At 60.8% G+C, this 113,866-nt stretch carries 106 protein-coding genes and 2 pseudogenes (1 of these 108 cut by a window edge); 44 read left to right on the forward strand and 64 right to left on the reverse strand.

What is annotated here, in order from left to right:
• Positions 1-262, reverse strand: a 262-nt coding sequence (locus tag ASILVAE211_RS17765; protein WP_227322695.1) for a transposase, incomplete at its 3' end; no start/stop codon positions are given.
• Positions 263-323: 61 nt separating this feature from the next.
• On the opposite strand from ASILVAE211_RS17765, the pseudogene ASILVAE211_RS17770 reads away from it, so the two are divergent.
• Positions 324-1,457 (forward strand): annotated as a pseudogene (locus ASILVAE211_RS17770) (type IV secretory system conjugative DNA transfer family protein); the annotation flags it as partial.
• A gap of 518 nt (positions 1,458-1,975) precedes the next feature.
• Here ASILVAE211_RS17770 and ASILVAE211_RS17775 read toward each other — a convergent pair.
• The gene (locus tag ASILVAE211_RS17775; protein ID WP_227322697.1) at positions 1,976-2,914 is read right to left on the reverse strand and encodes a LysR family transcriptional regulator; all 939 of its coding nucleotides are present in this window, start codon (positions 2,912-2,914) and stop codon (positions 1,976-1,978) included.
• A 169-nt stretch (positions 2,915-3,083) separates the two neighbouring features.
• On the opposite strand from ASILVAE211_RS17775, the gene ASILVAE211_RS17780 reads away from it, so the two are divergent.
• Positions 3,084-4,070, forward strand: coding sequence for an arginase family protein (locus tag ASILVAE211_RS17780; RefSeq protein WP_227322698.1), 987 nt, complete (start codon positions 3,084-3,086; stop codon positions 4,068-4,070).
• On the forward strand, positions 4,071-5,384 hold the full coding sequence (locus tag ASILVAE211_RS17785) for an NtaA/DmoA family FMN-dependent monooxygenase (protein WP_227322699.1): 1,314 nt from the start codon (positions 4,071-4,073) through the stop codon (positions 5,382-5,384). It begins immediately after the preceding gene.
• Positions 5,385-5,432: 48 nt separating this feature from the next.
• On the opposite strand, the gene ASILVAE211_RS17790 is transcribed toward ASILVAE211_RS17785, so the two are convergent.
• From ASILVAE211_RS17790 to ASILVAE211_RS17825, 8 genes are all read right to left on the reverse strand, one after another.
• The gene (locus tag ASILVAE211_RS17790; RefSeq protein WP_227322700.1) at positions 5,433-6,203 is read right to left on the reverse strand and encodes an amino acid ABC transporter ATP-binding protein; all 771 of its coding nucleotides are present in this window, start codon (positions 6,201-6,203) and stop codon (positions 5,433-5,435) included.
• On the reverse strand, positions 6,200-6,805 hold the full coding sequence (locus ASILVAE211_RS17795) for an amino acid ABC transporter permease (protein ID WP_264478954.1): 606 nt from the start codon (positions 6,803-6,805) through the stop codon (positions 6,200-6,202). The genes ASILVAE211_RS17790 and ASILVAE211_RS17795 overlap by 4 nt, the downstream gene beginning before the upstream one ends.
• Before the next feature lie 54 nt (positions 6,806-6,859).
• The gene (locus ASILVAE211_RS17800) at positions 6,860-7,696 is read right to left on the reverse strand and encodes a transporter substrate-binding domain-containing protein (RefSeq protein WP_227322702.1); all 837 of its coding nucleotides are present in this window, start codon (positions 7,694-7,696) and stop codon (positions 6,860-6,862) included.
• Between the two features lie 292 nt (positions 7,697-7,988).
• Complete coding sequence (locus ASILVAE211_RS17805) at positions 7,989-9,188, reverse strand: oxidoreductase (RefSeq protein WP_227322703.1); 1,200 nt, start codon at positions 9,186-9,188, stop codon at positions 7,989-7,991.
• Between the two features lie 22 nt (positions 9,189-9,210).
• Positions 9,211-10,389: a CaiB/BaiF CoA transferase family protein gene (locus ASILVAE211_RS17810; RefSeq protein ID WP_227322704.1), complete on the reverse strand. Its 1,179-nt coding sequence runs from the start codon at positions 10,387-10,389 to the stop codon at positions 9,211-9,213.
• Entirely contained in the window at positions 10,389-11,750 is a 1,362-nt protein-coding gene (locus tag ASILVAE211_RS17815; protein ID WP_227322705.1) for an MmgE/PrpD family protein, read from the reverse strand. Before ASILVAE211_RS17815 ends, ASILVAE211_RS17810 begins: the two co-directional genes overlap by 1 nt.
• A gap of 1 nt (position 11,751) precedes the next feature.
• Positions 11,752-13,422, reverse strand: coding sequence for a urocanate hydratase (gene hutU, locus ASILVAE211_RS17820; protein ID WP_227322706.1), 1,671 nt, complete (start codon positions 13,420-13,422; stop codon positions 11,752-11,754).
• A gap of 92 nt (positions 13,423-13,514) precedes the next feature.
• Positions 13,515-14,432 (reverse strand): LysR family transcriptional regulator, encoded by a 918-nt coding sequence (locus tag ASILVAE211_RS17825; protein WP_227322707.1) that lies wholly within the window; start codon positions 14,430-14,432, stop codon positions 13,515-13,517.
• Between the two features lie 85 nt (positions 14,433-14,517).
• On the opposite strand from ASILVAE211_RS17825, the gene ASILVAE211_RS17830 reads away from it, so the two are divergent.
• From ASILVAE211_RS17830 to ASILVAE211_RS17845, 4 genes are read left to right on the forward strand one after another with little or no spacing between them, the layout of a single operon-like run.
• Positions 14,518-15,657 (forward strand): acyl-CoA dehydrogenase family protein, encoded by a 1,140-nt coding sequence (locus ASILVAE211_RS17830; RefSeq protein ID WP_227322708.1) that lies wholly within the window; start codon positions 14,518-14,520, stop codon positions 15,655-15,657.
• 17 nt (positions 15,658-15,674) lie between these two features.
• Positions 15,675-17,216: an HAL/PAL/TAL family ammonia-lyase gene (locus ASILVAE211_RS17835; RefSeq protein ID WP_227322709.1), complete on the forward strand. Its 1,542-nt coding sequence runs from the start codon at positions 15,675-15,677 to the stop codon at positions 17,214-17,216.
• Between the two features lie 5 nt (positions 17,217-17,221).
• Complete coding sequence (locus tag ASILVAE211_RS17840) at positions 17,222-18,112, forward strand: 3-hydroxyacyl-CoA dehydrogenase family protein (RefSeq protein ID WP_227322710.1); 891 nt, start codon at positions 17,222-17,224, stop codon at positions 18,110-18,112.
• Positions 18,109-18,882 (forward strand): enoyl-CoA hydratase-related protein, encoded by a 774-nt coding sequence (locus tag ASILVAE211_RS17845; protein ID WP_227322711.1) that lies wholly within the window; start codon positions 18,109-18,111, stop codon positions 18,880-18,882. Before ASILVAE211_RS17840 ends, ASILVAE211_RS17845 begins: the two co-directional genes overlap by 4 nt.
• A gap of 42 nt (positions 18,883-18,924) precedes the next feature.
• Here ASILVAE211_RS17845 and ASILVAE211_RS17850 read toward each other — a convergent pair whose 3' ends face one another.
• The 8 genes from ASILVAE211_RS17850 to ASILVAE211_RS17885 all read right to left on the reverse strand — a co-directional run bounded on the left by ASILVAE211_RS17850 (position 18,925) and on the right by ASILVAE211_RS17885 (position 29,208).
• On the reverse strand, positions 18,925-19,290 hold the full coding sequence (locus tag ASILVAE211_RS17850) for a hypothetical protein (protein WP_227322712.1): 366 nt from the start codon (positions 19,288-19,290) through the stop codon (positions 18,925-18,927).
• Between the two features lie 71 nt (positions 19,291-19,361).
• Complete coding sequence (locus ASILVAE211_RS17855) at positions 19,362-21,704, reverse strand: penicillin acylase family protein (protein WP_227322713.1); 2,343 nt, start codon at positions 21,702-21,704, stop codon at positions 19,362-19,364.
• 191 nt (positions 21,705-21,895) lie between these two features.
• Complete coding sequence (locus tag ASILVAE211_RS17860) at positions 21,896-23,368, reverse strand: O-fucosyltransferase family protein (RefSeq protein WP_227322714.1); 1,473 nt, start codon at positions 23,366-23,368, stop codon at positions 21,896-21,898.
• Positions 23,369-23,909: 541 nt separating this feature from the next.
• Positions 23,910-24,806 carry a ParB/RepB/Spo0J family partition protein gene (locus ASILVAE211_RS17865; protein ID WP_227322715.1) on the reverse strand — a complete coding sequence of 299 codons (897 nt, stop codon included), beginning with the start codon at positions 24,804-24,806 and terminating at the stop codon, positions 23,910-23,912.
• 169 nt (positions 24,807-24,975) lie between these two features.
• A complete protein-coding gene (locus tag ASILVAE211_RS17870) occupies positions 24,976-26,169 on the reverse strand; it encodes an AAA family ATPase (protein ID WP_227322716.1) in 1,194 nt (397 codons plus the stop codon).
• A complete protein-coding gene (locus ASILVAE211_RS17875) occupies positions 26,166-27,455 on the reverse strand; it encodes a replication protein RepA (RefSeq protein WP_227322717.1) in 1,290 nt (429 codons plus the stop codon). The genes ASILVAE211_RS17870 and ASILVAE211_RS17875 overlap by 4 nt, the downstream gene beginning before the upstream one ends.
• Positions 27,456-27,949: 494 nt before the next feature.
• Complete coding sequence (locus tag ASILVAE211_RS17880) at positions 27,950-28,312, reverse strand: hypothetical protein (protein WP_227322718.1); 363 nt, start codon at positions 28,310-28,312, stop codon at positions 27,950-27,952.
• A gap of 80 nt (positions 28,313-28,392) precedes the next feature.
• Complete coding sequence (locus ASILVAE211_RS17885; protein ID WP_227322719.1) at positions 28,393-29,208, reverse strand: DUF2786 domain-containing protein; 816 nt, start codon at positions 29,206-29,208, stop codon at positions 28,393-28,395.
• A 257-nt stretch (positions 29,209-29,465) separates the two neighbouring features.
• On the opposite strand from ASILVAE211_RS17885, the gene ASILVAE211_RS17890 reads away from it, so the two are divergent.
• The 8 genes from ASILVAE211_RS17890 to msrA all read left to right on the forward strand — a co-directional run bounded on the left by ASILVAE211_RS17890 (position 29,466) and on the right by msrA (position 36,160).
• Positions 29,466-30,350 carry a tyrosine-type recombinase/integrase gene (locus ASILVAE211_RS17890; protein ID WP_227322720.1) on the forward strand — a complete coding sequence of 295 codons (885 nt, stop codon included), beginning with the start codon at positions 29,466-29,468 and terminating at the stop codon, positions 30,348-30,350.
• A gap of 56 nt (positions 30,351-30,406) precedes the next feature.
• Positions 30,407-30,979 (forward strand): hypothetical protein, encoded by a 573-nt coding sequence (locus tag ASILVAE211_RS17895; protein WP_227322721.1) that lies wholly within the window; start codon positions 30,407-30,409, stop codon positions 30,977-30,979.
• Positions 30,972-31,733: a segregation and condensation protein A gene (locus ASILVAE211_RS17900; protein ID WP_227322722.1), complete on the forward strand. Its 762-nt coding sequence runs from the start codon at positions 30,972-30,974 to the stop codon at positions 31,731-31,733. The genes ASILVAE211_RS17895 and ASILVAE211_RS17900 overlap by 8 nt, the downstream gene beginning before the upstream one ends.
• A gap of 82 nt (positions 31,734-31,815) precedes the next feature.
• Positions 31,816-32,184: an antitoxin Xre/MbcA/ParS toxin-binding domain-containing protein gene (locus tag ASILVAE211_RS17905; protein WP_227322723.1), complete on the forward strand. Its 369-nt coding sequence runs from the start codon at positions 31,816-31,818 to the stop codon at positions 32,182-32,184.
• Positions 32,181-32,702, forward strand: coding sequence for an RES family NAD+ phosphorylase (locus ASILVAE211_RS17910; RefSeq protein WP_227322724.1), 522 nt, complete (start codon positions 32,181-32,183; stop codon positions 32,700-32,702). Before ASILVAE211_RS17905 ends, ASILVAE211_RS17910 begins: the two co-directional genes overlap by 4 nt.
• Before the next feature lie 258 nt (positions 32,703-32,960).
• Entirely contained in the window at positions 32,961-34,571 is a 1,611-nt protein-coding gene (locus tag ASILVAE211_RS17915; RefSeq protein ID WP_227322725.1) for a GMC family oxidoreductase, read from the forward strand.
• Positions 34,572-35,035: 464 nt separating this feature from the next.
• Positions 35,036-35,419, forward strand: coding sequence for a peptide-methionine (R)-S-oxide reductase MsrB (gene msrB, locus ASILVAE211_RS17920; protein ID WP_227322726.1), 384 nt, complete (start codon positions 35,036-35,038; stop codon positions 35,417-35,419).
• Between the two features lie 12 nt (positions 35,420-35,431).
• Positions 35,432-36,160 carry a peptide-methionine (S)-S-oxide reductase MsrA gene (msrA, locus tag ASILVAE211_RS17925; protein WP_227322727.1) on the forward strand — a complete coding sequence of 243 codons (729 nt, stop codon included), beginning with the start codon at positions 35,432-35,434 and terminating at the stop codon, positions 36,158-36,160.
• A gap of 58 nt (positions 36,161-36,218) precedes the next feature.
• Here msrA and ASILVAE211_RS17930 read toward each other — a convergent pair whose 3' ends face one another.
• From ASILVAE211_RS17930 to ASILVAE211_RS17970, 9 genes are all read right to left on the reverse strand, one after another.
• Positions 36,219-36,665 carry a hypothetical protein gene (locus ASILVAE211_RS17930; protein WP_227322728.1) on the reverse strand — a complete coding sequence of 149 codons (447 nt, stop codon included), beginning with the start codon at positions 36,663-36,665 and terminating at the stop codon, positions 36,219-36,221.
• Positions 36,666-36,768: 103 nt separating this feature from the next.
• Complete coding sequence (locus ASILVAE211_RS17935) at positions 36,769-37,911, reverse strand: Fic family protein (protein WP_227322729.1); 1,143 nt, start codon at positions 37,909-37,911, stop codon at positions 36,769-36,771.
• A 752-nt stretch (positions 37,912-38,663) separates the two neighbouring features.
• Positions 38,664-39,452, reverse strand: a complete 789-nt coding sequence (locus tag ASILVAE211_RS17940) for an urease accessory protein UreD (RefSeq protein ID WP_227322730.1) — start codon at positions 39,450-39,452, stop codon at positions 38,664-38,666.
• Entirely contained in the window at positions 39,449-40,069 is a 621-nt protein-coding gene (gene ureG, locus ASILVAE211_RS17945) for an urease accessory protein UreG (RefSeq protein ID WP_227322731.1), read from the reverse strand. The genes ASILVAE211_RS17940 and ureG overlap by 4 nt, the downstream gene beginning before the upstream one ends.
• Positions 40,066-41,772, reverse strand: a complete 1,707-nt coding sequence (ureC, locus tag ASILVAE211_RS17950) for an urease subunit alpha (protein WP_227322732.1) — start codon at positions 41,770-41,772, stop codon at positions 40,066-40,068. Before ureC ends, ureG begins: the two co-directional genes overlap by 4 nt.
• A gap of 1 nt (position 41,773) precedes the next feature.
• Positions 41,774-42,469 (reverse strand): urease subunit beta, encoded by a 696-nt coding sequence (gene ureB / locus ASILVAE211_RS17955; RefSeq protein WP_227322733.1) that lies wholly within the window; start codon positions 42,467-42,469, stop codon positions 41,774-41,776.
• A 10-nt stretch (positions 42,470-42,479) separates the two neighbouring features.
• On the reverse strand, positions 42,480-43,157 hold the full coding sequence (locus ASILVAE211_RS17960) for an urease accessory protein UreF (protein WP_227322734.1): 678 nt from the start codon (positions 43,155-43,157) through the stop codon (positions 42,480-42,482).
• A complete protein-coding gene (locus tag ASILVAE211_RS17965) occupies positions 43,150-43,599 on the reverse strand; it encodes an urease accessory protein UreE (RefSeq protein ID WP_227322735.1) in 450 nt (149 codons plus the stop codon). Before ASILVAE211_RS17965 ends, ASILVAE211_RS17960 begins: the two co-directional genes overlap by 8 nt.
• A 41-nt stretch (positions 43,600-43,640) precedes the next feature.
• Positions 43,641-44,624: a GlxA family transcriptional regulator gene (locus ASILVAE211_RS17970; protein WP_227322736.1), complete on the reverse strand. Its 984-nt coding sequence runs from the start codon at positions 44,622-44,624 to the stop codon at positions 43,641-43,643.
• Between the two features lie 92 nt (positions 44,625-44,716).
• On the opposite strand from ASILVAE211_RS17970, the gene ASILVAE211_RS17975 reads away from it, so the two are divergent.
• Positions 44,717-45,355, forward strand: coding sequence for an HD domain-containing protein (locus tag ASILVAE211_RS17975; RefSeq protein ID WP_227322737.1), 639 nt, complete (start codon positions 44,717-44,719; stop codon positions 45,353-45,355).
• Here the strand turns inward: ASILVAE211_RS17975 and ASILVAE211_RS17980 are convergent.
• The 10 genes from ASILVAE211_RS17980 to ASILVAE211_RS18025 are packed head-to-tail and all read right to left on the reverse strand — an operon-like array spanning position 45,352 to position 56,030.
• Positions 45,352-46,545 carry an aldose 1-epimerase family protein gene (locus ASILVAE211_RS17980; protein WP_227322738.1) on the reverse strand — a complete coding sequence of 398 codons (1,194 nt, stop codon included), beginning with the start codon at positions 46,543-46,545 and terminating at the stop codon, positions 45,352-45,354. The two genes, ASILVAE211_RS17975 and ASILVAE211_RS17980, sit on opposite strands and share 4 nt — an antisense overlap.
• A complete protein-coding gene (locus ASILVAE211_RS17985) occupies positions 46,539-47,354 on the reverse strand; it encodes a creatininase family protein (RefSeq protein WP_227322739.1) in 816 nt (271 codons plus the stop codon). The genes ASILVAE211_RS17980 and ASILVAE211_RS17985 overlap by 7 nt, the downstream gene beginning before the upstream one ends.
• Positions 47,351-48,346 carry an aldo/keto reductase gene (locus tag ASILVAE211_RS17990; RefSeq protein ID WP_227322740.1) on the reverse strand — a complete coding sequence of 332 codons (996 nt, stop codon included), beginning with the start codon at positions 48,344-48,346 and terminating at the stop codon, positions 47,351-47,353. The genes ASILVAE211_RS17985 and ASILVAE211_RS17990 overlap by 4 nt, the downstream gene beginning before the upstream one ends.
• A gap of 7 nt (positions 48,347-48,353) precedes the next feature.
• On the reverse strand, positions 48,354-49,415 hold the full coding sequence (locus ASILVAE211_RS17995; RefSeq protein ID WP_227322741.1) for a fatty acid desaturase family protein: 1,062 nt from the start codon (positions 49,413-49,415) through the stop codon (positions 48,354-48,356).
• Positions 49,416-49,435: 20 nt separating this feature from the next.
• Entirely contained in the window at positions 49,436-50,341 is a 906-nt protein-coding gene (locus ASILVAE211_RS18000; RefSeq protein WP_227322742.1) for a sugar phosphate isomerase/epimerase family protein, read from the reverse strand.
• Positions 50,342-50,368: 27 nt separating this feature from the next.
• A complete protein-coding gene (locus ASILVAE211_RS18005) occupies positions 50,369-51,466 on the reverse strand; it encodes a Gfo/Idh/MocA family protein (protein WP_227322743.1) in 1,098 nt (365 codons plus the stop codon).
• 1 nt (position 51,467) lies between these two features.
• The gene (locus ASILVAE211_RS18010; RefSeq protein ID WP_227322744.1) at positions 51,468-52,493 is read right to left on the reverse strand and encodes an ABC transporter permease; all 1,026 of its coding nucleotides are present in this window, start codon (positions 52,491-52,493) and stop codon (positions 51,468-51,470) included.
• Positions 52,490-53,470, reverse strand: a complete 981-nt coding sequence (locus ASILVAE211_RS18015) for an ABC transporter permease (RefSeq protein WP_227322745.1) — start codon at positions 53,468-53,470, stop codon at positions 52,490-52,492. The genes ASILVAE211_RS18010 and ASILVAE211_RS18015 overlap by 4 nt, the downstream gene beginning before the upstream one ends.
• Positions 53,467-54,987 (reverse strand): sugar ABC transporter ATP-binding protein, encoded by a 1,521-nt coding sequence (locus ASILVAE211_RS18020; RefSeq protein ID WP_227322746.1) that lies wholly within the window; start codon positions 54,985-54,987, stop codon positions 53,467-53,469. Before ASILVAE211_RS18020 ends, ASILVAE211_RS18015 begins: the two co-directional genes overlap by 4 nt.
• A complete protein-coding gene (locus ASILVAE211_RS18025; protein WP_227322747.1) occupies positions 54,987-56,030 on the reverse strand; it encodes an ABC transporter substrate binding protein in 1,044 nt (347 codons plus the stop codon). The genes ASILVAE211_RS18020 and ASILVAE211_RS18025 overlap by 1 nt, the downstream gene beginning before the upstream one ends.
• A gap of 257 nt (positions 56,031-56,287) precedes the next feature.
• Between ASILVAE211_RS18025 and ASILVAE211_RS18030 the strand changes: the two genes are divergently transcribed.
• Positions 56,288-57,337 carry a LacI family DNA-binding transcriptional regulator gene (locus ASILVAE211_RS18030; RefSeq protein WP_227322748.1) on the forward strand — a complete coding sequence of 350 codons (1,050 nt, stop codon included), beginning with the start codon at positions 56,288-56,290 and terminating at the stop codon, positions 57,335-57,337.
• Positions 57,338-57,421: 84 nt separating this feature from the next.
• Here the strand turns inward: ASILVAE211_RS18030 and ASILVAE211_RS18035 are convergent, their stop codons facing one another.
• Positions 57,422-58,312: an SDR family oxidoreductase gene (locus ASILVAE211_RS18035; RefSeq protein WP_227322749.1), complete on the reverse strand. Its 891-nt coding sequence runs from the start codon at positions 58,310-58,312 to the stop codon at positions 57,422-57,424.
• Between the two features lie 96 nt (positions 58,313-58,408).
• On the opposite strand from ASILVAE211_RS18035, the gene ASILVAE211_RS18040 reads away from it, so the two are divergent.
• Positions 58,409-59,248, forward strand: a complete 840-nt coding sequence (locus ASILVAE211_RS18040; RefSeq protein ID WP_227322750.1) for a helix-turn-helix transcriptional regulator — start codon at positions 58,409-58,411, stop codon at positions 59,246-59,248.
• 58 nt (positions 59,249-59,306) lie between these two features.
• Entirely contained in the window at positions 59,307-60,248 is a 942-nt protein-coding gene (locus ASILVAE211_RS18045) for a hypothetical protein (RefSeq protein WP_227322751.1), read from the forward strand.
• A gap of 43 nt (positions 60,249-60,291) precedes the next feature.
• On the opposite strand, the gene ASILVAE211_RS18050 is transcribed toward ASILVAE211_RS18045, so the two are convergent.
• Complete coding sequence (locus ASILVAE211_RS18050) at positions 60,292-60,561, reverse strand: HU family DNA-binding protein (protein WP_227322752.1); 270 nt, start codon at positions 60,559-60,561, stop codon at positions 60,292-60,294.
• A 122-nt stretch (positions 60,562-60,683) separates the two neighbouring features.
• Positions 60,684-62,015 (reverse strand): LLM class flavin-dependent oxidoreductase, encoded by a 1,332-nt coding sequence (locus ASILVAE211_RS18055; RefSeq protein ID WP_227322753.1) that lies wholly within the window; start codon positions 62,013-62,015, stop codon positions 60,684-60,686.
• Positions 62,016-62,133: 118 nt separating this feature from the next.
• Here ASILVAE211_RS18055 and ASILVAE211_RS18060 point away from each other — a divergent pair, with 118 nt between their 5' ends.
• Together ASILVAE211_RS18060 and ASILVAE211_RS18065 are read left to right on the forward strand one after the other, a co-directional pair.
• Complete coding sequence (locus ASILVAE211_RS18060) at positions 62,134-63,066, forward strand: LysR substrate-binding domain-containing protein (protein ID WP_227322754.1); 933 nt, start codon at positions 62,134-62,136, stop codon at positions 63,064-63,066.
• Positions 63,066-64,289, forward strand: coding sequence for an MFS transporter (locus ASILVAE211_RS18065; protein WP_227322816.1), 1,224 nt, complete (start codon positions 63,066-63,068; stop codon positions 64,287-64,289). Before ASILVAE211_RS18060 ends, ASILVAE211_RS18065 begins: the two co-directional genes overlap by 1 nt.
• Before the next feature lie 17 nt (positions 64,290-64,306).
• Here ASILVAE211_RS18065 and ASILVAE211_RS18070 read toward each other — a convergent pair whose 3' ends face one another.
• Positions 64,307-65,311, reverse strand: coding sequence for an AraC family transcriptional regulator (locus ASILVAE211_RS18070; protein WP_227322755.1), 1,005 nt, complete (start codon positions 65,309-65,311; stop codon positions 64,307-64,309).
• A gap of 96 nt (positions 65,312-65,407) precedes the next feature.
• Here ASILVAE211_RS18070 and ASILVAE211_RS18075 point away from each other — a divergent pair, with 96 nt between their 5' ends.
• The 3 genes and pseudogenes from ASILVAE211_RS18075 to ASILVAE211_RS18080 all read left to right on the forward strand — a co-directional run bounded on the left by ASILVAE211_RS18075 (position 65,408) and on the right by ASILVAE211_RS18080 (position 69,705).
• On the forward strand, positions 65,408-66,601 hold the full coding sequence (locus ASILVAE211_RS18075; protein ID WP_227322756.1) for an MFS transporter: 1,194 nt from the start codon (positions 65,408-65,410) through the stop codon (positions 66,599-66,601).
• A gap of 371 nt (positions 66,602-66,972) precedes the next feature.
• A pseudogene (locus tag ASILVAE211_RS26650) lies at positions 66,973-67,230 on the forward strand (PAS domain S-box protein); the annotation flags it as partial.
• Between the two features lie 108 nt (positions 67,231-67,338).
• Positions 67,339-69,705, forward strand: coding sequence for a PAS domain-containing protein (locus ASILVAE211_RS18080; RefSeq protein ID WP_264478967.1), 2,367 nt, complete (start codon positions 67,339-67,341; stop codon positions 69,703-69,705).
• Between the two features lie 34 nt (positions 69,706-69,739).
• On the opposite strand, the gene ASILVAE211_RS18085 is transcribed toward ASILVAE211_RS18080, so the two are convergent.
• The gene (locus ASILVAE211_RS18085; RefSeq protein WP_227322758.1) at positions 69,740-69,970 is read right to left on the reverse strand and encodes a hypothetical protein; all 231 of its coding nucleotides are present in this window, start codon (positions 69,968-69,970) and stop codon (positions 69,740-69,742) included.
• Positions 69,971-71,162: 1,192 nt separating this feature from the next.
• Between ASILVAE211_RS18085 and ASILVAE211_RS18090 the strand changes: the two genes are divergently transcribed.
• Both ASILVAE211_RS18090 and ASILVAE211_RS18095 read left to right on the forward strand, forming a co-directional pair.
• Positions 71,163-72,437 (forward strand): porin family protein, encoded by a 1,275-nt coding sequence (locus ASILVAE211_RS18090; protein WP_227322759.1) that lies wholly within the window; start codon positions 71,163-71,165, stop codon positions 72,435-72,437.
• Between the two features lie 411 nt (positions 72,438-72,848).
• Entirely contained in the window at positions 72,849-76,973 is a 4,125-nt protein-coding gene (locus ASILVAE211_RS18095) for a Hint domain-containing protein (protein ID WP_227322760.1), read from the forward strand.
• 83 nt (positions 76,974-77,056) lie between these two features.
• Here the strand turns inward: ASILVAE211_RS18095 and ASILVAE211_RS18100 are convergent, their stop codons facing one another.
• Complete coding sequence (locus ASILVAE211_RS18100) at positions 77,057-77,647, reverse strand: TetR/AcrR family transcriptional regulator (protein WP_227322761.1); 591 nt, start codon at positions 77,645-77,647, stop codon at positions 77,057-77,059.
• A 93-nt stretch (positions 77,648-77,740) separates the two neighbouring features.
• Here ASILVAE211_RS18100 and ASILVAE211_RS18105 point away from each other — a divergent pair, with 93 nt between their 5' ends.
• A complete protein-coding gene (locus ASILVAE211_RS18105) occupies positions 77,741-78,514 on the forward strand; it encodes an SDR family oxidoreductase (protein WP_227322762.1) in 774 nt (257 codons plus the stop codon).
• A 2-nt stretch (positions 78,515-78,516) separates the two neighbouring features.
• On the opposite strand, the gene yghU is transcribed toward ASILVAE211_RS18105, so the two are convergent.
• The 5 genes from yghU to ASILVAE211_RS18130 form a co-directional block, all read right to left on the reverse strand.
• Positions 78,517-79,359: a glutathione-dependent disulfide-bond oxidoreductase gene (gene yghU / locus ASILVAE211_RS18110; protein ID WP_227322763.1), complete on the reverse strand. Its 843-nt coding sequence runs from the start codon at positions 79,357-79,359 to the stop codon at positions 78,517-78,519.
• A gap of 99 nt (positions 79,360-79,458) precedes the next feature.
• The gene (gene speB, locus ASILVAE211_RS18115; RefSeq protein ID WP_227322764.1) at positions 79,459-80,403 is read right to left on the reverse strand and encodes an agmatinase; all 945 of its coding nucleotides are present in this window, start codon (positions 80,401-80,403) and stop codon (positions 79,459-79,461) included.
• Between the two features lie 11 nt (positions 80,404-80,414).
• Entirely contained in the window at positions 80,415-81,353 is a 939-nt protein-coding gene (locus tag ASILVAE211_RS18120) for a 2-hydroxyacid dehydrogenase (RefSeq protein WP_227322765.1), read from the reverse strand.
• Between the two features lies 1 nt (position 81,354).
• Entirely contained in the window at positions 81,355-82,128 is a 774-nt protein-coding gene (locus tag ASILVAE211_RS18125) for a LamB/YcsF family protein (protein WP_227322766.1), read from the reverse strand.
• A gap of 75 nt (positions 82,129-82,203) precedes the next feature.
• The gene (locus tag ASILVAE211_RS18130) at positions 82,204-83,136 is read right to left on the reverse strand and encodes a dihydrodipicolinate synthase family protein (protein WP_227322767.1); all 933 of its coding nucleotides are present in this window, start codon (positions 83,134-83,136) and stop codon (positions 82,204-82,206) included.
• 204 nt (positions 83,137-83,340) lie between these two features.
• Here ASILVAE211_RS18130 and ASILVAE211_RS18135 point away from each other — a divergent pair, with 204 nt between their 5' ends.
• The 12 genes from ASILVAE211_RS18135 (at position 83,341) to ASILVAE211_RS18190 (ending at position 96,147) form a co-directional block, all read left to right on the forward strand.
• The gene (locus ASILVAE211_RS18135) at positions 83,341-84,306 is read left to right on the forward strand and encodes a GntR family transcriptional regulator (RefSeq protein ID WP_227322768.1); all 966 of its coding nucleotides are present in this window, start codon (positions 83,341-83,343) and stop codon (positions 84,304-84,306) included.
• Between the two features lie 158 nt (positions 84,307-84,464).
• Positions 84,465-85,079, forward strand: a complete 615-nt coding sequence (locus ASILVAE211_RS18140; RefSeq protein ID WP_227322769.1) for a DUF1989 domain-containing protein — start codon at positions 84,465-84,467, stop codon at positions 85,077-85,079.
• A 131-nt stretch (positions 85,080-85,210) separates the two neighbouring features.
• On the forward strand, positions 85,211-86,053 hold the full coding sequence (locus ASILVAE211_RS18145; protein WP_227322770.1) for a transporter substrate-binding domain-containing protein: 843 nt from the start codon (positions 85,211-85,213) through the stop codon (positions 86,051-86,053).
• 75 nt (positions 86,054-86,128) lie between these two features.
• Positions 86,129-86,749: an ectoine/hydroxyectoine ABC transporter permease subunit EhuD gene (ehuD, locus tag ASILVAE211_RS18150; protein WP_456304497.1), complete on the forward strand. Its 621-nt coding sequence runs from the start codon at positions 86,129-86,131 to the stop codon at positions 86,747-86,749.
• A 25-nt stretch (positions 86,750-86,774) separates the two neighbouring features.
• The gene (locus ASILVAE211_RS18155) at positions 86,775-87,533 is read left to right on the forward strand and encodes an amino acid ABC transporter ATP-binding protein (RefSeq protein ID WP_264478958.1); all 759 of its coding nucleotides are present in this window, start codon (positions 86,775-86,777) and stop codon (positions 87,531-87,533) included.
• A 90-nt stretch (positions 87,534-87,623) separates the two neighbouring features.
• Positions 87,624-88,349: a 5-oxoprolinase subunit B family protein gene (locus ASILVAE211_RS18160; RefSeq protein ID WP_227322772.1), complete on the forward strand. Its 726-nt coding sequence runs from the start codon at positions 87,624-87,626 to the stop codon at positions 88,347-88,349.
• Positions 88,349-90,574: a 5-oxoprolinase/urea amidolyase family protein gene (locus ASILVAE211_RS18165; protein WP_227322773.1), complete on the forward strand. Its 2,226-nt coding sequence runs from the start codon at positions 88,349-88,351 to the stop codon at positions 90,572-90,574. Before ASILVAE211_RS18160 ends, ASILVAE211_RS18165 begins: the two co-directional genes overlap by 1 nt.
• On the forward strand, positions 90,571-92,568 hold the full coding sequence (locus ASILVAE211_RS18170; protein WP_319799597.1) for an acetyl/propionyl/methylcrotonyl-CoA carboxylase subunit alpha: 1,998 nt from the start codon (positions 90,571-90,573) through the stop codon (positions 92,566-92,568). The genes ASILVAE211_RS18165 and ASILVAE211_RS18170 overlap by 4 nt, the downstream gene beginning before the upstream one ends.
• Before the next feature lie 51 nt (positions 92,569-92,619).
• Positions 92,620-93,183 carry a flavin reductase family protein gene (locus ASILVAE211_RS18175; RefSeq protein WP_227322774.1) on the forward strand — a complete coding sequence of 188 codons (564 nt, stop codon included), beginning with the start codon at positions 92,620-92,622 and terminating at the stop codon, positions 93,181-93,183.
• 186 nt (positions 93,184-93,369) lie between these two features.
• On the forward strand, positions 93,370-93,873 hold the full coding sequence (locus tag ASILVAE211_RS18180) for a DUF4142 domain-containing protein (RefSeq protein WP_227322775.1): 504 nt from the start codon (positions 93,370-93,372) through the stop codon (positions 93,871-93,873).
• A 135-nt stretch (positions 93,874-94,008) separates the two neighbouring features.
• On the forward strand, positions 94,009-94,788 hold the full coding sequence (locus ASILVAE211_RS18185) for an alpha/beta fold hydrolase (protein WP_227322776.1): 780 nt from the start codon (positions 94,009-94,011) through the stop codon (positions 94,786-94,788).
• A gap of 3 nt (positions 94,789-94,791) precedes the next feature.
• A complete protein-coding gene (locus ASILVAE211_RS18190; RefSeq protein WP_227322777.1) occupies positions 94,792-96,147 on the forward strand; it encodes a sensor domain-containing diguanylate cyclase in 1,356 nt (451 codons plus the stop codon).
• Between the two features lie 42 nt (positions 96,148-96,189).
• Here ASILVAE211_RS18190 and ASILVAE211_RS18195 read toward each other — a convergent pair whose 3' ends face one another.
• From ASILVAE211_RS18195 to mdcA, 7 genes are read right to left on the reverse strand one after another with little or no spacing between them, the layout of a single operon-like run.
• Positions 96,190-97,116, reverse strand: coding sequence for an ACP S-malonyltransferase (locus ASILVAE211_RS18195; RefSeq protein WP_227322778.1), 927 nt, complete (start codon positions 97,114-97,116; stop codon positions 96,190-96,192).
• Complete coding sequence (gene mdcB / locus ASILVAE211_RS18200) at positions 97,116-97,958, reverse strand: triphosphoribosyl-dephospho-CoA synthase MdcB (protein ID WP_227322779.1); 843 nt, start codon at positions 97,956-97,958, stop codon at positions 97,116-97,118. Before mdcB ends, ASILVAE211_RS18195 begins: the two co-directional genes overlap by 1 nt.
• Positions 97,955-98,584 carry a malonate decarboxylase holo-[acyl-carrier-protein] synthase gene (mdcG, locus tag ASILVAE211_RS18205; protein ID WP_227322780.1) on the reverse strand — a complete coding sequence of 210 codons (630 nt, stop codon included), beginning with the start codon at positions 98,582-98,584 and terminating at the stop codon, positions 97,955-97,957. Before mdcG ends, mdcB begins: the two co-directional genes overlap by 4 nt.
• Before the next feature lie 4 nt (positions 98,585-98,588).
• On the reverse strand, positions 98,589-99,305 hold the full coding sequence (locus ASILVAE211_RS18210) for a biotin-independent malonate decarboxylase subunit gamma (protein ID WP_227322781.1): 717 nt from the start codon (positions 99,303-99,305) through the stop codon (positions 98,589-98,591).
• A complete protein-coding gene (locus ASILVAE211_RS18215; RefSeq protein WP_227322782.1) occupies positions 99,292-100,209 on the reverse strand; it encodes a biotin-independent malonate decarboxylase subunit beta in 918 nt (305 codons plus the stop codon). The genes ASILVAE211_RS18210 and ASILVAE211_RS18215 overlap by 14 nt, the downstream gene beginning before the upstream one ends.
• On the reverse strand, positions 100,206-100,520 hold the full coding sequence (gene mdcC / locus ASILVAE211_RS18220) for a malonate decarboxylase acyl carrier protein (RefSeq protein ID WP_227322783.1): 315 nt from the start codon (positions 100,518-100,520) through the stop codon (positions 100,206-100,208). Before mdcC ends, ASILVAE211_RS18215 begins: the two co-directional genes overlap by 4 nt.
• A gap of 9 nt (positions 100,521-100,529) precedes the next feature.
• Positions 100,530-102,176, reverse strand: a complete 1,647-nt coding sequence (gene mdcA, locus ASILVAE211_RS18225; protein ID WP_227322784.1) for a malonate decarboxylase subunit alpha — start codon at positions 102,174-102,176, stop codon at positions 100,530-100,532.
• 129 nt (positions 102,177-102,305) lie between these two features.
• On the opposite strand from mdcA, the gene ASILVAE211_RS18230 reads away from it, so the two are divergent.
• A complete protein-coding gene (locus tag ASILVAE211_RS18230; RefSeq protein WP_227322785.1) occupies positions 102,306-102,995 on the forward strand; it encodes a GntR family transcriptional regulator in 690 nt (229 codons plus the stop codon).
• A 42-nt stretch (positions 102,996-103,037) separates the two neighbouring features.
• On the opposite strand, the gene ASILVAE211_RS18235 is transcribed toward ASILVAE211_RS18230, so the two are convergent.
• A complete protein-coding gene (locus ASILVAE211_RS18235) occupies positions 103,038-103,334 on the reverse strand; it encodes a putative quinol monooxygenase (protein ID WP_227322786.1) in 297 nt (98 codons plus the stop codon).
• A gap of 95 nt (positions 103,335-103,429) precedes the next feature.
• On the opposite strand from ASILVAE211_RS18235, the gene ASILVAE211_RS18240 reads away from it, so the two are divergent.
• Positions 103,430-103,963 carry a hypothetical protein gene (locus tag ASILVAE211_RS18240; RefSeq protein ID WP_227322787.1) on the forward strand — a complete coding sequence of 178 codons (534 nt, stop codon included), beginning with the start codon at positions 103,430-103,432 and terminating at the stop codon, positions 103,961-103,963.
• A 20-nt stretch (positions 103,964-103,983) separates the two neighbouring features.
• On the opposite strand, the gene ASILVAE211_RS18245 is transcribed toward ASILVAE211_RS18240, so the two are convergent.
• Genes ASILVAE211_RS18245 through ASILVAE211_RS18270 form a run of 6 tightly spaced genes read right to left on the reverse strand, consistent with a single transcriptional unit; the run spans position 103,984 to position 109,796 of the window.
• Entirely contained in the window at positions 103,984-104,268 is a 285-nt protein-coding gene (locus ASILVAE211_RS18245) for a YciI family protein (RefSeq protein ID WP_227322788.1), read from the reverse strand.
• Between the two features lie 14 nt (positions 104,269-104,282).
• Entirely contained in the window at positions 104,283-105,275 is a 993-nt protein-coding gene (locus tag ASILVAE211_RS18250; protein ID WP_227322789.1) for an ABC transporter permease, read from the reverse strand.
• Between the two features lie 2 nt (positions 105,276-105,277).
• Complete coding sequence (locus ASILVAE211_RS18255; protein WP_227322790.1) at positions 105,278-106,798, reverse strand: sugar ABC transporter ATP-binding protein; 1,521 nt, start codon at positions 106,796-106,798, stop codon at positions 105,278-105,280.
• Positions 106,795-107,817 (reverse strand): ABC transporter permease, encoded by a 1,023-nt coding sequence (locus ASILVAE211_RS18260; RefSeq protein WP_227322791.1) that lies wholly within the window; start codon positions 107,815-107,817, stop codon positions 106,795-106,797. The genes ASILVAE211_RS18255 and ASILVAE211_RS18260 overlap by 4 nt, the downstream gene beginning before the upstream one ends.
• A 29-nt stretch (positions 107,818-107,846) precedes the next feature.
• A complete protein-coding gene (locus ASILVAE211_RS18265) occupies positions 107,847-108,959 on the reverse strand; it encodes a sugar ABC transporter substrate-binding protein (protein ID WP_227322792.1) in 1,113 nt (370 codons plus the stop codon).
• A gap of 54 nt (positions 108,960-109,013) precedes the next feature.
• Complete coding sequence (locus ASILVAE211_RS18270) at positions 109,014-109,796, reverse strand: SDR family NAD(P)-dependent oxidoreductase (protein ID WP_227322793.1); 783 nt, start codon at positions 109,794-109,796, stop codon at positions 109,014-109,016.
• Between the two features lie 208 nt (positions 109,797-110,004).
• Between ASILVAE211_RS18270 and ASILVAE211_RS18275 the strand changes: the two genes are divergently transcribed.
• The 3 genes from ASILVAE211_RS18275 (at position 110,005) to ASILVAE211_RS18285 (ending at position 112,525) form a co-directional block, all read left to right on the forward strand.
• A complete protein-coding gene (locus tag ASILVAE211_RS18275) occupies positions 110,005-110,898 on the forward strand; it encodes a fumarylacetoacetate hydrolase family protein (RefSeq protein WP_227322794.1) in 894 nt (297 codons plus the stop codon).
• Positions 110,899-110,911: 13 nt separating this feature from the next.
• Complete coding sequence (locus ASILVAE211_RS18280; RefSeq protein WP_227322795.1) at positions 110,912-111,763, forward strand: dioxygenase family protein; 852 nt, start codon at positions 110,912-110,914, stop codon at positions 111,761-111,763.
• A gap of 90 nt (positions 111,764-111,853) precedes the next feature.
• Entirely contained in the window at positions 111,854-112,525 is a 672-nt protein-coding gene (locus tag ASILVAE211_RS18285; RefSeq protein WP_227322796.1) for a GntR family transcriptional regulator, read from the forward strand.
• Positions 112,526-112,566: 41 nt separating this feature from the next.
• On the opposite strand, the gene ASILVAE211_RS18290 is transcribed toward ASILVAE211_RS18285, so the two are convergent.
• On the reverse strand, positions 112,567-113,634 hold the full coding sequence (locus tag ASILVAE211_RS18290) for an alcohol dehydrogenase catalytic domain-containing protein (RefSeq protein ID WP_227322797.1): 1,068 nt from the start codon (positions 113,632-113,634) through the stop codon (positions 112,567-112,569).
• 35 nt (positions 113,635-113,669) lie between these two features.
• A protein-coding gene (locus ASILVAE211_RS18295; RefSeq protein ID WP_227322798.1) for an SDR family NAD(P)-dependent oxidoreductase crosses the window boundary here: on the reverse strand, positions 113,670-113,866 show its 3' end. Its footprint extends 571 nt past the window's final position; the window shows 197 of its 768 coding nt (coding positions 572-768); its start codon lies off the right edge, out of view — the gene reads right to left on this strand; its stop codon occupies positions 113,670-113,672.

The following is a 113,866-nucleotide window of genomic DNA, read 5'->3' on the forward strand; positions in this document are numbered from 1 at the left end:
CGGTAGCACGCTTCAGGGTATCGCGTTCCTGGCGAAGAATTTCATTCTCTCGCCGAAGCCGCTTTAGCTCGGCGGCGGCATCCTCACCCGGTGGTCGCCGCTCCGGCTCATCCATCTCCCGGTCCCGGCGGCGGGACAACCAGCGCGTCAGCGTCGACAAGCCGATGCCAAGATCATTCGCTATCTCCCGCCGCGTCCGGCCGCTCGTCTGGACCAGACGAACCGCCTCGTCTTCAAACTCCTGCGTAAATCGTTGCGCCATGCCTGGATAACTCCTCTATGCCAGTAGGAGCCCTCCACTTTTCTGAAGCAAGTCCAAGGCCGGTCAGGACGTGTTTGTAATCGACCCCTTCGGTGTCACGGGCGCGCCAAGCCACAGCATGAACTGGCTCGATGCGCTCGACCCCGAGGATCCGGATGTCGTCGCCTTGGCCGGTGCCATGGCCGAGATGCTGGTGGTCTCCACCGGCCGGGAGACCGATCCGCATTGGACAGAAACGGCGCGCGAGCTGCTCCGCGGCTTGTTGATCTATGTCGCCGGTTTGCCGCCTGACCAGCGCTCCATGAGCGAGCTCCGCGCCATCCTCACCGGTTCCGAGGATGAATGGGCAGAGGTGCATGCCGATATGCTGGCCGACCCGCTCCGCGGCCACCGGATCGTCGCCCGCAGCGCGACCGCCCATCTCAACCGCCCCGAGAAAGAACGTGGCTCCGTTCTCTCCACCCTCGTCCGTCACACAACCTGGCTGGACGATCCCCGCCTCGCCCGCGCCTTCAACCGCAGCGACTTCGATCTCCGCGACCTCAAGCGGCGGCGCATGACGGTCTATCTTGCCCTGCCCCCGGATCGCTTGCGCGCCTGCCTCGGTTTCGTGCGCGGCTTCATCGGTCTGGCCATCGACGCCATGACGGTAACCCAGGGGCGCCCGGCTCAGGGCAAACCAGCGGCGAGGGTCGCCTTCTTCCTGGACGAATTCGGTCAGCTCGGCCGCATGGATAGCCTCGCCGATAACATCACCATGCTCCGCGGCTACGGGGCGCAATTCTGGCTCTTCGTGCAGGATCTCTCCCAGCTCAAGGCCGTTTATCCGCGCTGGCAGAGCTTCCTGGCCAATACCACCCAGCAGTTCTTCGGAACGGCCGATTACGACACCGCCAAATACCTCAGCGATGCCCTGGGACAGTTCACCATTCGCTACCGGACCAGCAGCCAGTCCTCTCAGACCGGTTTCAGCACGCGGCCCGGCGGTGGGTCGGCGGGCTCCGGCGAGCACCTCCAAGGTCGGTCTCTGATGACCCCGGATGAGGTCATGCGGCTCGGACCCACCCGGCCGATCGTCATGATCTCCGGGGAAGCACCCTATCTCCTCGATCGGCTCAACTACCTGTCCGACGGGCCCTATGCCGGCCGCTTCGACCCAAACCCCATGCACCAGGCTGAGGAAGCCGCTCAATGACGGTGCTGTTTGTTGTTCCCGTTCCGCTCGGCGCTTCTACAGCTCCGACCGATAGAAAAAAGCGGATGGCTTGTAAGAAAATAATCCTGGAAAGAAATAAATAATGGAAGTGGGCGGAGTAATCGTCGACGTTTCCTGGATGGACAACTTTTTGGCGCGCTGACCTACCCAGGCATTTTGAGCGCTGATCCCCAATATTATCTGGACAAAGCCAAGGAGGATGATTTTCTGCCCAGCACCGACATCCCGTGGGAAAAACTCAAATTTCAGATCCGCAGGCAGACTGGTCCGGCCACTTGGGAATATCCGGAACTCCGCTAAGCATCGGCTGAGCGCGTATGTTCCCGGGGTTGCGCCTGGGTGGTAACCCTGAGCCTTCCGATAGTCCGGCCCTGCCTGGCTTACGGTGTCCGTTGAAGCTCATCGTGGCCCACCCCGGCACGAAGCCAATCAACGCTGGCGCTGCGGCACGGCGCGCTTGAGCGTCCTCAGTCTGTTGGTCTGGCTCCTCCTCTTCATCAGGCGCTGAAACGAGCCGTTTTGATCAGGGTATCCCGCAGGGCCGCGACGGCCTGAGACACAATGCGACCCTTTTCGGTCAGCACGGAGAAGACCGTCACAAGTCGCAATGCGTCAGAACCGGGAACGATGACGAAGGGCCGGCGCGTGCGTGTGCCGGTGACATAGTGATCGGGCATGAAGCCGACGCAGCGCCCCGTATTCAGCAGCGTCGCCACCGCCTCCAGCCCGCTCGCCTCCACGGTCCAAGCCGCCGCGATATGCCTGGAACTCAGGGCTGGCCCGACATTGCGGAAACGCCGCAGCACTACGCCGTAGCCACGCCCGGATAATTGTGCCAATTGCGGCGGCGTCTCATCCGCACGCGGACAGCAATAGAGGTTGGCGGTTTCCGTAAAGATCGGCGTCGATGCCAGCGCCGGCCCGCTATGGTCGGCGGAGACGATGCCGAGATGCAATTCGCGGCTTTCCAAAGCGGCTGCCAGCTGATCAGGCGGGTGAATACTGACGGAAAGCCGAACAGCCGGCGCCATCTGCATGAAAACCTCGATAGCATCCGAGATTTTCGCATCCTCATTGGTCAGGCAGCTATCAGTAATGCCAAGCCGCACCTCGCCCTGAAAATCCCGGTACGCGCCGTTGATGCGCGCGCGCGCCGTATCCAGCGCATCCTCGATTCCGCAAATGGCGGCATAGACCTCTTGCCCGTAGGGCGTGAGCGAAAAGCCTTTGGGACCGCGAATACACAGCGTGCCGTCCAGCCGCTGCTCCAAGGCGCTGACCGCCCGGCTGAGCGCGGTCTTCTCCAGATCGAAGCGCTCCACCGCCGCGGTGATGCCGCCCGCATCCGCAATCTGGCGAAACAGCCTCATATCGCGAATATCGCCGGCCGCCAGCCCACCGATCTGTCGCCCTGACCCTAGCAGCAACCGACCCATTGCTTAACCTTTATGAGACATTTCAGTCGGTTGCGAAAAATGCAACCTGATTGCCATCTTCGTCGTTTTCGCACCTGCACAAAAGAGGAATTCTGAGGATCGAATGCTCGATCCTTCCAAAGCCTCAGGACCGCATGCCTCTTTCATATCTGCCGGCCGGACAATCCCGATGATGAGCGTCAACCGGGCCTTTACCGGAATACCCAGCTTCCTGCGCGCGCGCATTGCGGCCACCGTCGCTGACTATGCCGGCGCGCGCATCGGCATACTGGGCGTGCCTTTCGATGAAGGGTCACCCTTCCTGCCCGGCTCCCGCATGGGGCCCCGCGCCATTCGCGAACATTCGCTGCGGTTTTCCACCACCCAACCTCTCTACGATCCTGATCGGGATAAAGACTATCTGGCGGAAGAACTGCGGCGCGGCCTGATCGTTGATTGCGGCGATGTCGATATCCGGCCGGCCAATCCTGCGCGCAGCTTTGCAATCATCACCGCCCGCGTGCGGGAAATGCTGGAGGCCGGCCTTTTCCCGGTCATATTGGGCGGCGATCATTCCATCACCTATCCGGTCTTCGAAGCCTTCGACACACCGATGCATGTCATCCAGTTTGATGCGCATCAGGACTATACCGAGATTACCGAGGATCTGAACCGCACCAACGGGCAAGCCTTCCGCCATATCACAGGCATGACAACCTGCCTGTCTCTAACCCAGATCGGCATTCGCGGCCTGCGCACCAATCGCGCGCTGGTGCAGGAGATGCGCGCGAACGGGAATCGCGTCATCTGCATGACGGAAGCGCGCAACCTGGGCCCGCAGGGCATCGCCGCGTGTCTGCCGGCAGGATCCGACGTTTATGTCAGCATCGACGTCGACGCGCTTGATATGTCCCTTGTGCCCGGCTGCGTCTCGGGCGAGCCCGACGGTCTCACCTTTACCTATCTGATGGACAGCCTGCGGGCAATTGCCGAGCGGCACCGCATTCGCGGCTTCGATTTCGTTGAGGTCAATCCGCCGCTTGATATCGGCACCAGCGCCACCGCCTATCTGGGCGCGCTGATCGTCACCGGTTTTCTCGGTTTCATTTCCAACCAAGCCTGGTGGGCGGCGATGCGCGACCGGGCTGACACACATCTGACGACGGAGCGTTTATAAGTGGCCGCTGACAAGTTTCATCTCGCCTGGTTTCTGCAAGGATCGAGCATCCAGGCCTGGAATCAGGCCTGGACCGGCAATATCAGCGAAGAATGGATGTCCGCTGAAATGTTCCTCGATCTGGTGCGCTCGATCGACCGCGCCGCCTTCGATTACATTCTCATCGAGGATTCGATCTATATCGGTCAGAACTGGGAAAATCGCCGCGACATGTTCTTGAAAAACGGCATGTCTGTGCCGCGCCAGGAACCATCCGTCATCGCGTCCCTGATGCTGGCAGCCACGAAAAGCCTGGGCGTTGTGCCCACATTGTCGACTTTCGCCTATCACCCCTATCTGACCGCGCGCACCGTCGGCACATTGGACCAAATTTCCGGCGGCCGAGCGGGCTGGAATATGGTCACCGGCAGTTCCGACTATGGCGCGATGAATTTCGGCATGGACCGCCTGCCGGATCATGATCTGCGCTATGATATGGCGGCCGAATATATCGATATCGTCACGCAGCTTTGGGATTCCTGGAAGCCTGGCGCCATCGTCGCCGACCGCAAATCAGGCGTTCTGATCGACCCGGAGAAGGTCCATACGATCGACTACAAGGGCGAGTTCTACGGCAGCCGGGGTCCGCTCAATTCCGGTCCCTGCCCGCAAGGCCGTCCCGTCATCGCGCAGGCCGGCGGTTCGGCCAAGGGCCGCGCGACGGCCGCCAAATATGCCGACACCATCGTCGCTCATCCCAAGGGTATTGAAGCGATGAAGGAATACCGACGGGAAGTTCATGACCATATGCGCTCTGTCGGGCGTGACCCGTCCAGCTGCAAGATCCTCTACATGATCTACCCGGTGCTGGGCCGCACGGATGAAGAGGCCAAGGCCCGCAAGGCCGATCGCATGGCGGGCGCCGCGCAGAATGTCGACCGCCTGCTGGCACAATTCGGCTGGTCCACCAATATTGACTTTTCCGGCCACGACTGGGATGCGCCGGTCAGCGAACTTTCCACCAATGGGCACCAGTCGTCGCTCTCCGGCTTCCTGCGTCGGGCCGGCAAGAAGACGCTGCGAGAGGCCATTATTGATTTCACCGATGCCGGGGCCTGTTTCGATCTTGTCGGCTCACCCGAGACGGTGGCATCGCAGATGGAAGAAGTCATGCAGGAAGTGGGCGGCGACGGCTACCTGATCGCGCTTCCCGATGTCAGCCGCAAGAGCGTCGCGGAAGTGACGGACGGGCTGGTGCCGGTACTGCAGCAGCGTGGCCTTGTGCGCACGACCTACGAGCACAAGCAGTTCCGCGATAATCTTTTGGCGTTCTAGCGAAGATCCTGGCCACCCGCTGCACGGCAGCGGATGGCCAGAAAGGTTTCAAGCCCTCAGGCTGCGCTGCAGAAATTCGCGGGCGCGGCTATGGGACGGGTTGGTGAAGAATGTCTCGGGCGATGTATCCTCCACGATACGGCCCGCATCCATGAAAAGGATGCGCGTGCCGACATCGCGCGCGAACTGCATCTCATGCGTGACCACCAGCATGGTCATGCCATCCTGCGCCAGACTGCGAATAACTTCCAGCACTTCACCGACAAGTTCGGGATCGAGCGCCGAGGTCGGTTCATCGAACAGCATCAAAGTCGGCTGCATCGCCATGGCGCGCGCGATCGCAACACGCTGCTGCTGGCCACCGGAGAGTTGCGATGGCCGCTTCGCGGCATGTGGTGACATGCGCACGCGCGCCAATTCCTTGTCGGCGCGCGCCTTTGCCTCCGCGCTCTTCACGCCGAGCACACGCTTCAATCCGATTGCGACATTATCGACGGCGGACAGATGGCCGAACAGATTGAAGCGCTGAAACACCATGCCGACACGCCGGCGCTTGCGCGCCGTGGTCACCGAACTATCGGGAACCAGCTTCCCGTTCCGCATCTCGCCCGCCATATTGACGTTCTCGATCAGCACGGTGCCTTCGGACGGATGCTCGATCCGGTTGATACAGCGCAGAAGCGTCGATTTTCCGGCGCCGGATGGCCCCACGATCATCACGATCTCGCCCGGCTGAACCGAGAGATCAATCCGGTCAAGAACCGGAACCTCCCCAAAGAATTTCGACAGGCCGCTGACCTGCAAGAGAGATTCGGTCATGCTAAACGCTTCTCGATATATTCGGAAAGCCAGGACAGTGCCGAGATGATGACGAGGTAGTAGACCGCGAGCGCGGCATAGAGCTCAAAAGGCGTGAAGGTCTGGGCGATGATGACCTGTGCCGAGCGCGTCAACTCGGCGATAGAGATCACCGAAAGCAAGGATGAGCTTTTGACCAGCGAGATCAGCTCATTGGTTAAAGGCGGTGTGATGCGGCGCAGAGACTGCGGCAGCAGGATGAACATGGTGGACTGGCGATTGGTCATACCGATCGCCAGCGCTGCCTCGGTCTGCCCTACGTCTATAGATTGTAGACCGCCGCGCACGATTTCAGAGATGAACCCTGCCGAGTTGAACGCGAGCGCCACTACGCCGCTCCAGAAGGCAGAGAGTTCAAATCCGATGCGCGGCAGCGCGAAATAGACCAGGAACACCTGCACCAGCGTGGGCGTCCCGCGCACGAAATAGACATAGGCGCGGATCGCCGCCCGCGCCGGCTTGAAGTCGGAAACGCTGATCAGGCCGAAAACCACCCCGACCAGCGTTGCCACAACCATGGCACAGAGCGAGATTTCGATCGTGACAAGCGCGCCCTGCAGCATATACGGGACGGCATACCAAATGACCGCCCAATCGAAACCGCGCATCGCCCTGGCCTATGGCAGAACGGCAGGAATGGTATTCGGTGTCACCATCGTGCCACCGAACCACTTGTCCTGGAGCTTGGCGAGGCTGCCATCCGCCTTCATGCCGGCAAGTGTCGTATTGGCCAGATCGCGCAGCGCCGTGTCGTCCTGGCGGAAAGCCATGCCGAAATAGGCTTTAACGGTGGACAGGCCCTCGACGATCTTGAACTGACCCGGCGCCGCCTTCATCACCACCATCAGGCTAGAGATGGAGTTCACGACGCCGTCGGTACGCTTATTGGCAAGATCCTGATAGGCTTCGGGATAGTGATCATATTGCTTGATGTCAGAGAAACCCGGTTTGCCATCGGTCTTAAGCGTCGCATCATAGGCTTGCGTCACCGTCGCGGCGGCGCTGCCAAGCTGTACGCCGATAGGCTTGCCGGCCAGATCGGCAGCCGAGGTAATGCTGCTGTCATCCGCGCGGGCCAGCACAACATTGCTTGCGTCAGCGTAGGGCATGGAGAAGGCCACCTTCTGCGCCCGCGCCGTTGTGATCGTCATGGCCGAGATGATGCAATCGAACTTGCCCGCGTATAGAGCCGGAATGATGCCGGCCCAGGCGGTATCGACGAATTGCGGCTTCACGCCGATCTTGTCGCAGAGCGCGGTGGCGACATCGCAGTCATATCCGACGATCTTTCCGTTCTGAAAAGACTCGTAGGGCACATAGGCGGCTTCCATGCCGATGATGAGCGTGCCGCGCTTTTTGGCATCGGCCAGGGCATCTGCCCGCGCCATGCGCGTACCGGCCAAACCCGCCAGTGTCGCGGCGCCGGCACCCAGCAGTAATGAGCGTCTATCCATCAGGCAGCTCCAAATCTTGAAAAGAATTGTCAGGGGGAAGAGCGGCAGGAAAGCGAAAAATTCTGCCTTATGGCTTAGCAAATCACATGCCATCACCAAGCCGCTCACCATCCATCCCGCTTGCCATGGTAAGGGTTAGAAACACGACCGGGTATCCGGTGCATCGCCCCGCGCAAACTGGTGCAAAAAACAGCAATTGCACCCAATTACGATTTTGAAACCTTTAGGCCAGCACGCAAATGTCGCTCTATCGGGCCGAAAGACAGACTGATGCCATCATACCGCTGGGAGCTCAGTCACCCCAGCGGTATGGCTCGCTTTGATCAATCTCATAGGGGATGGCCACAGCCGAACCCGGTGGATAGGCCTTAAACTGATCATCCCGGCGCTTCACCCGAAAGGCATGATGCCGCGGCAGAAGCGAATAATAGTCATCAACGCCCAGGGCGCGCGCCGCACGAACCGCCCAATTGGGGTCAAGCATCGTCTCGGTCGCGACCGCGATCAGGTCTGCCGAGCCTTCGGCCAGAATGCGCTCGGCCTGATGGCCGTCGCGAATGCCACCAACCGCCATGGTGGTGCAGCCCAATGCCTGCCGGATGCGCCGTGCGTAGCTGGTCTGAAATCCCGGCACACGCGGCACGGCGTCCAGGGTGGAAGAACCGCCGATTCCGCCTGAGGAACAGTCAATAACATCAACGCCGCGCGCCAGAAGTTCTCGGCCCAGTTGCAGGCTATCGCGCATGCCCCAGCTGCCGCCTTTCCCTTCCACCGCTGAGACACGGAAAAACAGCGGCTTGTCATCAGGCCAAGCAGCGCGCACGGCCTCCACCACTTCCAGCGCGAAACGCATGCGCCCCGCCAGATCCCCGCCATAGCCGTCATCACGCCGGTTGCTGCCTTCAGATAGAAACTGGTGGATCAGATAGCCGTGCCCGCCGTGAATTTCGCAGATCTCGTAACCGGCTTCCGCCGCGCGTTTCGCGGCTTCCGCAAATGCCTGCACCAGATCGCGGATATCGTCATGGTCCAAGACCCGAGGATTGGGTCCGCTCGCCCGCGGCGGCTCCGCGCTGACCGAGACCGGCGGCCAAGGGGCAAATCCTTGCGCGGCGTCGTTCTCCGTCAGGAGCGCGAAACCGTCCAGCGGTCCGCGCGTCGACGCGGATCGTCCGGTATGGCCGATCTGTACCGCCGGCACCGCACCCAATGCCTTGATGAAATCGGTAATCCGTCTGTATTGCGGGATCAGCCGATCGTCATACATGCCCGCACAGCGATGGGTGGTACGGCCGTCGGCCGCCACAACCGAATCCTCGCTAAAGACGATACCGGCACCCCCCATGGCGAAGCGGCCGAGATGCACCAGATGCCAGTCCGTCGGGCCGCCATCGACCGACAGATACTGGCACATGGGAGAGACAACCACACGATTGCGCACAGTCACGCCGCGCAGGCTGATGGGTGTGAAGAGCAGCGGCTGCGCGTTCATTATCATCTCCGTCCCTACGGTCTTACGCGTGGTTTGCAACATCCTGGGCGATGGCACGGCGAAGCTCTTCCAGAATTTCGGCAGAATGCTGTCCCAGCAGCGGTGCCGCGCGCGGCGGATCGATCCGCGCACCCAGGAACTGCACCGGCTGCGTCACGACCGGAATACGCGCGGCTGTCGGGTGATCTGCCATCTTCACAAGCCCCCGCGCCTGCGCATGTTCGTTGCTGATCGCCTGATCGACGGAGAGAATGGGAGAAGCAGGAACGGACGCCGCTTCCAGCTTGGCCACAACCTCCTCCACGCTGCGCCGTAGAGTCCAGCCTTCCAGGATCGCCTTCAGCGCCGCCTCATTCGCCTTGCGCGCGATATCGGTCTCGAAACGCGGATCCTGTGGCAGTTCGGGCATGTCCATCGCACGCGCCAGACGCTCGAACAGACTGTCATTGGCGACCGCGATGATCAGGCCGCCGTCCTTCGCCTCAAAACTATCCAGCGGCGCGCTGATGGGATTGGCATTGCCGATGCGCGTCGGCACTTCTCCGGTAAACAGATATTGCGACAGCGCCGTAATCATGATGGACAAAATCGAATCGACCATTGCAATATCAAGGTGCTGCCCTTTTCCATCTCGTCTGCTGCCGTTGAGCGCGGCCAGAATGGACCATGTCGCATGCAGGCCGGCGACAAGATCACCGATGGATTCGCCAACGCGGGTCGGCCCAGCACCGACAGGCCCGTTGATGCTCATGATGCCGCTCATGGCCTGGGCGATGATGTCATAGGCAGGGCGATGCGAAAACGGACCGCTTTGCCCGAAACCCGAGATGCTGGCATAAACGATGGCCGGATTGATGGCGCTCAGCGTCTCATAGTCAACGCCAAGGCGGGCAGCAACGCCGGGTTTGAAGTTTTCCACCACGATGTCGCAGGTCGCGGCCAGATCATGCGCGATCTTTTTACCTTCGGCGCTTTTGAGATCCAGCGTAAGGGAGCGCTTGTTGCGGTTGATGAGCATGAAATAGGCGCTCTCGCCGCCACGGCGCGGCGCGAAATGACGGGCGTCATCGCCTTCCTTGCCTTCCACCTTGATGACATCGGCCCCGACATCGGCTAGCAGAGCGGTACAGAAAGGGCCGGCCAGCATACGGGTGAAATCCAGCACGCGAATTCCGGCAAGCGGCGGCGGAAGTTGGTCCATTAACGAGCCTCGCTCTTCATGACGTCAAAAATATCGGATGCGGCAGGCAGTTGTTCCACATCGCGCAGCCCGCGCAGCAACGGCTCGGCACGCTGGCCCAGCACGGCTTCTGTGCAGCCCAAAAATTTGGCGTCGATCTCGGTCGCGCTCAGCGGCAATGATGCCGCACCGCGCGGGAGATCACGCAAGGCCTCAAACATCCGCCCATCGGCAAGGTGTAGGCGGACAAGAGCCGCTTCCGGCGCTTTGAAACGCTGCATGATGGAACATGAGGCGGCCTGCATCTGTACTTTCGCCATCATGCTTTGCACGCCTGGTTCGGCAATCACGCGCTGGCACAGATGCGCCAGCGTCAGCGTGCCGAACAGCGCTGTCACCGCCACCGCGAAATTCAGACTGAACTGCGCTTGCTGAGGCGTATGGGGCCGGTCATGCACCAGATTCGCGATAACGATGGGCGGGACAAAGCACTCGATACGACTGATCTGATCTGACGCGATGCTATGTTCGACCATAAGGGCTTGCACCGCATCCACCGCCGCATGAGATGACAGGCAAACCGGAATGCGCTTCACATCGATCCCAGGGTCGCATAACCGCCAGCGCGCGCCTGGCATATCCACGGATGCGGCATTGCCCTTGTTGAAAATGGCGGCAAAGCCGCGCGGGTGTTCCACGGCATCGACAGGGCCGGTCAGCCCTTGCGCCGCCAGCAGCGCCGCGACAACGCCCGCTTCCGCCGCACGCCCAGCCAGGATCGGCTTCGCATCCGTGCCGAAACAGGCTTTCATCCCGCCCGTGCCAGACAGGGCGATGCCGAGCGCGTGGCCGGTTGTGTCTGCATCCAACCGGAGCAGGTAGCAGGCTGCGGCGCAGGCGCCCAGCGGGCCGAAAACGCCTGTCGTCCACCAGCCGTGTCCGTAAAGCGTGGCGCCAGTTGCTTCACCGATCGCATATTCGACCTCTGAGCCCACAATAAAGGCCGCCAGCAGGGCAAGCCCCGATGCGCCTATTGCCTCGGCAACCGCCAGCGCCGCGGGGAGGATGATGGCCGAGCCATGCACGATCCCGGCATAGCAATTATCGTCAAAGTCCAAAGCATGGGCCGCCGTGCCATTGACGAAGGCAGCGCCGGGTACGGCGAGCCGCAAACCATCGCCGCCCAACACATAAGCGCTGCCCTGCGCCGCATGGCGGGCTGCGAAAGCCCGCGCCTGCACAGCCACGCCAGTCGCGGCCCCTGCGATGGCCACGCCCATCGTATCGACCAAACAGGTAACGGCGACAGCTTTCACGGCTGCCGGTATGGCATTGCCGTCGAAAGACGCTGTCCACTCCGCCAGTGTGCGCAGCGCCGACACGTCAGCGCGGCATCGCGAAGGGCATGACCAGCCCTTCGCGATGCACGGTCTCAATCGCGTCCTCATAGCCGGCATCGGCGTGACGGAAGACTGCAACGGAGGAATCATTCGACAAGACACGGCTCAAGCGCCGTGCCGCATCGGGCGTGCCGTCCGCCACAACCGCGAAACCGGCATGCTGGGAGTAGCCTATGCCGACACCGCCGCCATGATGCAGCGATACCCAGGTGGCGCCGCTGGCGCAGGCAGCAAGCGCATTCAGCATCGGCCAGTCCGAGACGGCGTCCGATCCGTCCAGCATGCCTTCGCTCTCCCGATTGGGACTGGCGACGGAGCCTGAGCTGATATGGTCGCGCGTGACGAGAATAGGGCCGGAAACCTCGCCCCGCGCCACCATGTCATTCAGCGCGAGCCCTGCCGCCACACGATCCTGCAAGCCCATCCAGTAGCTGCGCGACGGCAGGCCCTGAAAGCGGATGCGCGTCTCGGCCATGTCGATCCAGCGTGCGAAGCTGGAGTCCGCCACCACGCCCTTCAACTTGCTGCTGGAGACTGCGATATCCTGCGCCTCGCCGGTCAGCGCCACCCAGCGGAACTGCGTGCGGCCACGGCAGAATTGCGGACGCACATAGGCGGCGATGAAGCCGGGGAAGGCGAAAGCCTCCTCTACCCCGGCATCACGCGCCATCTGACGGATATTATTGCCGTAGTCGAAAACCGGAATGCCCCGCGCGCGGAAGGCCAGCATCGCCCGAACCTGCCGCGCCATGGTGGCTTTGGCCGCTGCGATCACGCCAGCGGGATCGCTCTCCCGCCGTGCCTCCCAATCCTGAATGCTCCAGCCTGCGGGAATATAACCGTGCAGCGGATCATGCGCCGCCGTTTGATCGGTCACCAAATCCGGCATCACGCCGCGCGACAGGATTGCCTCGTAGACTTCAGCGGCATTGCCGATCAACCCGACCGAGACGGGGGCGCCGCTGCGCCTGGCTGTTTCGATCAGCGCCAAGGCGTCATCCAGATTATCGGCGCGCTTGTCGAGAAAGCCACTTTCGATGCGCCGCTCGATCCGCTCCGCGCGCATCTCCACCGCCAGAACGGAGCAACCGGCCATGACGCCCGCCAGCGGCTGAGCGCCGCCCATGCCGCCCAGGCCGGCGGTCAGCAGCCAGCGCCCGGAGAGGTCGCCGCCATAATGCTGGCGACCGGCCTCGACAAAGGTCTCGAAGGTGCCACCGATGATCCCCTGACTGCCGATATAGGTCCAAGACCCGGCGGTCATCTGGCCGTACATCATCAGGCCGCGCCGCTCCAATTCATCGAAAACCTCGGCCGTCGCCCATTTGCCGACGAGATTGGCATTGGCGATCAAGACGCGCGGTGCATCGGCGTGGGTGCGAATAACACCGACCGGCTTGCCGGACTGAATGAGCAGTGTCTCATCCGCATCCATCGCCTTCAGGGTCGAGACGATGCGGTCAAAACTTTCCCAGTTGCGCGCGGCCTTGCCGCGCCCGCCATAAACGACGAGATCTTCCGGCCGTTCCGCCACCTCACTGTCGAGATTATTCATCAGCATGCGGAGCGGCGCTTCGGTATGCCAGGATTTGGCGTTGAGCGTCAGACCGCGCGGCGCCCGAATGCTGCGGCTATTTGGCAAACTTGCCGTCACGGAAGCCCCCTCTGCAAAACACGTGAGGGACGATAGGCCTGGGACAACAATAAGAAAAACTAGCGAATTCTCATATGTTGAATAATAAAAACCTATGCAGACTGCGCCTCCGCATAGCCGCTGAAGAAAGTCAGGGCGGTCTCGATGAAGGCTTCTGCCAGGGGCGTTAAAGGCGCACCCACGGAATGGCCGATGATCGCGCGATGCGGCGGTACGGACTCGATGATCGGCCGGCAAGCAAACGGCCGCCCGTCATGGGCATGGTCGCCGAAGGGGCGTGTCACCAATATGCTGCAACCGAAGCCATGCGCCACCATGCCGCGCAGCGTATCGATGGAGGTGCAGCGGATCACGCGCGTCGGCATGGCACCCACCATACGGAATAACGACAGGAAATAGTCGCGGCTATGCGGCAGGTCGATCAGCACGAAGGGCTCTGCCGCCAGATCGCTGAGCGAGACGGCCGGCGCGCGGGCCAGCGGATGGCTCTCCGGCAGAAGCGCATAAGGCTGGAAGGTCGCGAGCGGTATGCGCTTCATATTGCCGAACGTGTCGATATCGTAGAGCAAGGCAAGTTCGATGACGCCGCCTTCCAGATCCCTGTGAATCTGGTCCAGGTTCGCCTCCCGCATGCGAATTTGCACCGTCGGGTAACGCGTCGCGAAGGCCCGCAACAGGCCAGGCGCATAGGCCGCGGCGAGGGTCGAAAAAATACCGATCTCCAGCTCGCCGGACAGTTCCGGCCCGTCCGTGACTCCGGCGACCGCATTGGCATGGGCCAGCAATTGCCGCACCTCGGCCAGCTTCCGCCGCCCGAAGGGCGTCAAATCCACGCCTTGCGCGTGCCGCCGTACAAACAGCTTGCGGCCAAAGCTTTGCTCCAACTGGCCGATGGCGACCGAGACCGCCGGCTGGGAGACGTGGAGCGTTTCCGAGGCGCGCAAAGTGCTGCCAGCCTCAGCCGTCGCGACGAAATAGGACAATTGGCGCAGAGAAAACTGAATTGCCACTTCTTATCCTATCTATGAAGATCATATATTTTATTAATCCAAAAACCTCCGTCAATCTCGGGCGAACAATCTCGACGAGTGACCTATGAGCCCCTTTTGCACCGAAGATGATCTGGCTATCGCCGAAACCGTCGGCCGTTTCGCGCAGGACGTGGTCGCGCCCCGGGCCCAGGCTATCGACGCGGAAGAGCGCTTCGCGGGCGAGCATCTGCAAGCTTTGGCCGATATCGGCCTGACCGGCATGAATCTGCCGGCGGAATGGGGCGGCGCAGGCGTCTCTCCCGTCGCGCTTTATCTGGCAGTCGAAGCGCTGGCCGGTGCCTGTGCGTCCACCACCTCCATGCTGACGGCCCATTTTCTGGCGACGGACACGATCCTGCTTGGCGGGAGCGCGGACCAGCACCGGCAATGGCTGCCGGATGCGGCCGCCGGCCGCCGGCTGGGCGCCTTCGCGCTGACGGAGCCGCGCGCCGGCTCCAACCCCGCCGATATGCGCACAAAGGCCGAACGCACCGCCGATGGCGGCTTTCGCCTGTCGGGCGTCAAGCATTTCATCTCCAATGCGGGTCACGCCGATTTCCTGACCGTCTTCGCGCTCACGGATCCGGCGGCCGGCGCGCGTGGCATCAGCGCCTTCGTGGTCGACCGGCGCACACCCGGACTTACGGTCGGCGCGCCGGAACCCACCATGGGGTTGCGCGGCGGCCATGTCTTCGAGGTCAGCTTCGACAACTGCCTGCTGCCGCCGGATGCCTTGCTGGGGCCGGAAGGCAGCGGCTTCCGCACGGCCATGAAAGTGCTGGACAATGGCCGCGTCGAAATCGCCGCCACCTGCACCGGCATCGCCCAGGCGGCGCTTACAGATTCCATCGCCTGGGTAAAGCAGCGTGAGGTGGAAGGGGAGCCGATCGCGCGTTTCCAGGGCCTGCAATGGTATTTGGCCGATATGGCGACCGATCTGGACGCCGCACGGCTGCTGGGCCTGCGCGCGGCCTCGCTTCGCGCCAACCATCAGCGTTTCAGCCAGGAAGCCGCCATCGCGAAGCTCTTCGCCTCCGAAATGGCGGGCCGCGTGACGGACAAAGCCCTGCAAATGCACGGTGGCTACGGCTATGCCCGCGCCATGCGACTGGAACGGCTGGTGCGCGATGCGCGCATCATGCGCATCTATGAAGGATCATCCGAAATTCAGCGCAACATCATCGCGCGCAATCTGCTGAAATAAGACAAAGAGAGCTTGTCATGACGCGCCCGCTTCCCGCCGTGCCACTCGGCCGCTCCCCCCTCACCGTGGCCGATGTCGCGGCTGTGGCCCACGGCGCGCCTGTGACAATCGATGCCGCAGCGCTCACAGGGATGCGTGCCCTCAATGCCCTTGTGCGGCAGGCCGTGGAGAGCGGGCAGCCGATCTACGGCCTCACCACCGGGGTCGGCGATCTCTACACCGTGGCGCTGAAGCCTGAGGAACTAGCCGCCGCTCAGATGAACCTTTTGCGGAGCCATGCCAGCGGCGTCGGGGCCGCGATGGATGTGCCGGCCGTGCGGGCCACCATGCTGGTTCTGATGGCAGCCTTTCTGAAAGCCGCCAGCGGCGTGTCGCCCGGTCTGGTGGAAACCATGGCGGCGATGCTGAACCGGGGGGTCACGCCCTGGTCTCCTTCCGGCGGGTCTGTGGGCTATCTCATCGCAACCGCCCATATCGGCCTCGCGATATTCGGTGAAAGCCAGGCCTATTACGAGGGCGTGTTGCTACCGGCGGCAGATGCGCTGTCCCGCGCGGGCATTTCCGCCATTGCGCCCGGCGCCCGCGAAGGCCATGCGCTGATCAGCAATACCTGCGAGATCACCGCGCTCGGCGCGCTGGCCCTGGCGCGCGTGCAGGCGCTGCTGCCCCTCGCCGACCTGGCGGGGGCCATGAGCACAGAGGCGATGCGCGGCAATCTGCGCGGCTATGATGCCCGGCTGCACCAACTGCGCCCGCATCCCGGGCAGACGGAAACCGCCGCCCATCTGCGCGCACTTCTAGCCGAAAGCGCCATCATCGCCGCCCATCGCGACCACCGCCTGCAAGACCCCTTGAGCCTGCGCTGCATTCCACAAGTACATGGCGCCGTGCGCGACGCGCTGGCCCATGCCATCCGCGTGGTGGAAATCGAATTGGACAGCGTGACGGACAACCCTGTCTTCTTCATCGAGGACGGGGCGCTTGCGGCCCTTTCGGGTGGTGGCAATGGCCATGGCATGCCCACGGCCCTCGCTCTCGATCATCTCTCTACCGCCATTGCCGCCCTCTCCTCGATTTCCCAGGCGCGGTCCGATCGCTTGACCAATCAGCATCTCAGCGGCCTGCCCGCCTTCCTGGGCGACGGCAGCGGCGCGCATTCCGGCTTTATGATCCCGCCTTACGTGGCAGCCGCACTCTCGGCCGATAATCGCATGCTGGCGGCCCCCGCCAGCGTGCATTCCCTCTCCACCTGCGCCGGCCAGGAGGATCACATCTCCATGGGCGTGGCCGCCGCACGCAAGGCGCGCCAGGCGGCTGAGAATCTCGCCGATATCCTCAGCATCGAACTGCTCTGCGCAGCGGACGGGCTGGAATTCCACGCCCCCCGCGCGCCCGGCCGCGGCACCGGTGCTGGCCATGCGGTGATTCGCACGGCGATTGCCCGCCGCACGACGGACCGGCCGATGCAGCCCGATCTTGCGGCCATGCGCATCCTGATGGACAGCGGTGACCTCGCGGCCACAGTGGCACAAAGCCTGCCAAGCTATTGGGGAGCATAGACAAGATGACCAATCAGACTTCCCGTATCGCCGTCATCGGCGCTGGTACCATGGGGGCCGGCATCGCCGGGGTTTTCGCGAGCCACGGCTATGCCGTGGCCCTCTATTCGCGCAGCGCGGCAACACTGGCCCTGGCCCGCGCGGGATTCGACCCTGCCTGGGCCGGGCGAATCGATACGATATGCGTTCTGGACGAGGCGCTATCCGGCGCCAGCGTCGTGAGCGAGAATGTGGCAGAAGATCCAGCCCTGAAGCGCGATCTTTTCGCGCGCATGGAATCCCTGGTGCCAGCGGATTGCCTCCTCACCACCAATACTTCCTCCGTTCCCATCGGCAGCATCGCCGCAGGCATGGCGGCGCCCGAACGGCTGGTTGGCATGCACTGGTTCAACCCGCCTGCCGTCATGCCGCTGATCGAAATCGTGCGCGGACCTGACACGACAGACGCCGTGGTCGCTGCAACGCAAGCGCTCTGCGCCAGCCTCGGCAAAGAGTCGATAGTGGTGAACACCGACATTCCCGGTTTTGTCATCAATCGCCTGCAATACGCCATGCTGCGCGAGGCGCTGCACCTGGTCGAGCACGGCATCGCGTCCATCGCGGACGTCGATCGCGCGGTGGAAACCACCCTCGCCCCTCGCTGGTCCTCCGCCGGGCCGCTGCGGCTGATGGACCTCGCCGGGCTGGATACGGTTGCGAAAGTCTCGGCCGTGCTCATGTCCGCATTGTCGCAAGCCGATGGCGTGCCGCCGCTTGTTTCCCGCCTGAATGCGGAAGGGGCGCTCGGCACCAAGGCCGGGCGTGGTTTCTATGACTGGACAGAGAAAGAGACCCGAGCGGCCAAGGCGGACCGAGACGAGACGGTGCAGCTTCTGAACGCGCGGAGAGCCCGATGAGCGACGGCAAAGTTCGCATCCTCCGCCATGGGCCGGTGGGTCAGGTCATCCTGGATCGGGCGGCCAAGCGCAATGCCCTGGACCGGCCGATGCTGGAAGCACTCGTCGCTGGCTTGCGGAATTTCGATGCCGATCCTGCTATCCGCGCCATCGTCATTTCGGGCGATATGCAGGCCTTCGCGGCGGGAGCCGATATCGGCAATCTCGCCTCGGCGGGGGCGATTGAACTCTATCACAGCGGGTTCAGTGAATTGTGGGATGCGGTGACGCTCATCGCCAAGCCGCTGGTTGCTGCTGTGGCAGGCTATGTGCTGGGCGGCGGGCTGGAACTGGCGATGATCTGCGACATCGTGGTCTGTGACGAAAGCGCCGTCTTCGGCCTGCCGGAGACCGGCATCGGCATCATTCCGGGCGCGGGTGGCACGCAGCGACTGGTGCGCGCCGTTGGCAAGTCCATGGCCATGGAAATGATCCTGGCCGGGCGCAGGCTCACTGCGACAGAGGCGCTCAGCACGGGCATCGCGAGTACGCTCACGCCCAAGGGTGAGGCCGACGCGACGGCGCTCGGCCTCGCCACCCGTATCGCGACCGCGAGCCCGACCGCCTTAGGTGCTGCCAAACAGGCCGTGCTCCAGAGTTTCGAGATGCCGCTGTCCGCCGGCATACGCTACGAGCGCTCACTTTCCGCACTGATGGCCGCGAGCGAGGATCGCGCCGAAGGGATGCTGGCCTTCAAAGAGAGACGCAAACCAATATTCAAGGGAGAATAACGCGGCAGATCATGAAGCCGTGTGAGTTTCCGGAGTCATCGGTCACCCTACTCGCATGCGGATGGCACTTGCCCTGAATGCCGCCGCCTCACGCTGTTCACGCCCGAACCGCGCATCGCCCGCTACTGCGTCATATTGGCGCAATAACTGCTCGGTCGCCAAATATGCTTCCTTCGGCCGGCTTTGCACCGCCGGCCCAAAACCGCGCTCACCTTCGGCCAAAGCACAAAAAACGCGCACTTTCTGAGCGACAATGTATTTCTCAATCTCCGTTGGCCTGCCGCTTTCGCGTCGCCGTCCACGATGTCCACGGCTCCATCGATTATCCGCCATTTTCAACTGCCTCTGACAATTGGTTCCGACCAGACCGGGCAAGGCGTCGGTTTTAGCCTCACCCGATGAGAACATAATAGGAACATCGTTCAAAAGCAATAGATGTCGGCTAGATAAGCCTGGCTGGGCGACCGGCCTTTTGTCCCTTAGGGGCTTGGCACAAGTCGGATACGAAACTCCGTCGCCGCATCGACCGCGTCACGGCTATACAGCAGAGGAACGAAGGAACCCTGCGACCAGGCTGCCGCAAGATCCCCATAATGCGATGATCGCACATCGCCCGACTGGCCGGGCGCATTGATGCAACGGCTGTTATCCCAGTCACCGACATCCAGAACCATGCGATAAGACGCACCGAGGGTCACCCGGAAATCGCTATAGCGATACATCGCATTCATGGGACTTGATTCGCTGCCGCCCATCGGCAGCGGGCCGACATCGAATGCCGTCGTGCCGCGGATACCGGCAAGCGCATGCTCGAAATAGCCATGGTGGAGCGCCCCCCAGGTCCAGACCTGAGAGTCCTCGCCCAGCCGAGCGACACATTCCGCCCAAGCAGCGCCAAGCGTTTCCAGCAGCAGGGCATCGCGCCGCGCCATCGCCGGCACGGCAAAGAAACCCTGCGGGCCCTCCAACCGGCGCAGAATGGCATCCACGTCGCCCACGCCCATCAGGGCGCGGATAGCGGGATCCGGCACTTTCACCGCCATAACCGCAGGCCGCAGATGCTTGGACCACCAGATTTCCGACAGCGCTGCCGCCGCACTGTCAGCCGCCAGCATGCCGTCCCACCCGCGCAACAGATCCAGCGCGGCGCCGATGGCCCTGTCGTCGGACGCAAGGCCGGCCAGCAGCCTGCCCAACCGACGCGCGGGTAAAGAGACCAAATCCGTCTGCAAGGCACAGGATGTGTCGACGGAATGAAGCTCGGTTTCAGCGAAGACCTCAGCGATCCGCCCCGCGCGCGAGGATTCAATCCATTCGCGGCCGATGTCTTCCGCCGGAAGGTGCCAATCCGCGGGCACATTCTGCTCATTGGCGGTGGCGACGAAGCCGGTTTCAGGGTTAAGGGCATGCGGTAGGTCGCCTGCACGATAAAAGCCCTGCCATTCGTAGCGCCCATCTCCGGGCACCGGCAGCAAGCCATCCCAGTTCGCGCGGATAGGGCTGTATCCCGCGACGAGCCAGGCGATATTGCCTTCGATATCAGCATAGACCTGATTGACGGCCGGAACCGCCCAACGCTTCATATCCTCGGCAAATTCCGCATGGTTGCGGCGGCGCATGGCGGAGATGCTGACGAAATAGGCCGCCGATCCCGGTTCGAACCAGATAGAACGCACGGCATAGGCGCGGCGCACGGCATGGTCCTCGTGAATAACCGGGCCGTGGCGCGTGAATTTCATGCGCAACGTCTGATCGTGTGCCCCTTTCACCAGTGCATTTTCGGTGATCAAAACCATGCGCTCCCATCCGTCCCCGTAGCGGTAAAGGTCCGGGTCGTCGGGATGCGTTTCATAGACATACACATCCTCTTCGTCCGGCCCGAAGAACAGGGTGAGACCGAAACCAATCCTGCCGTTATGGCCTGCCATGAAACCAGGGACGACTGGCTCGCCTGCGCCGATGCCGTCGAATTCCGGGCAGGACAGGTGAACGATATAGCGCAAGGACGGCACGGCATGCGCGCGATGGGGATCATTCGCGAGAATGGGCCGGCCGGTTTCCGTCTTCGAACCGGCGATAACCCAGTTGTTTGACCCCTGGCCGTTACTTTCGCGTATCACATCACCCAGCGGAGTGACCTTCCGCCAGGATTCCGCCTCGCCGATTGTCGCGTCAAGCCGGTCGCGTCCGAAGTTCACGGGAAGCAAAGCAAGCTTGAAGGTGTCGAGAACAGCCATGGGGATGGAGCTGAGATCGAGACCTTCGGGAATGTCTGGCGTCTTTGGCGGATTGAGATTCTGGCGCAGCAAATCGGCCTCGGCGCCGGCTGCCGCCATGACATTCGCCCGCGTCACCTCGGAAAGGGCGTTGCGCATTAAAGCGTGGCTGCGGATACGCACCACGTCTTCCGCCTGCCACTTCATCGGTTGCGTGCCGAATTCCATAAATTCAAGGGGCAGCCGCGACGGTTCCTGCGCCACAAGATCAATATAAGCATTAATGCCGGCGACGAAGGATGTGCATATATCCTGCGCGTCGGGGCTGTAGCAGGCCCATTCCGTTGCCATATCCCCGCGATAGAGGAACAGGCGCGCCGCACGATCCTGCTCCAGATAGCCGGGGCCGAAATCCGCGGCGAGAAGGCCGAGCCCGCGCTTGCGCCATAGATCGATCTGCCACAACCGGTCTCTCGCGGCATTGAAGCCTTGGGCGAAAAAAAGATCCTGCAGGTTCTCGGCCCGGATATGGGGAATACCCCAATGATCCACCGCGATAGAGACCGGTGCGGCGAGACCGCTGACCGCAAGCGCTTCTTCGTTCATTATCCGTCCATTCCGGCAATAGCCGTGCAGAGCCGGAGCCAAGCAAAGCGGCTTGGCACTGCAAGGTCAAGCCACGCCTATTTTCGGCGACACGAACGACCGCCCTGCGATAAGGCGCGCCTCGAAATAACGGCGCGCGGGCTTTTACCAAGGATGGCGCAGAGGGTGCATGACATCCGTACACACCCAGGTTAACGACGCCGAAAGACAATCTGCATTGCCTCAAGGGAGTGTGATGTCTCCGCCACACAGTCTTGCCCTTCCTCGACTTGCACCAGGTCAGGCTTGCCTGAAAAACTAGCGATCAGGTAGCAAACGTAGTTCAGCGACAATGCCCCCGTCATGCGCAGACTAAATCCGCGGAGCGGCAAACTTAGACCACGCGCGCCAGCAAATCTCCCTTGGGTAAGCCATTCGGTCCAAGTTCCATCATCCAGTTGGGCACGATATTCAATCCCAAGATCCGCCAGCTGGGACGTGAAGCTGAATCCTTCTATAGTTCGTTTTGCAGTGTCTCCGCGTTGACCACAGCACAGAGGATTGCCGTATGCCCCGCCAGACAAAGCTGACTCAGTTGTAAAATCACCATGAGTCGAAATATGCGCGATTAATGTAATGGGAAAAACAACGTCGGCATAGTGCGGCGGGGCCAATGGCACGCGAGCCAACAAAGGATCACAGACGGTCGCCGGAACAATATATGAACCATTGTCATATCGGCGGCCCAGTTGCTCACCTCGCAGATTATATATGAAATGATGCTGCAAGGCTGATCGGCGCCGATAGAATTTTTCTAACCCTGCCATATTTGAAAAGGTAGAACGGCTCATACCAATGAAACAGGGGGCCTCCAAGGCCATTTCAAAATCGATAACGGACTGCTCAAGCAACGAAAGCGCATTAATATCTGATGTCGTTAAAACATCAGACTTCCATAGAATAGAGATGCCATGTCGCTGGAGAACTGCCTCGCGGATTTCATCTTTACTGACTGGAAGGTTCGTTTCATCGCAAACGACATAAAGCACTCCACCCAAGTCTGGCATGGATTTTGTGATTTTTGAAAAAATCTCATTGAAATTCAGTGTATTGTCTTCGCCAAAATCATGATTTGATTGCTGGGCTCTTTCAAAATGAGCCGTCCAATCTTTTTCAATGCGAAGCTGCACAACAACCTTTACCTGCCTCTTCCGGAATACCTCGTGCTTGAGATATTGAAGCACGGGCGCTTCTGCTAGTCTTGGTTGCAAGCCAGAAAAAAAATGTCCGGAAAATTCATCTAACGCCACCATTCCCTTGGCACCGGCTGCTCCAACAAGACTCCCTCCCCGGGTGAAACATTCGAAAGCGCTAATCGTCTCTATCTGCCGATCATCTAAAATGGGAATGCGATAGGCGCGAGCAAAGCGGTAGAGAGGCTCGACAGGAAAAACGGAGTCAAGCGACGTTTGTCCGTGAATGCCACTCGCTGGATTGAAAATCGAAAGATCCGGCAAAATAACGCCGGCACCCAACTCCTTTGCTTTGTGAAACAGGCCCAAAAGGGCCATCTTTTGGTTATTTAAGCCAACGTCGAAGGCATTATAATTTAGCGCTTGCTGAGGGGCCGAAACCTCACTTTCATCCGACTGTGGCACGCCCAACTGCAATTGGTCTGGCAACATGCGCCACGGTCCTTTGGATAAAAGTCCATCTCAACAGCAATCTTACTCAATGGCCGCCTTCTTACAAGGACAGGCCGTCTGGCGGCATCTCTGCCGCACACACCTTGCCTTCAAAGTCACATATGGAGTACCCGCCTGCGGCTGGATAACTTGGGTCAACGAAGCCATAGCGGGACAACCCAGCGCGACTTTTCTGAGATAGGCGAAATTTCGAACTTCGCCACCGGCGCTTTGGTCCCTGATCAGCGGCGGGCCGAGCCACCAATAAATCTGCGTTGTGTTTAGCTCCTCATTGGAAATTTGGGGTGCCGCCTGCGCCTCGCATCTGGTTCGAGGCAGACAGGCGAGCGGCTTGAATTAAGGCAACTCTCGCCTAACGTATTATTAGGCACGGTAAACCATAATTTCATTCTTCACGGGCGCACCATTATCATCGGTCCGCCCTCATGACCCGCATCAGGCGTCAAAAATCACAGTCAATGCCCTGATCATACGGCTTCAACCATGACCAGTGCGTACGCTTATCATCGGTTATTCAGAGTTAGCCTTGGGTCAGCTTATCCAGCACCTCATTGATCGCCGCCATAAGCTGTTCACGATCGGCAGTCGCATTGCGCGGAACGCTGATAACAATATTGCTGCCCCTCTGCGGCCGCGTACCTCGCGCAAGCAAAGCACCACTGGGCGACCTTACAGCGAATTCGACCGCCCTCGCCGTTACCCGCGCGGCATCCTTACGCCGCGTTGCCTGCTGCAAGCGCTTCACCACATCGGGCGCCGCGATCGATGGCTGCTTTACTTGACTGCGCTCACTCTGCTCTTCCGCGATCACCTGAGCCTCGGCGATAACAGCAGCCTGCGATAGCGGGTGACGCAACAGAGGCGCCAAGGTGGCGCCATGGCTAATCTTGATGGCATGCAGGCTGCCAAAAGCGGCAATCACAGGCGCCGGAAATCCTGCAAGATCAAGATAGCGGCTCAACCAGCTTTGGCTGACAGCCAAGCGTTCCGCCATGCGTGCCTGATTGCCGCCATAGTAGCGCGTCAGCGCGCCTGCGTAATCTCTTGCCCGTTCGACATCCGACAGATCCTGTCGACTGCGGTTTTCCAGATCGGCAATACGGAAGGCTTCTTCATCGCTTAGTTCTCGCGGCTCGACGAGGAACTTAAAACCGGGCGAGCCATTGAGGCGGAGCCAGCTTGCCGTCCAATGCCGCCTTGCCCCACAGATGATCTCGAACTGGTAGTCCGTATCCCCTAAAACGCGGCGAACGATGGCCGGAACTTCCTGGCGACCCTGGGCGCGAAAACTCTCTATCAGATCCGAACAGCTTTCTTCACTCAGCGCGCCATAGTCCCGATTATGGAACTCCCAAACCCGGCAAAGTGCCGGGTCCACCAGTTCATGCTCCCGTGTCATCGTTTGGCCGGAAGCCATTTCCGCCAGCCGATTGCTGCGGCTTTGCAAAACCCCGGTGCGGGGCGGCAGTTTGCCGGTCTGCGGTTGAGTTCCACTTGCCAGGCCTGCCGCGAAACCCTTGTTTCCTAAAGCCATAAAATCATTCCAAATCAATAAGTTGGACTAATCTTGCGAATCTGCAAGGCGATCAAATCTTACCTTCAGCCCGCAGCTTCTCTGCCTGGCTTGGCCAAGTTGTCCGGATTTGCATCTCAATCTCCGCGTTGACGCCATTCAAATAGGCGAGACCACGATTATAGGTTTCACGCGATGTCACGGGTGCCGCCAGTTCATAGATGGTCATCAGCCGCGCTGAGGCATTATCGATCTCGGCGCTATCACGCATCACCGTCCGCAACATTTTTTCGCCAAACAAATTGCGCATCAGTCCCAGCAGCTCTCGCTGCATGGACTTTCCTTCGTCGGCGCGGGTTGCCACAAAGCGTATCCACGAAAAATCGACCGGAAAATGCCGCTCCTCCAGAATTTGGAGCGTCTCATAAAGCATGGCGAGGAAGGTCGTGGTCGAGGCGAAATCGACGACGGTCGGCGGCATCGGCACCAGCAGCGCATTGGCCGCCCGCATGACAGAAAGCGAAATCGTGCCCAGTGCCGGCGGCGGGTCCAGCACGATGACGTCGAAATGGTCGGCTATGGAGACCAGACCCTCGGCCAGACGATTGAGCAATCTCGGCTCAGATCGGGAAATACGGGCTGCAAGCTCGTATTCGGCGGAATAAAGCTTCAGATTGGCGGGAATAAGATAGAGGTTGTCCCAATGCGTTTCCCGCACCGCATAAGCGAGACTGCTCATCTCCATATTGCGGAAAAATGGATAAAGCGTCTCGTCCTCATGAATATCAAGATCAGGAACATAGCCGAACAGGGCCGTGGATGACCCCTGGCTGTCGCAATCCACCAGACAGACCCGATAGCCCTGAATCGCGAGATATTGTGCCAGATGGGCAGAAACCGTGGACTTCCCTACCCCGCCCTTAAAATTCTGAACGGCGATGACCGAAACCGGATCCTCGGCGCTCCGCCAAGGCCTTGTCCCAAAGACCTCGCGCATCTGGTTGACCTCAGCCAAAGTATAGCCGACACGACGACCGGACGTGGTTCGCTCGACAGCCGGAATACGCCCGTCCTTCTCTGCCTCGCGAATCGCGGCCGTGGTCCGTCCGACTAGCTCCGCCACGCGCGTAATGGGAAATCGCGGTGACTGGCGGGCACCACTCTCATGCAATGCCTGGTCGCGCAGGCCGCCTAACACAGTCATGCATTTATTGTAGATTTCCCCGACGGAGCGGAGCGTCTGGGATTCCATGCGAGTATCGCTCATGGCGTGGTCTTGCTCACTGGGTTTTTCGTCACGTCGACCCGAACCTGGGAAATCCCGACCGCACGGCCAGCCCTGTCCAGATGCAGCTGAAATTCGGTCTTGATATGGTGGCTATGGAAGCGCGAACCCACCAGCAGGAACCATTCACTGTCCCTTTGTTCCAGCGTCGCACGCTTGAACCAAGTGTTGAACTGAGCATCGCCCAGATTCTCTTTCAGCGTCCGAAAGAATGCTTGAGGCAGATCCTGCGACAGCGGCGCATCGACCGTACCCTTATCATCGGCTTCTACCAGGCGCAGATCCGCGCCTGGCACCAGTTTTTGCTGCAAAGGCGCCGGTGATCCGTAAAGGCGGATGACGCTGGTATCGAACTCCGCCTTGGCCTCCGGGTAGACGGCAGAGACATGGCGTTCCCAGGCGTCGCGTATGGTCTGGCGGAATTTGCGGATGTTTTTTCCGTCATTGCCAAAATGGACGGCCAGTTGATCCCAGCTTAATGTCGCAGGCCGCTTTTGACCAATGCGTGGCAGCCGGTAGGCCAGCCAGGTGTAGAGATCCAAGGCGGTCGCCGAATCGCGCAACTGGCGGATCGCCACCTCGTTCAACGGCACGGCATGGTCTTTCAGGTGATGAAAGAACCCGTCAGTCATCAGGATTTCGCGCTGAAAACCAGATTTAGGACCGTCCTGGCCACGATATTCATTGGTCAGCTTGATTTCGCGAATACCGAATTCATGCTCGCCGCTTTTGTCGACATTGTCCCAGCGGATCATCCATTCGCAGGACAGCAGCCGGTCCATCTGGTCCCGAATGAGCGTGGCAGAGCCACGCGGCCCATAGCTGACCGTTTTAAAGCCCATCCGCCGCATCCAGTCGCTGAAATTCCGGCCCAGATGGACATGGCGGGAATTGGCTTTGACGGCTTCCGTCATGATATGAATGAGGATCAGCCTGGGCAGAGATCCAAAGGGTATGCCAAGGCTCTGGAACTGTTGTTGGCCGTTGACCAGGTCCAACCGCGGCTTAGGATTGATGACGAGCGTATATTGGCCGTCCTGGCGCATGATGGGGGCGTATTCGTCCTTTGGACGCCGCACCGGCAAGGACATGGCGCATAGGGCGGAGTGGAGAAAGCCGGGGCTGGGTGCCTCATCCTGGATCGCGAGAACGCGCTCGAACAGGTCAGGCTGGCCAAGAGAGAGCGCCAGTTGATTGGCTGCATCAGGCCCGCGCTGTACCAGTTCCAGGTGGACTTGCTGCCCAAGCGGATGACGGGGGGCGGACATGGTATCTCCGACGAATCGTGGTGCCCGAAGGCGTGGGAAACCTAAGGCAAAGTGGCTAGCTTTCGCAACAAAAACCCTTTTCTTCCGAAAATCGCAAATTTACCGATGATCTGGGTACGGTCTTTCTAAGGTGAATCTTAGGATAGAGTCTTAGGTATAGTACCTAAGTCATCGTTATTGCCGGGTAAAACGTACCGCGCTCATCGGTCTGGCCCGAGTCTCCGCACCATCATCATCGCTAGCGCGTACCAAGATCATCGGTCCGTACCAGGACCATCGGTTCTTGATGGCAAACGTCATTCTTGACCTAGGCACGATGCTATGGCGAATGTCGCCATGGAAGACGGTGCAAAGCTGCCGCCAGAAGAAGTCCGGGCATCCTTGGCACCGGTTCGCATCTTGCAGACCCGCAAAATCACGATAAGCATCTGAATTTAGGTCTGTTTTTGATATTTGTGGCGCCAAATTACCTAAAAGTCTTGGGTAGCGGGACGCTATAGGCCGCTATCGGGCTGAGAAACACAGAATTCCGAGCCGACGGCCAATCCCGCCCGGCCAGCGGAAGCTCTCAGCTTGTGCTGATCGAGCCGCAGGTAACGGGCAAGAAGGAAGACATAGGCGGCCAGAAATTGCGCGCCATGGCCGTCACTTTCCCCTTCGACGGTGGACGTGATGCTATGGGCCAATTCATGCAGCAGGCACCAGGACGGCACGCGGGGCGCCAGTTCGATTGTCAGTCTGTCAGCGCGGCCAATCAGGGTCTTGGCCTGGGCCGGCAGAGCCGCGATTTTTGGGGGATAGCGGAGGCCGATATCAGCCCAGATGGCATCGACCATGCCCTGGGCCTGATCGCGCATAATGACGGTTCCATCATGTGGCGCGACAGCCTGCTGCTCCCACGTATAGAGCCGCCCGCGTTGATGATCGCGACCGGTTTTCATTTGAGACAGGGGACGCCCTGATCCCCCACCGGGCGGCTGAGGTTGATACGATCACCGGCTAGTCCGCCAGCCATATAGGCCTGTCGGTCGATAGCGATGACGGAGGCGCTGCGGGATCGGAGCTTGATCTTCGTCTCGCGAAAGGCGTCCTGCACAACGGTCTGCTTGACCAGAACCAGCGCTGTGCCCCTGCTGGTGCCAGCGCGCAACGCGCTTTCTCGTGACTGATGCAGTTCCTCCAGCCGATCCTCCACACGCTTTGCCAGCCCGTGCTGAAAGCTGCGCGTTGCCAATCTGAGCTGGGTGGAGCGCAGTCGTGGATTGAGCTGTTTGAACGCGGCGGTTTCGCTTCTGATGGCTTGCTCGATGATTTTGTAAAGATAGACAGCCATCTGCACATCGGCCTCGAAACCGAAATAGACGTAGCACTTCGTGGAGGGCGCCTCTGATTCGTCTGATGCCGGCCCGTGATCGAGCCAGACGATGCAGTGGCAAAACCGCCCGATTGCGGGAACACAGCCGTCAATCGCGCCACGGCGCTTGCCGGCCATAGGCATTTTGGCCTGAATGCAGATCTGCTCCCGAACCTGAACCTCACTCATCGTAAGCATGTAGCGATCCAGCAGCTTTCCCACCATTTCAGCGGCGGCAAAGGCTTCAGCATCCGTGCAGCCATTCTGCACAGTCTTTTCCGTCAATGCCCGAATGCGGGCTTTGGCGCGGTCGATTTCAGAAATTTGGCTCATGGCCTTCAAGCTAAACAGCTGGCAGCCAAAGGCAAAGCCTTGCGGGCGTCGCTCAGAAAATGTCATGGGGGAGGGTGGCAATTCGCAGCGTTTGGGCGCTAAAACAGAGGGCAGCCAATTGCGGTATCGCGCTGCTTATCTCATCCAAGTCCAGTTTTTTAACGGTTAGGGTGCTCAACCCACGTATTACCGTGCCTAACTCCACGAGAGAGGGCTCTTGCCTTGATTAAGGCAGCTCTGTCAGGCTGAAGCGGCAAAAAGGGGAGGGGGGATTGGAGTCGCAGGACAGGCCTGATGTCCCGGCCGAAAGGCCGCTCACCACGGTGACGCGTAAAATTTATACCGATGATTGGGGTACGTTTTGCGCCTGGTGTGCAGCCGGGTCTGTTTCCCACCTGCCCGCCGCACCGGAGACAATTCTGGCCTATTTGACGGCACGACAGGCGACGCTTGGCCTTAGCGGCTTGAGGGTGGCTCTTGCCGCCATCCGGTCTCATCATCGGCAGGCCGGGTTGCCCCTGGCATCCGCCGATCCCGCCATCTCCCGCCTGCTGAGCGACATGGCCCAGGCGGGGCGTAGCCCTGTCAGGCCTGCTGCCGTGCTGACCGCTGCCGCGATTGAACGCCTCGTCAGCAGTTGCGATCCTGACCCTGGGGGGCGGGCTGCTTTCCTCAATCTGCGCGACCGCGCCTTGCTGCTGCTGTGCTTTGCCGGTGGTCTAAGGCGCTCCGAACTGGTGGCCCTGGACCGGGAGGATATCGATGTCACCCGCGAAGGATTGACGCTTCGCGTCGGCAGTTCCAGACCAGACAAGCCGGTGGCAAGTTTGCATGTTTCCCGTGGAACAGATGCCAAAACCTGTGCCGTTCAGGCGATGGAGACTTGGCTGCGCCGGGCGCGGATCGATTACGGGCCGGTCTTTCCACGTCTGACGGCGGCCGGGACGATCGAGGCTCGATTGACCGGTAATGGCGTCTGGAAAATCCTCCGCCGCCGCGCGGCTTTGGTCGGGCTGGAGGCGCCGGCGGGCGAGCGCCTTTCGCCGCACGGCATGCGTGCCGGGTTCATCGTGAAGGCCTATGCCACGGGTGCGTCGGATGGGGACGTGATGGCCCATGCCCGACAGAGAGATCGCGGGGCGACGCGCCGTTATAACGGGCGCGTCGCAAGCTTGGTCATCGACCCCGACCTCGTGCCGGATATCTGACCTTGCGCATGCCGTCGCGGCGGAGCCTGTCTGGGCCGGATGAAACATTTGATCCGATGGCATTGCCACAGGCTGACTGGCTGCGCCACGGTCTGACCGTGTCCGGGCCGAGCCACGATGTCCTGTCGTTTCAACGCGCGGCCCGGGGGGCTGGTGCCATCCCCTGGCAATTGCCGGATCTGTCCTTGACCGAGGAGGATCAGCTCCATGCGCTGCTGAACCCTCCCGACGGATCGCGCGGGCTAAGCTTGGCGGCGGCGCAAATCCTTGCAAGCCAATTGCGGAGTGCTGTGGAAAATCATGCGGATCGGGTGATTGAAGCCGCTCGGCAGGGCCGGGGCTGTCCGCTCGATTTGCACGCCTTGTTGCCGATCCCCGCGCTGATTCTGCAGCGTGGACCGGATCATCCCGGCAGTCGCGCCTGGCTGCGCCAGCATTGGGGCATCGTCCAATCTCTGCGGCAGGTGCGCCTGTTGACCGGCATGGAGGATCACCATCGGCGGCGCGCCGGCAAAATCACCTATGAGTTTTGGTCGGCGGACTGGACGCCCTGGGCCGCTATCCTGGGGTTCCGCGCCAAATGGCCCAGTCTCATTTTCGATTGCCGACCCGACTATAGCCATGGATGACAGGTGGAAGGGACCGGAGCGTCTGCCCGCCACGCCGATCGTCCATCTCGATGGGTTCGACGGGCCAATGGATCTGCTGCTCGACCTCGCCGAGCGGCAACGCATCGATTTCGGCCGCGTCTCAATTCTGGCCCTTGCTGACCAGTTCACTGCGGCGATGGATCATTTTGCGGATCAGGTCAGTCTGGAGCGACGGGCGGATTGGCTGGTTCTGGCGACGCGTCTTGTCCATCTGCGCTCGCGGCTGTTGTTTCCCGCGTCGGCCCAAGCGGCGGCCGAGGCCGAGGCCGAAGCGGCACGCGAAATCCAGCGCCTCGATGAGCGGATTGCCATGCGGGCGGCTGGCGCCTGGCTGGGCGGCAGGCCGCAATTGGGGGTAGAGACTTTCGTCAGACCTCTGAGCGAGCGTCCGCGTGAAACGGGCTATGTCGGTCTCATGGAAGCTTGTCTCGCCGTATTGCTTGGGCCGGACGAGAGGTTGAAGCCCATACCTGTCTACACAAGGCTTATCCCCGATCTTTGGCGCGTCAGTGATGCCTTGGCGCATATACCCAGCATACTTGCGCGCCATCCGGAGGGGGGGAGGCTGATCGCCTTTTTACCGCCTGTGGCGGCGGACGATCCTAACCGCATCGAGAAGATGCGGACGGCCATGGCTTCCACGCTCCTGGCCGGTCTGGAACTGGCAAAAAACGGGTCGCTTCGTATCGAGCAATCTCAGCCGCTAGAAGAATGCTGGTTGCGCGCGTCGTGACAGCCTGACCACCAAAGCAGTGGCATGCTTTGTTCTTGCCCTATATATTGCCCTGATTCAGGGTAAATTACGGGGCGCCCGCATGAACGATATGACCAGTTTCATTCAAGATACGGCGACCGCTGACGGATTGATTGCGGCCGATCGCCTGAGTTCCATGCTGCATATCACGCGGGCGGAATTGGCCACCACGCTTGGGCTGTCGCGCGACGCCATTGCCAAAACCGCGCGGGTTGCGGCGCCGTCCACCCAGTCGCGTCTGCGCGACATTGTCGAAATCCTCAATCGCGTCAGGCCCTGGGCGGGGTCGCCGCAACAGGCCTTTGCCTGGTACCGGTCGCAGCCCTTGCCTTCCTTCGGGGACCAGACGGCGGAGGCCCTTGTCAAGGAAGGGCGGGCTGAGGCGGTGAAACGCTATTTGGATAGGGTCGCGGTCGGCGGTTACGCGTGAGGTTTCACGGCTTCGTCTATCGCGCGCATCATCCGCGTTGGGCTTTTTCTCCATTGTCGGGTGAGGGCGCTGCCCGCTACGGCGGACGCTTCAATCCGCCCGGCATGCCGGCACTTTATACGGCACGTCGGATGCAGACCGCCTGGCTGGAAGCGCAGCAGGCTTTTCCCTTCAAGGCGCAGCCCATGACGCTTTGCGCCTATGAGGTCGATTGCGTGGACGTCGCCGATTTAACGAATCCGATTACGCTCGGCGAGCTTGGGATTGCCCAGGCCGCGCTTGCCTGTCCCTGGGAAGACCTTGCATCCCGCCGGCAGCCGGTGGCCAGCTGGGATCTTGCGCGCCGTCTGCAGGCTGAGGGTTTTGCCGCGATCCTGGTGCCGAGCTTCGCCGCAGGTGCGACGTCCGAGGACGCCAATCTCGTCTTTTGGCAATGGGCGGCAGATCTGCCGCATCGTGTCACGGTGATCGACGATGATAACCGGTTGCCCCGCGATGATCGTTCGTGGCGGCTTTAGGACCAGATCCAGGAATCTTCCGGTGTTCTTGTTCAGGGCTCCAAGAGAATTCAGCCAAATCCTGCTGCCGCATGCAATATTGTCCGCTGATAAAATGAACAAAATTGCATAAAATTGCCTAAAATAAACGCGATCTGGTCATTGCTTCGGCTTTGCTGATCCATTGTGCCGGTTTTTTATTCTCGCGCTCTCATCGCATAATGCCTACAGCAGGTGGCGTAATTGCTTCAGTTTTCCCCTGCAAACTGTGGGTTGCTTATGGCTCATTCGGCTATTCCGACCGCATTCGACTTCATCATCGTTGGTGCGGGGTCTGCGGGCTGTGTGATCGCCAATCGGCTGAGTGCCGATCCTGCCGTCAGCGTCTGCCTGATTGAAGGCGGTGCGAAGGATAACACGCCGCGCATTCATGTGCCGGCTGGCACGGTGACGCTCTATACGAGCAAAACCTACGCCTATCATTTTGAGTCGGTGCCGCAGAGGCATCTGAACAATCGGAAAATCCCGGTGCCGCGGGGCCGCATGCTGGGCGGTTCCAGCTCCATGAACAGCATGATTTACATCCGGGGGGATCGCTCGGATTACGATGACTGGCGCGACATGGGCTGCCCCGGCTGGGGCTATGATGATGTGCTGCCCTATTTCAAGAAATCGGAAGCCGACCAGCTTGGGCTTGACCCTGCCTATCATGGCAAGTCGGGCGAACTGGACGTCACCAGGCCACGCGACCCGAATAGCGTCTCACGCCTCTTCGTCGATGCGGCGGCCGAGGCGGGGCAGACGCGCAGCGGTGATTTCAACGGCGCCGAATTGGAAGGTGTCGGTGTCTATAACGTTACGCAGCGCAACGGCCAGCGGCTGAGCAGCTATCGCGCTTTCGTGGCCCCTGTCCGCAATCGGACCAATCTGCATGTGCTGACCGACGCCGAGGTCATGACTCTCACCATGGACGGCACCCGGGTTACGGGCGTGGCGCTTAAGACAATCAGCGGGAACAAAACCCTGACGGCGCGGCGTGAGGTTATTCTGAGTGCCGGTGCGCTCGGTTCGCCGCAGCTTCTGATGGCTTCCGGGATCGGCGATGCGGACGAGCTGACACGGGCCGGTGTCACTATCCGCCACCATCTGCCGTCCGTCGGCAAACACCTGCAAGACCATCTGGACGCGCTGGTTTCATTCCGCTCCGACAGCGGCAAGGGCCTTGCGATCTCTGCGAGCACGATTGCGCCCGTGCTGGCCTCGCCCTTCAAATATCTGCTGCAACGCAAAGGGTGGTGGACGACGAATTATGTGGAATCGGGCGGTTTCGCGCGCACGAAATACGCCAATGCCGTTCCCGATATCCAGTTTCACTTCATCCCCTTCCTGCGCCTGCCGGGTGGCAAGCTTTTCGAGTGGGGGCATGGCTTCGGCATCCATACCTGCCTGCTGCAACCGAAAAGTCGCGGCGCCGTGGCGCTCGCGGCCGATGGCAGCGGCCGGAACCTTGCGATCGATTTCAACTTTCTGGATCGTGAGGAGGATGCTCGCGTTCTGGTTGAAGGGCTGAGAACGGCGCGTGCCATTCTCAACGCGCCGGCTTTCGATATCCTGCGCGGCAAGGAAGCCGCTCCGGGCGTGGATAAGCAAAGCGACGAGGCCTTGCTCGACTATATCCGGCAATTCGCCTCCACCGTCTTTCATCCCTCCGGCACCTGCCGCATGGGCAGCGACGAGGATGCCGTCGTGACACCGGACCTGAAAGTGCGTGGGCTGCAAGGGCTGCGCGTTGCTGACGCATCCATCATGCCAAAGCTTGTCAGCGGCAATACCAATGCGCCTTCCATCATGATCGGAGAAAAAGCGGCGGCGATGATTCTGGCCGCCTGAACCCCGCCTTCGCTTTATAGGCACTTCGGTTGATCGAAGCATATGGCGATGTTAGAGCGGGCAGGGATGGCCTCAATTTTGTTGCGATATAACAATTATAAGAAACGCTGCGGCCTCATGTCGTCTGCGGTTTAGGGTATTCCCTTGCTGTGGCGCTGCCCAAGGCGAAGTTCGCGTCAAACGGCCTGGGGCTCACCTATCCTTGGTTGAAAATGGAATTTCCCCGCCGGGAACTATGGCAGCGGTGAGCGCGGCCAGTCTCACATGGTCTTGAGCTGATGTAATGGCTGCTCGCTAAGTGTAACCTCTCTGGCTCGCCGACCGTATAGAGTGGTGAAGCATCTGGGAGCATAACCATGGCTAGGCGACGTGACCTTTTGGGATTGCTGGGTTTAGGCGTTGTCGGGGGGGGGCTATTCAGCCTGCGTTCGCACTCAGCCCAAGCGGATGCCACGGTTTATCCGGTGAGCCACACGGACGCGGAATGGCGCGCCATGCTTAGTCCGGCGGCCTATACCGTGTTGCGGCAGCAGGGCACAGAAGTGCCGTTTTCCAGCAAGTTGGATTACGAAACGCGCAAGGGCATCTATGCCTGCGCCGGCTGCGCCCTGCCGGTTTATGCTTCCGCGACCAAATATGACAGTCATACCGGCTGGCCGAGTTTCTGGCAGCCTTTGCCCAAAGGCATTGCCGAGACTGTCGACAACAGCTTCGGCATGCAGCGGACAGAGGTTCATTGCAGCCGCTGCGGTGGCCATTTGGGCCATGTCTTCCCCGATGGACCGCAACCCACGGGCCTGCGTTATTGCATGAACGGTGTCGCTCTCACCTTCACGGCTTCAGCCTAAGGGACCTTTGTCATGGCTCGTCGATCTCGTCTGATCGCTATCCTGTCCAGCACGGCCTTGGCCGCTGTCCTGGCGGTCGGTGCGCTTACTTTCGCAGCTGGCCATAGTCAGGCCGAGGCGCTGAACAAGCTGGTGCCGGCACCCAGCCTTGATGAAAAGCCCGGCACGGCAGGTTCTGAAACACTGATCCTGGCTGGCGGCTGTTTCTGGGGCGTGCAGGGCGTTTTTCAGCATGTCCGTGGCGTCACGGAAGCCATGGCGGGCTATGACGGGGGCAGTGCGGCCAACGCCCAGTACGAACTGGTAAGCACCAGCACAACCGGTCATGCGGAATCGGTGCGCATCACCTACGATCCGAAGGTCATTACCTACGGTAAACTGCTACAGGTCTATTTCTCGGTCGCGACTGACCCGACGCAGGTGAACCAGCAATACCCGGATACCGGTTCGCAATACCGGTCTGAGATCTTTGCCACGACGCCGGAGCAGGCCGCCATTGCCAGCGCCTACGTCGCGCAGCTCGATCATTCAAAAGTTTATTCTGCACCCGTTGCCACGATCGTCGGCAAGAATAGCGGGTTCTATCCGGCTGAGGCCTATCATCAGAACTACCTGACGCTGCATCCGGACAGTGAATATATCGCGACCTTCGATATGCCGAAGATCGGTGCATTGCAAAAGCTCTTTCCGGCTAGCTTTCTCACCCAGCCGGTGCTGGTTCAAGGCGTGAAGGGATCCTGACCTGATTATTTGAGATCAGAGCGATTGCAAGACGGAACGGCCTGAGCTGCCTTGCTGCTCAGGCATCTCCACGCCGCCGGCGCGCCCGTTCGTGTTCCAATATCTTGACGAATGACGACAGGCTGGTAACCCGCGACAGGAAATAGGTTGAAGCGCCGCTTTTGACGCTTTTGCCAAGAACGTCGGAATCCAGCATAGGCGCGTCTGACACCAAAATAATGCTCGCACCTGGATAAGCGTCGCTCAATGTCTCGACTTCATCAAAGTCGCGGAATTTCGCATCGTGTGAGTGGTATATAACCGTATCGAAAATCTTGTCCTGATGATCGACGCAATCGCCGATGCTGTTGAAGGGAGTGATTTCAAAAGAGCTATCGGCATTGAGAACGGCGGTGGAGAGAATCTCTCTGGTCAGCCAAACCTCATCGACCCAAGCAATGTGGGTATTGGTATTTTCGGCCTGCAGATAACTGCCGATGTAATTCCCATTGGCGGGCGCGGACATGACAACCTCAACAAGATCAATGTACAATATCGATAGAGTTCGTAGTCTCGTTACTGATCAAAACATAAGGCCATCAGAGTTTACCAAAAATAGCTTTAAGCCTTCAGCATTGACCTGCAGACGTGAGAACAGCAAGAACCTGCGGCGCATAAAAGCGGCGCGTGCCATGGGTTGCGCTATAAATTCGGACAATTCCCAAAGAAACCAAATCGGATACGATTCGGTCGGCCGTACGAAGGCTCATACCAAAGTCTCTTGCAATATCAACTGTATTGCCGACGGGACTGGCTCCGAGCGACAGCGCGATGCCCATAGCGCCCAGTTTGGCGGTATGGCGACGACCGTCGAATGCCTTGATCCAGCTGAGTGACAGCTGTTCTAAAGTATCGCGACATTGGTTCGCCTCAAGCAACGCGGCTTCAAGAATATCCAGAAACCGGGCACACCATGGAGTCCAGTCACCATTCTCCAGTGCGGAGGTCAGCGCCTCATCGATCTGGGAACGATAGGTCGAGAAGGCTTCGCTCATAAAAAGAGGGGGCAGACCCTCCCAGCGCAAGTTCATCGTTGTAAAGGCAAGGCAGACAGCTTCCCGTCCGGCCGTCGGTGGCAGTAAGGTCCAAAGCTGACCGACACTCATGGCCAGGCGGAGAAGAACGGACGTTTGCTCCTCCGAATTGACAAAATCCATAAGCGTTTGTGCATCGTCCGCGCCATCCACCAGGGATGGTGGCATATTCCATTGCGAATCATCGCTGACGTTGATCCGGCTCTGTCCACTCAGCCGTGGATGCATATCGGTATCGGCTTCTGTTTCGATGCTCGCGGCTGACTGCATCATGTCCAGAAGCGTCACGAGTTCTGCCGCTGTTTGCGGTCGCTCGGCGGCAAGCACAGTTTCAGTGTTCAGCAGGGCCAGGCTGTGTATGCGATGGGGAATGCGAACACCCGGACCGTCCGCGACATGAACGATCAATTCCAGCAGGTCAAGCGCAGGCATGCGTGATCCGGCCGCGATAACGGCGTCCCGCTGGCCCATCAAATGATTAAATTGCCGCGCATTATCGTGTTCGCCAAGCTTCACGCCGAACGCCACAATTTGAAAAATCAGTCGCTCTGCGCGCTGGAAAAGGCCAAGGTCCGAAATCTCACGAGGCAGATTGATAGGCGCGCACATAGCTTTGCTACCGTGAAAAAAACGCGGCTCAACGAGATATGGACCTGAACAATCGTGAAAGTGAAGCACGGGAACATCCCTGTTGCGACAACGGCTTTCGCAGTCAGATTTCAGTCTTGCAATTTCGGAAAACACGAACGGCTAATTTGATGCAGCAACTGCGGCAACTGCTCCGCCGATAGCTATATCGGCGATCAAGTCAGGTCAGGCAGTCATCCGGACATGCCTCAACACGGCATTTAGTAGCAACTGACCTGTCGATTGTGGACTATTAACTTTTGTAACGGCGAATTGCTTATACGCACCAAGGCAAGGCAGCCGCAACATGTTTCTAACGAAAAAGTGAGCAAGTCGTAAATTAATCCTTCTGGTTAGAGGGCTTGCTTTAAATTTCGGGAATTATGACTATTGCTACAGCGCAACATGTTATCATGTTGAGGCATTATCCACTAAATTTTCAATAGATTACGACTGGCAGCGCAATCATTTATGCGATCACGCGACAGGCTAGTTTAATCATAAATCGGAGTAATTTATTTTGATGTTCAAAGCCTCAAATGAGGCTTGACCAAAAATTTGATAAGATTTTCTAAATTTGTTTGGTGCTTAACGCTCGTTCATGTGACTTTGGCGAGCAATCCTCACGAAAATGATGTTTTGATCAAAGACGATAAACCGTGAATTTCTGGGCGATTGAACGCGCTACCTCTATCAAGAGGCTGCCGTCGTCGCAATTTATCCAGAAGGTGATGGGCCGGCTATTCGTAAGGGTAGCGATTGCTGCCTTTAGGAGTAATGAAAAAGAACGCGACCTTATTTGGTCAGAGGTCGAGCATTGAAGACAAAAGCATCTCGCGCATTCTGGTCATTCCACTGTCCAGATCGCCGCCATCTCGTGCCGCGAACCGGATCATAATCCCGCTATCCGCCCGTAGTTGTGTCATGCCCCAATAGCAGGCCCAGTCGTGAGATGAGATCAGAAATTTAATGTCCTTATATCGACTTTTAGTTATCTCAGCGACAAGCCAGAGGGTGCCGAACGCCCGATAGGGACCGGCTTCACCATTCGCATCGGTGATCATCATCCGGTCGCGCGCAATCAGCCGACCGGCCGAGTTTTGGATGCTGATACGATTGTCCAGCGCGCGTGATGCGGTTGGCATGCCGTTTGGATCGTGCATTAGCACGCTATCTTGAAGAAGCGCGGTTGCGCCCGGTCCAAGGGTCAAGTCGACCGACTGCACCAACATGCTGCCGGGGAGAAGAATTGTCGGGCGCGGCAAGTAGTCCAGCCTGGCGCTATCGGCCAATTGCAGCGATACCGCGCATTGCGCAGCTGCCTTGTCCCGGCGGTCATGGACGATCGTGGCCGAAGGCATGCGAATGATGGCTGTAGCACCGCTGCCCAAGGTCACGCGCTGCGCGACGCGCTCACCCCCGAACAATCCGCCCGATATGGATTGTATGACAATCTCGGCATCCGGCCCTCTGCCGCGCAGAGGTGCGGTGATGAAGAACGGATAAGTGACATGACGCCGCGCCAGCACCGTCTGGCCGGCGCGCGTCTCAAAGGTGAGATCGAGCGGCGGACGGCATTCTGTTGTGGTCATGCAGGCTGATAGAGGACAGCGGCGCATAGCGCGTCGGCAACAGCATCGATCCCCTCATTCGCGCGGCAATTGGTGCATAGGACTGCGCGGCCTTGGCGGGCAGTTGAAGCCTCGCGGATCATGGGCTCCAAGGTCACGCCGACATAGGGTGCAAGATCGACCTTGTTGATGACGAGGAGATCGGACTGGATGACGCCAGGGCCGCGCTTACGGGGAATATCATCGCCACCCGCCACGTCGATCACGAAGAGCCAGTAATCGACAAGATCAAGCGAGAAGGTGGAGGCCAGATTATCTCCGCCACTTTCGATCAGGATGAGATCGAGCGTCGGGAAGGCGCGGTCAAGACTGTCGGCGGCTTCCATGTTCAGGGTCGGATCCTCGCGGATCACCGTATGCGGGCAGGCACCAGCCTCGACGGCCAAAATGCGCTCCGGCGCCAGAAGATTGGTGCGGCGCAGCCGCTCGGCATCTTCATGCGTGACGAGATCATTGGTGATGACGGCGAGGTCGATGCCCCGCCGGTGCAGTGCCGGTATCAGCCGCTCGACCAGTGCTGTCTTGCCCGAACCGACCGGCCCGCCGATACCGACGCGGGCGGCGCCATTCTTCCTCATCGCAGCATATACTTCCTGTTGAGGGGCACGACGGAAGCCGGCGGGCAGGTGAGCAGCCGGCCATCGGCACGAACCTCGAAAGTGGCTGAATCAACCTCGATATGCGGCTGTGCATCGTTGCGGATCATGTGCCGCTTGCCGAGGCTGCGGACGGAGGTGATGGGCACCATGCGCTTGCCGACACCGAGCTTGGTTTTGATATCGGCCTGAATCGCGAGTTTGGATACGAAGGTGACGCCGAGATGCTGGGGGGAAACGCCGGTCGATCCCCACATCGGCCGCTGTATCATCGGTTCGCTGTCGATCTGGCTGGCATTTGCGTCGCCCATCACCGCCCAGGCGATGAAGCCGCGCTTCATGACCAGCCAGGGCTTGATGCCAAAGGCGGCGCGCTTCCAAAAAACCAGATCGGCCATTTTGCCGGGGGCGATGGACCCGACATGGCTGTCGATCCCGGCCGCGATGGCCGGGTTGATCGTGTATTTCGCGATATAGCGCTTGATGCGCTCGTTATCGGCGCGCGCTGTCTTCTCCTCAGCCAGCCGGCCGACACGGTCCTTCATGACGGCTGCCAGTTGCCAGGCCTTGGCGACGTTTTCGGCCAGCCGGCCCATGCCCTGGCTGTCGGTCGCGAAGATGGAAATGGCGCCCATATCGTGCAGAAAATCCTCTGCCGCCATGCTCTGTGGCCGGATGCGGGATTCCGCAAAGGCCAGATCCTCCGCCAGCCGCCAGTTCATGACATGTGCCAGCATCGTCATCGGCAGGCCTTCATTCAAGGCATAGGCGGTGAAGGGATTGGTCGGATTGGTGGAGGAGGGCAGAACATTGGCGAAACTATTGACGCGCAGAAGATCGGGCGCATGGCCGCCCCCGGCACCCTCGGTATGATACATATGGATTGTGCGATTGCCGACCGCGCGGAGCGTATCCTCGCAAAAGCCGAATTCGTTGATCGTATCGGTGTGCAGATTGACGCAAAAATCATTGCGGTCGGCGGCGATCAGCGATCCGTTGATGACAGCGCCCGAAGCGCCGAAATCTTCATGGATTTTGACGCCAAGCGCGCCGCCTGCGACCGACTCCTCCACAGAGCCAGGATCAGAACAGCCGCGCCCGAGGAATCCAAAATTGAGACAGGAACTGTCGGCACCCTGAATCAGTTGGCCGAGCACATTGGGACCGGAACATGACACATCAAAATGAGGACCGGGGGACATGCCGATGATGGTGGTGGTGCCGCCTGCCAGGGCATGTTCGCTTTGCTGCGGCGAGAGGAAATGCGCATGCGCTTCCACCGCGCCGGCGGTGATAATGTAAGGCTCACCATGATAGACGGTCGTATTGGGACCGGTGCGGAGCTTGGGATCGACACCCGCCATGATATCCGGATTGCCGGCCTTGCCGATACCGACGATCAACCCGTCGCGAATGCCGATATCGGCTTTGATGATGCCAAGAATCGGGTCGATGATGGTGGCGTTCTGGATGACGCTGTCGAGCGCGCCTGAGGCATAGGTGCCGGTTGTCTGAAAGCCTTCGCCGTCACGCATCATCTTGCCGGCGCCGGTCGTCAGTTCCTCGCCATAGAGCGTGAAATCCTGCTCGATTTCGGCGAGCAGGTTGGTATCGCCCAGGCGGATCATATCGCCCGTGGTGGGGCCGAAGGTCGCAGCGTAATCGCGGCGCGAGATTTTTGCCATGTCAAATACCCCGGTAGCCGCCGGCGCGGGCGGCCGCGAAGGCGGCCTCGCGCACCGTGTCGTCGTCCAGCCTGCCCTCGGTCAGTCCTGACTGGCCGCGCACAATACGGTCCCCCGCCATGGGGATAAGCGTGACGCGCTTGCGCAACCCTGGCTCGAACCGCACGCCGCCGCCTGACAGCACATCCAGCCGCTTGCCGAAAGCCCGGGCGCGGTCGAAATCGAGCGCTGGATTGACTTCGAAGAAATGCGTGTGGCTGCGAACCTGAATGTCGCGGTCACCGGTATTGATGACGTCGATCATGGTCTGCTCGCGGCCGGCATTCAGCTCTATTTCACCGTCCAGCGTGATGATTTCGCCCGGCTCCTCACTATCGGCCTGGGCTTCTTCACCCGGCCCGATCGGGTTGAAGACGATCACCATCTTTGTGCCTTCGGTGAAGTTGGCCTCGACCGAGATCATATCGACCATCGGCGCCACCCCGGGTTCCACATCATCCGCCGTCAGCATCTGGCCAGCCATTTCGACGATGGCTTCATATGTCATGCCCTTGCGGGCGGCGAGCAGCATCTCATCCGCGATCAGCGCGATTGCCTCGGGGTGAGAGAGCTTGATGCCATGGCCGCGCAGGCGCCGGGCATGTTCCGCCGCCATGAAAATCGTCAGACGTTCAACTTCGGTGGGAGCGAGATTCATCGGCGATCCCTCAGTTTGAAAAAAGGCGCTGCGTCTGGTCCGGATGCCGCATGGCGGCGATATCGGCGAGCGGCGTGAAACTATGCATATCGTCGATATCCGGCATTGGCTCCGCAATCAGTTGCGCGAGCGCTGGCCGGAGGTCGGATAGGCTGCGCTGTGCATCGAGATGACTGATCAGGCCAAGCCGGATCGCCGCCGTGCAGAAGCTTTGCGCCATGCCATAGGCGCTGACGGCGAGCGCGCTCGGCCTATCCAGGCCGATGCCGGCCAGAACCAAGCCCTGGACGACGGGCAGATGGCCCTGCGCGTCGCCGAGGTCTATCGCATCCTTGAAATTGCGTGCACCGGGTGTGCCGAGCCGCAGATGCGTGCCCAACAGGGCGAGCCCTGCGCGCTTCGAACCCATACGCAGCGTTTCAATGGTTGCCCAGGCATCGGCCAGATCATCCAGCACCGTCAGTTCCGGCAGATCGGTCGCCGCCGCATAGGCATGGGCGATGATGACGCGGTCGCAACTCGCCCAGCGATTCTGCATCTGACCGCCCAGGAAGGCGCCAAAGCCGGGCCGGGTGATCTGTCCATCGGCGATCAGCGATTCCAAACCCCAGGAGAAGGCAAAACCGCCGCTTGGGAACTGGCCGTCCCCGAATTGCAGCGCTGTCAGCAGAGTTGCGGGGTCACTCAATGACTGAGACTTTGCCGGTGCTTTGCAGGTCAGCGAGGCGCGCGAGATACTCGTCTATCGGGCGGTCTAGCGCCACAAGCAGGCAGTCATCCTTAAACCGCACTTTCCAGTGCAGATTGCCGGCGAGATAGCCGAGTTCCATGGCGCCACCGGCGCTTGGGCGCAGCCGCAGCCAGTTTTGCTGGCCGACGCGCAGCACGATGGCGCGCTTGTCCTCCAGATGGATTAGCGCACCGTCGAAAAGCTGTGCGGATCGCGGCAGCGAGACGAAACAGGCCGTGCCGCGATCAGTATGGCTATGAAAGCGCCGTCGCGGCAGATCCACCGGCTCCACGAACAGCACTTCCACCACGCCGTGATGGCTGATGGCGTGCAGCCGCTCGGCCAGAACGGGATCATCCTGGGATCCCAGTATCGCTTCGATCACAACTACGTCGTCCATAGAGCGAGTGTTCCATCCCCCGCCGCGAATGTCGATACGGTTCAACCGATATCCGCGCGGGTTTCGAAGCGGCGGCGGTAATCGGCCGGGGTGACGTTCAACTGCCGCTGGAAGGCGCGGCGGAAGCTATCGACATCGCCGAAGCCGCAGGCCGAAGCGACCTGCTTGGGCCGCTCGCCGGCTTCCAGCATCTGCCGCGCGGCTTCGATGCGGACAGCATTGACCCAAATGGCAGGTGTCTGCCCCAATTCCTGCTGAAACAGCCGCGCGAAATGCCTGGGGCTTAACCCGGCGCGGCTGGCGAGAGCGCCCAGGCTGGCATCCTCGCCGGGATGGGCAATGACCCAGCGCTGGATTTGCTGCAAGGAGGATCGCCCTGCCGGATTGGCCGTGCCACGGCGGCTGAACTGCAATTGGCCGCCGGGCCGCTTGAAGAACATGACAAGCTGGGAGGCGACGCGCTTGGCGATGTCCGGGCCGAGGTCTTCCTCGACCAGCGCCAGCGCAAGGTCCAGCCCGGCCGTGACCCCAGCCGCCGTGCGCACCGGCCCGTCATGCACATGCAGGGCATCGACGACCACTTCGACGGCTGGAAAATCTTGCGCCAGCCTGTCGGCAACTGCCCAATGGGTGGTGACGCGGCGCCCATCCAGCAAGCCTGTCGCAGCCAGCGCCAGCGCGCCGCTACAGACAGAGCCGAAGCGGCGAGCGCGAGGCGCTTCCCGGCTCAGCCAGTCCAGAATCTGCGGTTTAGGCAGCGCGTCCGCCAGATGCGGCGCACCGGCCACCAGCAGCGTGTCGCATTGTCTGAGCGCCTCGCCGATAACAGTATCAGGAAGAAGACGCATGCCGGAGGAACTGGCGACCGGGCCGGGTGCGGTGCCGATGACCTTCAGCTCATAGGCCAGTGCGCCCGCCTGGAGATTGGCTTCCGCGAAGACGTCCAAAGGCCCGGCGACGTCCAGCAGCTGCACGCCGGGCAGGGCGAGGATGCCGATAAGGCGTGGTGCGCCGGGGCGTCTCATTCTCGGGTCAAATGTCCATTTTTGTCGTGTCACGATGATAGAAGACATTCACTGGAATTTCTAGTCTGCTCTCACAGGCATAGGAGAAGACCATGAGCAGATTTGAGGCCGTCGCGATTCCGGACAGCAAGCTGGCCCGCGAGGTGACCGAGATCGTCAGGGACACAGCGTCCGAACTGCTCTTCAACCATTCCAGCCGGGTCTATCTGTTCGGCGCCATGGCAGGACAGCATCGTGGCCTGCATTTCGACCGGGAGCTGCTTTACACGGGTGCGATGTTCCATGACATGGGGCTGACCAAGGCTCACAGCAGCGCGGATGAGCGGTTCGAGGTGGACGGGGCCAATGCGGCAAGGGACTTCCTGAGACGCCAGGGCATTGCGCAGGCCGACATTGATACGGTCTGGACCGCCATTGCACTCCACACCACGCCCGGCATCCCGCAGCATATGCATCCCGTGGTAGCGCTGGTGACCGCAGGCGTGGAGATGGACGTGCTGGGTCTGACCTATAAGGAGTATTCAGACGCGGAGCGCGATGCGGTGACGGCGGCTTTTCCGCGCACGCCGCAATTCAAGGAAGATATCATCCAGGCCTTTTATGACGGCATCAAGCACAAGCCGCAGACGACCTTCGGCAATGTGAAAGGTGACGTGCTGGCGGATAAAGACCCGAGCTTCCGGCCCGGCAATTTTTGCCATGTCATCCGCTGTTCCTGCTGGAAGGGCTAGGCCGCTGGTGGCGCCCAGACTCTGATTTGGGGGTAGCGCCCCGTCGGCTGGGGATAATTCTGGCGTAGCTCCGGAGAGACTGCGCGGATACGCGCCTCACTGTCCGCTAAGGCAGACGCCCCGTCCAGAACGCGAAGAACGGTATGGTAGCGGCGTTCTTCGGCGTGCCGCAGCCAAATCAACTCGCCACGCTCTTCCGCAAAGGCGCGGCCGAGGACATGATTGGTTGCAGGCTCAATTCCCAAAGCATATCCGCCGGCGCGAAAATTTTGCCATTCGAAGTGACAGGGGAATTCATCGGCGCGCGTCTCGACCTCGAAGCCGAGGCCAAGGCGGTCATTTAGCAGGGCCGTGCGGACAAGGCCTTCGCCGTCTGGGCGCATGTCATGCTGCCAGACCTGTTCCCGGAACGTGGGGCTGGGAGGCCCCATGCGATGACAGCCAATACCCTGCCGCTCATAGTCGGCACCGGCATGGGATGCCCACAGCGTCTCGGCGATGGGCGCGACATAGCGCGCCCCTTCGTCCAGCAAGGGATAGCCGAGATTGATATGATACAGATACATATGCGGCGTTGGTGAAAAGCCCTGATTGACGATACGATCCTGGATCAGGATTTCGTCCGATCCCAGACGTGTCTCGATGCGGCGGATGAGATGCAGATTCTCGCCGAACAGCGCGACCTGCCGCACAACGCCCTCGCACCACAGCACGCAATCATCGCCATCCCAGATTTCACCATAGCCGGTCAGCCGGCCGGGCAGCATACTGACGCGCCCGTGCAACGTCGTTTGCACCTTGGTGCGGCCAGGATAGTCGAAATGCGCTGCCCCGGCTTTTCCGCCGCTCAGGATTTGATCGAGGCCGCAGGTGACAAGCAGGCCGGAGGCTGCGCGTAGCCAGCCGAGCCCGTCCTCACCTTCAGGATTAACGAGGGAGGGATGTGGAAAGCCGACGGGGGAGTGCCAGCCGAGGGCGCGGCCCTTGTGCTCGCATTCACCAATGTCGAAACCGCGGTCGATCATCACGGTGAAGCGCAGGCCGGTGCCGGTGCGGAATTCCAGCAGCCGCACGTCACGCTCAGCACCGTCCTCGAACCGCAGCAGGCGGACGCCGGCGACCTGGGAAAGACTGCCGCAGCGCGCGGCGACCGCTCGCCTGTCCAGGGCCTGGCCGAACAGCGTTACCATTTGCTGTCATCTCCGCGCAGCGTAACCCAGTCGGATCGTTTGGCCGCGATGTCGGCCCAGATCGGTTCCATGGCCGCCATCGGCAGGAAGGAAGGTGGCGCGCGATCGAGGGAGAAGGTATGAACGGCATCGCCGATGGCGGTGATCGAGGCTTCGATGATGCCTTGCCCTTCCAAGGCACTTGCTTCCGCGACATCGGGGTTCTGTGCGAAACGGCCGAGCGGGTCAGTCATCGCCCATGATGCGCGGTCCATGGCGACGAGGTGGGGGCGGATATGGAGAAGCTGCGACAGTTCGTAGCGGCCCGCGTGGTCGCCTTCATAGCGGCCGGCTACGAGTTCCGGGTCACTGCGTACGAAATGCGCGATGGGGTAATGGGCGGCGAAGGCGTCCGCCACCATGCGCAGATCCGCCTGATTGGCATTGTGGCCGGAGATGACGACGATGCCCTGGAATCCGGCATTGCGGAAAGCCCGAAACTGATACAGCAATGTTTCCAGAACCAGATGCGGCGGCAGGGCGGCCAGAAGCGGGTTGACGCCGCCCATCACATCCCGCAGCCAAGGGGCGTGATAGCCGGTTTCATGAATGTGGTAGGCCATGGTCGGCGCCACAATTCCGCCGAAGCGGCATGCCGCCTGCGTCGCCAGATACTCCGCCTTGATGGTATCCAAGCCGAAGGGCGCGACATGGCCATGCGGCTCGCATAGTCCCATGGGCAGATAGACGACCGGAAACGCGTCGCGACGAGCGATGAATTCGGCGGGCTTGAGCTCTGCCCAGGCGACGGCATCGGGTGTCACCGTCATGGCCTGCCGAAATGCTTGACGTTGGTGAAGTTCTTGATGAAGCGGTGACGCGTCACCAGCAAATGAAATGTCTCCGCATCCAGGGGCGGTTCGTCGAGTGCGGCAATATTTTCTTCCGCGAAAGCCGGGATATGCATTGAGGTGATGGCGGTGGTGATGCCGGGGTCGGCCAGCACGAATTTAATGGCGAGTGCGGCCAGCGAGCTGGCATGGGCCGGAAGGAAGCGCCGCAGCGCTGCGACCTTTTCGATATAGGTTTCCCGTGACACGGTGCCGTCGAAATAATCACGGCGGAAATCACCCTCCGCGAATTCACTTTCCGGCGTGAGAAAGCCGGTGAGGCCGCCCTCATCCAGAATGCAGCGCGCGATGACGGCAACTTTATGCGTGATGCAGAATGGCACCAGCACTTCCAGCGCGGTCGGGTCAAAGATATTCACGATGGTCTGCACGCTGTCGATGAGGCCGCTGGAAACGATCGGCAGCACCATGTCAGACCGGTGATCCGGCACTGAAATGCCGATCTGCCCGACTTTACCTTGGCGTTTGAGGGTTTGCAGTTCCTCCATCCAATCGCCGGCCATGCCCCAATTCGCCCAATAGGTATGGAGCTGGAGAAGATCGATATGGTCCAGCCCCAAAGCACGCAGCGAGGCTTCGCAGGAGGCTGTCACCTGGCCTTTCGGGAAAGCGGCTTCCACCGGAACGGGGGTACCCCATTGGGTGATACCGGCCAGGCCTTCGACCTTGGTCGCCACAAAGGGCTTTGCCCCAGGCCATTGCGCCAAGGCGCATCCGACCAGAAATTCGGATTCGCCATAGGCGCGGGCAGTGTCGATGAAGTTCACACCGCGATCCAAGGCCAGATGCAGGGCGCGGATATGCTCGGCTTCGCTTTGCTGGCCGAACCATCCCGCGAAACCCATGGCACCGAAGCCAAGCCGGCTGACGCGCCGTCCGCTTGCTGCAAATTCTGCATATTGCATCGTCATGCGTCTCTCAGCTTTTACGGCTGTCGGGCAATTGGCGGCGAACGAAATGATGAGGGTCATGCCGCTGGCGCCAGAGTGTCGGGATGATTTCCCGATAGGCTTCCCAAAGGCCGCCATAGGGACGCGGACAATCGGCTTTCACCGCGTCATGCAAGGCCGGCAGGGCATGATAGGGCACCATGGGGAACATGTGATGCTCGACATGATAATTCATGTTCCAATACAGAAACCGAAAAACCGGATTCATGTAGACGGTTCGGCTGTTCAGCCGATGATCCAGAACGTCTTCCTGCAAACCGGCATGTTGCGTGATGCCAAAAATAATGAGCAGCCAGGCCCCATAGAAAGTCGGCAGGCCGATGAGCATTGCCGGCAGGATGGAGTGCAAGGCGACGCAGGCGATGATGACCGCGAGCAGAACGGCGATATAGAGGCGCGCATAGAGAAACACCTTGGGGCGCTCCATATCGGGAATATAGGTCATCTCCGCTTGTGTCAGGCGGCCCGTGGCATGACGTCCAATTTGCCGCAGCGATGCAGGACCGCTTTTGAGCGACAGCATATTAAGGATGACGTTCATCACTTGCGCCGGACGTGGCACCGCGATTTCTGGGTCGCGTCCGACGATGATGGTATCCGTATGATGCCGCGCATGGCTCCAGCGCCAAACGGTCGGTTCGCGCAGCAGCATGAAACTGGCGATGACATAGACTGCATCATTCATCCAGCGCGTTTTGAAAGCGGTGCCATGGCCGCATTCATGCCAGCGGCTGTCGGATGACGAACCGTAGAGCACGCCATAGGCAATGACGAAGGGTAGCGCCCACCACGAACCCCAGAAGGCGATCATCCCTGCCGCCATGGCAGCGAGAAGTGCGAACCATAGCAGCGTGTCGCGGATGGCAGGCCCGTCGCTGCGCCGCATGAGCGCCTTCAACTGCGAGCGCGGCAGCGGCGTCGCATACCAGGATGCGGCGCTTAACCCTTTTTCCACGGCAAGACGGGCATCCTCCCCGGTCAGGCTATAGTCCCGCATGCGGGCGGCGCTCATGGCGGCGGTCGCGCTCATCTTTACTGTCCTAACCCTGGTCAGACGCCGAGCGCGCGCAGCTTGCCGTCCAGGAATTTCTTGGCGCGCGGCACATCCGACTCATCCAGATGCTCGATGATGAGCGGGATATTCGGGTGTTTCTCAGACAGGCGCTTGAGGTAATAGTCATAGTTCAGCGTGCCGAGACCGGGCGCCGGCAATTCGATGGAACCGACACCACGGAAGGAATGTGCTTCCGACGCGTCGATCTCCGCATGTTTCTCGCTCGTCTCGGTCGAGCGCTTGACGTCCTTGGCATGGGCGATGCGCACATGGCCGGCGAGCGTATCGAAAATCTGCTTCAGCACGACATCCATTTTATCGATATTGTGATCCTCGAAGTAATTCGTGGGATCCATGAGCAGGCCAAGGCCGGGGTGATCGACCTCGGCAAAAACGCGAACCGTCTCCTCAACCGAGCCGATGACGTTGTTGACATAGGTTTCCAGCAGGAACACTGCACCATGGTCGTACGCGACCTGAGAGAGTTCGGCGATGACCTTTCGGCAATCCTCGAACCCTTCCTCGGTCTTGTTCTTGGGGTGATGCACCCAGTCCGAGTCCGTGTTGAACGTGCCGGTCTCGGAAATCACATAGGGCGTGCCGAAGTTCCGGGCGTTGCGAATGATGGCCTTGAGATAGTCCAGACGGCGCTTGCGTTCATCCGGATCGGGATGGACGATATTCGTATAGCCTGAGATGGCGCAGATCGGCAGATTGTAGTCCCGGAAGGTTTCCCTCACCAGCTTCGCTTTTTCGATGGTGATCGAATCGGGCGTCGAAAAGTCGATATCCTTGAAAGCAAGGTCAAGCTGCACGGTATTGAAGCCGATCGACTTGATGCGCCGTGCCTGCTCTGCGAGAGCATAGGGAAAATAGCCGCTGAAGATGCCAACTTGCTGCATTGTTTTTGTTCCTGTTGTTGTCAGCGTTCAATAGCCGAATTCGGAGAGTTTGACGGTCCGTTCTTGCTCGGACGAACGATAGGCGGCTTCGACCAGGGCCATGGTCGCGAGGTTATCCTCGGCATTCAGTGCCGGGCGCGTGCCGGTGGCGAGTGCGTATTGCAATTGCTCCATCACGCCCGCGAAAGCCTGCGGAAACCAGCGGGTCGTCCAAGTCGGCTCTACCCATTTTCCGTCCGTCGCCGTTTGTGACGAATAGCGCAGGGTGGAGGCCGATCCGTTCGGATAGTCCGGCCAGCCGATGCTGCCCTGGGCGATGCCGGTCGTACCCTCGACCCGCCATTTGATATAGATATCGCCATCATAACCCTCCGCACGCGGGCCAGCCCAGACGTCTTCCAGAGACAGCGCGATCAGGCCTGAACGAAAGGTGAGGGTGGAGACGCAGATGCCGTCCTTATGCGCGAAGTCGGTGCGCGGATCAGGACGCACGGTGGTGGAAATCGCCTCCACCTCGCCAAACAAATAGCGCAGCACATCGAGATGGTGGATCGACATATTCAGCAGCGTCAGCCGCCCGTAGTCGCGCAGGAAAGGCTGCCAATGCGGAATGGCGCGCATCTCGATGCTGGCGATGACGGGCGTGCCGACTGCGCCATGCTCCAGCACCTGTTTCAGCACGCGCATGGACTGGTCGAAGCGCATATTCTGGTTCACGGAAAGGATCTTGCCCGCTGCACGCGCTTCGGCGGCGAGTGCTTCGGCGGTCGCGAGGTCGAGCGCCAGCGGCTTCTGCGCGAGAATAGCGCGAATATGCGGCTGCTTCAGTGCGTGCCGAATCAGGTCCGGCTGCTGATGCGGCGGATAGGCGATATCGAGAATTTCATAATCGTGAGCCTCGATCAGTGCTTTCGGCGTGTCATATACTGTCGCAATGCCCCAGCGCTCGGCTACGGCGGCGGCCTTGTCGGGGCTGCGGGATGCGATGCAGGCCACCGGGAATCCGGCCTCATGATAAGCGGCGAGATGGATATCGGCCATGATGAAGCCGGCGCCGATGCAGCCGATGCGAAATTCGCGGCTGCGGATAGGCGCATCGGGTGTGAAGTTGATCGGGTCAGCCAAGTCAGCCTCCTCGGGGCGTATCGGCGGCGGAGGATGCCGCCGCAATGGGGGGAGCGGGATTGGGCCGTCGGCCGATCATAGCCATGCGCAGACTGCCTTTCATCATCCGGTCGAGCGCCAGAAAGCCGAGCAGTACGAGGCCGAAAATGATCTGCCGCCCGGCCTCGCCGATGGCCAGCGCCGTCAGCAGGCTGACGAGAACCGTCATCATGATGGCCGCGGCCGCAACGCCCGCATAAGGCGCGCGGCCGCCGGCAAGTGTGGCGCCACCGATGACAGCGACCACGACGCTGGTGAGGATATAGGGGTCGCCAAGGCCGAAGAAGGCCTGGCCGACGTAACCGGTCAGCAGGAAGCCGGCGAAGGCGGCCAAGGCGCCGCTCAGCCCATAGGCCGCGATGCGGATGGCCGTGACATGATTGCCTGAGAGCAGGGACGCAACCGGATTGGCGCCCGTCGCCGTCAAACGCTTTCCCCAGGCCGAGGCCGAGAGCAGCCAGATGGCCAAGGCGCCAAGGATGGCCCAGACGATGACGATATTCGGCACACCAGCGCTGGCCCAGCCGCCAATGGCGACCAGAACAGGGCTGGCGGAATTGGCGGGATGGGCAATCGAAACACCGAGGATAGTGCCGCCATCGACGACGCTGGCAATGGCGAGTGTCGCGACCAGCGGCGGTATGCGCATCAATGCGATGCCGATGCCGTTGATGACACCGACCAAGCCTCCGGCGGCGACCGCCGCCAGCAAGGCCGGTGCGGTCAGCCCGTTACTGCCCTGCATCAGCGCGGCACCCAGAATGCCGCCGAGCGTCGCGGAGGCACCGACGGACAAATCCAGCCCCTGACCGCCGGCCGCGATGACGATGGTCTGGCAGAGGCCGAAGAGGCCAAGAAAGGCCGCGATCTTGAGCTGATTGCCGATCTGCCCGAGGCTCAGGAATCCGGGCAGCAGCGCCTGACCGACCAGCAGCAGCAGGATGGCGACACCGACAAGGGCGAGGGGGCGGGTGAGTTGTCTGGTCATGCGCGGCGCTGTCCTTCCAGCACCATGAAGCCGAGGGCCGCGACGATGACGAGCCCCTTCACGAATTCCTGCCAACTGCTGGCAATGCCGGCGAAGTAGATGACATTGGTAACAAGGCCGAGCACCAATGCGCCGACAAGAGCGCCCCAGGGCGTGCCGCGTCCGCCGCCCAGGGAAATGCCGCCGATGACGACGGCCGCGACGGAGGCGAGTGTGTAGCTCGTCCCTAAGCGCGGGTCTCCCGACAGGGTCTGGGCGGAAATGGCGATGGCGCCGAGCGCCACCAAAATCCAGGCGACCAGATAGGCAAGCAGTTTGGTACGGCGGAGCGGAATGCCCGCGTCGCGCGCGGCCTGCGGATTGCTGCCGACGGCCATGATCCGTCGCCCCGAGCGGTGCCGTGCGAGAATAGCCCAGCCGGTCATTGCCACAGCGATGATCAGTAGCGGGACCGGAATGCCCATGAGCGTGCCGGCATAACGGTCGCCGATCGCATCCGAAATCACGCCGCCCGGTTGCGGCATGATGGTCAGCGCCAGGCCGAACCAGATAGCGCCGGTCGCGAAGGTCGCGACCAAAGACGGCAGCCCGGCATAGGCGACCAGCAGCCCATTGACCGCGCCAAGCAGTATTGCCACCAGGATGGCGATTGCCATGACGCCGAGGGGACCGCCCACTTTATCCTGCGGCAGGCTCGCCATGACGCAATTGATCAGCGACACGCCGGCGCCGAGGGACAGGTCAAGCTCGCGGCTCAGGACGATAACAGCCTGCGCGACGCAGATCAGAATGGTCGGCGCGAAGGTCGCGATATTGCCGGAGAGTGAAGCGCCGGAGAAGAAATCAGGCTGCAAGGCGATATTGAGCCCGGTGACGACGGCCAGCATCAGCAGGCCGGGCCCCAGTCCGCTGCGGCGCAAGGCCGGCCAAATGGCCAGGGCAGATCCCGTGCGGGGAAGGCCACCTGCGGCGCTCATGCGACGCGCCCGAAGCTGGCGGCGATGACGCGCTGCTCGGTCATGGCACTGCCGGACAATGCTTCCACGATGCGGCCTTCGAACATGACAAGGATGCGGTCGCAATGATGCAGCAATTCATGAATGTCGGACGCATAGACCAAAGCCGCGCTGCCGCCGGCGACGAGATCGGCGATCGTGTCATAGATTTCACGCCTTGCCCGCAGATCGACCCCTTTGGTCGGGTCGCTGAGCAGCAGCACATCAACCGAACCGTCCAGCCATTTGCCGATGACGACTTTTTGCTGGTTGCCGCCCGATAGTGTCGCCACCGGCTGCGCCGGGCCGCGTGTCTTGATCAGCAGACGTGGAATCGCGCGCTGCACGAAGTCGCGCAATGCGCGGCGGCGCAATCGCCAGGGTTGTGGCTGCATGGCGACGGAAACGGCGGCCAGGTTTTCACCAACGGTCTCGTTCATGAACAGGCCCTGGCGATGACGGTCATTCGGCACCAGACAGATGCCGCGCCGGATCATGTCACGGGGACGGCGTGGAGACAGGGCGCGGCCACGATGCACGATGCGGCCGCTATCCTTGCGCCTAAAACCGGCGACGGCATCGAGCAATTGTTCCTGCCCCTGGCCCTGCAAACCCGCCAGCCCCAGAATTTCGCCGCTATGAAGATCAAGATCGACGCCGCGCAGCGCTGTACCGGCTGCCAGACCTTCCAGTGTGAGTACGACCTCTCGTGCCGCCTGCGGCTTGCGGTCACGCGCGCGGGACGCCACATCGGAATCTCCGGTCAGCAGATCCAGCACGCGTGCCTCATCCAGACTGCCGTCGAGTTCCCAACTGCCGACGCGGTGGCCGTTGCGCAGGACGACCAGATCGTCGCACAGCGCTTCGACTTCCTGAAGCCGATGCGAGATGAAAATGATAGCGGTGCCACTTGCTGCCAGCGCCCGCACATGGGCGAAAAGACGCTCGACGAGAGCCGCCGACAGTGCGGCCGTGGGCTCGTCCAGGATCAGCAGGCGCGGCTCGCGCGAGAGGGCGCGGGCGATTTCAACCAATTGCTGTTCGGCGGCCGACAAGCGTTCCACCGGTTGGTCGATATCGATGTCGAGGCCCACGGCTTGCAGCATATGCCAGGCCGCACGCCTGCTGCCGGCGCGAGAGACGAAGCCGCCGAGACCGCAGCGTTCCATGCCCAGAAACAAGTTTTCCCAAACCGGCAAATCGGGTGCCAGGCTTGGATGCTGGTGGGCGATGACAATGCCATGCCGCACGCCATCCTTCGGCGTCGCGAAACGCACGGCCTCGCCGTCCAACAGCAATTCGCCGCCATCCGGCGCCATCTCTCCCGCGATGATGCGGCAGAGCGTGGATTTGCCAGAGCCATTGGCGCCGAGCAGGCCCAGTACCCGGCCAGGTCGGGGCTCGAGATCAACACCAGCCAAAGCCGGCACCCCGCCGAAGGATTTGCTGATCCGGCGGGCCGTGACGCGGCCAGGGGGCAGGGGTAAATGATCAGTCATCACACGAAAAGCTTGTCCAATTCGCTTTCGCTCAAATATTCACCGAGAAAATAACCATCAGGCTTGTCAGCGACACTCGCCAGCAACTGGTCAAGATTGTCATTCGTGACTTCAACCTTGATCGGATAGTGATAGGTATTATCGGGCAGCGGTTTCAGTTTGCGGCCAGCCGCGATACGCACGGCGACGCCGACTGCCGTGCGGCCGATTTCGGGTGGATTCGATCGCGCAAACAGATGTACGTCATGCCCGGCGTCTCTTTCCTTTTTCCAGGCAAGCAGAAAGGATTTCTGGGCTTCGCCGGTCATGATCGGCACCGGCCGTCCCGCTGCCTGAAAGGCCCGCATGATGCCGAGGCCCATGCCGTCTTCCGTGCAAACGGCGTCGATATGCGGGGTTGCCGCCAGCACGGTTGCCATAACGGCCTGCGCCTTGGCCTGATCCCACATGCCATAGCCGGACCAGACGATCTTGATGCCTGGATTCTTGGCGAAGACATCCATAAAGGCGGTGCGCCGCGCGACGGCCGCCGGATGGCCGGGCACGCCGTCCATCACGGCAACGCGGCCCTGGCCTTTCAGCTGGGCCACGATCCATTCCGCGTAATGCTTGCCCCAGTCATATTCGTCGATGCCGACATTGATCGCGTAAGGGTCCGTCACGGCCTGATCGAAAGCGATGACGGGGATGCCAGCGCGTTTCGCTTCATGGATGACACCGGTCAGCGCTGTCGCGGAATTCGCGTCGATCATCAGCACATTGACGCGGCTGCGGATCATGTTCCGCACGTCCTGAATCTGTGCCGCCGTGTCCGGACCGGCTTGCTGCACGATGAGCTTGTGCGCGAGCCCCTGATTTTCATACATCGCAAATTGCGTCTTGGATGCGTCGATCATCTGATCGCGCCATTCCGTGCCGAAATAGCCATTGGACAGGCCGATGGTGACCGGCGCCGCAGCTTGGCTGGGCTTGATACCGCCCAAGGCGGCGACGCTGGCCAGACCAAGACCCGCTGAGGTGAAACCCCGACGCGTAAATGCCATTGCGATTCCCCGTGGTGCTTTTTTGTCGACCAAGGGTGCACCCCCCGATGGCCGTTGCTTTTGACGGTGGCGATTGCGCCCGCCTTGATGACGGTTTCGCGATCCGTCGGCACCTTAAAGGCATGATTTTTAAAACATCAAGACAAATCATTTATTGATGTGTATTGAGGTGTTAAGCGAATTGTCTGAAAATTTGCGGCTGGATAGAGCGACGAGCGAAATGATGTGTTCTGAGGTTTTTGGGTTCGAGGGTTTTTATGGCACCTGAAGGCGAGACGACGCGGCCATTGGCACGACGGCGGCCGACATTGGATGACGTCGCCCGGCATTCCGGCGCGTCGCTGGCGACTGTGGATCGGGTCATCAATGATCGGCCGGGGGTACGGGACAGAACACGGCAGCGGGTGCTGCAGGTGGCGAACCGTCTTGGCTATCTGTCGGCGGAGCCAGAGCCGGAAATGGCAGGGCCGCCGCTGGTACTTGATTTTGTTCTGCCGGACGGGACGAACAGCTTTATCCTTAACCTCGCCCGGCTACTCGCGGAAAGCGCGGCACAGCGCCCGGATGTCGAGCTGCGTTTGCATATGATCGAAGGGTTCAATCCCGCTGCCATGGCGGACAAGCTCGGCGAACTCGCCGGCAAATCCCAGGGGCTGGGTATTACGGCGCTTGACCATCCTTTGTTGCGTGAGGCGATCCGTGCCGTAATCGGCGAAGGCACGCCGGTGGTGACGCTGGCGTCCGACATTACCCAGGTGCCGCGCCTGGACTATATCGGCATCGACAATCGCGCCGCCGGCCGGCTGGCCGGCCATCTGCTGGGCCGTTTCATTTGCCAGAATGTCGCCAAGATCGCCCTCTTCGCGGGATCGCTGTCCTATCGCGGCCATGAGGAGCGGGAGATGGGGTTCCGCCATATCCTGACGGAATCCCATCCCGGCCTGACGATCGTGGAACTGCGGGAGATGAGTGACGATACGACGCGCGGCTATGAGGAAGCCAGACGGCTGCTGGAACGCCATCCGGACCTCGCTGGCATTTACAGCATCGGCGGCGGGGTCGAAGGCATCGCTCGGGCGCTGGAGGAATCCGGGCGCGGCCAGGATGTGGTGTTTATCGGTCATGAATTGACGGAAGGCACCCGCCGCCTGCTCATCTCTGGCACAATCGATGCGCTGATCGACCAGAACCCGCGTGTCGAGGCGCGGGAAGCAATCAATCTTCTGGTGCAAGCCGCCCGTGGCATCGAAAGACCCACGGCCAGACCCATGCGCGTGCATCCGATCTTTCGGGAAAATCTGCCATGATCATCTAGCGTAAAATTAAGTCATCATGTTTTGAGTTCGCTATGAATGGGGAGGAGCTTGCCGGCGCGGCAAGCCCCTGACCGGTCAGTCGAAGTAACGCATGGCCGTCAAATCGGAAATCAACCCGGGACCGGTCGGCTCCCAGCCGAGTGTCGCGCGGGTCAGTGTGCTCGACGCCGGCAGGTCCATGCCAACGAAAAGACCGAGCCAGCCAAAATGCTCGTGCGCTTCCGTCGGCAGCAAAGAAATCACGGGGATCTTCAAGCCAGCGCCAACGACTGTCGCGATATCCCGTGCCGCGATGCCCTCCTCAGCGACCGCATGATAGCGGGCTCCGGCGTCCCGTCGTTCCAGCGCCAGGACATAGAGACGTGCGACGTCACTCACGTGGGCGGCGGGCCAGCGGTTCAGCCCCTCACCGATATAGGCAGCGACGCCCTTATCGCGAGCCACCGTCACATAGGGCGTCACAAGCCCTTGCTTGACCGGATCATGAACCTGCGGCAGCCGGACCATGGAGACATTCACGCCGGCATCCAGCAGGGCATTGCCGGCCTTTTCGGAGGCCGAGCGGGGATTGGGGTTGTCGAGATTGATGACATCCTCCGTCGCCATCTGGCCAGGCTGGGCGCTGCCCATGCCGGTACCGGAGGTTATGATCAGCGGCTTGTCGGTGCCTTGCAATGCCGCGCCCATGGCGGCAATGACGCGCCGGTCCTTTTCGCAATTCGCCACGAAATTCGAAAAATCATGATCGAAAGCGCAGTGGATAACGCCATCGGTCTGTGCCGCGCCTTGGGCAAGGCTCTCCGGGTCTTCCAATGTGCCGCGATAGGGTATGGCGCCGGCGGCAATGAGCGCAGCCGCGCCGGCATCCGATCGTGTGACGCCGAGAACCTCATGGCCGGCCTTGAGAAGCTCGGGGATAATTCTGGAGCCGATAAACCCGGTCGCGCCGGTCAGGAATACACGCATGAGGCGATCTCCGTTTGATCCGGCGCTACTATCGGTCGCTGTTTTATCCTGTTAAAGTAGTTATCTTATCCTGGTATAATTATCAATAGGATCAGCATGTCCGCCGCGACCGGCAATCTGTTGGGAAGCTATCTGAAAGACCGGCGGTCACGGCTGGACCCGGCTGCCTTCGGCCTGCCGGTGGCGCGCCGGCGAACAAAAGGTTTGCGCCGCGAAGAGGTCGCCCAGCGCGCCAATATCAGCCCAACCTGGTATACTTGGCTGGAGCAAGGGCGCGGCGGCGCTCCTTCGGCGGATGTGCTCAATCGCATTGCCCATGGGCTGATGCTGACCGAGCCTGAGCGCGAGCATCTTTTCCTTCTTGGTCTCGGCCGCCCGCCCGAGGTTCGCTACAAGGCGGTCGACGGCATCACGCCGCGACTGCAGCGCCTGATCGATTCCTTCGAAGTCAGCGCCACCATCGTTAAAACCGCGCTTTGGGACATTGTCGCCTGGAATCGCGCGGCCACGATATTGCTGACAGACTACGGCGCTTTGCCGCCGGGGCGGCACAATATTCTACGCCTCATCTTCTGCCATCCTGGCGTTCGCGCGGTGCAGGATGACTGGATGAAGGTCGCCCGCTTCGCAGTGGGGGCATTCCGGGCGGATGCCGCCCGCGCCGGGGCTGTGGCGGAGCTTGCCGATCTTGTCGACGAACTCTGCCAGATCAGCCCAGAATTCGCGGCATTGTGGCGCGACAATGACGTGAGCGGCCATGGCGAAGGGGTCAAGCATCTGCGGCACCCGGTTCTGGGGTCGATCGCAGTTGAATATTCCGCTTTTGCAGTCGATGGGCGGCCGGACCTATCGATGATTGTCTATAATCCGATCCACTTGGCCGATGCAGATCGTGTCCGTGCTCTTGTGCGGTCCGGGGAGGCAGCGCATGGCTGAGACAATGAACGCTCGGCCGCCCGTATCATGCCGAAGCCTGGCCATGGCGCTTTGTGCGATGGTCGCCGCGATCGGGCCGGCCCGAGCCGGAGAGGTTACACTGCTCAAGCCCCTTGACTCGATATCGATTCATTCGCCCGTCCAGCCAGTGCCGCCTGGCGGACCTTTTCCTTATACCGCGAGCGGTCCGGCGGCGAGTTGGGGGGTGGTCGCCTGGGATATTCCAGGCGGAAATCTTTCGGCGTTCAGCTCCGTGGCGGCTGGGGCTGCGACTCTGTCCACGTCTCAGTCAGCCGAAGCGAGCGTGACTGTCCTTCGCGCTTCGCGTGGTGGCACGGCCATTACGCTCTCCCAAGACGGTGCAGTATTGCCTTGTCTGACCGCGGGCGGTCAGCCGAGGGAATCCGATCTGTTTTTGTCACCGAACAAACAAACCAACCGGCTTGAGATCGACGGCTACACATCTGCGCTCCATGCCAACCCGTTGACCGATTTGCGGCATCTCTATGCGGCGGCGACTGTATCCTATACCGCTACGCCGTCAGCCAAGCGTGAGATTTGCGGTGTCGCCCAGGGTGGTGCGCTGATAGCCGTCATTCTGGACAATCGAACGGCGCATCAGACGCTTTTCTATCAGCTGGCGCTGACCACTGTCTGCGGCCCGCAACCGGCGCCGCGACTCGCCTTCTGCGCCAAGATGCGATCGGCACCTTGGTCCAATTTCTTCTTCACGAAGAATCCCTTCGGCGTGGACGACAAGCTGCCGCTGCTCGGGCAGCGGTTTTTGATGCCTGGCGAAACGCGGACGCTTCATGTCGATCTATTGCCGAGGCTGATTGGCTTTTTGCGCGCTGGGCCTTTTGCGCTAGACAGCGACCCCGGCCACTGGACGATCGATAGTTTCTACGCCGGCCAGCATATCTGGGGCGGGGTCAAGTTGACGACACACTGGTCTTCGATCCAGCTTGTGGCGGATACGGTCGGCGCATCGGCAAAGTAGAGATGATCCGGCTGGCGGCGAAGCCAGCCAGCCGGATATCACGTCAGACGGCTTTCTTGAGAGACGGCGAGGCCTTGAAGCGCACGGTCTTGCCGGCCTTGACCTTCACAGGTTCGCCGGTGCGCGGGTTCAGGGCCTTGCGCGCCTTTGTCTTTTTGACGGTAAAGGTGCCGAAGGACGGAAGGGTGAAACCGCCTTCCTTCTTCAGCTCCTTGACGATGGCGTCGATGACATCGGTTGCTGCCCGATTGGCGGCGACACCCGTGGTTTCGAGCGTCTCCTGAATGACCTGGGCAAGAAAGGCTTTGGACATGAATCGATCCTAAGTTGGACGGAGAACCTTCTATGCCATAAGCTGAGCCATTTTCAAGCAACTCCTGATGGTGTTGTCATAATCCTCTTTGCGACTTCACTTTCCCAGCCGTTTGTCACAGTTTAAGCCAGGAAGCTGTTTCTTGGACGTGCCAAGCCAAGGCGGTCACGAAGCGTTCCGAAATCGTATTCAATTCGGAAAAGTCCGCGCCGCTGCAGTTCCGGCACGACCTGCCTCATAAAATTAACCCAGTCATCAGGCAGAAGGGGGAACATCAGGTTAAAACCGTCCGCTGCGCCCGCGACGAACCATGCTTCCATCTGGTCGGCGATCTGCCGCGCTGTTCCGGCCACCATCGGCACGGAGCCGGTATTGGCAATTTTGCGTGCCAGCTGGCGGATGGAGAGGCCCTTGTTCGATTCGGTCTGGATAAGTTTAAGCCAGGTCCGCCAGCCATCGTAGCTTTCCAGATCAGGCAAGGTCGGGATAGGCCCGTCGAGCGGGAAGGCCGACAGGTCCACGCCGGCCCAGCTGGAGAGCAGATCGACACTGACCCGGTCAATCATCAGGGCTTCCAGCGCCGCCTGCTTGTCTAAGGCCTCATCCTGGGATGAAGCGACGACCGGCAGGATGCCGGGCAACAGCCTGAAGCTGTCGGGCGACCGCCCTTGCCGCGCGAGCCGTTCGTTCATATCCGCACGATAGGCGATACCGTCCTGTTCACTGCGGATAACCGCGAACTGGATATCGGCATGGGCCACGGCAAGGGCCTTGCCTGCATCGGAGGAGCCGGCCTGCACGATCACCGGATGACCCTGTGGGGAGCGTGGGACGTTAAGCGGACCCTTGACGCGGAAATGATCACCCTGGTGATTGAGGTAATGGACCTTCTGCGGGTCAGCGAAATAGCCGGTGTTTTTGTCGATGACAACCGCGCCGTCCTCCCAGCTATCCCACAAGGCTTTCGTAATATCGAGGAATTCCCTTGCCCGGTCATATCGGGTTGCATGGGCGATATTGCCGTCCAGCCCGAAATTGCGCGCCTCTTCGGTCAAGGCTGATGTCACGACATTCCAACCGATGCGGCCATGGCTGATATGGTCGAGGGAGGCGAAGGTCCGTGCGATATTGTAAGGCTCGCTATAGGAGGTCGAGGCAGTGACCATAAAGCCGATATGCTTCGTCACGGCCGCAAGGGCAGAGACGAGCGTGATCGGTTCAAGCCGGGTATTGGCGTAATGCGCGACGCCGCTTTCAAAATTGTCCCAGATGCCGAGGTGATCCGCGATAAAGACGGCATCTATTTTGGCGCGTTCGGCCTCCGCGACCAATTTCTGGTAATAGGCGAGATCAAAAATCTCCTGACCCGGTGCATTGGGATGCCGCCAGGACAAACGGTGATCGCCTTGCGGATTGTAGAAAAACGCCGCCAAAATCATCTCTTTCCGCGACATATCCATCAACCCTCGAGCTCAAATCCACAATAAAATCGATGGTACACGGCTACTGATCTTGCGAAAAACAAGAAAATTGGGGAAATAGAAAAGCTGAACTTACCTATTGTGGAGACTGATGGCCGCTTCGCCGTCTTTGCGCAGTTTGCAGGCCTTCGAAGCGGCGGCCCGGCTCGGCAGTTTCGTCTCGGCCGCTGACGAGCTTGCGGTCTCGCCTGCGGCGGTCAGCCAATTGGTGCGCGGGCTGGAAGATCAGATCGAGCGCAAACTCTTCAATCGAATCAACCGCCGTATCGTTCTGACGGAGGCGGGCAGAGAACTTTATCTTCAGGTCAACGGCGCTTTCGCAGAAATCAGGACGATCTCGCGCGACCTCAGTGGTGGCGAGCGGCGGTCTTCGCTTGTCGTATCCGTTGCGCAATCCGTGGCCATGGGCTGGCTGTCCTTTCGCCTGCCGGCCTTTATCGACGCACATGGCCCGATCGATATATCGCTGCGTGGAGAAGATGACCCGGCACCCTTCGAGTCTGCCCTGATCGACATCCGCCTCTCATATGGGCAATTCCACTATCGTGAGCATGAGACGGAAGAGATCGCGCAGGATTACGTCTATCCGGTCTGCGCGCCGTCCTTTTTGGAAAGATACGGTCCTGTGACGTCGCCCGAGCACCTGCTCACGAAGAAACTGATCCATACGGATTGGGGGCCATCATCGGCGTCATTTCCGCGTTGGAAAACCTGGTTCGATAGTCTGGGCCTTGCCGCCGATCGTAATGTTCAGCGCGGCATGACCGCAAATTCATCGCGTGCCGCGCTTGATCTTGCATGTGGTGGTCTTGGAGTGGCTTTGGGCCAAGGCATGTTCTGCGCCGAGGCTGTGGAGGCCGGCGATCTTGTCATTCCGGTCGATCATCCCATCGCCCTCGATCAGCCTTACTGCCTGACTATCCCGGTGAGGAGCGCGCAACGCAGTCTTGTTATCGCGTTCAAGTCCTGGCTGGCAGCGGAGTGCGTGAAATCCATTCGGTCGCCAGCGCTCAGGTCATGGTAATGCCGGGCGGTCCTGTCTCGCGCTTTTGGAAAGCTCCTGGCTTGCGGCCTTTGTGGATTGCAGGCGGGATTTCCAACGCCATGCTGTGGCTGGAAGTGCTTGCGGCAGCCTTGTTCACGCTACAGGTTACAAAATCGGGCTTCGACGTCGCTTTGGTATCGGCGGCCAGGAGCCTGCCGCTCCTGATTGCCGGCGCTTTCATGGGCGTCATCTCGGATGCGACCAACCGCAAACGCATCGTGGTCGCTGGTTTGCTCGTGAGCGCGGGTTCGGCCGGCACGGTCGGAATGCTCGCGGCTTGGGGCATGCTGCGCCCCTGGCAGATCGCTATCGCGGCTTTGGTCAGTGGGTTTGTCTATGCGACCGAGATGCCGGCAAGGCGGCGGATGGTTGCCGAAAGTGCTGGCCCGTCTTTCGCGCTTCGCGCCGTCGCCGTCGACAGCATGGCAAGCTATGCAACGCGGTGCGCCGGCCCTCTGCTGGGCGGATTGGCCTATCAATATGTCGGGCTTGCCGGGGCATTTCTGCTCTCCGCCGCTCTCAACATCAGTATGGCGATTTTGGTATCGACCATCCATTACAGGCAGGAGCTGATGCGTCGCTTGTCGCTGACGAGCGCGTTGCGGGACTTGCGTGATGGTCTCAGCTTCGCGGTCAAGCGCCGGACGCTTGCACTTCTGCTGGGCATCACGATCCTGACCAATTTGTTCGGCTATAGTTACAGCACATTGCTGACGCCGATCGGCAAACTGATCCTGGGCTTGTCTCCCGTTATGATCGGCGTGCTGGCGGCCGCCGAACCGGCAGGTTCGCTACTGGCTGGGATTTTTGTTGCGTTGAAGCCTCTGCCGGGCCATCCGCTACGCTGGCTCGCCGGCGGTGCCACGACGCTGTTCCTGGGTCTGGTCATGGCCTCCCTGCTGGGTCGGCTGCCGCATGCGCTGATCCCCATGCTGATTGTCTTTGGCCTGGGCGGTATCGGCAGCGCCGTCTACAATATCCATCAGACGACCATTGTGATGACCGAAACGCCGCCGGCCTTTCGCAGTCGGGTCATGGGGCTGGTCACGGTCTGCATCGGCTGCTGGCCGCTGGGCATGATTGCCGCTGGTGCCCTGATCACGCCATTCGGGTTGCTCGGTGCCTTGGCGGCCCTTGGTGTCGGCGGCCTGGCCGGTATGGCGATCCTGGCAAGTGTCACGCGGAAAAGACGGATTGCCTGATCACGGCCAGTCCGAAATCAGCTTTGCGGCATCATGCCGGCCAATTGCAGGTTTGCAGTGTAATTCTGCGCTGTGCGTGCTGTCCCGGGCGGATGTCCTGTCACGCGCTTGAAAGCGCGGCTGAACGCGGCCTGAGAGGCATAGCCCAGGCGATCGGCGACAGTATCAATCGGCACGTTTTCACGGCTGATCCATTGCACTGCCAGGCGCATGCGCAATTCTGCCGCGTAGCGCAGCGGGGTTTGGCCAGTGACGGCATGAAACCGCTCGGCGAAAACCGAGCGGGAACTTCCGGTTTCGGCGGCCAGATCGGCCAAGGTCCAGCTACGGCCCGGTTCGCGGTGCAGTGCCGCGATAGCGCCAGCCAAGCGCGGGTCACGCAGGGCATCGACCAGGCCGGAAGCGCTATCGCAACCGCATTCCACCCAGCCGCGAACGATGATGGCGGATAGGATATCGGCCAGCCTTGTCAGGATACCAGCGAAACCCACACGTTTTCCGCTGACTTCGCTTTCCATCGCTTTCAGGATGGCCGTCACCTCCGGGTGACGCTCCGGCAGCGTGCCGGCAATCATGGCTTCCGGCATGAGACGGACAAGACGCTGCATGCCGCCCAGATCGAATTCCATGCAGCTGCTGACGATGACGGTATTGTCCGGGCAGCCGGGTCTGCCGCCGCAATCCGTGATATCGCACAGGGCCTCGCATACTGGCTCGCCCGCGAAGCTTGCTATGTCGCGGCACGGCAAATCCACAGCCGACAGCAATTGATGTTTGCCGCCATGGGGGAGGAATACGGCCGTGCCCGCCGGCAGGTCATAGACGGTGCCTTCCGTGCCGCGCAGGAAGGCGGTGCCGGACACGACTACATGCAGATGCGCGCGCTGCGCGACGTCCCCGAAGCTCAACCCGAAAGGTGGCGTCACCTCGATCCGGCGATACTGGATGCCGCGCAGGCGCATGCCGAGCAGAAGCTCGCTCATGAGGTCCAGCGGCGGGACGGACAGGGCAGGAACGGTCACGATCGGACTTTCGATCAAAGAATGCGGATTTTCTATCATGGTTCGTCCGGCCTGCACAGCCTATTCTGACGGCAATGGATTCAATTGAGGTTTATGATGAGTGACTATGTGGAACGAGGCTGGTCTGCGGAGGTGCCGGAAAAGGCATCCTGGCCAGCCGTCTTCTCTTTGACTTTGGGTGTTTTCAGCCTTGTGACGGCGGAATTTCTGCCAGCCAGCCTGTTGACGCCGATGGCGGCCAGTCTGCGAATTTCCGAAGGGCTGGCAGGACAGGCGGTTACGGCCACCGCGCTTGTCGCGCTGGTCGCCGCCTTGCTTGCCGCCGTCGTTACGCGGGGGCTTGATCGTCGGATTGTGCTGATGGGCTTTTCGGTCTTGCTCATCCTGTCAAATCTTCTGGTGGCGGCCGCGCCCAATCTTATCCTGCTCATGCTGGCGCGCGTGCTGCTCGGCATTGCCCTGGGCGGGTTCTGGAGCATGGCGACCGCGGTCGCCATCAGGCTCGTGCCGGCGCCCATGGTGCCGCGCGCGCTCTCCATCCTGTTCAGCGGTGTCTCGGTTGCGACCATCGTGGCGGTGCCGCTCGGCAGCTATATCGGTGGGCTTTATGGCTGGCGCAGCGTTTTCCTCTTCGCGACGCTCATTGGGCTGGTGACGCTGCTCTTCCAAATGACCTTTCTGCCAAGGTTGCCGAGCAATCACGTGGCAAGGCTTGAGACTTTGCTGGAGGTGCTGCTGCGGCCCGGCATGCGGCTGGGCGTATTTTGCTCGGTCCTGGTCTTCGGCGGCCATTTCGCGCTGTTCACCTATGTTCGGCCCTTCCTGGAAACCGTCGCCGGTGTCGGTGCCAATGGCATTGCGCTCATGCTGCTGGGTTTTGGTCTGGCGAATTTCGTCGGCACCATGCTGGCCGGCATTCTGCTGGAGCGCAGCCTGCGCCTGACCCTGATGCTGGCACCGCTGATCATCGGCGTCGTCGGACTTGGGCTCGCGGTGCTTCCCCTCGGGTTGCCGATGCACGCTTTGATGGTAGCGGCCTGGGGCATGGCCTTCGGCGCCGTGCCGGTCGGCTGGTCGACCTGGACGGCGCGTGCCGCCCCTGACGAGACCGAAAGCGCGGGTGGTATTCTGGTTGCGGCCGTTCAGATCGCCATTGCGGCCGGCGCTGCCCTTGGCGGCGCGGTGTTCAGCTTCAGCGGCGTGGAGGGCGTCTTCGTCGCCGGCGGAATTGTGCTTCTGGCAACGGCCTGCCTGGTCTTTGCGCGGGTCGCGCGCGGGTTGCCGGCGTAGTGGCAAACAGGCCTGGCGGCGCACCGTCCAGTCACTGATATCGGGAACGAAGCAGAAACGAGTTCTGGGTAAAGGCGGGCACGCTGAGGCGCGGGAAATCGCACGGCATCGCGACCTGTAAAATCCGCGATTGCGCCGCAGGGTATAACTTCACATTGTTATTGTTATGGATCGCCGTGCCGCTGGGCTCTCACCCGGCAGCGGCCGGCGATCACCATAGCGATTGCAACTGACGGAAGTTGAGACACCCTTTGCCTGAGCCGACACCCGCATCATCACCCGAATCGGAACGGAGTTCACCGGCCAGCGCCCAGGCCGAGTGGCGTTATCGGGCTATTTTCAATGGTGCGGCCAATATCGCAATCATCACCATGGATCTGGGCGGCCGTATCACTGACTGGAATCCGGGAGCCAATCGCGTGCTTGGCTGGACCTATGACGAAGCGCTTGGCCGGCCTGCCGATTTTTTTCTTATGCCGGAGGATAAGGCGATCCACCGGCTTGCGGCCAAGATGGAGGTCGCCGTACTGCACGGCCGCGCTCTGAACGAGCATTGGCATGTCAGACGTGACGCTTCCCGGTTCTGGGCCAGCGGCGAACTGATCCCTCTGCGCAACGAGGATGGCGAGGCGGCAGGCTTCGCCATGATTCTGCGCGATCGCACTGCCGCCAGGCGTGATGCGGAAGCCCTTCGCGAACTCGGCGATCGCCTTGGGCGTGCGGACGGCATTCCCGAAATGTCATTCGTGGCGGCCGACGTCATCGGCCGTACTTTGGGCATCAGCTCTGCCGGGTATGGCGTGATGACGGATGACGGCCAATATTTTGCGATGGAGCGTGACTGGACGGCGTCCGGCATTGCCAGTCTTCCCGCTAAAATGAAAGTCGAGGATTACGGATCCTATTACGACCAACTTCGCCTCGGTGATGCCGTGGCGATATCGGATGTCCGGCTCGATCCTCGTACGATCGCGAGCGCCTCTGCTTTGGAATCGGTATCGGCACGCAGTTTCATCAATGTCCCGATCATCGAAAATGGTCGGCTGGTGGCGTTGATTTATGCCTTAAGCGCGGAGCCCCGCGCGTGGTCGGCGGCCGATATCGCATTCATTCGGGCGGTGGCTGAGCGTACCCATGCGGCGGTCGAGCGTCGCCGGGCCGAACGAAAAGTTCAAAATCTTGCGGCCTCCCTGGAAAAGCAAGTCGCGGAGCGCACGCGGGAGCGTGACCGAATCTGGCAGGTAAACCAGGATATGCTGGGCGTCGCCACGCCCGACGGTGTCTGGCTGAGCGTCAATCCTGCCTGGACCCGCACGCTTGGCTGGCTGCCGGATCAGATCATCGGGCGCACGTCTGAATGGCTGGAGCATCCAGAGGATCGCGAAAAATCGCGGCCGGAATTGCAATCCATGGCTGGTGGCAGCGCTGTCGCATGCGAACGCCGGTTCCTTGCGACGAACGGCGATTTCCGTCTGCTGAGCTGGACGGCGGTGCCGCTGGAAGGTTCGGTCTATTGCGTTCTGCGCGATGTGACCGAGGAGCGGCAACGCGAAAAAGATCTGCGGGATGCGAATGACTTTACACGGCTTGCGCTGTCAGCGGTCGGCGGGGTCGGCGTCTGGACCTATGATGTGGCCGGTGATCGGTTTTTTTGCGATGCGGCGATTGCCGCGCTCTACGGACTGAACGCTGAAGAAGCAGCAGCGGGGATGAAGCGTGAGCGGTTTTTGGCCAATGTTCATCAGGACGACAAGCCGAAGCTGCGCATGACGATGGCTGGCAATTCGCTGCGCGGGGGCGACCTGGAACTTGAATACCGCATTCGTCATCCGGATGGATCGGTGCACTGGGTTCTATCGCGCGGCCACACGTATTTTGATGATGCCGGCAAAGCGACGCGCCAGACCGGTGTGGGGATAGAGACGACAAGCCAGAGGATTCTGGAAGAGCAGTTGCGGCAGGCGCAGAAGATGGAGGCGGTCGGACAACTGACGGGTGGACTTGCCCATGACTTCAACAATCTTCTGGCCGGTATTTTAGGAAGTCTTGAGCTTCTGCGCGCGCGCTTGGCGCAAGGCCGCATCAAGGAACTTGACCGCTATATCAATGCGGCCGAAGGCGCGTCGAAACGCGCGGCAAGCCTTACACACCGGCTGCTGGCCTTCTCACGGCAGCAGACGCTTGACCCCAGGCCCACCAATATTAACCGGCTGGTCGTGGGCATGGAGGAGTTGATTCGCCGTGCCATCGGGCCGGCTATTGTGATGGAGCCGCTGATCGCGGCCGGTGGATTGTGGACGACATTCGTCGACGCTGGGCAATTGGAAAATGCCTTGCTTAATCTTTGCATCAACGCCCGCGATGCCATGCCAACTGGTGGCAAGCTGACTTTGGAAACAGGCAATCGCTGGCTGGATGTGCAGGCCGCGCGCGAGCGGGATTTGCCGCCGGGCCAATATGTCTCGCTCTGCGTTTCAGATACCGGAACGGGCATGACGCCGGACGTGATCGCAAAAGCCTTCGACCCGTTCTTTACCACCAAGCCGATCGGCCAGGGGACCGGGCTGGGCCTATCGATGATTTATGGGTTCGCTCGCCAATCCGGGGGGCAGGTGCGCATTTATTCCGAAGTGGGCGCCGGGACGATGGTCTGCATCTATCTGCCTCGCTACACGGGGGAAGCAGACCGCGAAGACAGTCCGATCGAATTTTGCGATACGCCGCGTGCTCAGTTCGGTGAGACCGTTCTTGTCATCGATGACGATCCGACGGTTCGGATGTTGGTAACCGAGGTGTTGGAAGATTTGGGCTATGTCGCGATTGAAGCATCAGATGGCCCGACTGGGCTGCAAATTCTACAGTCCGACGTCCGCATCGATTTGTTGGTCAGCGATGTCGGCCTGCCGGGGGGCATGAACGGGCGGCAAGTGGCCGATCTTGCGCGGATTCATCGGCCTGAACTCAATATTCTCTTTATAACAGGCTATGCGGAAAATGCTGTTGTCAGCCACGGTCATCTTGACCGGGGCATGCATATTTTGACGAAGCCGTTCACCGTCGACGGTTTGGCAAATCGGATCAAGGATCTGATCGGGGCGCAATAAGGCTAACGGCGCTGCGCCAGCAGTGTGGGTGATTTCAAATAGGCGCCGGCGCGGCGGTGGCAAGCGCGGCGGTGTCGTGAAGCTTTTCGGGCTTGTATGAACGATCTGAGCAAAGCTCGGCCTCATCGACATCTTCTCGCGTGACGAGAATCGCGATGCCGGACAAGCTATCGATCTGCTGCAACGTGCGCTTGCGGCAAGCTACTTTGCCCAGTCCTTCTCCTGGTATCCAGGTCCAATAGTTATAGACAGCGACTTTTTGCATCAGCTTGTTGTCCCGTGAGATTTAGGATTCTCACCTTGCTATCCACGAGCTTAAGATCCCGAAAGCCGCGATGCACAAATTACTTTGTAACTTATGGCAACAGCTTGTCTGAAACAGCCGTGATTTCCATTGCGATACCTGCTGTCTAACGTGATGGAGAGGCGTTCGTTACAGCGAGTATTCAACCGTTATTGCGAGTATGATGGCGTAAGATGCTTAGTTACTTGCCAAAGCTCAACGTGCATGCTCTAGAGACTGCGCCCTAGGCAAAAAAAAGACGGCACCGAAGTACCGTCAAGTTTAGGGAGGAAACGTCCAAGAAAGTAGCGGCACGATCATGGACCGCCGCTGCTACGGCTAATTACCTACTAGTTTCATCTGAAATAGACAAGCCTTTTTGTGCGTTGCAGCAATCACGTTTTGCTACGGATGTACAATTTCGTCAGTGCTGGTGGCATCGATGCCGCCGCTGCGGCTGGCAGAGGCATCAAGCCTGCTGGTCACCGCATGTATCCAACGAAAGAATATTGCCCGGCCGACTGACCCAGAAACAGAGAGTTTTGTTGTGGTCGGCAGTAACATTCACGGTTATTCAGTATCTTTGTCTCATTTTTTAGTAAAATAGACATTTTTAAAAAACAAAAATTATAAATATTCATTGTTCATAAATATAAATATAATTTTTTATATAAAAATCAAATAACTTAAAATAAATGCTGTGATCTGGACGCGGTTGCAAAGCCACGGTCATCAAAGACATGTGGCATAACAGCATCATTATCATGCTCATCCATGATGAGTTCCGAACAATACCAGGCTCATCATGTTATCGGTCGGGTTAGAGCATTCAGCGACACATGACGGCGCCATACCGCGTTGGCATGGCAATACTCACGGCGCCGTGATCGATCTGACGCGGCTTTCCGCTTCCAGGTACATTTGACAAGTCAGTCTCGGCGCGCCTTTCAGCAAATATGAGCATATTTGGGCACAAATCATTTTTACGCATGACTTTTATAACAAAAACAGCATGTGTTAATCATGCCACATTTGGTGTTTTCCTGTGTTTTCCATGTTGCGACAAAGCATGGAAGAGACTACCGAATTGTCCGTGATACCAACGTTCGGTCCTTCAGTGAAGGAATCGCAACGACACAAGAAGAATGAAAATTGGGTAGATGAGGAGACGAATATGCGTAAATTACTTTTAGCTGGGGTCGCCGTGCTTGCGGGCGTGGGCGGCATTGGCATGACTTCCGCCAAGGCGCAGACGGCGACAACGCTTTCGCCCGGCTCCGTCACGGTGCGACTGAACGGGCGCGTGAACTGGTATGCGGGCATTGAGTCTTCCTCAATCGACAGCAACAGCTCCACTGGACAGAAGACCAGCACCGATAATTTCCTCGGCTATATGCGCCTCTACCCAGGTTTCGACGGCGTCGCCGCCAATGGTCTGCATTACGGTGCCGCGGCCGAAATCCGTATGAATGGCGGACAGGGCGCCAGCAGCGAGACACTGTATGTCTTCCAGGCCTACGGCTACCTTGGGCTGCCGCAACTCGGTCAGGTCAGCTTCGGTCAGGAAAACGGCCCCTCAGTGCTTTTTGAGACGGGCACCTTCGAAGGCTTCAATGACGGCGGCTGGAACGGCGACATTGAAGGCATGATCCCCGGTGCCGCCATCGCGGTCTATCCTTTCCCGGACAGCGGCAGCGCCTATGATCAGGCATCGAACAAGATCGTCTACCTGTCTCCGACCTTCTCTGGTTTGCAACTGGCCGTTGCGTTTACACCGAACCAGAATGCCGCCAATTATGCGCCGGCGATCACCTCCTCCGCGACGCCGATCCTGGGCGGGCAGCCACGCAATATGATTGACGTCGGTGGTCAGTTTACCCAGAAGTTTGGCGGCGTCGGCGTCCAGATTGGCGTGGATTACACAAATGCAGGCCAGGTCGCGAATACGGGTGATCCCGATGGCGTCACCGGCTACAAGCAGATGAGCATCCTGTCGGGCGGTGCCACCGTCAGCTTTGATGGCTTTACGGTCGGCGGCAACTCCTCCTACGGTGCTTTCAACATGGCCGACGGCGATACCTTCCAGCTTGAACCCGATGGCGGCACGGCCGCGATCGGCTGGCTGGCCGGCGCCATGTATACCAATGGGCCGCTGGTTGTCGGTGCCAGCTTCTTCCGCTTCAACCAGACCGGTGACCTGCCGGGCGGCATCGACGCCGGTTCCGGCGCCACCATCACCTCGGCTGGTCTCACCACCGGTCAGCAGCAGAATACCGGTGTCGCCGCCGGTCTGACCTACACCCTGGTGCCGGGCGTCAATCTCTTTGCGGATTACCTGTATGGTGTTCGCCAGCAGGGTGGATACAACTTCGAGACCGGCAATGCCGGTACTCAGAACAACCAGATCCAGTCCCAGCTTTTCGGTGTGGGCACGCAGATCCAGTGGTAAACTGACCAGCCTAATAGTTTTAGGTTAGTCCAAAAGATGGGGCCGCGATCCAGCTGGATCGCGGCCCCATTTTGTTTTCTGCCACGCGCTGGAGACCGGTGGCCGAAGCTGCCCGACTTTCATCGTTTAGCCGGTCGGATGCACTATCCTGTCATGAAGTCGCCAACTGTGCTTTGTCAATTTGTTCATATTTTGTTCGCATTGTCTGGGCCAGAGTCCCAACGCGCGACATGTCGCATAAGTGCCCGATTTTGAAACGATTTTCGGCATTTGTGATTTTTCCGTATCGGTAATCTGGCGGAAATCCTTGCTCTTACGGCGCGCGCGCGGAATGCCTTCTAACTGTCATTATTCAAGGCGTTATGGGTCATCTAGAGGAGGCCAACTGCTATAATCGGTATGGAGCGGCCCATGTCTTCGACGACCACGGAATATACGACCTTGACATCCTTCCTCGCGGGAGACCTCGTCATCAGTGTCGTTGGAGATGTCAATAACAGCGGCACTTATACCGACAATCAGGCGACGCCGATTGCCCTGGAAGAATTGTCGCTCGATGGCGTGACATCCGCCACCATCGTCGGCGAGATGGTTCTGCCGCAGACCACGACGGTCGTGAACGGGACGACCGAATATGCCATCTCCGGCGAATACGGTTCCTCGTCCGAAGGCTATCTGCAACTTTCCGAGGACGGCCAGTCCCTGACCATTGGGGGTTATGGTGTCAACGCCGCGACCTACAATACTGGCGGCGCGACGGTCTACGGCGATGCCGCTTTGGCACAGACCACCAGCCTGCTTGACAGCTCCTACACGCCAGTCGCACGCGTCATCGCCGATATCAGCTACGACGGCACCGTCGATACCAGCACGGCCGTCTATGATGTCTTCAATACGAACAATATCCGCAGCGTCACGACCGTCGACGGCACCAGCTTCTATATCGGTGGCCAGGGTGTGAAGGGTGACGACACCCAGGGCGTCTTCTATGTCCAGGATGGTGCCAGCACGGCAACCGCGATCAGCACCTCGACCGATGTGCGCGACGTCCAGATCGTCGACGGCGTTCTGTATGTTTCCATCAACAGCACCCAGGGCGGAACCGACGGCACGTCGGAAATCGCGAATTATGGCAGCCTGCTGCCGGCTTCCGACACCGTGGCGGAAGTTCTGCCCGATATCGCTGGCACGGTAACGCTGACAGCGGCTGATGCGAATGGCGTCAATGACGCCGACATCGGCACGGTCGTCAATCTCAGCCCCGAAAGCTATTTCTTCGCTGATGCCGATACGCTGTATGTCGCTGATAGCGGCAACCCCAAGGCCGGCGGCCTGGGTGATGGCGGGCTTCAGAAATGGTCCTTCGTCGATGGCAGCTGGGTGTTGGACTACACTCTGTCCGACGGCCTTAATCTTGTCGCCGATACCGCGACTTCCGGCACCACGGGCCTGATCGGCCTGACCGGTACCGTCGTGGGTGGTGAAGTTTATCTTTACGCCACGAATTCCACTCTCGGCGACCTGGACCAGACCTATCTCTATGGCATCGAGGACACGTTGAGCGCCACGACGGCGCCGACGGATGAAAGCTTCGTCGCGTTGGTGACGGCAGCGGCGGACACCAATATCCGTGGCGTGTCCTTTGCGCCGAGCGCCGCCACCACGTCGGTCACCTCGGCGACGGTCACGAGTGGCGTCGTGTCCAGCGGCGGTACGGTGACCAGCGGCAGCACGCTCATCGTCTCCGCAGGTGGCACAGCGCTTGATACGGTCCTTCTCTCCGGCGGAACGCTGACCGTTTTGGCGGGCGGCACCGATAGCGGCACGACGATCGCCCAGGGCGCCACCGAGACCATGCTTGGCTCTGCATCCGGCGACTATGTCGAGGGCACCCAATTCCTCAATATCTCGACAGCGGTGATCAGCGACGAAACCGTCTATAATGGCGGCACCATCGACATCGATATCAAGGGTATCGTCGCGACCGATATCACGCTCAACAATGGCGGCGTTCTTGAGATCAACGGCAATGCGGTCGCCAGCAATACGGTGATCGACGGTGGCGGCACCGTCATCCTCGAATCGGCCAAGGCTCATATTTCCGGCCTCACCTTCATCGGCTCTGGCACGCTGGAAGAGACGACGGTCATCAGCGCAGGCTATGGCGCGCTGGGCGTCATTTCCGGTTTCGGTGCGGGCGATGCGATCGATCTGACGACGATCAGCGGCGCCGTGCTCACCACCTCTTTGGTGAGCGGTAATACGGTCGCGACACTGACCTCGGGTTCGGCGGTCGAAACCTTCACCTTCGCTGGCGATGTCACATCCAACCTCGTGGCTGAGGCCGATGCCGGCAGCGGCACAAAAATCGTCTACAGCGCGACCGCGCCGGTCGTGACCGAAGTTTCCAGTGGTGTCACCAGCACAGGCCTTTCGGTCGCCAGCGGTGGTTCGGTCCTGGTCGATGCCGGTGGCACGATCATCAGCACAACAGTGCTGGCGGGCGGCACTGCGACGATCAACGGCACCGACAGCGGCACGGTCATCTCTTCCGGTGGAACTGTAACGGTCAGCGCGACCGGCACTGAGACCAGCGCGGTCATCTCCGCTGGCGGTTATGAAATCCTGTCCGGCAAAGCGACCGGCGATCAGGTTTACGGCACGCAGCTGGTCAGCGCGGGATCGGCGGTCACTACCGGTGAAACGGTCTATAATGGCGGCGCAATCGATCTGTTCCTGAAAGGCGGTATCGTCAGCAACACCGTCATTTCCAGTGGTGGCGAACTCAATATCAGCGGCAACGCGTCCGCCACGGGCACGACTGTCCTCATGGGCGGCGGCGTCATCGATCTGGAATCGCCGAAGGCGAATGTTCTCGGCTCTCTCGTCTTCTCGGGTGCGGCAACGCTTGAAGAAACCAACACCGTCAGCGCCGGTTACGGCGTCAGCGCCGTCATCACCGGCTTCACCTCCGGTGACGTGATCGACCTGACGACTTTCGGTGCGGGCGCCACGATGACCTCCTCCGTGGTCAGCGGAAATCTGGTGGAGACGGTTGCCGCCGGCGGTGTCAGCGAGTCTTTCACTTTCTCCGGTACCGGCCTGGCCACGCCCTTGACCCTACAGAGCGATGGCAACGGCGGCGAAGAGATCGTCTACGGTTCCGGCACAGTCGTCAGCTCGGGCTCCAGCACTGGCTCGGGAAGCACGTCTGCCACCAATGTCGTGTCGAGCGGAGCCACGAGTTCCGGCCTCACCGTCAGCAACGGCGGCACGTTGACGGTTAATGCCGGCGGCACCATCGTCAGCGCCACCATCCAGTCCGGTGGCTCCGTTGTCGTAAACGGCACCGATAGCGGCACGGTCATATCGGCCGGCGGCAACGAGCTTCTGGTTGGCTCGGCCAATGGCGATCAGATCTATGGCACGCAGACGGTCAGCGGCACTGCACCGGTCGCTACTGGCGAAACGGTCTTTGCCGGCGGCGTGATTGACGTCACGCTGAAAGGCGCGGTCCTCAGCAATACCGTTCTTTCCGGCGGCACGCTGGAAATCAACGGTAATGCCGCAGCCACAGGCACAACCGTCATCACCGACGGCGGTGTGATCGATCTGCAATCGCCCAAGGCCAATATGTCCGGCAGCCTCGTCTTCTCCGGCTCGGGCACGCTGCAAGAAACAGCCGTCACCAGCGCCACCTTTGGGCTGACCAATGCCGTCATCTCGGGCTTCGGAACGGGTGACAGTATCGATCTGACGCAATTCGGCTCTGGGTCGACCGCAAGCTTCGCGGTCGTCAGCGGCAATGTGGTGGCGACGGTGACCAGCGGCACCGGCAGCGAGACCTTCACCTTCGCAGGCACGGATCTGGCATCGTCTCTGTCGCTGGTGAGCGACGGCGGCACGGGCGAGGAAATCGTCTTCACCGCGCCTTGCTTCGCCGCCGGCACCGAAATCCTGACGGATCGTGGCGCCGTTACGGTTCAGGCCCTGGCTGTCGGCGATCGGGTGGTGACGGTATCGGGTGGCCTGCAGCCGATCACCTGGATCGGCCATCGCCAGGTGACGATCAGCCGCCATGCTGAGCCGGAAAAGGTTCTGCCCGTGCGCATCGCGGCTGACGCTTTCGGTGCGAGCATTCCGGCGCGCGATCTCTATCTCTCGCCAGACCATGCAGTCTTCGCGGAAGGCGTTCTGATCCCGGTCAAGCACCTCATCAACGGCACGACTATTCGCCAGATCGACGTTGCGGCCGTGACCTACTTCCATATCGAGCTGCCGGCGCACGATGTTATTCTCGCGGAAGGCCTGCCGGCTGAGAGCTATCTCGACACCGGCGATCGCAACGCTTTTGCGAATGGTGACGGTCCGGTCGCCCTGCATCCGAGCTGGGCGAGTGAAGCGCGCGACGTCACGCTGATCTTCGATGTCCTTGGCGCCGCTCCGCTGCGGGTTACGGGCATCGAGGTTGACAGCGTGAAAGCGCAGCTCACGCGTCAGGCTAAACTGGCTATCCGCGCTACTGCGGCGGCCTAAAAAGGTCGCTTCGCTCTGGTGCTCATCGCTTTTGCGATGGACACCAGAGCATTTATGTCCCTGGTCATTGCCAAGCAGCGTCGCTACGCGGCGGCCAGGGCTTTGATCTGTGCGGCCGCGCTTTCCATAATTTCCGTGGACAAAGCAGGATCACTGACGGCGCGCGCTAAACTGATAGCGCCGATCAGTGCGCTGTAGATGGTGATGGCACGGGCACGCAACGCCATATCATCACCCGCCATGTCAGCGGCCTGAAGCCGTTCGACCAGCAGGTCGAAGCTTTTCGTCAAACCCTCCGTAAAGCTCGCGCGGGTCTGTACCCCACTGCGCGCGATCTCAGCCGCCAGTGCCGCCGCCAGGCAACCGCCGGCAGGCGCATCGCGATGGGCGGGGCTCAGATAGCGTTCGATCAACTCGCCGATCTGCGGCTTGTCCGCTTCCGATGCTGCATTGGCGATGCGCTTCTGCCAATTGCCCTGGCCGACGGTCACGGCCTCGGCCACCAGATCCTCCCGCGTCGCAAAATGCTTGTAGAAGCCGCCGACGGTCAGACCGGCTTCCTTCATCAGATCGGCGACGCTGACGCCATCCAGTCCATTCGCCCGTAGACGTTCCGACGCGATCTGGACGATGCGGTCATGCGTCTCGGCCTTGGCAGCCTGGGAACGTCCCATGGGAAGATCCTTGACAAAGAAGATTATGAATATAATCTTCAAGAATAGATTACGAACATAATCTTTATATGACCCAAGACAAGGAATTATGCCATGCGTTTAGCCAATAAGACGGCCCTGATTACCGGCGGTAATAGCGGTATTGGTCTTGCCACCGCGAAGATGTTTGCCGCCGAAGGCGCCCGCGTCGCGATTACCGGGCGTGATCGCAAGCGGCTGGATGACGCTGTTGTGCTGATTGGCAATGGTGCGATCGCCATTCAGGCCGATGTCACCGATATTGAGGCGCTGGAGCAGGGGATAACGGAAGCGGGCAAAACCCTCGGCCGCTTCGATATCGTCTTTGCCAATGCCGGTATCGGCGGTGCGACGCCTTTGGGTCAGACGACGCTCGCCCAGTTCGACCAGATCATCCGTACTAATCTGACGGCGGTTTTCTTCACGGTGCAAGCCGCGCTCCCCTATGTTGCTGACAATGGTTCGGTAATCCTGAACGGTTCGGTTCACGCCGTCCTCGGCATGCCGCACAGCGCCGGCTATGCTGCCACCAAGGCCGGCGTTCGTGCCATGACACGCAATTTCGCGACCGACCTCGCGCCGCGCGGCATTCGCGTGAACCAGGTAACACCGGGCGGCACGCGCACGCCGATCTGGGACAACCGCGCGCCGACCGCGGATGACTATGCGGCACTGGAAGCGCGGATTTCGCGCGCTATTCCCTTCGGCCGCTTCGGCGAGGCCGATGAACTGGCGCAGTCAGCGCTGTTTCTGGCCTCTGACGAGTCTCGTTACATCACCGGTTCCGAGATCGTCGTCGATGGCGGTGCCACGGGTGCACCGGCTGGCGCGCCCGCTTATCGGGGCTGATTTTACCCGAGATCCGACGCGGCGTGGCGTTCCGCGAGCTGTTCCTCCTCCGGTCCCCAGACGCGGTTGACGCGGCGGCCACGGGTGACGGCCGGTCGGGCCGCGACTTCGGCAACCCAGCGGCCGAGATGTTTGTAGTCCTGCACGGCCAGGAACTCAGCCGCGTTGTACAGCTGGCCCAGCACCAGCGCGCCGAACCAGGGGAAGATGGCGATATCAGCAATGGTGTATTCGGCGCCGGCGATATAGGGGTGTTCGGCCAATTGCCGGTCCAGCACGTCCAGCAGCCGCTTCGTCTCCATCGTGAAGCGGTTGATCGGGTATTCGAACTTCTCCGGCGCATAGGCGTAGAAATGCCCGAAACCGCCGCCGACATAGGGGGCCGAGGCCATCTGCCAGAATAGCCAGTTTAGGGTCTCGGTCCGGCCAGCCGCATCCTTCGGCAGGAAGGCCCTGAATTTCTCAGCGAGATACAGCAGGATGGAGCCGGATTCGAAAACGCGGGTCGGTGGTTCAGTGCTGCGGTCAAGCAGGGCCGGGATCTTGCTGTTCGGATTGACCGCGACGAAGCCGCTCGAGAATTGGCTGCCCTCGTTGATACGGATCAGCCAGGCATCGTATTCCGCGCCGGTCAGGCCGAGAGCGAGAAGCTCCTCCAGCATGATCGTCACTTTTTGGCCGTTCGGTGTCGCCAGCGAATAAAGCTGTAGCGGGTGCTCCCCGACTGGCAACGCCTTCTCATGCGTCGGGCCGGCCACGGGGCGGTTGATATTGGCGAAAGCGCCGCCTGACGGCGCTTCCATCGTCCAGACTTTGGGTGGGGTATAGGGGGCAGATTCGGTCATTGCGCTCGACTTTCTTGCCGGTTGGGGCCAACGGCACGGATGCCGCCGGCGCACAGTCCCGCCAACTATCCCATCGCTGGGCGGCGAGCGCCAGACCGGCTAACGGCTGGTCGCGAGCAGCGCCAGCAGTTCCGCCATCACCGTCGCGCCGAGGAGGGAGGTGATCTGCCCTGGTCCCTCATACATCGGGCTGATTTCGACAACGTCGCAGCCGACGAGGTTGATGTCGTGCATGGCGCGAAGAAGCTGGAGGGATTCGCGTGCGCTCGGGCCGCCGCATTCCGGGGTCTCCACCCCCGGCGCATAGGCCGGATCGACGAAATCCATGTCGAAGGTGATGAAAGCCGGCTTGCCGGCGGTGCGGGTGGCGATGCGATCCGCCAGCGCCTGAATGCCCATTTCGAACATCTGATCCGTCGTCACGACCTCGTAACCGAGATCGAGGGACTGCGTGATGTCGCTCTCCCGGAACAGGGAGCCGCGCAGGCCGATCTGGATGGAGTGATGCGGATCGACGATGTTTTCTTCAACCGCCCGGCGGAAGGGCGTGCCGGCGCTGTAGCGCTGCTCGGCGAAGTATTTGTCCCAGGTGTCGCTGTGGGAATCGAACTGGATCAGCGCGACGGGACCGTGCTTGGCTGCAACCGCGCGCAGCTCTGCGAGCGTGACCGAGTGGTCGCCGCCGATACCGCAAGGCACGATGCCAGCCTTGACGAGCGCGGCGACAGATTGCTCGATCCGTTCCAGCGACTGGATTTCATAGCCGGGAACGGTGTTGCAATCCCCGACATCGGCAATCTTCAGTTTTTCAAAAACATTGATATTGCCGCGATAGGGATTGATCGGCCGCAGCATGATCGACATCTGGCGGACGGCATTGGGCGCGAAGCGCGCGCCGGTGCGGAAGGGCGCGCCGGAATCGGACGGAATGCCGATGATGGCCGCGTCCAGGCCTTCCAGCGTTGTGGCCTGCGGCAATCGCATGAAGGTCGGGATGCCGCAGAAGCGCGGTGTTTCCAGGGAATTGACGGGAAGCACGGACATGGAGGGTTCTCTCAGTAGCCGAGGGCGTGATCGACGGTATTGAGCAGACTTTCGCCCGCGAGATCGCGGCGGATATTGTCGGCGATCATCACGGCGGCGGTATGCGGCTGGGTCAGCGCGCCGACATGCGGTGTCACGGTCACGCGTTCATGAGCCCAGAAGGGGTGTTCCTGCGCCAGCGGTTCCTGCACGAAGACGTCCAGCGTTGCATGGGCGATCTGGCCGCTGTCCAGTGCGGCGAGAAGGTCATTCTCAACCACATGGGGTCCGCGTCCAACATTGATAAGGAAACTGCCGCGCGGCATGGCGGCGAAGGCGGCCGCATTGAGAATGCCCCTGGTCTCCGGGGTCAGTGGCAGCAGGCAGACCAGAATATCGGTTTCGGCCAGGAAGGCAGGCAGTTGTTCCAGTCCGGCGAAGCAGCGCAGGCCGGCGTCGCTGCGTGGGCGTCGCGACCAGATGCCGACATTGAAGCCGAAGGAACGCAGGCGGTCGGCGCAGAGCGCGCCCATCTCGCCATAGCCCAGGATACCGACACGGCGTTCATGTGCCATTGGCACATCCAGCGCGCGCCAAAGACGCTCGCGCTGGAAGGCCGCGAATTCCGGCATGCGGCGGTGATAATGCAGAACCTGCATGGCGACGAAGATCGCCATATCGGCACCAAGGGAGGGGTCGACCATGCGGATCAACGGCACGTCGCGTGGGAGCTCCGGATTGGCCAGAAGCTTGTCGACGCCCGCGCCGAGTGAGAAGACAGCGCGCAGGCTAGTAAGTTGTGTGAACAACACAGAAGGTGGATGCCAGACGAAGGCATAAGTAACCTCGGCAGGATTGCCGATATCGGGCCAAACGCGGATTTCGACATCGGGCAAGCTCTCGGCGAAGGCTTTTACCCAAGGCTCAGCCGGCACGGTGGGGCAGACATAGAGAAGAACGGATTTTGACATTTCAGGCGCGCAAGAAGCTGGGGAAGGGGGCAATGGTGCAGCCGGCCGTTTCGAGCGCGCCGCGCAGGGAGGATGCCATTGCAACGGCATGGGCATTATCGCCATGCACGCAGATGGTATCGATGGAAACGGGCAGGCGCTTGCCAGTGACGGTGGTAATGGCGCCGTCATCGAGCATGGACAGGATGCGCTTGGTCGCGAAATCAGCATCCTCGATCACCGCACCCGGCTTTTTGCGCGAGGTCAGATTGCCGTCATCATCATAGGTACGGTCGGCATAGATTTCGCGTGCCACGAGCAGCCCTTCGGCGAGTCCGGCCTTCTCAAGCGCCAGCCCCGGCATCACGACCAGGATAAGGTCGCGGTCTACCGCGCGGGTGGCCCGTGCGACAGCGCGTGCCAGATCGGGATCGACCATCGCCATATTGCCGAGCGAGCCATGGGTTTTGACATGGGCAAGGCGCAGACCGACGGATTGGGCCAAAGCGGCTGCCGCACCGATCTGATAGATGACCATCTTCTCGATATCCTCGGGACGATCACCCTGGATAGGGCGGCGGCCGAAACCCCAGAGGTCGAGGAAGCTCGGATGCGCACCGATGCTGACGCCCCGCTGTCCGGCGGCGACCATTGTATTGTGCATCACCAACGGGTCGCCGGCATGAAAGCCGCAGGCGATATTGGCTGAGGTGACGATATCCAGCATCGCCTCGTCATTGCCCATGGTCCAGGCGCCGAAGCTTTCGCCGAGGTCGGAATTGAGGTCCAGTTTCATGCCATGTCTTTCCTTGCCCAGGACGATGGAGCCGAGGCCCTGGTTGTAATATCGGCCTCGGCTCTGTTCAAAGACTCAGGCGGCCAGGCGGCGATGCAGCCGTGCGAGCAGGCTGTCGAGCTCGGCATGATCTGCGGTTGTCAGACCAGGGCCGGGATGGCGCAGGTTGGAACAGCGGATGGCGCCACGGCGGCGCAGGATTTCCTTGCGCACGGCAAGGCCGAAGGCCGGCTGCTGTTCGTGGCGCAGAACCGGCAGATAGGCGTCGAACAGGTCTTCCGCACCTTCCACGTCGCCCGCGAAGAATTTGGCGCAGACCTGAACCAGCATTTCGGGATAGGCAAAGCCGGTCATCGCGCCGTCGGCGCCGCGCCGCAATTCCTGCGGCAGATAGAGCCCGCCATTGCCGACGAGGATGGAGACGCGGCGCCGCCCTTCCTTGGCCGCACGCTCCCGCAGCTTGGTGATCTTGGGCAGGCCCGGGCATTCCTCATGCTTCAGCATGACGAAGTTCGAGAATTCATCGATCAGGCGATTGAGCACGGAGACCGAGGTCACCACCGTCGTCGTCTGCGGATAGTCCTGATAGCAGACCGGGATATCCGGTCCGAGCTGCGCCAGCAGATGCGCCCAATAGCCATAGACCTGATCATCGGTCTTGAGGCCGGGTACCGGCGCGATCATGAGGCCTGCGGCGCCCATATCCATGGCCTGTTTCGCGAAGCTGACCAGATTGTCGGTGCCGGGCGCGCTGGCGCCGACCACGATCTGGGCACGTCCGTCGACCCGGCGCAGAACCTGCGTCATGACGTCGTTGCGCTCGACGGCGGAGAGCTTCTGCACCTCTCCCAGCACGCCCAGGATGGTAATGCCGTCGACGCCGCTTTCGAGATAGAAATCGACGAGGCTGTCGATGCTGCCCGTATCGACAGCGCCTCTCTCATCGAAAGGGGTGGGAGAGATGATGAAGACGCCGCGCGTCGTCTCACTGATATGGCTTTTGCCCATGGGATTAATCCGTTGATGCGGCATAGTTGAACATAGGGGTGCGCTGAGATGCGGAATTTTGGCCTCCTGTGAGAGGCGCAAACTCTATCTGAAGCGAGGATGGCTTATGATGAAGCGGCGGTAGCGATCAAACTCTAGATTGTATTCGATAGTTAAATTGGTACAATGAATGGCCGACCTTGACCACCCCTTTTATGGACGACCATGACGTCTGATCAGACCGACGCACGCCTGTCGCCGCCGGGCAAGGTGAAGACCGCCAGTGGGGCCGCGCTCGAAAACGGGCAGGCGCCGCTGATCCGGCGTCTGCTCAGCTATATCGTGACCGAAGACCTGCCAGCGGGTGCCCATCTGACGGAACAGGGGCTGGCGGATGCGCTTCAGGTTTCCAGAACCCCGGTGCGTCGCGCGCTGATGGATCTGCATGCGGAGGGCTTGGTCGAAAAACATGCCCATCGCGGCTATTTTCTGACGCGTCCGGCCCGCGCGCTTTTCGTGGCCAGCCTCGATTTCCCGGCTTTCGACGAAGACACCCTCTTCGAGCGCGTGGCGACCGACCATCTGCGCGGGACGCTGCCCAAGACCTTTTCCGAGCAGGACGTCATTGCGGAATACGGCGTCAGTGCGCGGCTGGCCCGCCGTGTGATTGAGACCTTGAGCGAAGAACGCGTCATCGTCTCGGGCAAGAGCGGTGCTTGGGAATTCAACCCTTTCCTGCTGACCAATGACGCGAGCCTGGCAAGCTATGCCTACCGACTGGCGACGGAGCCGCAGATTCCCTTGCTACCGACTTTCGCTGTCAGGCGGGATCTGATCAGGGCTTGCCGGGATGAGCATATCCGGCTGCTCAGCCTGCCGGCGCAGGAGCGGACGGCGCGGCTCGCCTTCAAGGTCGATGCCGGTTTTCATGAAACCGTGGCGCTTTGCGGGGGTAATCCGTTCTTCCATTCCGGGGTGACGCAGCACAACCGCCTGCGTCAACTTCTGGAATACCGCGACGCTCCGGATGAGGGGCGGGTGTTAGTCTGGCTAAAAGAGCATCTCGACATCATGGAGGCCGTGGTCGTGGGTGACTTGGCGGAGGCCTCAGCGCTCATGCGCAAGCATTTGACGAACGCCATGCGCCATCGCCAGGACGATCCGTTGCTGACGGCCTCGCGCCATCGGTGAGCAAGGACTGCCTAAGGATCGGGCAGAATGATCAGGATGTGATCTTGTATTGAAATGTTGACTAAATACAATTCACACGGCTAGACCTTGTGAGGGCCGATGGGCCGCTTTCGATAGTCCCACGCCCGGCCCGCGAGGGCCGCTCCGCAGAGAGGCTGATGATGACGACTGCTTCGCAAATCGGTCCCGGCATGGTTCCAGCCGCGCATGGCAAGGCCGTGCATGTGGCGCGGGGGCAGAGCATCAGGATCATCAGCCTGCATGGTACCCAGGTTGTGGATACCTGGGCCTTCAATGCCGATGACCCCAGCGAATTCATGTCGATGGACCACACCCGGTCGGTCAACAGCCGCATTACCGTGGCAGTGGGCGATTCCTGCATGTCGAACCGCCGCCGGCCGATGCTTCATGTTACCGAAGATACGTCACCCGGCATTCATGACACGCTGCTCTGCCCCTGCAACCGCCAGCTCTACGAGCAGCTTGGCTGCACCGGCTATCATCGCAACTGCGAAGATAATATGCATGAAGGACTGGCCGATGCCGGTCTTGCGGTGCCTTTCACGCCGGCGGCGCTCAATATTTTCATGAACGTGCCCGTGCATGCCGACCGCACATTGTCGCGGCTTGTGCCGGAAACGAAGCCGGGTGACTTTATCCGGTTGCGCGCGGAAATGGATGTGTTTGTCGTGATGTCGTCCTGTCCTCAGGACATCACGACGATCAACGGTGACAAGACGCCGCGTGAGGTTCACTACGTCGTCGAAGAGTGACGCGACAAGGTCTTCCGGCTTGGCGTGGTCCTTGCAAAACCTGCCGATAGCAGGCTGCACGGTCGTTTATCTCGCCGATCCGGCGCTTCCTGAAAAAGCCTGAATTTACCGAAATCAGAGGATTTGAGACCATGATCAGAAAGTGCCGTTTTGCGGCAATGCTCGCCTTCTCCGCGATGATGTCGACGGCAGCCCTCGTGCAGGCTCAGGCGGCGGATCTGCTGTCCACTCTCAACAGCACGCATGTGCTGACGATCGGCACGTCCAACGACGCGCCGCTGGCTTATATCGATCCGCAGACCAAGGCAGCCGTCGGCGCTTTGCCGGATCTGCTGCGTGCGGCTTTGCCGCTCATGGGCGTCAAGGCTGACGTTCGTGCCGTCGCCATGCCGTTCAGCAGCCTGATCCCCGCGTTGCAGGCTGGCCGCATCGACATGATCGGTGACGGCATCTATGCGACGGCCAAGCGCCGCCAGGTGATCGATTTCACCAGCAACACCTTCTACAATCCGGAAGCGCTGGACGTTGCCAAGGGCAATCCGGACAATCTGCATCAGCTCTCAGACCTCTGCGGCCATAGCGCCGGCACCTATGAAGGCACGACCTATGTCGACCAGCTGAAGCAGGCGAGCGCGGCTTGCCCGGCCGGCAAGCCGATCGACATTCATCTTTACCCCACCATTCAGAACGTCTTCGCCGATCTGACGGCGGGCCGTTTGAATGCCGGCGTCGTGGACAGCAGCCTGTCGGCCTATGCGCTGAAGCAGAACCCGGCGCTGAGCTTCGAACTGGTGGCCGACTATAAGCCGGCCGACAAGGCAGGGTCCGCCTGCGCCTTCGGTGTGACCAAGGGCAATGATGCCTTCCTGGCCGGCTTCAGCAAAGCCTATGCGACGATGCTGGCTGATGGCACGGCAGCCAAGATCTTCACCAAATGGGGCCTGACGCCGACCAGCTTCTTCCTCTCGCTGTAATAGACGACAAATCGTGCGTTCCACGGAGGTTTCGGCACAGTGCTAAGCGATTTAAGAAGCTGGGCGCCCGAGCTGTTGACAGGCCTGCGCCTGACGGTCGGCATGACGTTCGGCGGCATGGCGATAGCCCTGGTGCTGGGGCTGATCCTGGCATTGGGGCGGATCAGCCATAGTCTTTGGCTGCGTGCTCCTGTCGTCGCCTTCGTGGAACTCATTCGCGGTTCGCCGCTCTTGTTGCAGCTGTTCTATATCTACTACGTGCTGCCGGTTTTCGGTTTGAGGATGACGCCGGTCGAAGCCGGCCTGCTGGGCCTGGGCATCAATTATGGTGCCTATCTCAGCGAGGTTTTTCGTGGCGGCATCGCGGCAGTGAGCCAGGGCCAGCGCGAGGCGGCCGAATCTCTCGGCATGTCCGGCGCACAGACCATGCGCTTTGTCATTTTGCCGCAGGCCTGGCGCATCGTCATTCCGCCGACGGGCAATTATTTCGTCTCGCTGTTCAAGGATACCGCTCTGGTCTCGACGATTTCGATTGCCGAGCTCATGTTCCAGGGGCAGCTCATCGCATCGGACACGTTCCGCTATATGCGGATCTATTCGGTCATCTTCGTGATCTATGTCGCGATCAGCGTGCCCGCCAGCATGGGCGTGCGTTGGCTTGAGCGGCGGTCCAACCGCTCGCTCGCGTCGCGGTGACGCCATGCAGGATCGGGTAAAAACCATGCGACCGATTATCGAGGTCAAGGATCTCAGCAAATCCTACGGTTCCGTCCGCGTGCTGCACGATGTCAATCTGACGGTCGGCACGGGTGAGGTGGTTGTCATTATTGGTGCCAGCGGGTCCGGCAAATCGACGCTCATCCGCTGCATCAACGGGCTGGAGCGCTTCGGCGCCGGGTCGATCGATGTGGACGGGTTTTCGCTGGCGCCGTCGGAAGGTAAAAGCCGCCGCAATATGGCCGAGCTGAAAGACATCCGCCGCGAGGTCGGCATGGTCTTTCAGCAATTCAACCTGTTTCCGCATAAGACGGTGCTGGAGAATGTGACGCTAGCACCGATCCAGGTACGGAAATGGGATAAGGCAAAAGCCGAGGCCACGGCACGCCGTCTGCTGGAACGCGTCGGCTTGCAGGACCATACCCACAAATATCCCGGCCAGCTGTCCGGTGGCCAGCAGCAGCGTGTCGCGATTGCGCGGTCGCTGGCGATGGAGCCGCGCGTCATGCTGTTCGACGAGCCGACCTCGGCGCTGGACCCGGAAATGGTCAGTGAAGTGTTGGAGGTGATGCGCGGCCTGGCACGCGAAGGCATGACGATGATCGTCGTCACGCATGAGATGGGCTTTGCGCGCGAGGTTGCTGATCGCGTCGTCTATATCGATCACGGCCGCGTGCTGGAGGTGGCTCCCCCGGCCGAGCTTTTCGACAATCCGCAGCAGGAACGCACCAAGACCTTTCTCTCCCGCGTGCTCAAGCACTAGGCGTTGACCGGTCTCCGATCCCGGCGGCATTGACAGTCTGCCCTGCGGCCGCAGGATCGGGTGGCAAGGGAATGAAAGTATGACGGCAGAATGATGTATCCCGAACCCCGCTTCCTGGATGCCGGCGAAGCCGCGCTGGTGATCGAATTCGGTCGCGAGGTGGACCCTGCCGCCAATGACACGGTGCTGGCTCTGGACGCGGCCCTGACGGCAGGACAGATAGCCGGCCTAGTCGAACTGGTACCGACCTACCGGTCGCTGATGGTCCATTACGACCCGCTTGTGCTTGACCGCGCCAATCTTGTCGCGCAGGTGCGGCAGGCCTTGGCGATACCGGCCGGCAGCATGGCTGCGCCACAGACCTGGGCTCTCCCCTGCTGCTATAATCTGCCCTATGGCGAGGATCTGGACGAGGCGGCAGGCGTTCTGGGCCTGACGCGGGACAGGGCTATCGCGCTCCATATCGCCGGCCGCTACCGTGTTTATATGTATGGGTTCGCGCCGGGCTACGCCTATCTTGGCGGTTTGGCGCCGGAGCTTGCGATCTCCCGCCGCCCGACGCCGCGCCCGCCGCATCCCGCAGGCGCGGTCATGATCGGCGGCGGGCTGTGCGGTGTGGCGACTTTCCCGATGCCGACCGGCTGGTATGTGATGGGCCGCACGCCCGTGCGTCTCTACGCGCCGGCGCGGGAGGAAGCCTTCCTGATCCAGCCCGGCGACATTTTGCGATTCGATCCAGTTGATATAGCAACGTTTGATGCGCTGGAGGCCCGGGCGGCGGCAGGCGAGACGATTGCGCAGAAGGTCGCAGCCTGATGGAACCGGTATTGCGCGTGTTGATGGCCGGTCCCGGTGTCACCTTGCAGGATGGTGGGCGGCAGGGCTATCTGCGCTTCGGCGTCACCCCGGCGGGCCCGATGGACCCGCTGGCCTTCGCAACTGCCAATCGCGCGCTCGGCAATGCGCCGGGCAGTACGGCGATCGAGGTTGGGCTGGGCGGTGTGGAATTCACGGTCGAAAATGCAGCCCTCACGGTTGCCATCGCGGGCGGCCATTTCACGATTACGTTGGATGGCCGTCGTCTTCCGCCCGCCTTGCTGCTGCGCTTGGATGTCGGGTCCAAGGTCAAGATCACGGCCGGCCCTGCGGGTGCCTGGTGTTACGTGGCGCTTGCCGGCCGATTGCAGGTCGCGCCCATGCTGGGCTCGACCGCGACCCATACGCGGTCAGGTTTCGGCGGCCTGGATGGCCGTGCGCTGAGGGCAGGCGACGGTCTTGGCATCGCCGAGCCGCGTAGGCTGGACGCGGCATCCGGCATTCTGGAAGCGCCCTGGCTGGATCGGCCCAGTGAGGTCATTCGCGTCCTGCTGGGTCCGCAGGATGATTATTTCGCGCCGGACCAGATCGAAGCCTTCCTCGCAGGGCCTTGGACGCTGTCGACCAAGGGCGACCGCATGGCCTATTTCCTGGAAGGGCCGAGACTGACACATGCGGAAGGCTTCAACATCGTCTCGGACGGTGTTGCCATGGGCGCCATCCAGGTGCCGGGCGAGGGACAGCCGATTGTGCTGATGGCCGATCGCCAGCCGACGGGCGGCTATCCCAAAATCGCGACCGTTATCGGGGTCGATCTCGGACGGCTGGCTCAGGCGCGGGCCGGGACAAGCTTCCGCTTTGCGTCTGTAACGATTGCTGATGCGGTGGCCGCACGGCGCGCGGAGATGGAGCGGCTGGAAAGCACCATCCCTATCGCGCCGCTGCGGCGCACAGAATTTTCTTCCCAGTTCTTGCTGGGGCTGAACCTGACCGATGGCGGTCCGGACGTTCCGGATTCGGCTGTGACGGTGGAAAAGCGGCATGCGGCGGGCAAGCTGACGGCCCAGGAGCGGCTGGACGTGCTCTTCGACGATGCGCAATGGGAGCCGCTTCAGGATGCGGCTCCTTCAGCTTTGATTTTGGCCAAGGGTCATGTGGATGGCAGACAGATTTATGCCGTGTCGCGTGATACCGCGGTTCGCCAGGGCGCGTTTTTTGCAAATGAGATGCGGGCCTTGGCTGGTCTGATTGAGCGGGCAGCGGCGGAGAGCGTGCCGCTGGTTCTGTTCTTTGACGGCCGGGCAATCGCGCCGGGCGAGGATGCAGAAACCCTGGCCGCCATGGTCGCGTTGCAAGCGGCTTTCCGCCCAAGTGCCGCTCCGCGTCTCGCAGTGGTTCTGGGGGCCAGCACGGGGTTGGATGCGCTTGTGGCGAGCATGGCGGATTTCATGATCGTCGCCACCGATCAGGGGTTTGTCGCCAGTGGCGGCCCTGATCTGGTGCAGGCCGTTACCAATGAGATTCTGTCTGGCGCCGAAATCGGCGGGGCGCTGATCCATGCCGCTGCGGGCGGCATGGTGGACCTTGTGCCGCATGACATTGCGGCGCTGGCGCGGGTGCGGGATCTGCTCGATATGCTGCCGGATGACGGGACGATGCCCGCTGGCGACGCAGGCCGTGACGCGCCGCGCCTGGATCGGCTGGTGCCGCTTGGGCTGACGGAGACCTACGACGTTCGGGACATTCTTGCGGCTGTGGCAGATGACGGCAGATTTATGGAAATCGCCGCCGAAGGTGCGGCCAATCTTGTCACGGGTTTCATGCGCATTGGCGGCGAAACACTGGGCGTGCTGGCCAATCAGCCGGCGGTTCTCGGCGGTGTATTGGATGTGCCCGCATTCGCCAAGGCCACGCGCTTTGTGGAGCGTTGCGCCGCACTCTCCATCCCGCTGCTGACGATTGTGGATTGCCCGGGCTTGATGCCTGGCCCTGCGCAGGAGAAGGCTGGCTTGCTCTACCATGCAGCGGCTCTGTCCCGCGCTTTGGCGCTATTCGCGCCACCGCGCGTCACGCTGCTGACACGCAATCTGCCCGCTTCCGTCGCGGCGCTGATGGGCATCGGCCAGGGCAAGACCTATCGCTGGGCTTCGGCCAGGCCACAAATCGGCGAGACGATTCCCCCGCCCGACACCAGACGCTGGCTTCTGGCAGGGCTGGGCCGATGAGCAGGATGTTCAGCAAAATTCTGATCGCTAATCGCGGCGAGATCGCCTGCCGGGTGATTAAAACCGCGCGGCGCATGGGTATCGCCACCGTCGCGGTCTATTCCGAAGCGGATCGGGACGCGCTGCATGTCCGCATGGCGGATGAGGCGGTTGCCATCGGCCCGGCACCGGCAAGCCAATCCTATCTCTCGGTCGAGACCATCATTGCCGCCTGCCGACAGACCGGCGCCGAGGCGGTGCATCCCGGCTATGGCTTTCTGTCCGAGCGTGCGGCGTTCGTGGAAGCGCTTCAGGCGGCCGGCATTACCTTCATTGGCCCCAATGCGGCGGCGATCGGCGCCATGGGCGATAAGATCGAGTCCAAGAAAGCGGCGGCAGCCGCCGGTGTCAGGACGGTGCCGGGTTTTCTCGGCGTGATCGAAAGCCCAGCTCATGCCGCCGAGATTGCGGACGGCATCGGCTATCCCGTCATGATCAAGGCGTCCGCTGGTGGCGGCGGCAAAGGCATGCGTATTGCGCGGTCAGCCGCCGAAGTGGAAGAGGGTTTTGCGCGCGCAAAGTCGGAAGCGGCCGCGTCCTTTGGGGATGATCGGGTCTTCATCGAGAAGTTCATCGAAAATCCAAGGCATATCGAAATTCAGGTTCTGGGCGATAAGCACGGCACTGTCATCCATCTGGGGGAGCGCGAATGCTCTATCCAGCGTCGCCATCAGAAAGTTCTGGAAGAGGCGCCGTCACCTTTGCTGGATGACGCGACGCGGGCGGAGATGGGTGCGCAGGCCATCGCCCTGGCGCAGGCTGTCGCCTATGATTCCGCCGGCACGGTGGAATTTGTGGCCGGGCAGGACCGCAGCTTCTATTTCCTGGAAATGAATACGCGCCTACAGGTCGAGCATCCGGTGACCGAACTCGTCACCGGCATCGATATCGTGGAGGAAATGATCCGCATCGCGGCCGGCGAGCGCCTGCGCATCGCGCAATCGGATATGACGCTGAATGGCTGGGCTGTCGAAGCGCGCATCTATGCCGAGGATCCGGCGCGCGGCTTTCAACCCTCCACCGGTCGTGTGCTGCCGTTCCTGCCGCCGGAAGAAGGCGCCGTCGATGGTGTAACGGTTCGGGTCGATACCGGCCTCGTCGAAGGCGATACGGTCTCGGTCTATTACGATCCGATGATCGCGAAACTAATCACCCACGCGCCGACGCGGGCTGAAGCCATTGCGGCTCAGGCCGACGCGCTGGATCGCTTCGCCATCGGCGGCATTCGGCACAATCTGGCATTCCTGTCCCAGTTGATGGGCCTTGACCGGTGGCGGACAGGGCAGCTTTCGACAGGGCTGATCGCCGAGGAATTCGGTGAGACGATCCCGGAACCCGCGCCTGCGGGCGCGCTGGCGCGGACAATGGTCGCGATCTTGGCCGCCAATTGCCATCGGTTGGACGTGGCGCGGCGGGGCCGGCCGGGTCGGCTGCCGGTCGCTGGGCCGCAGGCGCGTGTCGTTGTCACAGGGGCATCGGCATGGCGCGTGACGACGACGGGAACCGACCTTGTCACGGTCACCTTCGAGGACGGTGGGGCGCTTTCGGTTGAAAGTGACTGGTGGGCGCCCGCACCCATCTGGTCCGGCCGCGTTGGCGGCCAGGCAATCAGCTTGCAGATCACGCCCAGCGGTGCCGGGTGGACACTGCGCCATGCCGGTGCCGTCGCGACATTGGCGGTTTGGGCGCCGCGCGCCTGGGATCTTTTCCCCATTATGCCGCAGGCGGTTGAGGATGATGCGGATACTGTCCTGCGCGCGCCTATGCCCGGTCTGCTCACCAAGCTTTTGGTGCAGAAGGGCGATGAGGTCGCTGAAAGCCAGCCCTTGGCCGTGATCGAGGCGATGAAGATGGAGACAGTCCTGACCTGCCGAAAGGCCGGTCTGGTGACCGAAGTCTATCCGAAGGTCGGTGAGACGCTGGCGGTTGATGCCCCTATCTTGAAAGTGGTTTGAGACGGCGCGCTGCCCGCGCCATAGAATCGCTCTGCACAGGGAGCGGTGGCGATGGCAGCGAAACTTAAAGAGAAAATCGATCTGCCGGTGTCACAGGTCCGGCGCTATCTGGAGCCTGGGCCGATCGTTTTGGTCTCCTCCGCTCATGCGGGCAGCCGTAATATCATGACCATGGGCTGGCACACGGTCATGGAGTTTACACCTTCGCTCATCGGTTGCATCATCGCCGGTGGCAACCATAGTTTTGATCTGATACGGGCCAGCCGAGAATGCGTGATCAATCTGCCGACCACTGCATTGACGGATGAGGTTGTCGGTATCGGCAATACGAGCGGTGCCGAGATCGACAAGTTTGCGCATTTTGGGCTGACACCTCTGCCGGCGCAGCGGGTCAAGGCCCCGCTGATCGGGGAGTGTCACGCGCATTTTGAGTGCCGGCTGGCCGATGGCGCCCTGGTCGATCAATACAACTTCTTCATTTTCGAAGTCGTTGCGGCGCAAATTGCAAAGTCGCCAAAGCAACCCGAAACACTGCATTATACTGGCGATGGTGTTTTTATGGTGTCCGGCAAGACCATCAGCCGGCGGTCACTGTTACAGCCGGGCATGCTTTAGGAAAAATGAGGTCTCGAACGGCCAGTGCGCCGGATCGCTGCTTTGCCGCCGATGCCGGGCCGTTCTTAAGACCTAAGCAAATTTCACTAGAAAAGACATGACGATTTCCTGATTTTCTTTGTCATTGGATAAGTTGCTTGCGGCCCCAGTTGAGACGAGACGTCACTGTGACGCGAGGAGACCAAGGTGAAACACATCCTACTGGCGGCGATGGCCTCTGCCGCAATCGGTGTCACCACGATGGCGGCTTTTGCGGCAGATACAGTCTCTGCTGCTGACCGGACCTTTATCGCGGCCGTCAGCCAGGGGGGCATGTTTGAAGTGGCCGCTGGTCAGGCGGGAGCCAAGCTGGGAATGACGCAGGATATTCGGGACCAGGGTGCCACCGAAGCGCATGATCATGCGCTGGTCGGGGCCAAACTGAAGGACATCGCGGCGGCCGCCGGCGTTTCCTTCCCCGATACCCTGAACACCCAGTTTCAGCAGGAGCTGGATGCCCTCACATCCTTGTCCGGGCGAGCCTTCGACACGCGGTATTTGAGTGACATGAAGGCGATCCATGCCAAGGATGGCGCGGCCTTCGCGCAGGAAGCGAAAACCGGCACAGACCCCAAATTGCGGGCCTTCGCGGCCGAGACGCACCGGATCGTTTTGCGTCATATCGGAGAACTGGACGCTGTCGGACCTTGATCGCGCCCAGGCCGGGCATAAGATCAGCCGGCGACAAAGGTTGAGACAAAGCGCGCGGTGAAGAAGCAAATGCTTCCCAAACCCTGGATGAAGGGCATAATTTGCAGATAGATAGGCCAACCAGGAGTTCGGGATTTGACGCTAGCCTCGCCAATGCCAGTCGTCATTTTGTCCCACGGTTTTGGGACGGACCAAACGGCCTGGTCGGCCATTCGCCCTTGGCTGGAAAGCCGCTTTCGCGTGATCTCATACGATCTCGCGGGGGCTGGGCCGGATGGCGCCAAGACGTTTGATTTCCGCCGCCATGGCACGCTTTTCGGTTTCGCCGACGATCTTCTCAACCTGCTCGCCAGTCAACAAATCGAGCGTTGCATCTATATCGGCCATTCGGTCAGCGGCATGATCGGCGCGGCGGCGGCCGTGGCCGAACCGGATGCTTTTGCCAAGCTCATCATGATCGGCGCTTCGCCGCGCTACCTGAATGACACCGACTATCATGGTGGGTTCGAGCAATCTGATCTTGATTCCGTCTTTGACGGTATGGCGACCAATTTCCAGGCCTGGGGCGCAGGGTTTGCCCCGGCTGTCGTCGGGGTGCCGGATAACAAGGCTATCGACGAATTCTCTCGCACCCTGTTCCAGATCCGGCCGGATATCGCGCTCGCCACCGCGCGCACCATTTTTCAGTCGGATATGCGGGCGGTGGCTAAGCGTTTGGAGCGGCAGACCCATATCCTGCAGACGGCGCGCGACCTGGCTGTGCCGCAGGAAGTTGCCACTTGGCTGCACAAAGCGATCGACGGTTCCACCATCGATATTCTCAACGCTGAAGGGCATCTGCCGCATATGACAGCGCCGGATGAAGTCATCAGCGTGCTGGAACGCCGCCTCGCGCCCATCATGGGCAATGCCTGACCCATGGCGATGCAGAATGCCGAGCGAGAGGTCACGGGCCTTGGCGCGTTGACCAGTTTTGCGCGTATGGCGGCGGGCGCTGATTTCGCTCTCGCCTTCCAGGCCGGTGCCGATGGGCTGGCCGTGCCTTTGGCCTCCGATCCTGGGCCGCTACCGCAGCCTTTCGCCCTTGGGCGCGCCCGGCTTGAGACGATCGACTGGTCCGACGGTCCGCGGGATGTGTCTGGCCTCGCCGTGCCGAGCGCCATTCTCTTGGCTTTCGACCGGCCAGCGCAGCAGGTGTTGTTCGTTGCATGTCCCTTTGCCGAGGAACAGCGAAGCGGCGTGCTGCTCGTCTGGCTCGCGAATGGGGCCCGCGTTTGTGAATGTCCTTTCCGTGAGACGATCGGCAGCAGCGTCCATCTGCTCCAGGCGGCTTTCGGGCAGATGATGGCCAGTCAGCATGATATTCTGGATCGCAAATTGGCCAGCGACCGATTTCATGATCTGTTCGAAACAGTTCCGACCGGCATCGTCGTGCTGGACGGCGATACGACGACGGCCCTGGTGAACCAGCGGGCGGCGGCCTTGCTCGACGTGCCAGCCGGGGAGACCGATGCCAGCCAGGTCGGCGCTCAGATGCGCGGTCTGCGCGATCGCTGCCATAACCACGACTCGCTGGCGGCCGTCTATGCACCGCTGCAACAGGATCTGGGCTATTCCTCGACCACCGTTTGGGCTGGACCCGACCAGCATATCGAAGTTGACACCCATCCCATTCTTGGCCATGGCCGCAATGGCCGTATCTGGCTGTTCCATGACGTCACGGCACGGGAAAGGCTGGAAGAGGAGCTGCGACACAAGGCGGATACCGATGTATTGACGGGCCTCGCCAACCGCCGGCGCTTCTTCGATGTCGCGAATGCTGCCGTGCAGCGGGCCTATGCCGGCAAGGGTGCGGACGGCCGGTTGGCATTGCTGCTGCTCGACATTGATCACTTCAAGTCGATCAACGACCAGCATGGCCATGCGGCCGGCGATGCCGTGCTGCGCGATCTGGCGCCGCGATGCCAGGCCATATTGCGCATGCGGTCGCGCGACATGATTGCGCGTATCGGCGGTGAGGAATTCGCCGTGCTGCTACCCGGCGCAAGCGCCGAGGAAGCCAAAACCGTCGCCGAACGATTGCGGGCGGCTATTTCGGCTGAGCCCACAACCTCTGGCGAGACGCCTATTTCCATTACCATCAGCCTGGGCGGTGCCGCTTTCCAGGCTGAGGACCAGGCGTCCCCACGTAGTCTGGAAGCTCTTTTGAAGCTTGCCGATGACAGGCTGTACCGTGCCAAGCGTGATGGCCGCGATCGCGCCGTTCTGGATTAGAGTCTGTCGGTTTTGTCAGCAGCGCTATCTTCGCTGTCTAAGTCAATTTGATTGTTTGCTGAGCCAAGACCGCAGGCCCTCCAAACTACGAAAGTCGGCCGCGGCGTGGGCATTAAAAGTTGATCTGGCCGCGTTGACCATCGGAGCGAGCGCCGCTCCGGGGCCCAGATCCAAGACCGTATCTACCCCGTATTCAGCGAGAGCCTCTATCGTGCCGGCCCAGTCGATTGGCGTCGCAATCTGCGCGGCCAATCCCTTGATTGCAGAGTCTACCCTGAAAACACGGGATCCATTGCCGCCGGCAAGCAGGATACGACCCTCCTGTGGCATTGCCGGCGCGCTTTCGCGCAAGCGCGCCATGAACGGTAGGACACCACTTTGCAGCAAAGACGTGTGTGCCGCGACATGAACGGCGAGCGGTTCGGCCTTCACGGCGCCGGCCGCCGCGGCAGCCTGACAAAAGCCCGGTACATTGTCCTCTGCCATCCCCAGCACGAAGAGATCGCCTGGGTTGATGATGGCGATCTCGGCCCCGTTCCGGGCCGCAAGCATTTCCACGGCGGAACGTGTCAAACCCCGCACATAGACCAATCGTCCGGGCGTCAGCCCAGCTTCATCCATGATGCAGGCGCGTCGACAGGTAAGGTTGAGGGCCTGCTCCACGCTCCAAATGCCAGCGATGCTCCAGGCTGCCATTTCCCCGACACTATAGCCCGTCACTATAAAATTTTCTGGCAGCATGTCGGCAATCGCCGCGTAAGTGGCCAATGCGGCCGTGACGGATAAAATCTGGTTTCGGCGATTGGAGGACAACGCCTCGGCCGCCATATTCCGCACAAGTTGGCGCGGGTCCTGACCCAACAAGTGGCTCGCGCTTGCGAAAACGGGTGCGGCAGCGGGCGCGTCGGTGGTCACATCGAACATATGCGGCGAGACAAGACCCTGACCGCCACAGAGGAGAGCCAGCATCACGCCTCCAGAGGATCAAGGAAGAGCGCCATTGCCAATAGGTCGGCGGTACCGCCGGGGCTGAGGTTGCGGGCGACGAATGCGGCATGAATGGCTTCGGCGCGCCGGTGCCAATCCGGTGCGGCGATGCCGCCGGCAGCCAGAAAGCCGGTCGCCGCGTCCTGCGCGAAAGCGAGGCCTGTGGCGCCACCGCGATGGAGCAGGTTGGTATCATCCAGCTGTGCGATCAAAGCCATGCAGGCCTGTATTCGCTCGGCTTCGGCATTCTCGGGCGCCATTCGCCGGCCGGCGCGCAAGGCGGGTAGGGCGATGGCGTAAGCCGAGGGGAAGCCTGCAACGGCTTCCGCTCTTGCGCCGCCGACCCGGAAGCGGCGCGCAACGATGGCGCCGTTGCTGGCCATATTCGCCGGCGCATCGGCGATCGCCATGCCCCATCTGAAGGCTACCAGCTCGCCGAGCCGGAGGGTGATGTTACTATGTGCCTGCCGAAGCCCCATGGCAGCGCAAAGCAACCCCAAGCCGAAGATCGCGCCGCGATGCGTATTCACCCCACCGGTCGCGCGCAGCATGGCCTGCTCGGCCACGATGCCAATGCGGCGCAGCTGATCCAGGTCGGCATCTTCAGCCCCGGCCGCCGCAAGATGAGAAAAAAACGGCTCCAGACTTCTCGCGCTCAGGCGCAGGAGGGCAGCATTCATGTCGTGATGCGCACCCTGGTCGCGATGGCTGACCAAGCCGGGCTTTGGATAGGTTTCCAGTTCAGCGACCAGGCAGGCACTTGCCCAGGCACCAAGCGATTCGGACGAGGTTTTGAAGGCCGGGTGCGCAAGCGTAAGGCTCATGATGGTGCACACGCCAGGAACGCGCCCTTGGCCATCAGAACGACCGCTGTGTCATTCTTGACAGCGACATGGTCACACGATGCGTGCAGTTCGCGCCATTGCGCCGCACCAGAAGAACCCTGGACCTCGCCGTCGATCTGCATCGGTGCCGCGCCTGCGATAGCGGCGATGCCATCGAGCAGGCTGCTTGGCTGGGCGGGAAGCTCCCAGAGAAGGTCGAGATCGGAGGCCGGCGAGAGATAGGAAAGACCTGTCAGATAGTGCCAAGCGAGGCTTCCAAAGCAGCGCGTCCCGGCATCAAGCCGCAGCAGAGCCGCGATGGTTCCTTGCCATGCCGCTGGCGCCGTTGCGGCGGCGGCGGCAAGGCGCGGCGGCGGTTGGATGCTCACGATGTCCCGCTCCGGCAAGGTCAGCGCGAGGCGTCTTTTGCCCAGGCCGGGCGGCAAGGGTAGCCCGAGCGGTACCTCACCCGGCGGCTCGTCTTCCAGCGGCCGCCGCAGGACCAGCGGAAAGCCGCGCTCGGCCCAGGCCGCGACCAGCGGTTCCGAGGCAAGATCTGGCCGTCTTGCCAGCAATCCTGCCCAGGCATTCCGGTTTGGGGTCAGCATCCAATGGCGCCGCTGCATGCTGTCAGGCCGATGCCAGTGCTTCGATCCGCGCCGCGACGGCGGCAGCTTTGGGACGGCCGCCGCGCGTGGCACCCAGGGTGCCGCGGTTATCTCGGCCGGTGGGTTGGCCGATCACCGCAAGAATCTGGTCGGCGAGGTCCGCTATCGGATCGAGGGTTTGATGGATTGCGCCGGTCTGCGCGAGATTTTCCAAACCCGGCGCGAAGACCGGCGTCACCTCTGCCATCTTTTGCAGTCGCTCAATCGGCAGTTTTGTGACGCGCGCCATGGAAGGCAGGTCCATCACCGCCGGATGAGCGCCTGGCAAGGCCAGAAGGGTGTCGCAGGCCAGGGCGGTGGCGATGAAAGCACCCGCGGCGCTGCCACCATACAGCAGACCGATCGTGCGATGCCCTTGCTGCTGCGCCAGAAGAACGGATTTTGCCAAGTGCGCGAGATACTCGCTGAGCCCCATCAACTCGTCATGCCGGCTCATTCTCTGGCTGCCGGAATCAATCAGGACAAGAAGAGGACGCGGCATCCCTTTGCCGATGAGGTTGAGCACATTGCCCGCGAGCGTCAGGGCATCTTCCGCACCGAGCACGCTGCCACCAGTGATGCCCATGACATCCACAGGTGTTGTGTGACCAAGCGTGCCTTCGCCGAACAGCAGGCATCCTTGATGTTCGACGGAATGGCCCGCCGAAAACAGCCTCGGGAGGATGTCATCGCGCTCCATTTGCGTTCTCCCGCTTATCCAAAGCCTGTTCGAGGAAGGCTTCAGTCGCGCTACCCGGGAGGCCGACCGGATCCGTGATGCCGAGTGCCGTCCAGACATCGATACCGTCTTGCGCCTGCCCGAAGCGGTCCAGACGATTGGCAAGGCGCTTTTGCTCAGCCTCGAGCACACTTGTCGTCAGTGGCTGTCGCTTGGCTAATGCGGCAATCGTCGCTGCGCGGAAACCATCCGCGTTATCATTCACAAAATCATCTGCACCGCCGATAAGATAGCGGTGTTTGCCGCCCATCGTGCGCCAGACGAAGGCGCGGTCACGGCTGTCGAATTCCTCGACACCGCGATTGGTCTCGATCACTTCCGGTCCACTGACGCTGATGCGTCCCTGTTCCGACACGATGAGATGCGAGCAGCAGCCGGCGATGATGCCACCGCCGCCGTAGCAGCCGGCGCGGCCGCCGATGAGACCGATGACCGAGCATCCTGCTATTCGCGCCTCGACAATCGCCCGGATGATCTCGCTGATCGCGAGTTCGCCGGCATTCGCCTCCTGCAGCCTGACGCCGCCCGTGTCGAAAAGAAGCACGACATCCTGCCGATGTATCCCAGCTGCCCGGAGAAGGCCGGTCAGCTTGGCGCCATGCACTTCGCCGAAGGCACCGCCCATGAAGCGGCCTTCCTGGGCAGCGACGAAAATGGGCCGGTTGTCCAGGCGGGCGCGCCCGACGACGATGCCGTCATCGAATTGCCTGGGCAGATCGAAAAGACCGAGATGCGGAGAAGTCTCTCGCTGCTCCGGTCCTAAAAATTCTGCAAAGCTTTTGTGGTCTAGCAGCGCTGCGAGACGCTGCCTGGCTGTCGCCTCGAACCAGCTGGTAGAGGCGTTATGATGGGGCAGGGCGGTCATGTCTCAGTCTCCTCGATCATGCGAAGACCTTGGGCCAGGCGGAGCGCGACCATGTCGGGCCGGGCGCCGCCGTCATTAATGGACACGCGCAGGCCGCCCGTGCCGCGGGCGACGAAATCAGCGATGACGGCTTCCCAAACAGCACCGAAACCATGGGCTGCGGTTGCAATGTCGATCCTGCAAGTGTTCTGGTCTTCCATCCGTTCAACCAGGACTTCGAGATTGCCAGAGGCAACCACGCCGGCAATGGCCTGCCATCGCGAGCCGCCTGCGGGACGGGGGGCTTTTAGCGTGAAGGAGAGTTGTTCCATCGGTGCCTCCTACCAATTTCGGAAACGGCTGGGGGGCTTATACAAACCGCCGGAAGCCAGCATGAGATCCTTGATCGAGCGTGCCGCGAGCAGGCTGCGATCCGCATCGAGAGGATTGATTCCAAGGTCTTCGGGGCGCTGAATGATGCGCCGCTCGCGCAAGCGTTCGACCATCTTGCGGTCGCGCTGCCGCCCGATGTCGGTATAGCCGGCGACGCCGCGAATGGCCTGTTCGCGCTCATCTACCGTGCGGCAGAGAAGAAGATTGGCGATGCCTTCCTCGGTGACGATATGGGTCACGTCATCGCCATAGACCATGACGGGAGCAAGATCGAGGCCGAGCTTCTGCGCCAAAGCCAGCGCATCCAACTGTTCGACGAAGAGCGGTACATTCTTGTCGCCGAAGGTCTCCCCGATTTGCACGACGAGCTTACGGCCACGCCGCAGCGGTGCAGGAGATGTGCTATCGGCTTCCGCACCGGCTTGCAGCCATGGCGCGCTCGGATGGCGGCGGCCGTGCGGATCAGAGCCCATGTTCGGTGCGCCGCCGAAGCCGGCGATGCGGCTCGTTGTCACGGTCGAGCTATGGCCTGCAAGGTCGATCTGCAACGTAGAGCCGATGAACATGTCGCAGGCATAGAGCCCGGCGGTCTGGCAAAAGGCTCGGTTGGACCGCAGTGACCCGTCCGGCCCGGTAAAAAAGACATCGGAGCGGGCCGCGACGTAATCCTCCATACCCACTTCCGAGCCGAAGCAATGAATCTGCTCCACCCAGCCGGCTTCAATCGCCGGAATGAGCGTGGGATGCGGGTTGAGCGCGAAATGAGAACAGATCTTGCCGCGGAGGCCGAGTGCCTCGCCATAGGTCGGCAAAAGCAGCTCAATCGCAGCGGTGCTGAAGCCGATGCCATGGTTGAGGCGTTTGACGCCGTAGGGGGCATAAAGGCCCTTGATGGCCAGCATGGCAGTCAGAATTTGCGTCTCGGTCACGGCCGCCGGATCGCGGGTAAACAGCGGCTCAACATAGAAAGGCGCTTTGGCGTCGACCACGAAATGCACGAGGTCACCGGGAATATCGACGCGCGGCACGCGGTCGACGATTTCCCCCACCTGGGCGATGACGAGGCCATCCTTGAAGCTTGTCGCTTCAACCACCGTCGGCGTATCCTCCGTATTGGGCCCTGTATAGAGATTGCCCTCGCGATCAGCGGAGACAGCGGCAATCAGCGCCACATTGGGCGTCAGATCGATGAAATAGCGCGCGAACAATTCGAGATAGGTGTGAACCGCGCCGAGCTCTATTTGGCCGCCGAACAGCATGCGCGCGATACGCGCCGATTGCGGGCCGGAATAGGAAAAGTCCAGTCGCCTTGCAATGCCTTTGTCGAACAGATCGAGATGCTCAGGCAAGACAACGCCGGATTGCACCATGTGAAGATCGTGGATCCGTTCAGGGGCGACATTTGCCAGGGCCTTGGCCAGCAGATCGGCCTGCTTCTGGTTGTCTCCCTCGATGCAGACGCGGTCACCCGACCGGATGACGGTCTCGAAAAATTCGGTCAGGCGGCCGGCCGGGACCATTTTCCCGTCCGCATAGGCTTGTCCGGCAGAAATACGATCCGCTCGAGCGGCCCGCTGTTCGTTCCATTTCGTCATGGCCATTCGCTTTGTATGCATGATTGGCTTTCTCTGGACGTTATGTATACATAAATTCCGAAAATGTCGATTGTTATCGGCATTACTCTCTTTACAGGGGAGCATTGCATACGAAGTGGGGGATGGGCGATGGCCGGGCATACAGAGAGTGAGGCGATAGAAACGGGTTTGGATGGCCCGTTATTGCTGTCGGAGCGTATTCGGAACGCATTGACGGACGAGATTGCCGCGGGTGACCTACAACCCGGGACCGCGCTTGACGAGCAGCAGCTCGCTGACCGTTTCGGAGCATCGCGGACGCCGGTGCGGGAGGCTTTGCGACAATTGGCCGTCTCCGGCCTCGTCGATATCCGCCCGCGTCGCGGCGTGGTGGTGGCCCGTGTGACGCCGGAACGTGTGATGGACATGTTTGAAACCGTTGCCGAGATTGAGGCGCTTTGCGTCCGTCTTGCAACCTATCGCATGACGCCTGCTGAGCGCGGCCGACTGCTCGAATTGCACGATGAGGCCAGCCGTGCAGCCGAAGCGGAGGATGTCGATGCCTATGACGGCATCAACGCGGCCTTTCATGAGACTTTGTATCAGGCGACGCATAATGCATTCCTGGCGGAACAGGCGATCAGCCTGCGTGGCCGGCTTAACGCCTTTCGGCGCACGCAACTGCGGTACAAAGACCGGCTTGCGCGCTCGATCGCTGAGCATGGCGCGATCCTTGCTGCAATTGCTGAAGGCGACGGAGAGACTGCGTCGCGCCGCATGCGCGCCCATATGTCGAATGCGGCAATCGCGCTGCGGCGCTATCTGGAACTCCACACCTGACGGGCCTGGCCGGGGTCGGATCAATTCCGATTTTGCGGCTGATCATGCGATCTCATCCAGTCGGAGAATCTCAGGCGGGTTCGCAAGCTTCCCCTCAGTGAAGGCTATGAAGGCTTTGAAATGGGGGGTGTTTTCATGAAAGGCAATGGCGGACTCATCGTGCCAGCGCTCAATGAAAACGAGTTTTGGATGGTCACCCTGTGATCGGTAAGGTTGATACATTAGGCAACCCGCTTCCTTTCGGCTTTCCAGAGCGCAGCGCATGGCAGCGGCAAATATGTCGTTCTCATACCCAGCACGCAGGGGAAGAACGGCAAGGATGTCAATCGGCTTTGTCATATTGGATTTGTTTTCATATGAGTTCTGTTGCGATGGAAAACTATGCTGTAACGTAAGAAAAAATAAAACCGCAAACCTTCGGAAGGCGGGAGGAAATGGCAACGATCCAGGATACAGCGATCAACCTTGACATGGGAGCAAACGCACCTGCGGTGATCGGTTTTGAGATTGAGACTTTTTTGGCCGCCCGGCCAAATATCTTGGCCCAGGATTACACCGTGCTGCGTCAGCCCGCAGACGCATCGCGCCTGCAACCGCCTTTCTGGGCAAATCGGGTCGAATTCGCATGGACGACGGAAGCGGGTCATCTTCCCTGTCTTGTCGAGATGCTAGACAATTTGACACTCAAAAACTGTGCGACGATTGGTGGTGTTATCCTGATCCATGCGGGTTCTTTCCCGTCATCGCCGCCACCGCTATTGTTGATGGCGCGTCACGCATGTTTTTATTACCTGGCGCCAACCGTTTCCGTGCTTCTCGAGGGAGCAACGGTTGGATTGGCAGTACCACCGATATGGAATCTTCATCGGATTTCATTGCAAACATGGTCTGAATTGCAGAGGGGCTCTGTGCAGCGCCTGCCTGCCGTCCTTTTCAGCGAAGGTCCGCTTATTCAAGCGGTCATGTAAGGCTGGCTCCATTTTCTGACCTAACGATTATCAGTTTTTTTGTCAAAACGACGGATGACAACCTTCTCCCAGATACCTTCCTTCACAAAAGGGTCGTGCGCGTTAAAAGCCTCGGCGGCGGCGCGCGAAGGAACCTCGACCAGGAACAGGCTGCCGAGCATGGTCTCACCGTCATCTGAGAGAAGCGGGCCGGCGACGACGAGACGGGCATGGCCTTCTGCCAAATAGGCACGATGCGCCGCATGATGTATCAGGCGCTGTGGCAAGGCATCAGGCTTGTCGAGGCAATGAATGGCGAAGAGCATTTCTGAAAGTTCCTTTATTTGATGATGCCGATCTTGGTACGATCGGTCGTCAAGAAAACAGCGATCAGCGCCATGATACCAAAAACGATATATTGGCCGGTGGGTTTCACGCCGATCAGCACCGTGGCCACGCGCAGCCAGGCCGTGATGAGCCCGCCGATCACGCCGGCCCATAATCCGCCGACGCCGCCCGATATGGCAGTGCCGCCCAAAACCACACCGACGATTGATAGCAGCAGCAGATTGCCCGCCAGCGTAGGTGAACTGAATTGCGTTACCGACACCAGGGCAAGCCCGGCTAAAGCCGCGCATCCGGCCGAGGCTGCAAAGGCAAAGCTCCGCAGCCGGACGGTGCGAACGCCTGACATCAGCGCCGCGCGTTCCCCGGCGCCAAGGGCAAAAAGATCACGCCCGATCCGTGTGTAGCGCATCACGACGGCCAGGACCGCCACCAGCGCCAAGGCGGCGAAGCCGGTATTGGGGATATCGAAACTTGTATCACCCAGAAGGTTGATGATGGGGTCGCTGTCCGGTAATGGCTGCGCCGTCGCATTGGACAGCAGAAGTGACAGGCCGGATAGCATGCTGAGCGTGCCGAGCGTCGTGATGAAGGACGGGATCTGTAGCCAGGCATGCAGCCAGCCTTGAAACGCGCCGAACAGGATAGCGAGCAGAATCACGACGATGCAGGTCCAGGGACCGAAGATGGGAGCCAGCACCACAAGCATGACGCCGGTGATGGAGGCGATGCCGGCGACCGACAGATCAATGCTGCCGGTGAGGATGGGGATGGTGCTGCCGATGACGAGGATCATCAGCGGAGCGGCATCGGATATGAATCCGTTCAGGGCGGCAGGCGACAAAGTGCCGGGCGCGATGATGGCGCTCAAACCCACCAGGAGGATCAGCACGGCCAGGGGCACGCTGCGCCGCAAAGCCGCCCGCCGTTCCGCGAAGCCCGGTTTCGCTTGTATCGTTCTGTCATCTGCGGGCTGGGACTGGGACATCGTTATACCATCGCCCGGACGAGGTCTTCCTCGCTCGGCGCGTCCCCACGGTTGAGATTATATTCGGCGCTCATCGCGCCGTCGCGCATGACGATCACGCGGTCCGAAAGGTCGAGCACTTCGCCGATCGTATCGGCGATGAAGATGACGGAAAGTCCCTTGGCTGCTTCGCTGCGAATGACCGCAAACAGGTCATCGCGCGCTCCTGGGTCAAGCCCGCGGGTCGGGTGATCCAGCAAAAGCAATTGCAGTCGGCGAGACAGAAGCCATTTACCAAGAACGACCTTTTGCTGATTGCCGCCACTCAGATCGTCGATGCGCGCATCGGCCGAGCGCGTTTTGACCCGGAGACGCGTGATCCATTCCGAGGCGACGCGCCGCTCCGCGCGGCGATTGACGATCATGCCGCGGTGGCCGTAGTCGAGGCCGAAGGTCAAAGCCATGTTTTCCACCAGCGTGCGGCCTTTCAGCATGCCTTCGACATGGCGATTGGCTGGCAGATAGCCGATGCCGGCCTGAACCGCCGCGGCGGGCGAAGTGACGCTGATTTGCTTGCCGTTCAGGCGTATCGTGCCGTGAACATCATCCTCCGCGCCGAACAAAGCCCGGCAGAACTCTTCTGCGCCGGAACTCTGCACGCCCAGCAGACCCAGTATTTCGCCGGGCGCGACCGCAAGCGTCGCCGGCCGCACTTGCCGACCTGTGGATAGGCCGGTCACGTCCAGTCGGGGCGTCAGGCTCTCGGCTGGGCGCGTTTCGACCGCGCGCGGTGCGCGGATGGTGCGCTGCCGCCCAACCATGAGACGATAGAGGCTTTCACGGTCCAACGCCGTGACGGGTTCGTCGGCCACCTTGCAGCCGTCCGTCATGACAACGGCGCGGTCGCTGATATGAAGGATTTCATCCAACCGATGGGAGACGAAGACGATGGCAGCCGTCTGTCGCAAACGCTCGATCTGGCGGAACAGAAGGCGGATTTCATCCGGGGTCAGAACCGATGTCGGCTCATCGAACAGAATGATGGGTGGATGGCTAACCAGATCTTCGACAGCCAGCACTTTGGCAAGTTCCACTTGCTGTCGCTGCGCGAAGCGCAGGTCTTCGACCGTGGCACGCGGATCGATATCGATCTCGATCTTGCGAAGTTGGGCCGCTGCGGCGTCAAACAATCTGTTCCAGCGATAAAGGCCGTGCGCCTTGGCGGCATTCGGCTTGTCCAGAAAGATGTTTTCTGCAACCGTCAGATTTGGCACCAGGGATTGTTCCTGATGCACCATGCCGATGCCGTGCATCGTGGCATCCGACTGGCTGCGTAACCGAACCGGTTTGCCGTGCAGTAGCATTTCGCCGCTGCTCGGCTGCACCAACCCGCCGATGATCTTGAGGAGGGTCGATTTGCCCGAGCCGTTCTGGCCGACCAGCCCCAGAACCTCACCTTGGCTGAGCACAAGGTCCATCTGCTCCAGCGCGGTGACGCGGCCGAAGGTCTTGCCGACGCCGCGTGTTTCGAGAAGCTGCGTCATTTGACCACCCGCAATTTGCGTCGCAGATGCAACCCGCTGGCGGCGACGACGAGCAGAATCACCGCGCCGCTGATGATATTGCGCACATAGGGGCCGGCGCCGATCTGGATGAGGCCGTTATTCAGGACCTCCAACACCACGGCACCGATGGCCGATTGCAGCACGCCGCCACGACCGCCGCTGAGCAGGGTGCCCCCTAGAACGCAGGCACTGACGGCAGGAAACAGCAGCCCGTCGCCGATATTGGCATTGCCGTCGCCCAACCGCGCGGACAGCAGAACGCCAGCAATGCCGGCCAATAGGCCCGAGATGACGAAGGCCGCGATCTTGAACAGAGGAACCGGCAGGCCGGTCATCACAAGCGTCGCCTCGGCGCCGCCGACCGCGAAGATCATGCGTCCGAGATGCGTGTAATGCAGGAGAAGATGAAACAGCAGAAGCAGAAGCAGCGCCACGAAGACGATCAGACTCAATCCCGCGATATGGTAGGCGGCGATGCCCAGTACCCAGGGGTCACGCACCGTCGGCACCTGCGCCGGAAACAGGATGCTGGCTATGCCCAGGCCGATGAACCAGGTGCCGAGCGTGACGATCAGCGATGGCATGCGCAGGATCGTGTTGAGCACACCATTGACGAGGCCGAAGGCCAGGCCGACGCCAATGGCGGCGGCAATGCCCCAGACACCCCAGTGATTGCCATTGACGTCATTCGCGCAGAGCAGAGACAAGGTCATGCTGCTGGCCGCCATGACGCCTTCCATCGACAGATCAATGGCCCCGAGCAGAATGACGAAGCTCAATCCCGTCGTCAGAATCACCGGCACGGCTGCGGATTCGGCGATGGCAGCCAGATTGCCGCCGGTCAGGAAATTGTGCCGCGCGATTTCGAAGACCAGAAGCAGCACGATCAGCACGGCCAGCGGCCCAAGACTTTGCAGCCAGCGGCGCAGGTGCTGCGCGACGCCACCGTCGGGCTCTCGCGCAGACCTGACGGCAACCGTCGCTGAGATGAGCTTCATGACCGTTCCGTGCGCATCGGGCGTCCGCTCTACTTGTTGGCGCCGACCGGGATCTGCCCGGCCGAGTCCTTCCAGAAGTCGGCTTTCAGCTCGGCATAAGTATAGACAGGCGCATGAGCCTTAAGTTCAAGAAAGTGATCGACATTGGACTTGTCGACGACTTCCTGTTTCAAATAGAAATCACGCTGAGCATGGCTGAGCTTTGCCGGATCAATATCACCTACTGCTGCCGCATGGGCAATAGCGATGGAGACCGCGCCTTGAAGCACCGGGTCATTCCAGACAGTGACCAGCATATCGCCGCTTTTCACCATGTCGAGCGCGACCTTCGATCCATCAGAGCCTGTCACGGGAATTTTCCCGTTGAGGTTCTTTTCCCGGAGGGCGGCGACGGCGCCGCGTGCCATGGCGTCGTTGGAGGCAAAGATGCCATTGAGCTTGCTGCCGTAGCGCGCGATCCAGGTGCGCGCGATATCCTGTGCCTTGGTCTCCTGCCAGTCACCCACTTCAGTATCCAGCAGCGTGACGCCTGGACATTCCGCCAGCGCTTTTTTCAACCCGGCGATCCGCTGATAGGCAGGTGGTGTGGACGGCACGCCTTCGATAGCGGCAATCTGGCCATGGCCACCAAGCGCCTTGCACAGCGCCTGGGCCTGATAATAGCCTGACATCACGCCATCGAAAGACGTATGAGCGACCCAGTATTTGGGATCGGTATCCCAGGGGTGGATCGTCTCGGGCCGGTTCCAGATCGTCACGATCGGCACCTCGGCCATAGCGGAGCGATGCACCACAGCCTTGACGAATGCATTGGAGGAGGGGTCGGTCGCCAAGGCGCATTGATCGCAGCCGGTCGCGAAAATCGCCCCCAACTGGGCCAGAAGCTGGGATCCTTGATAGTTGCTGGTAACAACGATCAGCTTGGCATTGAGGGAATTCGCAATATCCTGCGCACCCTGCGTGTATTCGGCCCAGTATTCGGATGCCGTCTCGTCGATGCCGATGATAAGGCTCCCTTTCGGGGCGGCTTTAGCCGGCATCATGCCGATCTGCCCAAGGGGCAAGGCAAGACCCAGGACCGCCGCCAGTGACAGGCCGCGCCGCCGGACCGTTTGCAGCAGTCGATGCGATTGATCGCTCATAGTCGTCGTTCCTCCGTTTTTGTTTTTCTTTGGCGGAATCGGACGGTCGGTCAGCTATCCAGCGACGCTGCCACCGTCGACGAAGAGGATTTGCCCCGTAATGAAACTGGCCGCAGGGGAGGCCAGGAAGACGGCGGTGCCACTCAATTCTTCCGGCTCCGCCGCGCGGCCGAAGGGGATGCGTGACATGAAGAGGTCGCGAACCTCCGGCGTTTTCAGGATGAAATCGGCGAGCGGTGTCTTGAGGACACTCGGCGCGATGCAATTGACGTTGATTCCGTGCTTCGCCCATTCCGTGGCCAATTGACGGGTCAGCAGATGCACTGCGCCTTTGCTGACACCGTAGGCGACATAACCGAGAGGATGCCCGACCAATCCACGCACCGAACCGATGGTAATAATGCGCCCTGGCTTTTCGGCTTCAATCAGCCGGCGTCCAAAGGCCTGCGCGCTGTAAAGCGTGCCTTTCACGTTCACATCCATGACGAGATCGAATTCCTCGGGCGGCAACTCGGTCGCGGATTTGCGCCTGGCGATACCGGCGGCCGTGACCAGAATATCCGCAAGGCCGAGTTGATCGCCGACCATCGCGATGGCCCGCTCGACAGCATCGGGCTTGGTGACATCAACGGATACCGGAAGGGCGGATCCAAATGCGGACAGTTCCTCGGCGGCTGTGTGAAGTTCGGCTTCCTTCAGATCGAGAATGGCGACTTTCGCGCCGAGCTGAAGATAGGCCTTGGCTACGGCTTTGCCCAAGCCGCCAGCGCCGCCCGTCACGATTGCCGTTTTGCCGGTCAGACCAAAGAATGTGTCGAGTAACTTGGCTTTGTCCAAGTCCGCGTCTCCCGCTTGTCGGCGTGTAGTCCGCCGGTTGGGCGAGCCTGAAGCTCTGCCGGATCCAAGACTGATCCGGCTCGCCCGGATTGTAAATAGAAATATCGGTAAATTAGACAGTTTATGAAAAAATATCGATTTTTATGGCGAAGACCTGATCCCGGTGATATGAGCCGGAAAAACAAGGTCAAGCAGACCGGAGGGATAGATGCGTCTGATTTCATTTCTGCAGCACGGCAAACCCACGATCGGTATGGAGACGGCAGACGGCATCGTCGATCTCGCTGCGGCGGACAGTGCGTTTCCCGATGATCTTGGTGCCTTCGTGCGTGGCGGAACGACCTTGCGACAGGCCGCGGCGTGGGTTTTGGCAAGCAATGCGCCGCGTCTGGCGGCGGCATCGCTGACCTATCGGCCCTTGATCCCAATGCCTGGGAAAATGATCTGTCTCGGCCTCAACTATCAGGAACATGCGGCGGAAGGTGGCTATCAGCGGCCGGATTGGCCGACGACCTTTCTGCGCTGCCCGACAAGCCTCACGGCGCATGATGCAGCCATCATGCGTCCGATCGTGTCCGAGCAACTGGACTACGAGGCCGAGCTTGCGGTCGTGATAGGGCGCGCGATCCGCCACGCCAGCGCTGAGGAGGGACTTGATGCCGTCTACGGCTATTCCTGTTTCAACGATGCCTCGGTGCGTGACTATCAGCGCAAGACCATCCAGTGGACGATGGGGAAGAATTTTCAGCAGACCGGTGCTTTCGGGCCGGCTTTGGTCACGGCCGACGAACTGCCGCGCGGTGCGGCAGGCCTGTCCATCGTCTGCAGGCTGAATGGCCAGGTGGTGCAACAGGCCGACACCGCCCAGATGATTTTTCCGGTGGGGGAGACGCTGGCCATGCTGTCGGAATGCGTCACGCTGGAAGCGGGCGACGTCATCGTCATGGGTACGCCGTCGGGCGTCGGTCACGCCCGCAAGCCGCCGCTGTGGATGCGTCACGGCGACAGCGTTGAAGTCGAAATCGAAGGCGTCGGGCTATTGCGCAATTTCATCGAGGATGAAGTGGCGTCGCGTCCGTCTTCATCTAGCGAAGCGGCTTAAGGGAGGTCCGGCTATGATCAATCACCCGCCCGCCTATGACATTAATCCGGGCAATGTGACCGAGAAGGTGATCGCATCCTTCGCCATGACATCGGCGCGCGAACAGCAGCTGCTGACGAGCCTTGTCAGTCATCTGCATGGTTTTGCGCGGGAAAACCGATTGACGCATGAGGAATGGGCTAAGGCAGTCGGCTTCCTGTTCCGCTGCGGTGAGATCAGCGACGAAAAGCGCGATGAATTCATGCTGCTGTCGGATGTGCTGGGCCTCAGCTCCTTTGTCGATATGACGGACGCGCCCGAGGGCGCAACCGAAGGAAGCGTGCTCGGGCCCTTCTATGCCTCCGACAGTCCGGAACGGCCCGTGGGCGCGGATTTGCGGCCGGATGGCGTAGGCGAGCCCGTGCTGGTGCAGGGGCGGGTGCTGGACCCTGACGGGCGGCCGATCCCCGGCGCATTGATCGATATGTGGCAGACGGCCGAGAACGGTCTTTATGCGACGCAAGACCAGACGCTGCCCGACGACGCTTTCCGCTGTAAGATGCGGTGCGACGCTGAAGCCGGTTTCAGCTTCGTGACCGTCATGCCGGGGCCGTACAAGGTGCCCGATGACGGCCCGGTAGGCGATCTGCTGCATGCGGGCGGCAGGACGGCCTGGCGGCCGGCCCATTTCCATTTTCTGATCATGGCGCCCGGGCATCGTGCGCTGACCACGGAAATCTTTTTCGAGGGCGATCCTTATCTCGGCACCGATGCCGTATTCGGGGTGCGCCGGTCCCTGATCGTGGCACCGCTACAGGACCAGGGCCGCAGGCGCGTCGATCTTGTATTCAGGCTGGTGCCGGCGGCGCTGTCCGAAGCGGCTTAACCGGTCCATGGCCTGACAATTGTCGGGTTGAACCAGTCGATGCTAAGGCTCGGTCTCATCTCCGCTGCGGCGGTTTTCAGGGGGCTCTGTTTGACAGACGGCAGCACGGTCCGCGAGACGACCTTGGCATCGTCGGTCTATGCGCATTTGCGCGACGATCTTCTGCATTGCCGGCTTCCGCCCAATAGCAAGCTGCGTGTGGAATGGGCGGTCGCGCAATATGGCGCTGGCGCGTCTCCGGTGCGGGAGGCGTTGAACCGCCTGGCGGCCGAAGGTCTGCTCGACCGTCGTGATCAGCGTGGATTCTTCGTCATGCCGATCACGCTGGAGGAGCTGGAGGAGCTAACGCGCACGCGCTGCTGGCTGGAAGAACGGGCCTTTCGCGAAAGCATTGCCAATCGCACGGCCAGTTGGGAGGAGGGCGTCGTCGTCGCCCTGCATCGGTTGTCGCGCCTGCCGCGCCGCGCGGAAAACGGCACGCCCAATACCGAATGGGAAACACGCCATCGGGCTTTTCATCGGGCGCTGATTGCCGCTTGCCGCTCGGACATGCTGATCGGCTTTTGTGCTCAATTGGCCGATCAGGCCTATCGCTACCGGCAGGTCGCGCGGGAGGCCGCCAGCGTGCCGCGCGACGAACTGGCTGAGCATAATGCGATGGCAACGAAAGCGATCAACGGCGATGCAGACGGCGCGGTTGAAGCCTTGCTGAGCCATTATCGACTGACCAGCGAATTGTGCAGCATCGGCCTGAAGGGCTAGCCAGGTGGTCCGCTTCTGGCAGGAAGCGGTACCTTGATCGGTCAGGCGGCAACGAGAATCTTCAGATGCTGTCCGGCAGGGTCGAGAAGCGCTTCGAAGCCGCCCGCCACGACACTGGCCGCGTCAATCTCGGCAGTAACGATACGCTCCACAGGAAAAAGCCCGGCCGAAATCATGCTGGCGATGCGGGGCCAGACATGAACCGGATAGCACCATGTCGCTTCGATCGAAATATCCTTCAAAGCCCAAAGCATCGGATTGACGGAAGCCGCGCGGACATGAAGCCCGGCCTGTACAACCACGCCCTGGCGCCGCACGGCCTCGACACAGGCATTGAGTGAGCCTTCATGCCCTACGCATTCGAGCGCAGTATCCACGCCGACCCCGCTTTCGGTATGGGCCCGCACGATCTCCACCAAATTCTGGCTGCGCGGATCGATAGGGATGACGCCAGGCACGATCTCCTGCGCCTTGCGCAGCCGGTTGGGGTTCGGCTCCGATACGAAGAGCGTGGCCGCACCTGCCGCACGTGCGGCCAGCAGGGTCAGCGCGCCGATCGGCCCGGCGCCTGAGACCAGGACCGATGACCCCGCCTGCACGCGCCCGCGGTCGACCGCGTAGACCGCGACGGCCGCGGGCTCGATCAGGGCCGCCTGAACTGGGGTCAGCCCGGCTGGGACAGGGATGACGTTGGCGGCCGGCAGCATGGCCTGCTCGGCCATGCCGCCCCAGGCATGGGACAGGCCGATGACGCCTAGCTTTTCGCTGAGATGCAGCAGACCGCGCCGGGCGTAATAGTCATCGGCCGGTGCCATCAGCGGCTGGATGGAGACGAGATCGCCAGGCTTGACATGGCTGACGCCGTCGCCGGTTTTGACAATGCGCGCCGAAAATTCATGCCCGAGGATTTGCGGCAGAGTGGCGCCCGTCAACGCATTGGGCTCTTTCGGCGTGACGATTGGCCCGGCGATATATTCATGCAAATCGGTGCCGCAAATGCCGCAGACGATGGGCGCGACCAGAACCTGGCCTGGTGCCGGATCGTCCGATGGCGCCGCCACATCTTCAACCCGGATGTCATGATGTGAGTAAAAACGCACTGCGCGCATGGTGACTGTCCTCTCTGCCGGCAGGTAAATGCGCCCTATTGCGCGGTGTAGCCGCCGTCGCAGGCGAGGCTGGCGCCTGTCACGAACCGTGCCTCGTCCGATGCCAGGAAGAGCACGCAATTCGCGACATCGACGGGCTCGCCCAGTGTGAGCGGGTGCTTCGCCTTCATCATGTCCAGATAATGCTGCAAGCCGCCGGGGTAGGTTTCGCCCGCCTTCATGAAGAGCGGCG

This window comes from Acidisoma silvae, from assembly GCF_020618775.1.
GTDB classification, from domain to species: domain Bacteria; phylum Pseudomonadota; class Alphaproteobacteria; order Acetobacterales; family Acetobacteraceae; genus Acidisoma; species Acidisoma silvae.

Bases quoted from the DNA above. Each gene is read 5' to 3' on its own strand.
- ASILVAE211_RS17875 (WP_227322717.1), bottom strand. From the start codon at position 27,455: ATGTCCGCCCCCCGTCATCCGCTTGGGCAGCAAGTCCACCTGGAACTG.
- ASILVAE211_RS17795 (WP_264478954.1), bottom strand. From the start codon at position 6,805: ATGCTGCAGGGCGCGCTTGTCACGATCGAAATCTCGCTCTGTGCCATG.
- ASILVAE211_RS17830 (WP_227322708.1), top strand. From the start codon at position 14,518: ATGAGCCCCTTTTGCACCGAAGATGATCTGGCTATCGCCGAAACCGTC.
- ASILVAE211_RS18135 (WP_227322768.1), top strand. From the start codon at position 83,341: ATGACGTCTGATCAGACCGACGCACGCCTGTCGCCGCCGGGCAAGGTG.
- ASILVAE211_RS17845 (WP_227322711.1), top strand. From the start codon at position 18,109: ATGAGCGACGGCAAAGTTCGCATCCTCCGCCATGGGCCGGTGGGTCAG.
- ASILVAE211_RS18065 (WP_227322816.1), top strand. From the start codon at position 63,066: ATGCCGGGCGGTCCTGTCTCGCGCTTTTGGAAAGCTCCTGGCTTGCGG.
- mdcG (WP_227322780.1), bottom strand. From the start codon at position 98,584: ATGCAGCGGCGCCATTGGATGCTGACCCCAAACCGGAATGCCTGGGCA.
- ASILVAE211_RS18030 (WP_227322748.1), top strand. From the start codon at position 56,288: ATGGCACCTGAAGGCGAGACGACGCGGCCATTGGCACGACGGCGGCCG.
- ASILVAE211_RS17860 (WP_227322714.1), bottom strand. From the start codon at position 23,368: ATGTTGCCAGACCAATTGCAGTTGGGCGTGCCACAGTCGGATGAAAGT.
- ASILVAE211_RS17970 (WP_227322736.1), bottom strand. From the start codon at position 44,624: ATGAGACGCCCCGGCGCACCACGCCTTATCGGCATCCTCGCCCTGCCC.
- ASILVAE211_RS18055 (WP_227322753.1), bottom strand. From the start codon at position 62,015: ATGTCGCGGAAAGAGATGATTTTGGCGGCGTTTTTCTACAATCCGCAA.
- ASILVAE211_RS18075 (WP_227322756.1), top strand. From the start codon at position 65,408: ATGAGTGACTATGTGGAACGAGGCTGGTCTGCGGAGGTGCCGGAAAAG.
- ASILVAE211_RS17835 (WP_227322709.1), top strand. From the start codon at position 15,675: ATGACGCGCCCGCTTCCCGCCGTGCCACTCGGCCGCTCCCCCCTCACC.
- ASILVAE211_RS18275 (WP_227322794.1), top strand. From the start codon at position 110,005: ATGCGTCTGATTTCATTTCTGCAGCACGGCAAACCCACGATCGGTATG.
- ASILVAE211_RS18160 (WP_227322772.1), top strand. From the start codon at position 87,624: ATGATGTATCCCGAACCCCGCTTCCTGGATGCCGGCGAAGCCGCGCTG.
- ASILVAE211_RS17850 (WP_227322712.1), bottom strand. From the start codon at position 19,290: ATGTTCTCATCGGGTGAGGCTAAAACCGACGCCTTGCCCGGTCTGGTC.
- mdcC (WP_227322783.1), bottom strand. From the start codon at position 100,520: ATGGAACAACTCTCCTTCACGCTAAAAGCCCCCCGTCCCGCAGGCGGC.
- ASILVAE211_RS18045 (WP_227322751.1), top strand. From the start codon at position 59,307: ATGGTCGCCGCGATCGGGCCGGCCCGAGCCGGAGAGGTTACACTGCTC.
- ASILVAE211_RS17790 (WP_227322700.1), bottom strand. From the start codon at position 6,203: ATGACCGAATCTCTCTTGCAGGTCAGCGGCCTGTCGAAATTCTTTGGG.
- ASILVAE211_RS18100 (WP_227322761.1), bottom strand. From the start codon at position 77,647: ATGGGACGTTCCCAGGCTGCCAAGGCCGAGACGCATGACCGCATCGTC.
- ASILVAE211_RS17995 (WP_227322741.1), bottom strand. From the start codon at position 49,415: ATGAGCGCGACCGCCGCCATGAGCGCCGCCCGCATGCGGGACTATAGC.
- ASILVAE211_RS17905 (WP_227322723.1), top strand. From the start codon at position 31,816: ATGAACGATATGACCAGTTTCATTCAAGATACGGCGACCGCTGACGGA.
- ASILVAE211_RS17880 (WP_227322718.1), bottom strand. From the start codon at position 28,312: ATGCGCGATCAGGCCCAGGGCATGGTCGATGCCATCTGGGCTGATATC.
- mdcB (WP_227322779.1), bottom strand. From the start codon at position 97,958: ATGAGCCTTACGCTTGCGCACCCGGCCTTCAAAACCTCGTCCGAATCG.
- ASILVAE211_RS17855 (WP_227322713.1), bottom strand. From the start codon at position 21,704: ATGAACGAAGAAGCGCTTGCGGTCAGCGGTCTCGCCGCACCGGTCTCT.
- ASILVAE211_RS18015 (WP_227322745.1), bottom strand. From the start codon at position 53,470: ATGAGCGCCGCAGGTGGCCTTCCCCGCACGGGATCTGCCCTGGCCATT.
- ASILVAE211_RS17780 (WP_227322698.1), top strand. From the start codon at position 3,084: ATGATGAGCGTCAACCGGGCCTTTACCGGAATACCCAGCTTCCTGCGC.
- ASILVAE211_RS18250 (WP_227322789.1), bottom strand. From the start codon at position 105,275: ATGTCCCAGTCCCAGCCCGCAGATGACAGAACGATACAAGCGAAACCG.
- ASILVAE211_RS17980 (WP_227322738.1), bottom strand. From the start codon at position 46,545: ATGGTAACGCTGTTCGGCCAGGCCCTGGACAGGCGAGCGGTCGCCGCG.
- ASILVAE211_RS17975 (WP_227322737.1), top strand. From the start codon at position 44,717: ATGAGCAGATTTGAGGCCGTCGCGATTCCGGACAGCAAGCTGGCCCGC.
- ASILVAE211_RS18215 (WP_227322782.1), bottom strand. From the start codon at position 100,209: ATGACCGCCCTGCCCCATCATAACGCCTCTACCAGCTGGTTCGAGGCG.
- ASILVAE211_RS17870 (WP_227322716.1), bottom strand. From the start codon at position 26,169: ATGAGCGATACTCGCATGGAATCCCAGACGCTCCGCTCCGTCGGGGAA.
- ASILVAE211_RS17840 (WP_227322710.1), top strand. From the start codon at position 17,222: ATGACCAATCAGACTTCCCGTATCGCCGTCATCGGCGCTGGTACCATG.
- ASILVAE211_RS17985 (WP_227322739.1), bottom strand. From the start codon at position 47,354: ATGACGGTGACACCCGATGCCGTCGCCTGGGCAGAGCTCAAGCCCGCC.
- ASILVAE211_RS18125 (WP_227322766.1), bottom strand. From the start codon at position 82,128: ATGAAACTGGACCTCAATTCCGACCTCGGCGAAAGCTTCGGCGCCTGG.
- ASILVAE211_RS18235 (WP_227322786.1), bottom strand. From the start codon at position 103,334: ATGACAAAGCCGATTGACATCCTTGCCGTTCTTCCCCTGCGTGCTGGG.
- ASILVAE211_RS18145 (WP_227322770.1), top strand. From the start codon at position 85,211: ATGATCAGAAAGTGCCGTTTTGCGGCAATGCTCGCCTTCTCCGCGATG.
- ASILVAE211_RS17775 (WP_227322697.1), bottom strand. From the start codon at position 2,914: ATGGGTCGGTTGCTGCTAGGGTCAGGGCGACAGATCGGTGGGCTGGCG.
- ASILVAE211_RS18090 (WP_227322759.1), top strand. From the start codon at position 71,163: ATGCGTAAATTACTTTTAGCTGGGGTCGCCGTGCTTGCGGGCGTGGGC.
- ASILVAE211_RS18105 (WP_227322762.1), top strand. From the start codon at position 77,741: ATGCGTTTAGCCAATAAGACGGCCCTGATTACCGGCGGTAATAGCGGT.
- ASILVAE211_RS18000 (WP_227322742.1), bottom strand. From the start codon at position 50,341: ATGCAGCAAGTTGGCATCTTCAGCGGCTATTTTCCCTATGCTCTCGCA.
- ASILVAE211_RS18035 (WP_227322749.1), bottom strand. From the start codon at position 58,312: ATGCGTGTATTCCTGACCGGCGCGACCGGGTTTATCGGCTCCAGAATT.
- ureG (WP_227322731.1), bottom strand. From the start codon at position 40,069: ATGAGGAAGAATGGCGCCGCCCGCGTCGGTATCGGCGGGCCGGTCGGT.
- yghU (WP_227322763.1), bottom strand. From the start codon at position 79,359: ATGACCGAATCTGCCCCCTATACCCCACCCAAAGTCTGGACGATGGAA.
- ureC (WP_227322732.1), bottom strand. From the start codon at position 41,772: ATGGCAAAAATCTCGCGCCGCGATTACGCTGCGACCTTCGGCCCCACC.
- ASILVAE211_RS17990 (WP_227322740.1), bottom strand. From the start codon at position 48,346: ATGACGATGCAATATGCAGAATTTGCAGCAAGCGGACGGCGCGTCAGC.
- ASILVAE211_RS18255 (WP_227322790.1), bottom strand. From the start codon at position 106,798: ATGACGCAGCTTCTCGAAACACGCGGCGTCGGCAAGACCTTCGGCCGC.
- ASILVAE211_RS17940 (WP_227322730.1), bottom strand. From the start codon at position 39,452: ATGACCACAACAGAATGCCGTCCGCCGCTCGATCTCACCTTTGAGACG.
- msrA (WP_227322727.1), top strand. From the start codon at position 35,432: ATGGCTCGTCGATCTCGTCTGATCGCTATCCTGTCCAGCACGGCCTTG.
- ASILVAE211_RS18040 (WP_227322750.1), top strand. From the start codon at position 58,409: ATGTCCGCCGCGACCGGCAATCTGTTGGGAAGCTATCTGAAAGACCGG.
- ASILVAE211_RS18140 (WP_227322769.1), top strand. From the start codon at position 84,465: ATGATGACGACTGCTTCGCAAATCGGTCCCGGCATGGTTCCAGCCGCG.
- speB (WP_227322764.1), bottom strand. From the start codon at position 80,403: ATGTCCGTGCTTCCCGTCAATTCCCTGGAAACACCGCGCTTCTGCGGC.
- ASILVAE211_RS18130 (WP_227322767.1), bottom strand. From the start codon at position 83,136: ATGGGCAAAAGCCATATCAGTGAGACGACGCGCGGCGTCTTCATCATC.
- ASILVAE211_RS18245 (WP_227322788.1), bottom strand. From the start codon at position 104,268: ATGCTCTTCGCCATTCATTGCCTCGACAAGCCTGATGCCTTGCCACAG.
- ASILVAE211_RS18050 (WP_227322752.1), bottom strand. From the start codon at position 60,561: ATGTCCAAAGCCTTTCTTGCCCAGGTCATTCAGGAGACGCTCGAAACC.
- ureB (WP_227322733.1), bottom strand. From the start codon at position 42,469: ATGAATCTCGCTCCCACCGAAGTTGAACGTCTGACGATTTTCATGGCG.
- ASILVAE211_RS18195 (WP_227322778.1), bottom strand. From the start codon at position 97,116: ATGCTGGCTCTCCTCTGTGGCGGTCAGGGTCTTGTCTCGCCGCATATG.
- ASILVAE211_RS18025 (WP_227322747.1), bottom strand. From the start codon at position 56,030: ATGGCATTTACGCGTCGGGGTTTCACCTCAGCGGGTCTTGGTCTGGCC.
- ASILVAE211_RS18240 (WP_227322787.1), top strand. From the start codon at position 103,430: ATGGCAACGATCCAGGATACAGCGATCAACCTTGACATGGGAGCAAAC.
- mdcA (WP_227322784.1), bottom strand. From the start codon at position 102,176: ATGACGAAATGGAACGAACAGCGGGCCGCTCGAGCGGATCGTATTTCT.
- ASILVAE211_RS18170 (WP_319799597.1), top strand. From the start codon at position 90,571: ATGAGCAGGATGTTCAGCAAAATTCTGATCGCTAATCGCGGCGAGATC.
- ASILVAE211_RS18210 (WP_227322781.1), bottom strand. From the start codon at position 99,305: ATGGAGCGCGATGACATCCTCCCGAGGCTGTTTTCGGCGGGCCATTCC.
- ASILVAE211_RS18080 (WP_264478967.1), top strand. From the start codon at position 67,339: ATGTCATTCGTGGCGGCCGACGTCATCGGCCGTACTTTGGGCATCAGC.
- ASILVAE211_RS18165 (WP_227322773.1), top strand. From the start codon at position 88,349: ATGGAACCGGTATTGCGCGTGTTGATGGCCGGTCCCGGTGTCACCTTG.
- ASILVAE211_RS17865 (WP_227322715.1), bottom strand. From the start codon at position 24,806: ATGGCTTCCGGCCAAACGATGACACGGGAGCATGAACTGGTGGACCCG.
- ASILVAE211_RS18010 (WP_227322744.1), bottom strand. From the start codon at position 52,493: ATGACCAGACAACTCACCCGCCCCCTCGCCCTTGTCGGTGTCGCCATC.
- ASILVAE211_RS17900 (WP_227322722.1), top strand. From the start codon at position 30,972: ATGGATGACAGGTGGAAGGGACCGGAGCGTCTGCCCGCCACGCCGATC.
- ASILVAE211_RS18265 (WP_227322792.1), bottom strand. From the start codon at position 108,959: ATGAGCGATCAATCGCATCGACTGCTGCAAACGGTCCGGCGGCGCGGC.
- ASILVAE211_RS18280 (WP_227322795.1), top strand. From the start codon at position 110,912: ATGATCAATCACCCGCCCGCCTATGACATTAATCCGGGCAATGTGACC.
- ASILVAE211_RS18085 (WP_227322758.1), bottom strand. From the start codon at position 69,970: ATGCAAAAAGTCGCTGTCTATAACTATTGGACCTGGATACCAGGAGAA.
- ASILVAE211_RS17885 (WP_227322719.1), bottom strand. From the start codon at position 29,208: ATGACATTTTCTGAGCGACGCCCGCAAGGCTTTGCCTTTGGCTGCCAG.
- ASILVAE211_RS17895 (WP_227322721.1), top strand. From the start codon at position 30,407: ATGGCATTGCCACAGGCTGACTGGCTGCGCCACGGTCTGACCGTGTCC.
- ASILVAE211_RS18290 (WP_227322797.1), bottom strand. From the start codon at position 113,634: ATGCGCGCAGTGCGTTTTTACTCACATCATGACATCCGGGTTGAAGAT.
- ASILVAE211_RS18020 (WP_227322746.1), bottom strand. From the start codon at position 54,987: ATGACTGATCATTTACCCCTGCCCCCTGGCCGCGTCACGGCCCGCCGG.
- ASILVAE211_RS18095 (WP_227322760.1), top strand. From the start codon at position 72,849: ATGTCTTCGACGACCACGGAATATACGACCTTGACATCCTTCCTCGCG.
- ASILVAE211_RS17805 (WP_227322703.1), bottom strand. From the start codon at position 9,188: ATGAACGCGCAGCCGCTGCTCTTCACACCCATCAGCCTGCGCGGCGTG.
- ASILVAE211_RS18060 (WP_227322754.1), top strand. From the start codon at position 62,134: ATGGCCGCTTCGCCGTCTTTGCGCAGTTTGCAGGCCTTCGAAGCGGCG.
- ASILVAE211_RS18175 (WP_227322774.1), top strand. From the start codon at position 92,620: ATGGCAGCGAAACTTAAAGAGAAAATCGATCTGCCGGTGTCACAGGTC.
- ASILVAE211_RS17965 (WP_227322735.1), bottom strand. From the start codon at position 43,599: ATGGACGACGTAGTTGTGATCGAAGCGATACTGGGATCCCAGGATGAT.
- ASILVAE211_RS17810 (WP_227322704.1), bottom strand. From the start codon at position 10,389: ATGGACCAACTTCCGCCGCCGCTTGCCGGAATTCGCGTGCTGGATTTC.
- ASILVAE211_RS17800 (WP_227322702.1), bottom strand. From the start codon at position 7,696: ATGGATAGACGCTCATTACTGCTGGGTGCCGGCGCCGCGACACTGGCG.
- ASILVAE211_RS18260 (WP_227322791.1), bottom strand. From the start codon at position 107,817: ATGAAGCTCATCTCAGCGACGGTTGCCGTCAGGTCTGCGCGAGAGCCC.
- ASILVAE211_RS17915 (WP_227322725.1), top strand. From the start codon at position 32,961: ATGGCTCATTCGGCTATTCCGACCGCATTCGACTTCATCATCGTTGGT.
- ASILVAE211_RS18230 (WP_227322785.1), top strand. From the start codon at position 102,306: ATGGCCGGGCATACAGAGAGTGAGGCGATAGAAACGGGTTTGGATGGC.
- ASILVAE211_RS18155 (WP_264478958.1), top strand. From the start codon at position 86,775: ATGCGACCGATTATCGAGGTCAAGGATCTCAGCAAATCCTACGGTTCC.
- ASILVAE211_RS17930 (WP_227322728.1), bottom strand. From the start codon at position 36,665: ATGTCCGCGCCCGCCAATGGGAATTACATCGGCAGTTATCTGCAGGCC.
- ASILVAE211_RS18190 (WP_227322777.1), top strand. From the start codon at position 94,792: ATGGCGATGCAGAATGCCGAGCGAGAGGTCACGGGCCTTGGCGCGTTG.
- ASILVAE211_RS18120 (WP_227322765.1), bottom strand. From the start codon at position 81,353: ATGTCAAAATCCGTTCTTCTCTATGTCTGCCCCACCGTGCCGGCTGAG.